115 protein-coding genes, 3 tRNA genes, 1 pseudogene and 2 riboswitches (1 of these 121 running past the window's edge) are annotated in these 115,343 nt (G+C 48.7%); of the genes and pseudogenes, 40 read left to right on the forward strand and 79 right to left on the reverse strand.

What is annotated here, in order from left to right:
• Positions 1-242 precede the first annotated feature (242 nt).
• The 4 genes from EH198_RS10790 to EH198_RS10805 form a co-directional block, all read right to left on the reverse strand.
• Positions 243-1,496: an aspartate kinase gene (locus tag EH198_RS10790; RefSeq protein ID WP_124695556.1), complete on the reverse strand. Its 1,254-nt coding sequence runs from the start codon at positions 1,494-1,496 to the stop codon at positions 243-245.
• A 207-nt stretch (positions 1,497-1,703) separates the two neighbouring features.
• Positions 1,704-2,261 carry an elongation factor P gene (efp, locus tag EH198_RS10795; RefSeq protein WP_124695557.1) on the reverse strand — a complete coding sequence of 186 codons (558 nt, stop codon included), beginning with the start codon at positions 2,259-2,261 and terminating at the stop codon, positions 1,704-1,706.
• Positions 2,262-2,354: 93 nt separating this feature from the next.
• A complete protein-coding gene (locus EH198_RS10800; RefSeq protein WP_124695558.1) occupies positions 2,355-3,428 on the reverse strand; it encodes a M24 family metallopeptidase in 1,074 nt (357 codons plus the stop codon).
• A 124-nt stretch (positions 3,429-3,552) separates the two neighbouring features.
• Positions 3,553-4,044: a YqhR family membrane protein gene (locus tag EH198_RS10805; RefSeq protein WP_124695559.1), complete on the reverse strand. Its 492-nt coding sequence runs from the start codon at positions 4,042-4,044 to the stop codon at positions 3,553-3,555.
• Between the two features lie 226 nt (positions 4,045-4,270).
• Between EH198_RS10805 and EH198_RS10810 the strand changes: the two genes are divergently transcribed.
• Both EH198_RS10810 and EH198_RS10815 read left to right on the forward strand, forming a co-directional pair.
• Complete coding sequence (locus EH198_RS10810; RefSeq protein WP_124695809.1) at positions 4,271-5,215, forward strand: DUF1385 domain-containing protein; 945 nt, start codon at positions 4,271-4,273, stop codon at positions 5,213-5,215.
• 7 nt (positions 5,216-5,222) lie between these two features.
• Entirely contained in the window at positions 5,223-5,564 is a 342-nt protein-coding gene (locus EH198_RS10815) for a hypothetical protein (protein ID WP_124695560.1), read from the forward strand.
• 34 nt (positions 5,565-5,598) lie between these two features.
• Here EH198_RS10815 and EH198_RS10820 read toward each other — a convergent pair whose 3' ends face one another.
• From EH198_RS10820 to mntR, 3 genes are all read right to left on the reverse strand, one after another.
• Positions 5,599-6,573, reverse strand: coding sequence for a patatin-like phospholipase family protein (locus EH198_RS10820; RefSeq protein WP_124695561.1), 975 nt, complete (start codon positions 6,571-6,573; stop codon positions 5,599-5,601).
• A 75-nt stretch (positions 6,574-6,648) separates the two neighbouring features.
• A complete protein-coding gene (locus EH198_RS10825) occupies positions 6,649-8,310 on the reverse strand; it encodes a family 10 glycosylhydrolase (protein WP_124695562.1) in 1,662 nt (553 codons plus the stop codon).
• Positions 8,311-8,504: 194 nt separating this feature from the next.
• Entirely contained in the window at positions 8,505-8,930 is a 426-nt protein-coding gene (gene mntR / locus EH198_RS10830) for a transcriptional regulator MntR (RefSeq protein WP_124695563.1), read from the reverse strand.
• A gap of 195 nt (positions 8,931-9,125) precedes the next feature.
• Between mntR and splB the strand changes: the two genes are divergently transcribed.
• On the forward strand, positions 9,126-10,202 hold the full coding sequence (splB, locus tag EH198_RS10835) for a spore photoproduct lyase (RefSeq protein ID WP_124695564.1): 1,077 nt from the start codon (positions 9,126-9,128) through the stop codon (positions 10,200-10,202).
• Between the two features lie 19 nt (positions 10,203-10,221).
• Here splB and EH198_RS10840 read toward each other — a convergent pair whose 3' ends face one another.
• From EH198_RS10840 to EH198_RS10875, 8 genes are all read right to left on the reverse strand, one after another.
• On the reverse strand, positions 10,222-10,935 hold the full coding sequence (locus tag EH198_RS10840; RefSeq protein ID WP_124695565.1) for a cytochrome c biogenesis CcdA family protein: 714 nt from the start codon (positions 10,933-10,935) through the stop codon (positions 10,222-10,224).
• A gap of 83 nt (positions 10,936-11,018) precedes the next feature.
• Complete coding sequence (locus tag EH198_RS10845; RefSeq protein ID WP_124695566.1) at positions 11,019-11,822, reverse strand: metal ABC transporter permease; 804 nt, start codon at positions 11,820-11,822, stop codon at positions 11,019-11,021.
• A gap of 218 nt (positions 11,823-12,040) precedes the next feature.
• Positions 12,041-12,790: a metal ABC transporter ATP-binding protein gene (locus EH198_RS10850; protein WP_124695567.1), complete on the reverse strand. Its 750-nt coding sequence runs from the start codon at positions 12,788-12,790 to the stop codon at positions 12,041-12,043.
• Between the two features lie 32 nt (positions 12,791-12,822).
• Positions 12,823-13,782, reverse strand: coding sequence for a metal ABC transporter solute-binding protein, Zn/Mn family (locus EH198_RS10855; protein WP_124695568.1), 960 nt, complete (start codon positions 13,780-13,782; stop codon positions 12,823-12,825).
• 208 nt (positions 13,783-13,990) lie between these two features.
• On the reverse strand, positions 13,991-16,039 hold the full coding sequence (metG, locus tag EH198_RS10860) for a methionine--tRNA ligase (RefSeq protein WP_124695569.1): 2,049 nt from the start codon (positions 16,037-16,039) through the stop codon (positions 13,991-13,993).
• 440 nt (positions 16,040-16,479) lie between these two features.
• Positions 16,480-16,743, reverse strand: coding sequence for a membrane protein insertion efficiency factor YidD (gene yidD / locus EH198_RS10865; RefSeq protein ID WP_124695570.1), 264 nt, complete (start codon positions 16,741-16,743; stop codon positions 16,480-16,482).
• A gap of 2 nt (positions 16,744-16,745) precedes the next feature.
• Positions 16,746-17,201 (reverse strand): Fur family transcriptional regulator, encoded by a 456-nt coding sequence (locus EH198_RS10870; protein ID WP_124695571.1) that lies wholly within the window; start codon positions 17,199-17,201, stop codon positions 16,746-16,748.
• 188 nt (positions 17,202-17,389) lie between these two features.
• Positions 17,390-19,633, reverse strand: coding sequence for a copper amine oxidase N-terminal domain-containing protein (locus EH198_RS10875; protein WP_124695572.1), 2,244 nt, complete (start codon positions 19,631-19,633; stop codon positions 17,390-17,392).
• Positions 19,634-19,943: 310 nt separating this feature from the next.
• Between EH198_RS10875 and EH198_RS25120 the strand changes: the two genes are divergently transcribed.
• Entirely contained in the window at positions 19,944-20,057 is a 114-nt protein-coding gene (locus EH198_RS25120) for a hypothetical protein (RefSeq protein ID WP_246014226.1), read from the forward strand.
• 170 nt (positions 20,058-20,227) lie between these two features.
• Here the strand turns inward: EH198_RS25120 and pflA are convergent, their stop codons facing one another.
• From pflA to adhE, 3 genes are all read right to left on the reverse strand, one after another.
• Positions 20,228-20,965 carry a pyruvate formate-lyase-activating protein gene (gene pflA / locus EH198_RS10880; RefSeq protein ID WP_124695573.1) on the reverse strand — a complete coding sequence of 246 codons (738 nt, stop codon included), beginning with the start codon at positions 20,963-20,965 and terminating at the stop codon, positions 20,228-20,230.
• A gap of 145 nt (positions 20,966-21,110) precedes the next feature.
• Complete coding sequence (pflB, locus tag EH198_RS10885; RefSeq protein WP_124695574.1) at positions 21,111-23,372, reverse strand: formate C-acetyltransferase; 2,262 nt, start codon at positions 23,370-23,372, stop codon at positions 21,111-21,113.
• Positions 23,373-23,665: 293 nt separating this feature from the next.
• Positions 23,666-26,287, reverse strand: coding sequence for a bifunctional acetaldehyde-CoA/alcohol dehydrogenase (gene adhE, locus EH198_RS10890; protein ID WP_124695575.1), 2,622 nt, complete (start codon positions 26,285-26,287; stop codon positions 23,666-23,668).
• 1,235 nt (positions 26,288-27,522) lie between these two features.
• Between adhE and EH198_RS10895 the strand changes: the two genes are divergently transcribed.
• Positions 27,523-28,239, forward strand: coding sequence for a Crp/Fnr family transcriptional regulator (locus EH198_RS10895; protein WP_124695576.1), 717 nt, complete (start codon positions 27,523-27,525; stop codon positions 28,237-28,239).
• A 214-nt stretch (positions 28,240-28,453) separates the two neighbouring features.
• Here EH198_RS10895 and EH198_RS10900 read toward each other — a convergent pair whose 3' ends face one another.
• From EH198_RS10900 to EH198_RS10925, 6 genes are all read right to left on the reverse strand, one after another.
• On the reverse strand, positions 28,454-29,245 hold the full coding sequence (locus EH198_RS10900) for a formate/nitrite transporter family protein (RefSeq protein WP_124695577.1): 792 nt from the start codon (positions 29,243-29,245) through the stop codon (positions 28,454-28,456).
• 34 nt (positions 29,246-29,279) lie between these two features.
• Positions 29,280-29,600, reverse strand: coding sequence for a nitrite reductase (NAD(P)H) small subunit (locus EH198_RS10905; protein ID WP_124695578.1), 321 nt, complete (start codon positions 29,598-29,600; stop codon positions 29,280-29,282).
• A gap of 28 nt (positions 29,601-29,628) precedes the next feature.
• On the reverse strand, positions 29,629-32,058 hold the full coding sequence (gene nirB, locus EH198_RS10910; RefSeq protein ID WP_124695579.1) for a nitrite reductase large subunit NirB: 2,430 nt from the start codon (positions 32,056-32,058) through the stop codon (positions 29,629-29,631).
• 225 nt (positions 32,059-32,283) lie between these two features.
• Complete coding sequence (gene ric, locus EH198_RS10915) at positions 32,284-32,988, reverse strand: iron-sulfur cluster repair di-iron protein (RefSeq protein ID WP_124695580.1); 705 nt, start codon at positions 32,986-32,988, stop codon at positions 32,284-32,286.
• A 109-nt stretch (positions 32,989-33,097) separates the two neighbouring features.
• A complete protein-coding gene (locus tag EH198_RS10920; protein WP_124695581.1) occupies positions 33,098-33,823 on the reverse strand; it encodes a hypothetical protein in 726 nt (241 codons plus the stop codon).
• A gap of 240 nt (positions 33,824-34,063) precedes the next feature.
• Entirely contained in the window at positions 34,064-34,666 is a 603-nt protein-coding gene (locus EH198_RS10925; RefSeq protein ID WP_124695582.1) for a TetR/AcrR family transcriptional regulator, read from the reverse strand.
• A 116-nt stretch (positions 34,667-34,782) separates the two neighbouring features.
• Here EH198_RS10925 and EH198_RS10930 point away from each other — a divergent pair, with 116 nt between their 5' ends.
• Both EH198_RS10930 and EH198_RS10935 read left to right on the forward strand, forming a co-directional pair.
• Positions 34,783-35,994, forward strand: coding sequence for a macrolide family glycosyltransferase (locus EH198_RS10930; protein WP_124695583.1), 1,212 nt, complete (start codon positions 34,783-34,785; stop codon positions 35,992-35,994).
• A gap of 4 nt (positions 35,995-35,998) precedes the next feature.
• Entirely contained in the window at positions 35,999-37,213 is a 1,215-nt protein-coding gene (locus EH198_RS10935) for a macrolide family glycosyltransferase (protein WP_124695584.1), read from the forward strand.
• A gap of 87 nt (positions 37,214-37,300) precedes the next feature.
• Here the strand turns inward: EH198_RS10935 and EH198_RS10940 are convergent, their stop codons facing one another.
• The 3 genes from EH198_RS10940 to EH198_RS10950 form a co-directional block, all read right to left on the reverse strand.
• Positions 37,301-37,597, reverse strand: a complete 297-nt coding sequence (locus EH198_RS10940; protein ID WP_124695810.1) for a winged helix-turn-helix transcriptional regulator — start codon at positions 37,595-37,597, stop codon at positions 37,301-37,303.
• 117 nt (positions 37,598-37,714) lie between these two features.
• A complete protein-coding gene (locus tag EH198_RS10945; protein ID WP_124695585.1) occupies positions 37,715-38,029 on the reverse strand; it encodes a hypothetical protein in 315 nt (104 codons plus the stop codon).
• Positions 38,030-38,048: 19 nt separating this feature from the next.
• On the reverse strand, positions 38,049-38,963 hold the full coding sequence (locus EH198_RS10950; RefSeq protein ID WP_342772033.1) for a Gfo/Idh/MocA family protein: 915 nt from the start codon (positions 38,961-38,963) through the stop codon (positions 38,049-38,051).
• A gap of 172 nt (positions 38,964-39,135) precedes the next feature.
• On the opposite strand from EH198_RS10950, the gene EH198_RS10955 reads away from it, so the two are divergent.
• Positions 39,136-39,756 (forward strand): TVP38/TMEM64 family protein, encoded by a 621-nt coding sequence (locus EH198_RS10955; protein ID WP_185702844.1) that lies wholly within the window; start codon positions 39,136-39,138, stop codon positions 39,754-39,756.
• Between the two features lie 111 nt (positions 39,757-39,867).
• On the forward strand, positions 39,868-40,848 hold the full coding sequence (msrB, locus tag EH198_RS10960) for a peptide-methionine (R)-S-oxide reductase MsrB (RefSeq protein WP_124695588.1): 981 nt from the start codon (positions 39,868-39,870) through the stop codon (positions 40,846-40,848).
• Positions 40,849-40,924: 76 nt separating this feature from the next.
• Here the strand turns inward: msrB and EH198_RS10965 are convergent, their stop codons facing one another.
• The 3 genes from EH198_RS10965 to EH198_RS10975 all read right to left on the reverse strand — a co-directional run bounded on the left by EH198_RS10965 (position 40,925) and on the right by EH198_RS10975 (position 45,911).
• Positions 40,925-42,091, reverse strand: coding sequence for a DUF4349 domain-containing protein (locus tag EH198_RS10965; RefSeq protein ID WP_124695589.1), 1,167 nt, complete (start codon positions 42,089-42,091; stop codon positions 40,925-40,927).
• A gap of 141 nt (positions 42,092-42,232) precedes the next feature.
• Positions 42,233-44,533: a 5-methyltetrahydropteroyltriglutamate--homocysteine S-methyltransferase gene (gene metE / locus EH198_RS10970; protein ID WP_281278004.1), complete on the reverse strand. Its 2,301-nt coding sequence runs from the start codon at positions 44,531-44,533 to the stop codon at positions 42,233-42,235.
• A gap of 218 nt (positions 44,534-44,751) precedes the next feature.
• Positions 44,752-44,955: riboswitch (cobalamin riboswitch) on the reverse strand.
• 92 nt (positions 44,956-45,047) lie between these two features.
• Positions 45,048-45,911: an undecaprenyl-diphosphate phosphatase gene (locus EH198_RS10975; protein WP_124695590.1), complete on the reverse strand. Its 864-nt coding sequence runs from the start codon at positions 45,909-45,911 to the stop codon at positions 45,048-45,050.
• Positions 45,912-46,126: 215 nt separating this feature from the next.
• Here EH198_RS10975 and EH198_RS10980 point away from each other — a divergent pair, with 215 nt between their 5' ends.
• Positions 46,127-46,960: a serine/threonine protein kinase gene (locus EH198_RS10980; protein WP_124695591.1), complete on the forward strand. Its 834-nt coding sequence runs from the start codon at positions 46,127-46,129 to the stop codon at positions 46,958-46,960.
• Between the two features lie 103 nt (positions 46,961-47,063).
• Here the strand turns inward: EH198_RS10980 and EH198_RS10985 are convergent, their stop codons facing one another.
• The 3 genes from EH198_RS10985 to EH198_RS10995 all read right to left on the reverse strand — a co-directional run bounded on the left by EH198_RS10985 (position 47,064) and on the right by EH198_RS10995 (position 48,859).
• A complete protein-coding gene (locus EH198_RS10985) occupies positions 47,064-47,249 on the reverse strand; it encodes a hypothetical protein (protein ID WP_124695592.1) in 186 nt (61 codons plus the stop codon).
• Positions 47,250-47,353: 104 nt separating this feature from the next.
• Positions 47,354-48,043, reverse strand: a complete 690-nt coding sequence (locus EH198_RS10990; protein WP_124695593.1) for a YitT family protein — start codon at positions 48,041-48,043, stop codon at positions 47,354-47,356.
• A 321-nt stretch (positions 48,044-48,364) separates the two neighbouring features.
• On the reverse strand, positions 48,365-48,859 hold the full coding sequence (locus EH198_RS10995; RefSeq protein WP_124695594.1) for a Crp/Fnr family transcriptional regulator: 495 nt from the start codon (positions 48,857-48,859) through the stop codon (positions 48,365-48,367).
• Between the two features lie 171 nt (positions 48,860-49,030).
• Between EH198_RS10995 and EH198_RS24615 the strand changes: the two genes are divergently transcribed.
• Positions 49,031-49,198, forward strand: a complete 168-nt coding sequence (locus EH198_RS24615; RefSeq protein ID WP_179036423.1) for a hypothetical protein — start codon at positions 49,031-49,033, stop codon at positions 49,196-49,198.
• A gap of 90 nt (positions 49,199-49,288) precedes the next feature.
• On the opposite strand, the gene EH198_RS11000 is transcribed toward EH198_RS24615, so the two are convergent.
• Positions 49,289-49,771, reverse strand: a complete 483-nt coding sequence (locus EH198_RS11000; protein ID WP_124695595.1) for a general stress protein — start codon at positions 49,769-49,771, stop codon at positions 49,289-49,291.
• A gap of 179 nt (positions 49,772-49,950) precedes the next feature.
• Between EH198_RS11000 and EH198_RS11005 the strand changes: the two genes are divergently transcribed.
• Positions 49,951-51,030 (forward strand): AI-2E family transporter, encoded by a 1,080-nt coding sequence (locus tag EH198_RS11005; RefSeq protein ID WP_124695596.1) that lies wholly within the window; start codon positions 49,951-49,953, stop codon positions 51,028-51,030.
• A 199-nt stretch (positions 51,031-51,229) separates the two neighbouring features.
• On the opposite strand, the gene EH198_RS11010 is transcribed toward EH198_RS11005, so the two are convergent.
• From EH198_RS11010 to rnhA, 3 genes are all read right to left on the reverse strand, one after another.
• On the reverse strand, positions 51,230-51,634 hold the full coding sequence (locus tag EH198_RS11010) for a hypothetical protein (RefSeq protein WP_124695597.1): 405 nt from the start codon (positions 51,632-51,634) through the stop codon (positions 51,230-51,232).
• A 29-nt stretch (positions 51,635-51,663) separates the two neighbouring features.
• Complete coding sequence (locus tag EH198_RS11015) at positions 51,664-52,332, reverse strand: uracil-DNA glycosylase (protein ID WP_124695598.1); 669 nt, start codon at positions 52,330-52,332, stop codon at positions 51,664-51,666.
• A 159-nt stretch (positions 52,333-52,491) separates the two neighbouring features.
• On the reverse strand, positions 52,492-53,160 hold the full coding sequence (rnhA, locus tag EH198_RS11020; protein WP_124695599.1) for a ribonuclease H: 669 nt from the start codon (positions 53,158-53,160) through the stop codon (positions 52,492-52,494).
• Between the two features lie 441 nt (positions 53,161-53,601).
• Here rnhA and EH198_RS11025 point away from each other — a divergent pair, with 441 nt between their 5' ends.
• From EH198_RS11025 to EH198_RS11040, 4 genes are all read left to right on the forward strand, one after another.
• Positions 53,602-53,889 carry a hypothetical protein gene (locus EH198_RS11025; protein WP_124695600.1) on the forward strand — a complete coding sequence of 96 codons (288 nt, stop codon included), beginning with the start codon at positions 53,602-53,604 and terminating at the stop codon, positions 53,887-53,889.
• 183 nt (positions 53,890-54,072) lie between these two features.
• Positions 54,073-55,008, forward strand: coding sequence for an aldo/keto reductase (locus tag EH198_RS11030; protein WP_124695601.1), 936 nt, complete (start codon positions 54,073-54,075; stop codon positions 55,006-55,008).
• Positions 55,009-55,518: 510 nt separating this feature from the next.
• On the forward strand, positions 55,519-55,728 hold the full coding sequence (locus EH198_RS11035; protein ID WP_221621513.1) for a hypothetical protein: 210 nt from the start codon (positions 55,519-55,521) through the stop codon (positions 55,726-55,728).
• A 189-nt stretch (positions 55,729-55,917) separates the two neighbouring features.
• Positions 55,918-56,127 carry a hypothetical protein gene (locus tag EH198_RS11040; RefSeq protein ID WP_124695603.1) on the forward strand — a complete coding sequence of 70 codons (210 nt, stop codon included), beginning with the start codon at positions 55,918-55,920 and terminating at the stop codon, positions 56,125-56,127.
• A gap of 44 nt (positions 56,128-56,171) precedes the next feature.
• On the opposite strand, the gene EH198_RS11045 is transcribed toward EH198_RS11040, so the two are convergent.
• The 7 genes from EH198_RS11045 to EH198_RS11075 all read right to left on the reverse strand — a co-directional run bounded on the left by EH198_RS11045 (position 56,172) and on the right by EH198_RS11075 (position 60,007).
• On the reverse strand, positions 56,172-56,600 hold the full coding sequence (locus EH198_RS11045; RefSeq protein ID WP_148091496.1) for a hypothetical protein: 429 nt from the start codon (positions 56,598-56,600) through the stop codon (positions 56,172-56,174).
• Positions 56,601-56,629: 29 nt separating this feature from the next.
• The gene (locus EH198_RS11050) at positions 56,630-57,505 is read right to left on the reverse strand and encodes a GNAT family N-acetyltransferase (protein WP_185702845.1); all 876 of its coding nucleotides are present in this window, start codon (positions 57,503-57,505) and stop codon (positions 56,630-56,632) included.
• 135 nt (positions 57,506-57,640) lie between these two features.
• Positions 57,641-57,850, reverse strand: a complete 210-nt coding sequence (locus EH198_RS25125; protein ID WP_246014203.1) for a class I SAM-dependent methyltransferase — start codon at positions 57,848-57,850, stop codon at positions 57,641-57,643.
• Between the two features lie 19 nt (positions 57,851-57,869).
• Positions 57,870-58,373 carry a GNAT family N-acetyltransferase gene (locus EH198_RS11060; protein WP_124695606.1) on the reverse strand — a complete coding sequence of 168 codons (504 nt, stop codon included), beginning with the start codon at positions 58,371-58,373 and terminating at the stop codon, positions 57,870-57,872.
• Positions 58,374-58,389: 16 nt separating this feature from the next.
• Positions 58,390-58,824, reverse strand: a complete 435-nt coding sequence (locus EH198_RS11065; RefSeq protein ID WP_124695607.1) for a GNAT family N-acetyltransferase — start codon at positions 58,822-58,824, stop codon at positions 58,390-58,392.
• Complete coding sequence (locus EH198_RS11070; RefSeq protein WP_124695608.1) at positions 58,821-59,489, reverse strand: HAD family hydrolase; 669 nt, start codon at positions 59,487-59,489, stop codon at positions 58,821-58,823. The genes EH198_RS11065 and EH198_RS11070 overlap by 4 nt, the downstream gene beginning before the upstream one ends.
• Positions 59,490-59,548: 59 nt before the next feature.
• Positions 59,549-60,007 (reverse strand): GNAT family N-acetyltransferase, encoded by a 459-nt coding sequence (locus tag EH198_RS11075; RefSeq protein WP_124695609.1) that lies wholly within the window; start codon positions 60,005-60,007, stop codon positions 59,549-59,551.
• A 258-nt stretch (positions 60,008-60,265) separates the two neighbouring features.
• Here EH198_RS11075 and EH198_RS25490 point away from each other — a divergent pair.
• Both EH198_RS25490 and EH198_RS25135 read left to right on the forward strand, forming a co-directional pair.
• Positions 60,266-60,403, forward strand: a pseudogene (locus tag EH198_RS25490) (YiaA/YiaB family inner membrane protein); the annotation flags it as partial.
• Positions 60,404-60,487: 84 nt separating this feature from the next.
• A complete protein-coding gene (locus EH198_RS25135; RefSeq protein ID WP_246014230.1) occupies positions 60,488-60,688 on the forward strand; it encodes a YiaA/YiaB family inner membrane protein in 201 nt (66 codons plus the stop codon).
• Positions 60,689-60,822: 134 nt separating this feature from the next.
• Here the strand turns inward: EH198_RS25135 and EH198_RS11085 are convergent, their stop codons facing one another.
• Complete coding sequence (locus EH198_RS11085; RefSeq protein WP_124695611.1) at positions 60,823-61,587, reverse strand: YdcF family protein; 765 nt, start codon at positions 61,585-61,587, stop codon at positions 60,823-60,825.
• A gap of 16 nt (positions 61,588-61,603) precedes the next feature.
• Positions 61,604-62,428, reverse strand: a complete 825-nt coding sequence (locus tag EH198_RS11090; RefSeq protein WP_246014205.1) for a phosphotransferase family protein — start codon at positions 62,426-62,428, stop codon at positions 61,604-61,606.
• A 230-nt stretch (positions 62,429-62,658) separates the two neighbouring features.
• Here EH198_RS11090 and EH198_RS11095 point away from each other — a divergent pair, with 230 nt between their 5' ends.
• Together EH198_RS11095 and EH198_RS11100 are read left to right on the forward strand one after the other, a co-directional pair.
• Positions 62,659-63,063, forward strand: a complete 405-nt coding sequence (locus EH198_RS11095; RefSeq protein ID WP_124695612.1) for a VOC family protein — start codon at positions 62,659-62,661, stop codon at positions 63,061-63,063.
• Positions 63,064-63,175: 112 nt separating this feature from the next.
• Positions 63,176-64,102, forward strand: coding sequence for a trypsin-like serine peptidase (locus EH198_RS11100; RefSeq protein WP_124695613.1), 927 nt, complete (start codon positions 63,176-63,178; stop codon positions 64,100-64,102).
• Positions 64,103-64,181: 79 nt separating this feature from the next.
• Here the strand turns inward: EH198_RS11100 and EH198_RS11105 are convergent, their stop codons facing one another.
• The 4 genes from EH198_RS11105 to EH198_RS11120 form a co-directional block, all read right to left on the reverse strand.
• Entirely contained in the window at positions 64,182-64,541 is a 360-nt protein-coding gene (locus EH198_RS11105) for a GNAT family N-acetyltransferase (RefSeq protein ID WP_124695614.1), read from the reverse strand.
• A gap of 214 nt (positions 64,542-64,755) precedes the next feature.
• Positions 64,756-66,084 carry a galactokinase gene (locus tag EH198_RS11110; RefSeq protein ID WP_124695615.1) on the reverse strand — a complete coding sequence of 443 codons (1,329 nt, stop codon included), beginning with the start codon at positions 66,082-66,084 and terminating at the stop codon, positions 64,756-64,758.
• A 144-nt stretch (positions 66,085-66,228) separates the two neighbouring features.
• Positions 66,229-67,155 (reverse strand): hypothetical protein, encoded by a 927-nt coding sequence (locus EH198_RS11115; protein ID WP_124695616.1) that lies wholly within the window; start codon positions 67,153-67,155, stop codon positions 66,229-66,231.
• Positions 67,156-67,308: 153 nt separating this feature from the next.
• On the reverse strand, positions 67,309-68,178 hold the full coding sequence (locus tag EH198_RS11120) for a helix-turn-helix transcriptional regulator (protein ID WP_124695617.1): 870 nt from the start codon (positions 68,176-68,178) through the stop codon (positions 67,309-67,311).
• A 306-nt stretch (positions 68,179-68,484) separates the two neighbouring features.
• Here EH198_RS11120 and EH198_RS11125 point away from each other — a divergent pair, with 306 nt between their 5' ends.
• The 7 genes from EH198_RS11125 (at position 68,485) to metK (ending at position 76,198) form a co-directional block, all read left to right on the forward strand.
• On the forward strand, positions 68,485-69,762 hold the full coding sequence (locus EH198_RS11125; protein WP_124695618.1) for an ABC transporter substrate-binding protein: 1,278 nt from the start codon (positions 68,485-68,487) through the stop codon (positions 69,760-69,762).
• 39 nt (positions 69,763-69,801) lie between these two features.
• Complete coding sequence (locus EH198_RS11130; RefSeq protein WP_124695619.1) at positions 69,802-70,677, forward strand: carbohydrate ABC transporter permease; 876 nt, start codon at positions 69,802-69,804, stop codon at positions 70,675-70,677.
• A 15-nt stretch (positions 70,678-70,692) separates the two neighbouring features.
• Positions 70,693-71,523, forward strand: coding sequence for a carbohydrate ABC transporter permease (locus EH198_RS11135; RefSeq protein WP_124695620.1), 831 nt, complete (start codon positions 70,693-70,695; stop codon positions 71,521-71,523).
• Positions 71,524-71,954: 431 nt separating this feature from the next.
• The gene (locus tag EH198_RS11140) at positions 71,955-73,124 is read left to right on the forward strand and encodes an LLM class flavin-dependent oxidoreductase (protein WP_124695621.1); all 1,170 of its coding nucleotides are present in this window, start codon (positions 71,955-71,957) and stop codon (positions 73,122-73,124) included.
• A 74-nt stretch (positions 73,125-73,198) separates the two neighbouring features.
• Complete coding sequence (locus EH198_RS11145; RefSeq protein WP_124695622.1) at positions 73,199-74,464, forward strand: radical SAM protein; 1,266 nt, start codon at positions 73,199-73,201, stop codon at positions 74,462-74,464.
• 18 nt (positions 74,465-74,482) lie between these two features.
• Entirely contained in the window at positions 74,483-74,941 is a 459-nt protein-coding gene (locus EH198_RS11150) for a hypothetical protein (RefSeq protein ID WP_124695623.1), read from the forward strand.
• A 39-nt stretch (positions 74,942-74,980) separates the two neighbouring features.
• Entirely contained in the window at positions 74,981-76,198 is a 1,218-nt protein-coding gene (gene metK / locus EH198_RS11155; protein WP_124695624.1) for a methionine adenosyltransferase, read from the forward strand.
• Between the two features lie 549 nt (positions 76,199-76,747).
• Here metK and EH198_RS11160 read toward each other — a convergent pair.
• The 6 genes from EH198_RS11160 to EH198_RS11185 form a co-directional block, all read right to left on the reverse strand.
• A complete protein-coding gene (locus EH198_RS11160; protein WP_124695625.1) occupies positions 76,748-77,899 on the reverse strand; it encodes a hypothetical protein in 1,152 nt (383 codons plus the stop codon).
• A 340-nt stretch (positions 77,900-78,239) separates the two neighbouring features.
• Positions 78,240-79,295: a hypothetical protein gene (locus tag EH198_RS11165; RefSeq protein WP_124695626.1), complete on the reverse strand. Its 1,056-nt coding sequence runs from the start codon at positions 79,293-79,295 to the stop codon at positions 78,240-78,242.
• Positions 79,296-79,454: 159 nt separating this feature from the next.
• A complete protein-coding gene (locus EH198_RS11170) occupies positions 79,455-80,222 on the reverse strand; it encodes a restriction endonuclease (RefSeq protein ID WP_185702846.1) in 768 nt (255 codons plus the stop codon).
• 265 nt (positions 80,223-80,487) lie between these two features.
• Complete coding sequence (locus EH198_RS11175) at positions 80,488-82,236, reverse strand: ATP-dependent helicase (protein WP_124695628.1); 1,749 nt, start codon at positions 82,234-82,236, stop codon at positions 80,488-80,490.
• A 5-nt stretch (positions 82,237-82,241) separates the two neighbouring features.
• Positions 82,242-84,383 (reverse strand): AAA family ATPase, encoded by a 2,142-nt coding sequence (locus tag EH198_RS11180; protein ID WP_185702847.1) that lies wholly within the window; start codon positions 84,381-84,383, stop codon positions 82,242-82,244.
• Positions 84,384-84,488: 105 nt separating this feature from the next.
• Positions 84,489-85,121 (reverse strand): hypothetical protein, encoded by a 633-nt coding sequence (locus EH198_RS11185; RefSeq protein WP_148091497.1) that lies wholly within the window; start codon positions 85,119-85,121, stop codon positions 84,489-84,491.
• A 280-nt stretch (positions 85,122-85,401) separates the two neighbouring features.
• Here EH198_RS11185 and radC point away from each other — a divergent pair, with 280 nt between their 5' ends.
• The 4 genes from radC (at position 85,402) to EH198_RS11205 (ending at position 87,681) form a co-directional block, all read left to right on the forward strand.
• The gene (gene radC / locus EH198_RS11190) at positions 85,402-86,010 is read left to right on the forward strand and encodes a RadC family protein (protein ID WP_124695631.1); all 609 of its coding nucleotides are present in this window, start codon (positions 85,402-85,404) and stop codon (positions 86,008-86,010) included.
• Between the two features lie 177 nt (positions 86,011-86,187).
• Complete coding sequence (locus tag EH198_RS11195; RefSeq protein WP_124695632.1) at positions 86,188-86,538, forward strand: helix-turn-helix domain-containing protein; 351 nt, start codon at positions 86,188-86,190, stop codon at positions 86,536-86,538.
• A 68-nt stretch (positions 86,539-86,606) separates the two neighbouring features.
• Entirely contained in the window at positions 86,607-87,416 is an 810-nt protein-coding gene (locus EH198_RS11200) for a stalk domain-containing protein (RefSeq protein WP_124695633.1), read from the forward strand.
• Positions 87,417-87,501: 85 nt separating this feature from the next.
• Positions 87,502-87,681, forward strand: coding sequence for a hypothetical protein (locus EH198_RS11205; RefSeq protein ID WP_124695634.1), 180 nt, complete (start codon positions 87,502-87,504; stop codon positions 87,679-87,681).
• A gap of 181 nt (positions 87,682-87,862) precedes the next feature.
• Here the strand turns inward: EH198_RS11205 and EH198_RS11210 are convergent, their stop codons facing one another.
• Together EH198_RS11210 and EH198_RS11215 are read right to left on the reverse strand one after the other, a co-directional pair.
• Positions 87,863-88,951, reverse strand: a complete 1,089-nt coding sequence (locus EH198_RS11210) for a hypothetical protein (protein ID WP_124695635.1) — start codon at positions 88,949-88,951, stop codon at positions 87,863-87,865.
• A gap of 386 nt (positions 88,952-89,337) precedes the next feature.
• A complete protein-coding gene (locus EH198_RS11215) occupies positions 89,338-91,188 on the reverse strand; it encodes a hypothetical protein (RefSeq protein WP_124695636.1) in 1,851 nt (616 codons plus the stop codon).
• 366 nt (positions 91,189-91,554) lie between these two features.
• Here EH198_RS11215 and EH198_RS11220 point away from each other — a divergent pair, with 366 nt between their 5' ends.
• Positions 91,555-92,724 carry a tyrosine-type recombinase/integrase gene (locus EH198_RS11220; RefSeq protein WP_124695637.1) on the forward strand — a complete coding sequence of 390 codons (1,170 nt, stop codon included), beginning with the start codon at positions 91,555-91,557 and terminating at the stop codon, positions 92,722-92,724.
• Positions 92,721-92,846 carry a hypothetical protein gene (locus EH198_RS25345; RefSeq protein WP_281278005.1) on the forward strand — a complete coding sequence of 42 codons (126 nt, stop codon included), beginning with the start codon at positions 92,721-92,723 and terminating at the stop codon, positions 92,844-92,846. The genes EH198_RS11220 and EH198_RS25345 overlap by 4 nt, the downstream gene beginning before the upstream one ends.
• Positions 92,847-93,078: 232 nt before the next feature.
• Here the strand turns inward: EH198_RS25345 and EH198_RS11225 are convergent.
• Both EH198_RS11225 and EH198_RS11230 read right to left on the reverse strand, forming a co-directional pair.
• Positions 93,079-93,164 (reverse strand) — tRNA-Leu (locus EH198_RS11225).
• Positions 93,165-93,302: 138 nt separating this feature from the next.
• On the reverse strand, positions 93,303-93,701 hold the full coding sequence (locus EH198_RS11230; protein WP_124695638.1) for a WGxxGxxG family protein: 399 nt from the start codon (positions 93,699-93,701) through the stop codon (positions 93,303-93,305).
• A 132-nt stretch (positions 93,702-93,833) separates the two neighbouring features.
• Here EH198_RS11230 and EH198_RS24620 point away from each other — a divergent pair, with 132 nt between their 5' ends.
• A complete protein-coding gene (locus EH198_RS24620) occupies positions 93,834-93,989 on the forward strand; it encodes a hypothetical protein (RefSeq protein WP_185702849.1) in 156 nt (51 codons plus the stop codon).
• Positions 93,990-94,067: 78 nt separating this feature from the next.
• Here EH198_RS24620 and EH198_RS11235 read toward each other — a convergent pair whose 3' ends face one another.
• Together EH198_RS11235 and EH198_RS11240 are read right to left on the reverse strand one after the other, a co-directional pair.
• Complete coding sequence (locus EH198_RS11235; RefSeq protein WP_124695639.1) at positions 94,068-94,403, reverse strand: YolD-like family protein; 336 nt, start codon at positions 94,401-94,403, stop codon at positions 94,068-94,070.
• Positions 94,404-94,579: 176 nt separating this feature from the next.
• Positions 94,580-95,104 carry a peptidylprolyl isomerase gene (locus tag EH198_RS11240; RefSeq protein WP_124695640.1) on the reverse strand — a complete coding sequence of 175 codons (525 nt, stop codon included), beginning with the start codon at positions 95,102-95,104 and terminating at the stop codon, positions 94,580-94,582.
• Positions 95,105-95,281: 177 nt separating this feature from the next.
• On the opposite strand from EH198_RS11240, the gene EH198_RS11245 reads away from it, so the two are divergent.
• On the forward strand, positions 95,282-95,686 hold the full coding sequence (locus EH198_RS11245; protein ID WP_246014207.1) for a NucA/NucB deoxyribonuclease domain-containing protein: 405 nt from the start codon (positions 95,282-95,284) through the stop codon (positions 95,684-95,686).
• 310 nt (positions 95,687-95,996) lie between these two features.
• Here the strand turns inward: EH198_RS11245 and EH198_RS11250 are convergent, their stop codons facing one another.
• Positions 95,997-96,437, reverse strand: coding sequence for an ASCH domain-containing protein (locus EH198_RS11250; RefSeq protein WP_124695641.1), 441 nt, complete (start codon positions 96,435-96,437; stop codon positions 95,997-95,999).
• A gap of 244 nt (positions 96,438-96,681) precedes the next feature.
• Positions 96,682-96,768, reverse strand: a riboswitch (cyclic di-GMP riboswitch).
• Between the two features lie 325 nt (positions 96,769-97,093).
• Entirely contained in the window at positions 97,094-97,306 is a 213-nt protein-coding gene (locus EH198_RS24350) for a hypothetical protein (protein ID WP_148091498.1), read from the reverse strand.
• 27 nt (positions 97,307-97,333) lie between these two features.
• On the opposite strand from EH198_RS24350, the gene EH198_RS11255 reads away from it, so the two are divergent.
• From EH198_RS11255 to EH198_RS11260, 3 genes are all read left to right on the forward strand, one after another.
• Positions 97,334-97,642, forward strand: a complete 309-nt coding sequence (locus EH198_RS11255; protein WP_124695642.1) for a hypothetical protein — start codon at positions 97,334-97,336, stop codon at positions 97,640-97,642.
• A 30-nt stretch (positions 97,643-97,672) separates the two neighbouring features.
• Positions 97,673-97,792, forward strand: a complete 120-nt coding sequence (locus EH198_RS25540; RefSeq protein ID WP_465264403.1) for a twin-arginine translocase TatA/TatE family subunit — start codon at positions 97,673-97,675, stop codon at positions 97,790-97,792.
• A gap of 280 nt (positions 97,793-98,072) precedes the next feature.
• Entirely contained in the window at positions 98,073-98,234 is a 162-nt protein-coding gene (locus EH198_RS11260) for an aspartyl-phosphate phosphatase Spo0E family protein (protein ID WP_221621514.1), read from the forward strand.
• A gap of 347 nt (positions 98,235-98,581) precedes the next feature.
• On the opposite strand, the gene EH198_RS11265 is transcribed toward EH198_RS11260, so the two are convergent.
• The 13 genes from EH198_RS11265 to lspA form a co-directional block, all read right to left on the reverse strand.
• Positions 98,582-98,655 (reverse strand) — tRNA-Ile (locus EH198_RS11265).
• A gap of 53 nt (positions 98,656-98,708) precedes the next feature.
• Positions 98,709-98,785 (reverse strand) — tRNA-Met (locus EH198_RS11270).
• 82 nt (positions 98,786-98,867) lie between these two features.
• Positions 98,868-99,032 (reverse strand): hypothetical protein, encoded by a 165-nt coding sequence (locus EH198_RS24625; protein WP_179036473.1) that lies wholly within the window; start codon positions 99,030-99,032, stop codon positions 98,868-98,870.
• A gap of 202 nt (positions 99,033-99,234) precedes the next feature.
• Positions 99,235-99,876 carry an orotate phosphoribosyltransferase gene (gene pyrE / locus EH198_RS11275; protein WP_124695643.1) on the reverse strand — a complete coding sequence of 214 codons (642 nt, stop codon included), beginning with the start codon at positions 99,874-99,876 and terminating at the stop codon, positions 99,235-99,237.
• Positions 99,873-100,607, reverse strand: coding sequence for an orotidine-5'-phosphate decarboxylase (pyrF, locus tag EH198_RS11280; protein WP_124695644.1), 735 nt, complete (start codon positions 100,605-100,607; stop codon positions 99,873-99,875). Before pyrF ends, pyrE begins: the two co-directional genes overlap by 4 nt.
• A 132-nt stretch (positions 100,608-100,739) precedes the next feature.
• On the reverse strand, positions 100,740-103,961 hold the full coding sequence (gene carB / locus EH198_RS11285; protein ID WP_124695645.1) for a carbamoyl-phosphate synthase large subunit: 3,222 nt from the start codon (positions 103,959-103,961) through the stop codon (positions 100,740-100,742).
• Positions 103,962-103,965: 4 nt separating this feature from the next.
• Positions 103,966-105,144, reverse strand: coding sequence for a glutamine-hydrolyzing carbamoyl-phosphate synthase small subunit (carA, locus tag EH198_RS11290; protein WP_124695646.1), 1,179 nt, complete (start codon positions 105,142-105,144; stop codon positions 103,966-103,968).
• A gap of 123 nt (positions 105,145-105,267) precedes the next feature.
• Positions 105,268-106,548 carry a dihydroorotase gene (locus EH198_RS11295; protein ID WP_124695647.1) on the reverse strand — a complete coding sequence of 427 codons (1,281 nt, stop codon included), beginning with the start codon at positions 106,546-106,548 and terminating at the stop codon, positions 105,268-105,270.
• Positions 106,549-106,646: 98 nt separating this feature from the next.
• Entirely contained in the window at positions 106,647-107,555 is a 909-nt protein-coding gene (locus EH198_RS11300) for an aspartate carbamoyltransferase catalytic subunit (RefSeq protein ID WP_124695648.1), read from the reverse strand.
• A 1-nt stretch (position 107,556) separates the two neighbouring features.
• The gene (pyrR, locus tag EH198_RS11305; RefSeq protein WP_124695649.1) at positions 107,557-108,138 is read right to left on the reverse strand and encodes a bifunctional pyr operon transcriptional regulator/uracil phosphoribosyltransferase PyrR; all 582 of its coding nucleotides are present in this window, start codon (positions 108,136-108,138) and stop codon (positions 107,557-107,559) included.
• A 365-nt stretch (positions 108,139-108,503) separates the two neighbouring features.
• Positions 108,504-109,757 carry an LL-diaminopimelate aminotransferase gene (locus EH198_RS11310; RefSeq protein WP_124695650.1) on the reverse strand — a complete coding sequence of 418 codons (1,254 nt, stop codon included), beginning with the start codon at positions 109,755-109,757 and terminating at the stop codon, positions 108,504-108,506.
• 132 nt (positions 109,758-109,889) lie between these two features.
• The gene (locus EH198_RS11315; RefSeq protein ID WP_185702851.1) at positions 109,890-110,855 is read right to left on the reverse strand and encodes an RluA family pseudouridine synthase; all 966 of its coding nucleotides are present in this window, start codon (positions 110,853-110,855) and stop codon (positions 109,890-109,892) included.
• Between the two features lie 2 nt (positions 110,856-110,857).
• Entirely contained in the window at positions 110,858-111,364 is a 507-nt protein-coding gene (lspA, locus tag EH198_RS11320; RefSeq protein ID WP_124695652.1) for a signal peptidase II, read from the reverse strand.
• Positions 111,365-111,574: 210 nt separating this feature from the next.
• On the opposite strand from lspA, the gene EH198_RS11325 reads away from it, so the two are divergent.
• Positions 111,575-112,303, forward strand: a complete 729-nt coding sequence (locus EH198_RS11325; RefSeq protein WP_124695653.1) for a TraR/DksA C4-type zinc finger protein — start codon at positions 111,575-111,577, stop codon at positions 112,301-112,303.
• Between the two features lie 369 nt (positions 112,304-112,672).
• Positions 112,673-113,035, forward strand: a complete 363-nt coding sequence (locus EH198_RS11330) for a hypothetical protein (RefSeq protein WP_124695654.1) — start codon at positions 112,673-112,675, stop codon at positions 113,033-113,035.
• A 171-nt stretch (positions 113,036-113,206) separates the two neighbouring features.
• Here the strand turns inward: EH198_RS11330 and EH198_RS11335 are convergent, their stop codons facing one another.
• Both EH198_RS11335 and ileS read right to left on the reverse strand, forming a co-directional pair.
• The gene (locus tag EH198_RS11335) at positions 113,207-113,596 is read right to left on the reverse strand and encodes a DUF5665 domain-containing protein (protein WP_221621515.1); all 390 of its coding nucleotides are present in this window, start codon (positions 113,594-113,596) and stop codon (positions 113,207-113,209) included.
• Positions 113,597-113,812: 216 nt separating this feature from the next.
• Positions 113,813-115,343: the 3' portion of an isoleucine--tRNA ligase gene (gene ileS / locus EH198_RS11340; protein WP_124695655.1), read on the reverse strand. 1,559 nt of this gene lie beyond the right edge of the window; only the last 1,531 of its 3,090 coding nucleotides appear in the window; its start codon lies off the right edge, out of view; its stop codon occupies positions 113,813-113,815.

Below are 115,343 nucleotides of genomic sequence, written 5' to 3' on the forward strand. Positions count from 1 at the left end.
GGGTTTGCCTCCAGCTTCCTTCAGATTCCGCCTCGCGACGGACACCCTTGCCTTTGGCTAACAGTTCCTACTGCCAAGCCTGTAGCGGACTTTCACCGCCTAGTTATCGCCCATGCCGGGCGCACTACGACAAAGGGACTGTTTCCAAAAGCCATGCCAGGCTTTCGGAAACAGTCCCTTGCTATTGCTAAATCATAAACCGCGGAATGATCACAGTTCCGTTATAATGTCTTGACGCCGGCTTAGCGGCGATCCTGCGGACCGCCTACAAATACTTGCTGATCGGTATCCAGCCCATACGCCGTATGCAGCGCTTGGATAACCTCCTTAAGCTTGCCGGACTCCACGACGCAGGATACCTTGATCTCGGAGGTGCTGACCATTTTAATGCTGATTCCAAGACCCGAAATCACCTCGAACATCTGCGCCGCCACGCCCGGATGGCTGACCATGCCCGCGCCGACGATGGAGATTTTGACCAGATTATCTTCCGATGTTACCTCACGGTACGGCAGTTCTTCACGGATTTGACGGATGACCTCTTTGGCCCGTTCCATTTCGTCCAGCGAGATGGTGAAAGAGAAATCCGCTTCCCCGTTCTGTACACCGCTCTGCACGATGATATCCACGTTGATGCCTTCATCGGCCAGCTTGCCGAACACCCGGGCCAGTACGCCGGGAACGTCGGCCACTCCCGAAATGCTGATCCGCGCCACATTTTTGTCGTAAGCGATGCCGCTAACCGCCACTCCCTGCTCCATGCTTGCTTCCTCCTTCACCACAGTGCCTTCATTATAATTAAAGCTCGACCGCACAACCAGCTTCACCTGGTACCGTTTCGCGTATTCCACCGCGCGAGGATGCAGCACGGCGGCGCCCAGATTGGCGAGCTCCAGCATTTCGTCATATGAGATTTCCTTGAGCTTGCGCGCATTCTTCACGATGCGCGGGTCGGTGGAGTAAACCCCGTCGACATCGGTATAGATTTCGCAGACATCCGCTTTGATGGCCGCCGCGAGCGCAACCGCCGTCGTATCGGAACCGCCTCGTCCGAGCGTCGTAATCTCGCCGTCAATGGTCATCCCTTGGAAACCGGCAACGATCACGATCTTGTTTTTCTCGAGCGCTTCCAGCACCCGGCGGGGCACAATCTCATTAATCCGCGCCCGTCCGTGCGTCTCGTCCGTACGGAAGCCGGCCTGCCAGCCGGTATAGGACACTGCTTCGCGTCCAATGCCGCTGAGGGCGATGGACAGCAGCGCAATGGAGATTTGCTCCCCCGTCGTCATCAGCATATCCATCTCACGCGCAGGCAGCTGGCTGCTCAGCAGCTTGGCCTTATCGATCAGTTCGTCGGTCGTGTCCCCCATGGCGGATACAACCACGACGCAGCGGTGGCCTTCATCCTGCTTGTCTGCGATGCGTTTGGCGACCCGCTTCATACGCTCGGTATCTCCGACGGAGCTGCCTCCGAATTTCATGACATAAAGTGACAAAGCTTCATTCACTCCCTACTTCAAATTCTATGTAGCACTTGAAACATTCGGTTTCCCGCTTTAAACCAGTATAATACGAAAGTGACCGGATGCGTTAATTATTTTGCAAAAAAAGACGGCATCTCTCAAGCCCATGAACGCCAAAGCCTCCCCGCATTGCGCTGCGGGGAGGCCGGGCTGGGACAAGAAGTTGCATATAAAGAAAGACTACGCGCGGGAAATATACTTGCCTTCGCGAGTATCGACCAGAAGCACATCATCCTCGTTGATAAAGAGCGGAACCTGCACGGAAAGACCGGTTTCCAGCTTGGCAAACTTGGTCGCGCCTTGAGCAGTATTGCCTTTGACGCTTGGCTCAGTTTCAACGACCTTGAGTTCTACGCTGGTCGGCAGGTTGATGCCGAGAAGCTCGCTATGGTAGCTGACAATGTTCACTGTCATGTTTTCCTTGAGGAAGTTCAGTTCCCATTCAAGCTGATCGGCTTCAAGGCTGAATTGATCGTACGTTTGGTTGTCCATGAACACATGCTCGGAGCCGCTTGCATAAAGATATTGCACGGCGCGGTTCTCGATGATGGCACGGCCGATCGTTTCGCCCGCGCGGAATGTGCGTTCAACGGTGTTGCCGTTGCGCAGGTTCTTCAGCTTGGAGCGGACGAAAGCCGCGCCCTTGCCCGGTTTGACGTGCTGGAAATCCAGCACCGTAAAAATGTCGCCGTCCACCTCAACGGTCAGGCCTGTTTTAAAATCGTTAACGGAAATCACTAATTAACCCCTCCTGAATTCAAAAATGACTTGTCCTTATTAGAACAATTAAACTCTTAAGGTCGCAGCCTACGCAGGCGGCATAACCGAAGTTTACAAAACCGTGTAGTCCTTGGACGAATGGGTCAATCGCTCGACGCCGTTCTCCGTGACGACTACATCATCCTCAATGCGGACGCCCCCGAGTCCCGGAACGTAAATGCCCGGCTCCACGGTGACAACCATGCCCGGCTGCAGCACATCATCGCTGAGCTTGGACAGCCGCGGCCATTCATGCACTTCCATGCCGAGGCCATGGCCAAGACTGTGTCCGAACTGCTCGCCGTACCCGTAACGGGCGATGATGTCCCGCGACAAAGCGTCGCATTCTCTGCCGGTCATACCCGGCTTGATATGCTCCAGCGCATACAGCTGAGCCTCCAGCACGATGTCGTAAATTTCTTTTAGTTTCGGATCGGGGCTGCCCAGCGCGATCGTCCGTGTGATATCGGAGCAGTAGCCGTCCAGCAGCGCGCCGAAATCGAACGTTACGAACTCATTGGTCTGAATCACCTTCTGACTCGCAACGCCATGCGGCATCGCGGACCGTTCCCCTGAAGCCACAATCGTATCAAAGGACGATGAGGTCGCCCCGTGGCTTCGCATGTAGAATTCCATTTCCAGATCTACGTCCCGTTCGGTCATGCCCGGCTTGATCACATTCAGAATGTGCCGGAACGTATCGTCTGCAAGATCCGCGGCCCTTCTCATCACGGCAAGCTCGTCTTCATCCTTGAACATGCGGAGCTTCTCCACAGCCTGGGATACCGGAACGAGCTCGGCCGCCGTCTTCAACGCTTCCGCGTAAGAGGCATAGGCGCCGTATGCGACGTCATCCTGCTCGAAGCCGAGACGCGCTTGCCCGCCCTTTGGCAGCAGTTCGCGGACCGTATCGATAAACTTCGGGCCGTGCTGCACAATCTTAAGCCCTTTACTCTGTTCCGATGCCTGGGTCATATAGCGAAAATCTGTCAGCAAATAGCTTTCGTCGCCCGTAATCAGCACATAGCCGGATGAACCGGTAAATCCGCTCAAATAGCGGCGGTTGATGCCGCTTGTGATTAACATTGCGTCCAGACCGTGATCCTGCACTACCTTCCGCAGTTTGGAGACTCGGTTGTTGCCCATCATCATTCTCCTCTCGAAAATAGCCACATTGTATTGTAACATAGGGCCATGCCGCCTGAGAAGTTTTTTTGATATAGAAGAATGATGAACTGAGCCGATTCCCGGCTTACTTTTTTCCGGATTGTCAGGCCATTCCCGTACTGCTATCCCGTTTGCGTTCATCCGTATATTCAGTCGCGGCCGTATAGCCGATAAACAATCCCCACATCAGGAACAGGCAGAACTCGCTGATGACAGAATCCCAGGGAAGCCGGAAAGGCGGCTGCATCAGAAATAGCCAGGAGCAGGCCAAAAAGAGTACGGACCACCAGAGAATTCCGTAGAGCATTCCTGCCCAAGGCCCTTTTATTTTTCGAAAAATCAGAACATAAATGATGGAGCAGAGAACCGAAAAGCCGATGAACAGCAAATACCCCACCAGCTGCCCGGCGCCGGTCAACAGAAATTTATGCCGAAAGAACGGCTCGCCAAGATACCCCGGAATCACTTTTGTAAATCCGAACACAGAGAAAATCCACTGCACTACGCCCCAGATCAGGCCCGCAAAAAAACCCGTCTCAATCGCAAAAAACAGCGGATTTGTCTTTGGCCGCCGTTGACTCACCGTATTGCCCATACTGCCGTACTCCCCCGCTTTCTATTATAAGAATAGGCCTCGTCATCGGCCGATGATCCTGCATATAGCCTAGTATGCTCAGGAAAGATCGATCCAAGTAGAAATGTAAACAAAAATTAGTTACAATGAAGAATATAGAGAGCAACATACTACTTTTTATGGGAAGGTGAATTGGTTGTCCCAGGAAACTCCGAGCTACGGCGGTCAGGCCGTCATCGAAGGCGTTATGTTCGGCGGCAAGCATGTCAATGTGACAGCCGTACGGCGGAAGAATCAGGAGATTACTTTTTTGGAGGTGCCGAGAAGCGAGAAGAACTGGGTTATGAAACTGCGCAAGATTCCGCTGCTCCGGGGCCTTGTCAGTATTATAGATGCCAGCGCTAAGGGTTCCAAGCATTTGAATTATTCCGCCGAGGCTTATGCGGAAGACGAAAGTGAGCCGGAAGAACTCGCCAAGCAGAAGAAACAGAAAGGTAAAGAAGAAGGCTGGAGCCTCGGCATGATTTTGGGCGTAGCGGTCATGGGTATTCTGTCTTTCATTTTCGGGAAAGTTATTTTCACCCTCGTTCCCGTATTTGTCGAAGATTTTTTGTTCCGCAATGCATTTGACAACTATATTCTGCACAACCTCATTGAAGGAGCTATCAAGCTCGTGCTGCTGCTGGTCTACCTTTGGGCCATTTCCCAGACCCCTGTGGTCAAAAGATTGTTTCAGTACCACGGCGCGGAGCATAAGGTCATCAGCGCATTCGAAGCCGGCGACGAATTGACGGTCGAGAACGTGCAGAAGCACAGCCGCCTGCATTACCGTTGCGGAAGCAGCTTCATGATGCTGACGATTGTGCTCGGCGTCATCATTTACTCCCTTGTGCCTTGGGATACCCTGGTGCAGCGGATTGTTCAGCGTCTTATTCTGCTGCCGGTCGTTATCGGCGTGTCCTTTGAAGTGCTGAAAGGCACCAACGCCGTACGCGAACTTCCCGTTCTGCGCTATCTGGGCTATCCCGGACTGTGGTTGCAGCTGCTCACAACGAAAGAACCAAAGGACGATCAGGTGGAAGTATCGATCGCTTCCTTTAACCGCATGCGCGAATTGGATGCGGCCATCGAAGCGAAAGGATATCAACAATCAAGTGTAACCGGAGGCATATTGGACCCTGCGAAAGGATGAGTGGCCTATGAAAAGGCATGCTTTGATTTTTTGGAGCGCGGTAGTGCTAGCGGTTTTCGGTCTCGCATCGGGTTTGGCAAGATTTGGCCTCAGTTCGCTAAGAGGCTTTATCATTCCCGTTGTTCTGTTTCTGGTCTTGTATCTGCTCTACAAATTTCCTCCCCGCCGGTTTGCCGGAAGCGGCAGCCGGTCCAAAATCAAGGTGAAGCCTTCCCAGAAGACATTGGCGAAGGTTGCGGGCATGAGAAAGAGCCAGCCGCCGGCCGGCAAACGCAAAACCTATCCTTTTCGGGTCATTGAAGGCAGCAAAGGAAAAAATGAAGAAGAACAGCTGCCCAAATATCACTGATGGAAGTACAATGTTCGGCGTCTCCGCATTCCTCTTAGGAGTGCGAAGACGCTTTTTTATTTATATTAGGCAGCTTATCCAGCCGGTCCGGACGCCATTTCTGAAAAAATTCCTTCCCCGCCCGGTATCCGGAATCGTACAACGCGATGCTCTGTTCAGGGGTCAGCTCGAATTGGACTGTACCGATGCCGAGTGTCGGAATTTTGACGGTGCGGACAACCTTCTCCTGCTCGATATAGCGCTCGTCATGTGCCGACAGCATCGTTCCGACAAGCGCCTGAAGCATGCTAAACGGTCCGGTGATCCGGTGAGCCTGCGGTGCCGTGCGTCCTACCATCTGATAGCCGACTACCGGAACTTTTACCGCTCCCAGCTGTCCCGTCTCTTTTCCCTCAAACAGCCACATCGGGAAGTTGCTCAACAATCCCCCGTCCACCATGTACACGAACTGTTCGGTAAAAGACTTTCCCGCCGCCGCTTTCCCATTTCTGCGCAGCATCACGGGATCGAAGAAGTACGGGATGCTGCAGCTCATGCGCACCGCCTTGGCCACCTCAAAATAATCGGGGTTGATCCCATACTCCTCAAGTCCCTCAGGCAGAACAACAAGCCGGCCATCTGTAATGTCGGAAGCGATGATCGACAGCTTACCCGGAGGAAGATCACGAAAAGAAACAATTCCCTTCTGCTGTAAAATGCCGCGTATCCATGATTCCAGCGCCTCTCCCGAGTAAAGCCCCTTTTTCAGCATGACCCGCAGGGCCGGACCTATCAGCTTTGTGTTGAAGACGGGAGACCGTTTCAAAAAAGATCGGAACGAGGTGCCCTGAATAATTCTGCTCATTTCTTCCCCGCTGTATCCGGCTGCGATCATCGAGGCGACAATGGAGCCCGAGGAGGTCCCTGCCACCCTTCCAAATGTAACGCCCGCCTCCTCTGACGCCTGCACCGCTCCAGCAAGCGAAATGCCTTTTACGCCGCCCCCTTCAAACACCGCATTGATCTCCATAAACGGTAATCCCCCGTTCCCATAGACTTATACTGCTTATCTATGAGCACGGGGGATATTTAATGCCTTATAGAGTCAGGATTTAAAATAAAACGTCAGCAGACTGCTCAGGCCCGCCGGATTCCGGACCACAATGTCGTTTGCCCGGAACATAATACTGCCCTGCACACTGTCGTATTTCTCGTTGTATTTCAACTGGTTGATAATCTGTTCGCCGCTCTGCCATTCGGCGCTTTGGTCCGCCGCGCCCACCTTGTAGGCCGCTTGGCCGATATACAGCTTCACGCCCGTATTCCTGACCTCATTCACCCACCAGTCCACCAGCTTATCGTATCTCGCCTTCTCAAAGGACAGGCTCCAATAGATTTGCGGCGCGACATAGTCGACCCAGCCCTGCCGAATCCAGGTCCGCACATCGGCGTACATATCGTCGTACGCGGACACGCTTGCCGAAGTATCCGAGCCGGTGCTGTCTTTATCGATATTGCGCCAGACGCCGAACGGGCTGATGCCGTACGAAACCGCGGGCTTAATCGCGTGAATCTGAGTCCCCAGCTCGCGAACGAAGTTGTTGATGTTATCCCGCCGCCAGTCGGCTTTGCTGACGATGGCCTTGGCGTTATAGGCCCTAAATGCGCTGTCGTCATCAAAAGTGGAAGACGGGTAGAAATAATCGTCCAGATGAACGCCGTCGATGTCGTAGCCTTTCACGACTTCAAGCACTGTATCGATGATGCTCTGGCGGGCCTCCGGAATTCCCGGGTTGATATACAGCTTATCGCCCGCCTTGACGATCCACTCGGGATGCAGCTTGGCGACATGATTGACGGCAAGCGAGGCCGTCCCGGCGTCCGTCGTCGCACGAAACGGATTGAACCAGGCATGGAACTGCATTCCGCGGTCATGCGCTGCTGCGACCATAAACTGGAGCGGATCATAGCCCGGGTCCTTGCCCTGAGTGCCTGTCAGCACCTTCGACCAGGGAACGATCGAAGACGGGTACAGGCTGTCGCCGCTGGGACGCACCTGTACGAATACGGCGTTGAAGCCGACCGCCTTCAGCTTGTCGAGTAGGCTGCCCATCTCTTTTTTCTGCTGATCGATCTTCCCGATTGAAGACGACGAAGGCCAGTCCAGATTGAAAACGGTGGAAATCCATACCCCTTTCATCGCCTTGCTGCCGGCACCGGGAATGGTCGGAACCGTCGGCACGGTCGGCGCCGGTATACTGGGAACCGTCGGAGTCGGCACGGTCGGTATGGTCGGCTCCACCGGATCTCTAACCTGGGGAGGCTCCGCTCCCGTATACAGCGAAATCTGCTTCGCGGCGTGATTCCAGACGACCTGGAGCCCGAGCTGCTCCGCTACGAACCGGATCGGCACCATAATCCGTCCCTGCCGGATCTCGACCGAGTTGTCCAGGGAAACGGAAGAGCCGTTGACCGCAGCCGTTTTTTTGCCGCTGGTGAGCATTAGCTCATTGTCGTCTTTGGTGATCGTGACGGTTCTGGTGCTCTGATTCCACTGCACCTGCGCGCCAAGACCCTTGCTGATAACCCCCAGCGGAACCATGGTGACATACTTGGCCGTAATATAAGGCGGCACGTCGCTGGCAAGCGTCATTCCGTCAAGCTCCAGTGTGATGACGGCCGAAGCCGCGCGAACGGCGCCGGAAGACAGCAGCGGAACGCAGAGCAGCATCAGCATCATCCCGATGAACCATTTCTTCAGTTTCATAATTCCTCCCCCAAAATTGCAATCCTGTATTATGCTACAAGTTTGGACGAGAAAAATTGGAAAAGGTTGCGCAAAAATAAAAGAAACGGCGTACCGCCCAATCGGGTCAGTCTCCGTTTCCGGTCTCTTGAAATATAATTTTCACAAGGAAGCGGTTACCGCTCTATAAGAACGGCTCAGCCGTTTCTTCTTGCTTAAGAATCGCTGTAAAGTTCCTGGTGAATCTCATTAAGCGCCTGTATTCTGCTTGGGTCACGGCGGAAAAATTCCACAAGCGACTCGATGCATGTAATGGAGTCCCAGCTCAGATGATGCTCGATTCCCTCGACATCCCTGTAAATATTCTGCTCCTGGACGCCAATTATCGCTAGAAATTCTTCCAGCAGCTTGTGGCGGTCCACTAGGCGTTTGCCTACTTTTTTTCCTTTGGTGGTCAGGACGAGCCCACGATATTTCTCATAGATGAGATATTCGTCCTTATCCAGTTTTTGGATCATCTTGGTAACGGATGAGGGATGCACTTCCAGCCCCTCGGCAATATCCGAAACCCGCGCATATCCTTTTTCATCAATCAGCTTGTATATGCGCTCCAAATAATCCTCCATGCTGGGAGTTGGCATGCAATTACCTCTTTTCTATAGTAACCATGGCGCAAAAGGCCAAACCTTGCTCTAACAATGATACATGTATTTCCCCGGGCTTGGCAAGTCGAAAGCGCAAAGGGGCCTTCGTCCACGATGCATACATTGCCAGGGTTCATTAAGCTGCCATTCGGCAAAATAAGTCTATCCCTTTTTGCAAAGGAGTGTGAGTCCATGACTGTGCTGACGCCTGAGCGTCCGATTTCCAGAACGCCAAGGAAACCGACGGGGCTGTTTATTCCGGAACTGGTATATTTTGAGCCTGACGCGCTCTCTTACCCGAAGGGCGAGCGCATTATGGAGTGGGTGCGGGAACGCGGCATTCCTTATCGTATGACCACTTCCCATAACCGGATAACCAATCTGCCCGGAGAGGGTGAAATGGAGCAGTACAAAATCGCCAAACGGACACTTGTCGTCGGCGTCCGCAAGACCCTGGAGTTCGACCAATCCAAGCCTTCAGCGGAATACGCCATTCCCATCGCCACCGGCTGTATGGGCCACTGCCATTATTGTTATTTGCAAACGACGCTTGGAGCAAAGCCCTATATTCGCGTCTATGTCAACACCGGAGACATCATTGCCGCAGCCAAACGCTATATCGAGGAGCGGGCGCCCGAAATCACGACCTTTGAGGCGGCCTGTACCTCGGACCCGCTTGGGATTGAGCATATCACCGGATCGCTTTCGGAACTCATTTCGTTCATGGCCGAAGAGCCGCTCGGCAGGCTGCGGTTTGTGACCAAATACCAGCATGTCGAACCGCTGCTGGAACTTGCGCATAACGATCATACCCGCATCCGGTTCAGCGTCAACGCAGGCTATGTCATCCGCAATTTCGAACCGAATACCTCGCGTTTTGAAGAACGGATCGAGGCTGCCAGACAAGTGGCCCGCGCCGGTTATCCGCTGGGATTCATCATTGCGCCGATCATCTGGTATGACGGCTGGCAGGAAGGCTATGCCGAGCTGCTGGCCAAGCTTGCACAGGCGCTACCGCCCGAGGCTGGCAAAGACCTGACCTTCGAATTGATCCAGCACCGTTTCACCAAGACAGCCAAAGCGGTCATTGAGAAGCGCTACCCGAAGACCAAGCTTGAGATGGATATCGAGAAACGCAAAAAGAAGTGGGGCCGCTGGGGACAAAATAAATACGTCTATCAGGGCGAGCAGCAAAACGCCCTGCGGGAATTTATCACAGAGCGCATTTTCGAGCATTTTCCGGCAGGCAGAATCGATTACTTCACCTGACTTTTTTTCATATATCTTCTTAGAATTTAAGCCAGTTTGGGGTTACGCTCTGAAGCCAAATGGTAATCCGGAACATCTGGTCCGTGAACAGCAGGACGCCCATAAACACCATAAGCGCCCCACCGATCTTCATCAATGGACCTGAATATTTCAGCAGCCGCCGGGCACCCCCGACAAAGAATGCCAACAGAAAAAAAGGAAGCGCGAACCCGATGCTGTAGGCCGTGATCAGCTTCAGCCAGGTTCCCGGCTCGCTCGCCGACAGGGCGATAATCGCCGTCAGGATCGGACCGATGCAGGGCGACCAGCCTGCCGAGAAGCCGATGCCGAAAATGAAAGAGCCGACATAGCCCGCGGGTCTGCGGCTGAGCTCCATCTTGCGCTCGCGCATCAGGAAACGGGGCTGGAAAATACCGAGCAGAAACAGTCCCATCACAATAATCAGGATGGCAGACAACTGCCGGATCAGCTCGCGCTGTCCGATGAAGAACTGCCCAAATACTCCGGCTCCGAAGCCAAGCGTATAAAAGACGGCGGAAAATCCGAGAACAAAAGCCAGCGTATGGCTTAACGTCCGAAACCGTGCTTCCCTTCGCTGATCTCCCGTTCTCAGCTGCCGTACCGACAGTCCGGTTATGTAAGATAAATAGGAAGGATACAGCGGCAGACAGCAGGGGGAAATGAATGAAGCCAGACCGGCGGCCAAAGCGATTCCCGCGTTAATGTTGGACATAGCGGCATCTCTCCTTCAGTCACTTTGCCGGTAGCCTTCGGGCTTCCGGTTTTTGCTGCTGCACTTTCTTCTTCCGGCCTAAACTATACCCGTATTCCTTTTTTGCCAATAAGCGTCAGCACGAGTAAGGCGATTAGCAGCAGCACGATCGTCGCACCCGGCGCCAGATTCCAGATCCCAGCGATGACCAGCCCGCTTACAACGGCAATTTCGGCAATAACGACGGACAAAATGACGGATATCCTAAAGCTGCGTGAAAGCAGCAGGCTGATGGCCACCGGGATCGTCAGGAGCGCCGACACAAGCAGCGAGCCGACGATTTTAATTGCCGTACTGATGACCAGAGCCGTTAGAACCGTAATCAGCATATTGAGCATCTTCACGGGCAATCCGCTGACGTTGGCGGCATCTTCCTCAAAACTGAGCAGAAAGAACTCCTTAAAGAACAGCGTCACCACGGTTATGACCGCAACGGTCACGATGCCGACAACCAGGAGATCGGTATTGTCGAGCGTATAAATGCTGCCGAACAGGTAGCTTATCACATCGGCGTTATACCCTTTTCCCAAGGTAAAAAATAAAGAAGCCAACGCCACGCCGCCCGACATAATCACGGCGATCGACAGCTCTGCATAGCTCTTGTAGGCTTTGCGCAGCTTCTCGATTGCGAAGGAAGCCGCGACGGCAAAGATCAGTCCCGCTCCCAGCGGATAAAAGCCGGCCAAAAATCCGAGCGCCACACCGGCGATCGTTACATGGGCCAGCGTGTCTCCAATCATTGACAGCCGTCTGAGCACAAGAAAAACGCCCATAAGCGGCGCCGTAATTCCAATCAGCAGACCGCCCGCAAGCGCCCGCTGAAAAAAATCGCTGAACAGAATTTCCAAAGTGAAGTTTCCCCTCCCAAACCCTCCCAGCGGGAGGGCCCCAAGGGCAGCCGCCCTCTGGACACCCGCAAATGGCGAAGGTGTGCAGAGGGGCGCTCCCCGGGTCTGTTTGACTCATGATCGCTTACGTCCCAAAAGGCGGGACACGCTTAACTTACTGACGCACCTAGATAGATCAAAGGCTTGATCATCTAATGTTGTACAATGGCTGATCCTTATTATGTGAGCGTATGCTGCAGGTCTTCGGCGGCGCAGTTCTGAAGCTCGTGCGAATGGCGGGAGTAAAAGTTAATTTTGCCGTTTCGCTGTACCGGCTCCTGGCCGAGATAGTTTTGGATCATATCGATATCATGCGATACCATCAGGAATGTCATATGATGATGGGCATGCATATGCGTAATCAGCTCGAAGAATGCAGCCTGCGTCTCGATGTCGATGCCTACTGTAGGTTCGTCCAGAATGAGCAGGTCCGGATGGTTAATCAGTGCCCGCGCCAGAAAGACGCGCTGCTGCTGACCGCCGGATAACATGCCGACCCTTTTGTCCTGAATGCCTTCGATGCGCATCACCTCAAGCGCGTCATCACACTTGCACTGCTGGGCGCGGGAGATGCGGCGGAACACATTTTTATTATTATAAAGTCCGGACATGACCACTTCGCGCACCGTGGCGGGAAACAGCGGGTTAAACGCATTTTTTTGCGGCACATAACCGATTCGTTCCCAATCCTTAAACTTCCGGACCGGTTGTCCGAACAGACGGATTTCTCCTTTGGATGCCGGAAGCAGGCCGACGATCATTTTAAGCAGCGTCGTCTTGCCGGCTCCGTTCGAGCCGATAATACCGACAAAATCGCGTTCTCTCACGGTAAAATTCAAATCGGAAATGACCTTCTGTTCCCCGTAGGAGAACGAGAGATTTTGTATATTGATCATATGCTGGTGGCAGTCCAGGGATACCGGTTGCATGACAATCCACCCTTTCACGTTAGCTTTCTATCTTATTTTAAAGCCAGAATCAAATTTTGCAAATTTTTCTCCATTAGAGTGAAATAATTATCATTGTTTTTTTGCTGCTGTTCCGTGAGTCCCTCCACCGGATTAAGCACCATCGTAGACACGCCCGCCTCGGAGGCCAGCGTCTTGGCCAGTTTATCCGAAACCAGCTCTTCGAAAAAAATATAACGGATGCCGTCTTTTTTCACCAATTCCGCCAGTTTCACCAAATCCTGCCCACGCGGCTCGGCGTCCGGGGATAATCCCATAATTGCATGCTGGGTAAGTCCGTAGTCGCGGCACAGATACGCAAACGCTTGATGGGACACAACAATTTCTTTATTCGGAACCTTCGCCAGCTCACTTTCGAACTTGGCGTCCAGCGCCTTAAGACGTTCCGCCACTTTGCCGTAACGCTCCTCGTAGCCATCCTTATGCGCCGGATCGATCTGTACCAGACTGTTTTTAATATTTTCAGCCATAGTCAGAGCCGATTTCGGACTCACCCAGGTATGCGGATCGGTATGGAGTGAATCGCCGGACGCCCCCTCTCCGTTTTCCCCGCCGTGATCATGATCCTCTTCATTTGTCATAATATAATCGATGCCTTTGCTGACTTCGACCGCCTGCACCTCACTGTCGCTTTCGAGGCCCTTCAGAAAATTCGGCACCCAGCCTTCCAGCCCCGCACCATTATAGAGAAAAAGCTGCGCTTTTGAGGTGTTCACAATGTCTTGACTTCGCGGCGTCCAATCATGCGGCTCCACGCCAACCGGCAGCAAATTAATAGCATTGACGTCTTCCCCGCCAATTTCCTGCGCAAATTCATAGATGGGGTAAAATGTGGTAACCACATTCACCTTACCCTCGACGATAGTACCGCTGCTCTTCGGGCCGCAGCCGGACAGCAATACAACAAGCAGCATAAGCGGAAGCGCAAATCCTTTGATTCTTTTTCTTAACATTTTGTAGCGTTCTCCCCCTGATCGTAAACTTTACTATTAGCATTATAGTCGTAATCATTACGATAAGTCAATCGCCTAATATTCATTCTGGCAGTAATCGCTGAATATAAACCTTTTTCCCATCTCTTCAAAGAAAAAAGCAGCCCGGTCCAATGACCAAGCCGCTTTCAATATGAAACTCTTAACCGTTCGCTCTACTTCCTCAAATCTACTTGACAATGGCGCCGTTCGGCATTGAATCGGGAACCGTCGCAATCGTAAGCTGATCGCCTTTGGAAGCCGCCAAAATCATTCCCTGCGACAGCTCGCCGCGCAGCTTCACCGGCTTCAGGTTCACAATACAGATCACCTTGCGTCCGACAAGCTCCTCCGGTGTATAGAATTTGGCGATGCCGGAGACAACCTGGCGCTGCTCGTAGCCAAGATCAAGCTGCAGCTTCAGCAGCTTGTCGGCCTTTTTGACCGGCTCGGCCGCAAGCACCTGCGCGACACGCAGCTCGGATTTGGCGAAATCGTCGATGCCGATTTCCTCTTTATGCTCTTCTTCGGGCTCGGCGGCCGCAGCCGTTGCCGGTTGCGCGCCAGCGGTTTCGGCACCGGCTTCGGCAGGCGTTTCCGTCCCTGCCTCAGCCGCCTTTTTGCCGCCGCCCATCACGGATGCGATGTAGGTGACCTCCTGCTCCACATCCAGCCGCGGGAAGATCGGCGCTCCCTTCACAAGCTTCGTTCCGGCCGGGATCAGGCCGAATGTCTTGCCGCTGTCCCAGGTGGTCAGTTCACCCTTTGCTATGCCAAGCTGCTCCCAGATTTTCGCTGGAGTCTGGGTCAAGAACGGCTGAAGCAGAACCGAAGCCGTCCGCAGCCCCTCGGCCAGATGCCTCATCACGGAAGCCAGCTCGCGGGTTCTGTTCTCGTCCTTAGCCAGGACCCACGGCTGCGTCTCGTCGATGTATTTGTTCGTCCGGCTGACCAGCGCTCCGATTGAGGCCAGCGCAACCGAGAATTCCATTTTCTCCATCGCTTCTTCCACTTTGGAGTAAGTCAGCGCAACCGCCGCTTCCAGTTCGCCGTCAAACGGCGTTACTTGGCCTTCATAGGCCGGAAGCTCGCCCCCGAAATATTTGTCGATCATCGCAACGGTACGGTTCAGCAGGTTCCCGAGGTCGTTGGCCAAGTCGTAGTTGATCCGGTCCACGAAGCTTTCGGGAGTGAACGTGCCGTCCGAGCCGAAAGGAACCTCGCGCAGCAGATAATAGCGGAGAGCATCAAGGCCGTAACGGTCGATCAAGGTAACCGGGTCCACAACATTGCCTTTAGACTTGGACATTTTGCCTTCCTTCATCAGCAGCCAGCCATGCGCGAACACCTTCTTCGGCAGCGGCTCGCCCAGCGCCATCAGAATAATCGGCCAGTAAATCGTGTGAAATCTTACGATCTCCTTGCTCATGAGATGAACATCGGCGGGCCAGAACTTATCATACAGACTGCGGTCCTCGGAGCCGTAGCCGAGAGCGGTAATATAGTTGGTCAGCGCGTCGATCCATACGTACACTACATGCTTTTCATCGCCTTTGACCTTAACGCCCCAATCAAACGTAGTGCGGGATACCGCCAGATCTTCAAGGCCCGGCTTGATGAAGTTGTTTATCATTTCATTCTTGCGGGATTCCGGCTGGATAAACTCCGGATTCTCCTCGTAATACTGCAGCAGCCGGTCCGCGTATTTGCTCATTTTAAAGAAATAGCTCTCTTCCTTCACCAGTTCAACGGGATGGCCGCTGTCCGGGCTTTTCCCGCCGATAATATTGCCGTCTGCATCCCGGACGATATCCACCAGCTGCGTCTCCGTATAGTAGGTTTCGTCCGAAATACTGTACCAGCCTTCATACTCGCCTTTGTATATATCCCCCTGCTGAAGCAGACGATCGAAGATATCTTGAACGACCTTGGTGTGGCGCTCTTCCGTCGTGCGGATGAAGTCGTCATTGGAGATGTCAAGCTTGCGCCATAAATCCTTGATGCCGACGACGATGTCGTCCACGAACTGCTGCGGGCTTTTTCCCGCTTCCTCAGCCTTGCGCTCGATCTTCTGGCCATGCTCGTCCGTACCCGTCAAATAGCGGACCTCATACCCGCGAAGCCGCTTGTAGCGGGCCATCGCATCACCGGCGACCGTCGAATATGCGTGACCGATATGAAGCTTGTCGCTAGGGTAATAGATTGGCGTTGTTAAATAAAAAGTGTTCTTCTGACTCATTTCCGTCATCCTTTCTTTTTGCTGACACCGCACAGCCGGCAGACCGGCGGGGCCGCTTCTGCCGAAGCCGTGCATTCTTCTACATGAAACTGTGGAGAGCGAAACGTTTCTGTGCTCGCAAAAAAACTCCCGCCCCCATATGGGGCGAGAGTTGACTCACGCGATACCACCCAAAATTCCCCGGCCCCTCACGGAGCGCGAGCTTATCCAGTTCCCGCTGCGGGAACTGCCCATTAACGCTGGGTCACGCCGCCGGCTTACGCAGAGGCCGAATGCAGCCTCATATCGCTCGTGGGCGGTTCCTCCCGGACCATATTCCATCCTGACCTTCCAGACCGGCTTGCACCTGCCCCGGCTCTCTGTACTGGCGTCCCGATGTACTCATCCATTCGTCGGAAATACATTATTATTGAAAATATAACCAAAATAGCGCTCCCATGTCAAGTAGAGCCTGCCGCTTTCTTGCCGGTGATCTTGTTCTTCGCCGGAGGCACCGGGTCCAGCCCGCCCGGATGAAAGGGATGGCAGCGGGCGATTCGCTTGGCGGCAAGCCAAGCGCCTTTAAGAGGTCCATGCACTTCCACTGCTTCGAGCGCATACGCAGAACAGGTTGGATAGAACCGGCAGGTAGCGGGCTTCAGCGGTGAAATAAAATTGCGGTAAATCTTGATAGGCGCCTGTACCGTTCTTCGTCCGATTCCCATACTTATTTCGCCTCTTCTCCGCGAGCCGCTTTGTCCTCCGCGCCGGCTTCCTCACATTCCCTACAGTACCCGAATACTTCGAATTTATGCTTCACCACCCGAAATTGATCGGGCGCATCCGTCATATTCATCGGGCAGAAAGAAATGGGGTACGTCTTCTGGCACTGCAGACAAATCATATGATGGTGGTGGTGGTCCTGGCTGCAGCTCGCCTTGAATTTTATACCGTCCTCAAAAACGATCTGCTCCAGCACCCCCAGCTCTTCCATTACCCGCAAGTTGCGGTAGACCGTATCGAAGCTGAGCCCGCTGTACTTGCGTTCCATATGTTTATATACATCCTTGGCGGACAAATATCCCGTATTCTCGCCGAACAATTTGGCAAGCGTCTTGCGCTGGTCGGTGATTCGCAGTCCCTGCTCCGACATGGCTTCCAATATCTCTTCTGTCGACAGCATAAGCTCATCTCCCATAACATAGAGGATCAAGGTTGTAACCCATCCTTTAATAATGCCCCAAAAATATGACGCCGTCAATGAAGGTCAGCATACCATCCTAGTTCAAGTTTCCGGAAAATAAAATCCCGGCGAAACGCTTGAACAAGCGCTTTGCCGGGAAAATTTTAATAAATATGAAGCCGTTTAAGTTATTGTGCCTTCTGAGGCGGAAGCGGCATGAACAGCAGATTAATCGGCAAATTGCTTCCGGAGGCCGGGGTAAATACAATTTCTACCGTCTGCTCCAGATTTCCGGTTCGGTACAGCACGCTGTTCTGGTGCGGCGCATCAACAGCGCCCGAATTCGGAGCTTCGATGATATTGCCGTTGACCAGCAGCGGTCCCTGGTATTTCCCGCCCCGCGGATTGAGCGTGATCAATGTGTTTGGGGCGACCCGGGTAAGCGTAATTTTGTAAACAACGCCGAAGTTGCCCGAGTTGGATGCTTCCGTGCCCGAAAGCGCGTCCGTGCCCGACAGGTTCTTGTCGGTGTTGTTATCTCCGAGTACCAGCCTAGAAGGCGTCGTTCCTACCGGATCGGTGACCGTAATGATACGGTTCGCATTCGGATACGTTCCTCGGTTATGCACGCCGTCGCGTTCCAGGTAGTTAAGGGTTGGCAGCGTCAGCAGCGGGTCCTTGGTCGCGTCGATCATGACAATCGAATATTTTACCGGATAATCACTGAATACATCGGACATCAGCGAAATAATTTGTCCAGGCTTCATCGTAACATTGTTGATTGTGGTCAGAACCGGTTTGCTTTCGCCGGGCTGCAGCGTAACATTGTCGTAAGCACTGCCCAAAGATATGGATTGCAGGTAGGTTTCAATCGACTTTTTGCCTGTAGCTGTCGGTATATCAAGCGGACCGCCAAAACCCGACTGTTGGGTCGTAATGGTTGCCGGATAAATATTATCGTTTGTCGCAATCACATACATCTTCATGTTTGTGGACATCGAGTTCTTGTGGTGAACCATAATCCGGGTGCTGCCCATCGCCGTCTCCTGATATACAATGCCTTCCGAATACACCGTTTCGGGGCTATTGCTGCGAATCAGCGTTATAGGTTCCGAACTGCTTGTATAAGAGACCTTGTTCCAGCTTGGTATCTCGCTTCCGTTGATCGTATAAATATCGCCGAGCGGAACGAAAAGCTTGTTGAAGTCTTCCTGGCTGTACAGCACTTCGTTAGTAATGTTGATCACCTTCTCGAAAGTGCTGCTGAGGCCGTGGGTATCGGTGACCGTCAGCTGGATGGAGACAGGGCCCGGGTTAAAAAAGGCCTGCGCCCGATTGGACCATGATTCCGTTAGCTGATCGCCGTCCGGGTCGGAACTAATATTCGTGATGGTAATCGGCTCGCCCATCTTGTATTCGTCTTTATTAGTCGTAAACTGCGCTACCGGCGGCTGGTTCGGTTTAAGAACGTTGATGGTTACCGAGTAGGGATCGCTCCATTGGCTGTTAGAGTCCATAACCGAATAACTGACCGTATAAAAGCCGGGCTGTGCAAAAACGTCCTGCCGTCCTTCCCAGCGCTCGTTAACAATTGTTGCGCCGTTCGACGCCGAGCTGCTGGTCACATAATTGACCGTCGTTTCTCCTGCAAAAATTTCGGACGGCTGCACCGTGAAGGATGCCTTGGGCTTTGTCTGCAGAGTCAAGATGACGCGTTTCTGCACATTATCCACCGTATAAGGAATGCCAAGCGCCTGCGTAATCGAAGTCAGCGGCACCATAAAAGTATTTTTATACTGGTAGGCCGGACCTTTCATCGTCGTAGCTTTACCGTTTACTGTATAAATTTTGCTGTTCGTCTTGAAACGAAGTTCGTTGCCGTCCTTCATGATGATCGTTTCTTTCGTTGCTCCGTTGTAGGTCAGCTTCAGGCCAACGCGCTCCACCATGGCGCGAATCGCCACATTAGATACGCCATTCTTGACGGCCATAGGCTGGCCCGCCAAATATAGAGTTCCATTCATATACATCTTGTTGCTGTTCATCATTAGTACAAGCTGGCCGGCCCCTGCGACGCCGGCCGGAGTCTTCGCTGCCGGTGCAAAATTCGGCTGCGGCGTTGCGGACGGCACAGCGGAGGCTGACGGCCCCGGAGTTGCGCTAGGTTGTTCTGCCGTCGGCGACGCCTCCACGGTCGAGGATGGCGTAGATGAAGCCGCCGGCGACACTATCGGGGCTGGCGACACTGTTCCGGTTATCGCCGTAGCTGTAGCGGTTGCCGCCGGCGATGCAGTAGATACAGCATTCATGACTGCGGATTTGGTTGCTGTCCCTGCCGGTAACTGTGCAGCGGATTCGGCGAATGCCGGAACCGCCGAAGCGGCCTGCGCCATCGTCAGTACAGCAATTAAAGCCAGTTTTCTTACATTCATTAGTATGACTCCTTCTGCTCCCTTTTTGTAAATATAAGATCCTGAACGGCTTGCCCTCCGCCTCTCTCTTATATTTTCGACAAAAACACAGCCGCCTCAAGGCGGCCTGCGCTCTTATCATGGCTTCCCCAAAACAAAACATACTATTAGACGCAAGCACCGGCAAAAAGTTTCAGAAAAATAGAGAAAATTTGTAAAACACTTAAATCCCCCTTTTTAAGGAGAGATTTAGAAGGGAATATTAAGGGCAAAGTGTCGTCCAAAGTTCGGCGCTTTTCATTATTACGGGAGGCGATATCAAAGCGACGAGATTTCCTCCACCGAAAAAAATCAGCTTGATGACAAGAACGAACGACGGCTGGACAGCATTCGCGGTTATCGGGAAGAAGTAAAAGACGAAGCAAGAAATCAAAAAAACAAATAATTGCTTGCTCTCATTCGCCCGGAAATCTATTAAAAAGGCTGTTCCCCTCATCCGAACAACTTCGGGAAGGGAACAGCCTTTTTCGATGCTGGTTTCTCCGATGAGGGACTCTCATCGTTATTCAAAATCGGATCCCCGTCAAGAATTCCGATCTGTATTCGAAGTCGTATTTATACCGGGGTCGTCTGCTTGCGGCCTTCTTCAATAAGCCGGTAAGCCCGCTGTACTTCTTCATCCTGGGGAGTAGGCACGCCATCCAACTCGTAAGCCTTGCCAAGCATTTCCCACTTGTACACGCCCATTTGATGATATGGCAAAATCTCGAACTTCTCTACCCCGTTTAGAGTTCCGATAAAACGCCCTAAATTGATGAGGTCTTCTTCTTTGTTATGAATGCCGGGTACGTAGACATGGCGGATCCACATCTTGCGTCCATGATCAGACAGCCAGCGAGCCAGCTTCAGGGTCCGTTCATTGGATTTGCCGGTCAGTTTGATGTGAGCCTCGTCATCGATATGCTTAAGATCCAGAAGCACAAGATCCGTTACATTCAGAAGGTCTGTAATCTTGTCGCCCTCGTTATATCCGTTGGTATCCAGAGTCGTGTGCAATCCCCAACGCTTCTTTACCTCAGTGAACAGTTGCTCCACGAATTTCGCCTGAAGCGTCGGCTCTCCGCCGGAAACGGTCAACCCGCCGCCGGAGGAACGGTAATAATTCAGGTAAGGTTCGATTTCCTTGAGAATATCTTCCACAGTGACTTCTCTTCCCTCGTCTAATGCCCACGTATCCGGGTTATGGCAATATTGGCATTTCAACAGGCAGCCTTGCATAAACAAGATGAAACGGATACCAGGCCCGTCTACGGTTCCGAAGGTTTCAAGAGAGTGGATACGGCCTTTAATCATAGAAGGTCATCCTTTCTTCACGACTGGCTACAAACCAAAAAAACTTAAAATTTTAACAATCTCAGAACAAGATTTTACCGCCCTTAATTCAAGGGCGGTATCACCTTGCCATTTACTGCTTATTTAAATTAGTTTAACGGCTGAATTACATCGAACCGTGGAAAGTACGGTTGATAACATCGAGCTGTTGTTCACGAGTCAGCTTGATGAAGTTAACAGCATAACCGGATACACGGATAGTAAGCTGCGGATAGTTTTCCGGATGATCCATAGCATCTATCAGTTGCTCGCGGTTAAATACGTTAACGTTCAGGTGATGGCCTTTGCTGTGGAAGTATCCGTCCATCATGGATACCAGGTTCGCTTTACGTCCTTCTTCGTCTTTGCCGAGTGCCTTAGGTACGATCGAGAAGGTATTGGAGATACCGTCAAGGCTGTCTTCATAAGGCAGTTTAGCTACAGAACTCAGGGAAGCAAGAGCGCCCTTCTTGTCGCGTCCGTGCATTGGGTTAGCACCAGGTGCGAACGGCTCGCCTTTCTTACGTCCATCAGGAGTAGTACCAGTTTTCTTGCCGTATACTACGTTCGACGTAATCGTCAGAATCGATTGAGTCGGCAGAGAATCACGGTAAGTTTGATGTTTGCGAATCATGTTCATGAAGGATTCAACCAGTTCAACTGCGATGCTGTCAACAGCGTCGTCGTTGTTGCCGTAGCAAGGGAATTCGCCTTCGATTTCAAAGTCTATTGCGACTCCTTCTTCGTTGCGGATCGGTTTAACTTTGGCATATTTGATTGCACTCAGAGAGTCGGCAGCAACCGACAGACCGGCAATACCGCAAGCCATCGTGCGCAGAATGTCGCGGTCATGCAGCGCCATTTCAATACGTTCGTAGGAGTATTTATCGTGCATGTAATGGATAACGTTCAAAGTGTTGACATAAGTTTTGGCAAGCCATTCCATCATCGGTTTAAAGCGTTTGATTACTTCGTTGTAATCCAGCACTTCGGAAGTGATGCGTGGATATTCCGGTCCTACTTGTGCGCCGGATTTTTCATCCACACCACCGTTGATAGCATACAGCAGGGCTTTGGCCAGGTTAGCGCGAGCGCCGAAGAATTGCATTTGTTTACCGATACGCATTGCGGATACGCAGCATGCAATACCATAGTCATCGCCATAAATCGGACGCATCAGATCGTCATTTTCGTATTGGATCGAGCTTGTCTCGATGGATACTTTGGCACAATATTTCTTGAAACCTTCAGGAAGCTTCTCGGACCACAGAACAGTCAGGTTCGGTTCCGGAGCCGGTCCCAGGTTGTACAGGGTGTGCAGGAAACGGAAGCTGTTCTTCGTAACGCGGGTTCTGCCGTCAACAGCCATACCGCCGATGGATTCTGTTACCCAAGTCGGGTCACCGGAGAACAGGTCGTTGTACTCAGGAGTACGAAGGAATTTCACGATACGCAGTTTCATAACAAAATGGTCAACAAGCTCTTGTGCTTGTTCTTCAGTCAGCGTACCTTCTTCAACGTCGCGTTGTACGTAAATATCCAAGAAGGAAGAAACGCGGCCAAGGGACATAGCGGCGCCATTTTGTTCTTTGATCGCAGCCAGGTATCCGAAGTAAACCCATTGGAAAGCTTCTTTAGCGTTGTTCGCAGGTTTGGAAATATCCAGCCCGTGCGCAGCAGCCATTTCTTTCAGTTCGCTCAGGGCACGGATTTGCTCCGACAGCTCTTCACGAAGACGAATGACGCTTTCGCTCATGGAATCCACTTCAAGGCTAAGCTGTTCTTGTTTCTTTTCCTTGATCAGGAAATCAATACCGTACAGAGCAACACGGCGATAGTCGCCGATGATACGGCCGCGGCCGTAAGCATCAGGAAGACCGGTAATGATGCCGGCTTTACGAACGGCTCTCATATCATTTGTATATGCATCAAACACGCCTTGGTTATGCGTTTTGCGGATATTCGTAAACATGTCAACAATGTTGCTCGGAAGCTCAAAACCATAAGCTTTGGTAGCGTCGATCATCATTTTGATGCCACCGAACGGTTGAATGGAACGTCTGAAAGGCGCATCAGTTTGAACGCCGACGATTTGTTCCTTTTCTTTGTCGATATAGCCAGGTTTGTGGGACGTGATTGTGGACACTGTGTTAAGATCGATGTCCCAAACGCCGCCTCTTTCTCTTTCTTCCTTGCCCAGTTGGGAAATGATTTTCCACAGTTCGTTAGTGTTGCTGGTAGGGCCTACGAGGAACTGTTCGTTGCCTTCATAGGGTTTGATGTTCTTGTCGATAAAGTCATTAACATTGACTTTCTTGGACCATCTGCCACTTACAAATCCGCGCCATCCCGACTTAACTTCTTGTACTTCTTTTTCAATCACCGACATACTAATCCCTCCATATATTTATATGATTTGTAGAGATCGCGGGCTTGAAGGATAATCCCGTGTCTCGTGATCCCAAGCTGTTATTTGTACCAAATTTCACAATTGATGTTCTATAACTGGGACCTTATATAAACATCTTAGTTTACTTTCCAAAAGAAAACTGTGACAAATATCACCTTCGAACAACTTTTTGGTGATATTTGTCACTCTAATTCAAATCCCAGATTCTACTACATTCAATATTCAGTTTCTATATATATTTAACTTTAGTATGACCTTAAAATTACTTGATATTAGTTGTCGAATCTGCCATAGAAAGCATTGCGGTATACGTCGGCAAGTTCACTTACCAGCGGCAGCTTCGGATTGGCAGTTGTACATTGGTCTTCGAATGCGCGGTCTGCCAGGTAGTCTACGCGGGATTCGAAGTCCTTCGGATCGAAGCCCAGTTGTTGGAACGATTCTTCGATACCCAGCTTTTTGTTCATATCGCGAATAGCGTTGATCAGGCTGGTGACGCCTTCTTCCGTAGTGCGGGCCGGCAGTCCCAGAATGCGGGCGATTTCGGCATAGCGCTCGTCAGCCACAAAGTGGGAATATTTCGGGAACGCAGCAAACTTCGAAGGTTTCTTCGCGTTGTAACGAATAACGTGCGGCATCAGGATGGCATTGGTGCGTCCATGAGCCGTGTGGTATTGACCGCCCCATTTATGCGCCAAGCTGTGGTTGATGCCCAGGAACGCGTTGGCGAATGCCATACCGGCCAGCGTCGATGCGTTGTGCATTTTCTCGCGGGCAAGCTTGTCGGCTTCCAGAGCGGATTTCTCCAGGTATTGGAATACCAGTTGGATAGCTTTGATAGCCAGACCGTCGGAGTAGTCGCTCGCCATAACGGATACATACGCTTCGATGGCATGCGTCAGTACGTCCATACCTGTATCGGCAACGGCAGTCTTCGGCAGGCTGTATACGAATTCCGGATCGATGATGGCTACGTCAGGAGTAAGCTCATAATCGGCCAGCGGATATTTCGTGTTGTTGCCAGAAGTTTTGTCGGTAATAACCGCGAAGGAGGTTACTTCCGAACCCGTACCCGAAGTTGTCGGGATTGCAACGAATTTAGCTTTATTACCCAGTTTCGGGAATTTGTAAACCCGTTTACGGATATCCAAGAATTTTTGTTTCAAGCCTTCGAAGTCAGCATCCGGATGTTCGTAGAACAGCCACATCCCCTTAGCAGCGTCCATTGGGGAACCGCCGCCCAGAGCGATGATGCAGTCAGGCTGGAATCTGTTCATCATAGCCGTGCCTTTTTCCACCGTAGTTGTCGACGGATCCGGTTCAACTTCCGAGAACACTTCGATCGCTACAGGAGTTTGGCGTTGACGCAGGTAGTGCTCTACTCTTTCAACGTAGCCAAGTTTAACCATCATTGGGTCAGTAATGATTGCGACACGTGTGATTTCAGGCATTTTGGCCAGGTACTGAGTTGCGCCCTTTTCGAAGTAAATCTTATCCGGTACTTTAAACCATTGCATATTCACGATACGACGATTCACCCTTTTCACGTTGATCATGTTAATGGCAGTAACGTTTTGGGATACCGAGTTCCGGCCGTAAGATCCACAGCCCAGAGTCAGCGAAGGGATGTTCGTGTTATAGAGGTCGCCGATTGCGCCATGAGTCGAAGGCGAGTTGACGAGAATACGTCCGGTTTGCAGACGGTGCGAGAACTTCATGATAACTTCTTCGTTGTTGGAGTGGATGGCCGAGCTGTGGCCCAAACCGCCAAACTCAACAACTTGTGCCGCGCGTTCGATACCTTGATCGGCGTTTTTAACTTTGTAGCAGGCCAGAACCGGGCTCAGCTTTTCAGCGGACAGCGGGTATTTAGTGCCTACACCTTCGAGTTCAGCTACCAGAATCTTGGTGCCGGCAGGAACTTGGATACCGCACATTTCGGCAATCTTCACAGCAGATTGGCCGACGATTACCGGATTAACCGCGCATTTTTCCACGTTCATTGCGCCGTTGGTCAGCTTGGCAGCTTCATCTTTATTGACGAAGTAACAGCCGTTGGCAATCATTTTCTTCTTTACTTGATCGAAGATGGCTTCTTCAATAATAACGGCTTGCTCGGATGCGCAGATCATGCCGTTGTCGAATGTTTTCGAAAGAATAATGTCGTTTACAGCTTGGTCGATATTTGCACTCTTTTCAATGAAGGCAGGCACGTTACCAGGGCCTACGCCAAGAGCCGGTTTGCCGCAGCTGTAAGCCGCTTTAACCATTGCGGATCCGCCTGTAGCCAGGATCAGAGCCACGCCATCGTTGTTCATCAATGCGTTGGTCTTGTCCATGGTTGGCTGCTCAATCCATTGGATGCAGTTCTCCGGAGCGCCTGCTTTTACTGCTGCGTCATGCAAAATTTTTGCAGCTGCGGCACTACATGCTTGCGCAGATGGGTGGAAACCGAATATAATAGGGTTACGTGTCTTAATGGAAATCAAAGCTTTAAACATCGTAGTGGATGTTGGGTTGGTTACCGGAGTGATGCCCATAACAACGCCGACCGGTTCGGCAATCTTTTGGTAGCTGTCGTAAGGATTGTCTTCAATAACGCCTACTGTTTTGTCGTACTTGATTCCGTGCCAGATATATTCTGTAGCGAAAATGTTCTTCGTGATTTTGTCTTCGTAAACACCGCGGCCTGTTTCTTCTACAGCCAATTTTGCCAGGTACATGTGTTTGTCCAAACCGGCCAGTGCCATTGCATGAACGATTTTGTCGACTTGTTCTTGATCGAGAGCCATGAATGCTTCTTGAGCTTTCTTTGCTTTATCCACCAGAGTCTGAATATATTCTTCAGCGGTTGGTTGTTGCACTTGGGCGGCTGCTTCATTCTTAACTGCCATTTCCCTCGTCCTCCTGTCAATTTGTGTTTGTTCTTCTCTACAACTCGATAATATCACATCAAATGCGACTTGTATAGTGAAATCTTTCACAAAGTATAAAATTTTTTTGTGTTATTTTCAAAGCGCTTACATTCTGAGGGGTTTCAGGGACATCTTGCCTACTTCAATCTCTTTTCTATATTCTTAAATCATAGGATTCCGGCGCAGTAATAGAAGATTTTAGTTGGTAACAATTACTAATTACCTAAGAAGCCGTTAAATAGAAGAGCTTTCCATGCTATTATTCCTAATTTTAAAAATAATCGTCTTTTTATTAATGATCAAGCTGAGCCTAAGCGAGGTTGGCTTTGCGTTGACGCTATGGAGCGGCATTTTCTAATTATGCCTTGATCGTATCACAAATACCTCCAAAACCTTTTTGGCGGGCAGCTGGGTTGTAAAGACGATACTTGTTGCTCGTCGCTCTGATAGGCTTCCATTGCTACACGCTTCCCTATCCGTTGTTCGTTCCCGAACCGGTTTCCTTCGAAGGCGCTCCTCAACCATTGTTCTTGACCGTAACCCTGTTATTCCCCCCTTACAAGCCAACTCTATAAAGATTCGATGAGAAGAGACGTGGCAGACATGATGCCTCTATTTATACCTACCTCAAGAAGACGCCGAAAATAAAACACATGCCAAGAACAACAATTGCGATGACAGTGGGCAGAGCTGCCAGATCAGGATGGCGAAAACGAAACACCGACGTGCGATGATCCGGGACGCTTTAAATAAATCCGGAAGAATGACGTCAGATTTTTTCAATAGAAGAAAGTGGATTCAACTCATATTGCGATAAATTGCCGCTGCCCAATGTCATCACCTTAAGTCGCCCTCCCTACTGAACAAATACACTACGGCAACTAAAGGTGCGTGGACTTCTTGAAATTCTTTCTGTGCAGCCCCCGTACAGCCTATGAAAGTTGTTCCAAAACTACTTTCTTGCTTGCCTAAGACTCAACCATCATTTATAGTAAAAAAAGCTGTTTGCCGCTATCCTTGGACAACGTCAAACAGCATGAAATGGAAAAATATATTAGAAATCACACTCGAAATCACTCTTTTGAAGTGAAAATAATCACAATGTTGAAAATTAGACACTTTTTTCGCAATTTTTTCACCCATATTGAGGAATTTCATTGTATAATTAATTTAAAATTTATTGAAAAACTGAGGGAATAAAGGGGATGTCGATTATGAAAGAACATACTAATGTTATCGAAGCCCATGGAAATACAAACTGTTTCTCGGAACAAAACTTTAACAGACTGCTAGTAACGATGAAAGAACGTTTGGTTCCGGAAGGCTCTCATTTATTCTGGGAAGGCGACTACTCGGATAAGCTGTTTTACATCAAACGCGGACGCGTCAAGCTGACCAAATCCACGGATGAAGGAAAAGAACTCATTCTTTATATGTATCAAGCCGGCGATATGGTCGGTCAAGCCGATCCTTTCTTCAGCACGAAGCACAGCTTCACCGCCGAAGTGATCGAGGAAAGCGAAGTTGGCGTGATCGAGCACAAGGATCTGGAAATTCTGATTTGCCAGCATTGTGATTTTGCCATCGATTTTATGAAGTGGATGGGCATTCATCACCGTCTGACGCAGACCAAATTCCGCGATCTGATGATGTACGGCAAACCTGGCGCCCTCTGCTCCACGCTGATCCGTCTGAGCAATACGTACGGCGAGAAGAACGGCGAATCCATTCTGATCAACAAAAAAATTACGCATACCGACTTGTCCAACATGATCGGCGCGACTCGCGAGAGCGTTAACCGCATGCTTAGCGATCTGCGCAAAAAAGACGCCGTAGAGTATGAGAACGGCATGATTGTGATTAAAGATCTGGAAATGCTCCAGGATATTTGCCACTGCGAACTTTGTCCTAATGAGATTTGCCGAATTTAACACAGCTAATATTTACCCTCTTTTCACCTCAGTGAAACATACATGTTCGTTTTTTTCGGCCTGATTTTGTTATGGCCGCAGGCGTCCGTTTTCGGACGCTTTTTTTGTGCCCGCAGCCTTATTAACGACAAAAAAGACCGCCGCCTAAAGCCCTGGTCGGACCTTAAGCGGCAGCCTCCGCAGCGAAATGAATTTTGTGGTGGAAACAGCCGGATTACTTAGACTTAACGGCGCCGCGCACAGGCGAGATGGCCCAGTAAGCCATGCCGACAAATACGCCGCCGCCGATGATATTGCCCAGCGTAACCGGAATCATATTATGCAGCCAACCGGCAAGGGTAACGGTCTCCGGATGGTTCGGCAGCAGCAGCGCCACGCTCATCAGCGTCATGTTCGCCACGCTATGCTCATAGCCGCTGGCGATAAAGGCAAGCAGACACCACCAGATCAGCACCAGCTTGGCGCCTTCGCTCTTGGCCCGGGACGACATCCAGATCGCCAGACAGACCAGCCAGTTGCAAAGAATGCCGCGGAAGAACAACTCGGAAACAGGCAAGCTCATCTTTTTGGCTGCCGCCGCAAAGATCAGATGATCTGGCCCGGCAGCCTTGAACAGCCCCGTTCCCTGAACCAGCCAAGCCAGCAGCAGTGCGCCGGCAAGGTTGCCCAGAAAGACGATCACCCAGTTCTTGACGGTATCCCATAGACTTGTTCTGCCCGCTAAAGTGCTGGCGGTAAAGAACATGTTATTCCCGGTAAACAGCTCCGAGCCGGCAAAGATGACCAGCGTCAGCGCGATGCCGAAGGTGGAGCCCATGACAAGCGGCTGGAAGGGCGACTTGGCCGCCGCCAGTGGCGCCCCCAGTGTGAAGATCAATATGATGCCGATCCCTACGTACGCCCCGGCCAGCAGCGCCGCCAAAGCATATCTCGGCAGGCTTTCATTCATTTTGTCGCGTTTCGTTACCGCCGCTTCAATAATCGTTTCCACGCTTTGCGTAAACATCTCCCTAACCCCTTGTCATTATTCTTTGTATGATTTAAATACCGATAACTACCGTGTCTCCGTCGATATAAACCGGATAAACCGCCGCCTGTCCCTTATCGGGCGCCTGAACCTCGCCGGTGCGGAGATCGATTTTCCAGTCGTACAGAGGGTCGTACAGATAGTGCCCGGACACGATTCCTTCGGCCAGAGGGCCTCCCTTTGGATGGGGATTGCGATTCTCCAGAACGTAGAATTCGTTACCCGAAGTGCGGAATACGGCCAGCTCTTTGCCTTCGATTACAACCACACGGCCAATTTGTTTCAAATAGTCCTCTACCTTGCCTGCTGCATAGGTTTGTCTTGCTGCTTCCATCGCTCTCTCTCCTTTTGCCCGGATTGGCTTAACGGATTTCCGCCGCTTCAAACAGCGCAGTGCGCGTCTCGCCGTCGTTCAGCATTTTTTTCCATGGATCTTTAACCTGTGTTAAGGCAAAATCAATGCGCTGCGCCAGCGCCTTGCGCTCTTCCGCGTTGTCCAGAATAAAGGATTGGATTTGGTCCAAACCTAGACGTTCCACCCATTCGGACGTTCTTTCCATGTAATTGCCCGTTTCACGGTAATACTGCATGACGGCGGAGCAGATTTCGACCAACTCTTCGTCCGTCTTCACTTTGCAGAAGGAATCCGCGATCCGGGGCTTGATGCCGCCGTTGCCGCCGATGAACACTTCCCAGCCTCCGTCGTTGCCGACGATGCCGATATCCTTCGTGCAGGATTCCGCGCAGTTCCGCGGGCAGCCGTTTACGGCCATTTTGAATTTGGCGGGGAAATCAAGACGCTCATATTTCCGCTCCAGCAGCGCGCCCATGCCCATTGAATCCTGCGTACCGAAACGGCAGAACTGCGATCCTACACAGGTCTTGACTGTCCGCAGAGATTTGGCGTAAGCATAACCCGAAGGCATGTCCAGCTCCTCCCATACTTTGGGCACATCTTCTTTCTTGATACCGATCAGGTCCAGGCGCTGTCCGCCGGTTACTTTGACAACCTTGACATCGTATTTAATGGAGACATCGGCGATTCTCTTCAAATCTTCCGGCGTTGTCACTCCGCCGTACATCCGCGGAACGACAGTGAATGTGCCGTCCTTCTGAATGTTGGCGCTCATCCGCTCGTTGACAAAGCGCGATTCCTTCTCGTCTTCGTGCGTATCCGGATAGATCATGCCCAGATAATAGTTGACCGCCGGGCGGCATTTCGAGCAGCCTTCTTCCTGCTTCCAGCCGAGGACGTTCATGACCTCTTTGGTCGTCGTCAGCCCTTTGGCCCGGATCTCGGCCACAATTTCATCCCGGCTGAGCGTCGTGCAGCCGCAGATGCCGGTCTTCGCGCTCTGCTCAAAGCCGTCGCCGAGCACATACTGAAGAATCTGTTCCACGACCGGCTTGCAGCCGCCGCAGGAACGCGTGGCTCCGGTGCAGGCTTTGATTTCATCCACGGTTGTGAAGCCGTTATCGGTGATTGCGTCGACAATTGCCTTCTTGGTCACGCCGTTGCAGCCGCAGACGATTTCCTCGTCGGACATGCTTTCGACGGATGCCGTCTTCTTGGCTCCTCCTCCGCCACAGCATCCGGTTCCCATAACGTCCGCATAAATGTCGTCCGTCATCTCCGCACCCTGCTTCACCAGCTTTTGCAGGCTGGCGGATTCCGTCACATCGCCGAACAGAACGGCGCCGACAATAATGTTGTTCTTGAGCAGAATTTTCTTGTAGGTTCTCTTCCAATCATCCTTGGCGGCAATGACCGTATGCTCCGGCGTCTCGATGAATTCCCCTGCCGAGAAGACGTCCACGCCGGAAATCTTCAGCTTGGTGGAGACGACCGAACCTTCATAAGGCTTAGCTTCCACGTCGCACAAATGCTTCGCGAGCACGGTTCCCTGTTCGAACAACGGAGCTACCAGGCCATAGCAGATGCCGCGGTGCTCAGTGCATTCGCCGACGGAATACACGTCCGTAAGCGATGTTTGCAAGAAGTCATCCACCACGATGCCGCGGTTCACTTCAATGCCGCTGTCCTTCGCCAATGCCACATTCGGCTTAATGCCTACGGCCATGACCACGAACTGCGCTTCCAGCTCCGTGCCGTCGGCGAAGCGCAGTCCGCTTACCCGCTCATCGCCGGTCAGCTCCACCGTCTGCTTGCCCATTGCGAACTTGACGCCTTGGCGCTCCAGTTCCGCTTTCAGCATCGAAGCGGCGGTATGATCCAGCTGCCGCTCCATCAGATCCTCCATCAGGTGGACGACGGTTACGTCCATGCCCAGGTTCACGAGACCTTTTGCCGCTTCCAGGCCGAGCAGTCCGCCGCCGATAACGGCCGCTTTGCGATACTGCTTCGCGGCTTTCAGCATCGCCTCGCAGTCGGCGATATCGCGGAAGCCCACGACGCCTTCCTTGCCGCTGCCAGGGATCGGCAGAATGAACGAATTCGACCCGGTGGCGATAATGACTTTATCGTAATCCGCGGTCAAGCCGTTCTCCGCGATGACCTTCCGCGATTCTCCGTCAATACGGGTTACCGTGGTTCCTGTATGCAGAGTAATACCGTTCTCCTTGTACCAGTTCCAGTCGTTCAGGATAATATCGTCCACGGTTTTGCTTCCTTCGAGGACGTAAGACAGCATAATGCGGTTGTAGTTGGGATGAGGCTCGCTGCCGAAGACGGTTATGTCGTATGCGCCGCCAAGCTTCAAAATCTGTTCAATGGTGCCTACGCCTGCCATGCCGTTGCCGATCAATACTAATTTTTCTCGATTCGATGTCATTGTCGGGTCCTCCCTCAAAGCTTCTATAATCAACTCTCGTGCTTAATACCGGAATTATACTCTTTAAATTTTAACTAGACGGGTGACCACAGTCACTCTAATAGTGAATATTTTCACATCATATTGTAACAAATACTGTCATTCACCCACTTGACATACGAGAAATAGCCGATTTCCCAAAGATAATCCAAGGAAAATCGGCTGTTGGTCGAAGCTCAAAAACTATTATTGATATCTCGGGAACAAAATGTTGTTCTCCAGATGAACATGCTCGAAGGTCATGCCTTCCAGTTCCTCCAGCCGTGCATAAGTCAGACGGTAAGTCGTGCAGGCATGCTCAGGCGGAGTAAAGTCGCCGGTAACGGAGCGAAGCTGTTTGAGAATGTCGCCCGCTGCGTCATGCTCTTCTTCCAAATTGCTTAGAGACTTGCGCAGAGCGGTTAAGGATTCTTCGTTCCCATTTTGCTCATAGGCTAGAATGCTCGGAAAATCCTGCGTTTCTTCATTTGCCGTGTGCTCCAGCAGTTCGTCCTTCAGCTGGTTGAACAGTTGGTATACTTCAGCCAGATGCGGGGAATCCCCGCCGTGTACGCGAAAGACCTTCGTGACGTTCTGTCCGATCAGCGGCAGTTCTTCTCTCAGATAGCGGTGATGCTTATCGACAATATGGGCGATCAGTTCTTCGGAGGATGCTCCGTTCCATACGGTATCCTCTTCAAGCACCGGGTACTGCTCCAGCAGCTTGTACAAATCGCCGATAACAGCGTCCGCTTCAAGACCGCGCTCATCGGCCGCCTCCCGAAGCGGCTTTGCGCCGCCGCAGCAGAAATCGATTTTGCTTGCCTTGAAATAATCCGCGGCTTTCGGGAACTGCAGGACGATTTCTTTTACCAATGTATCGCTATTAAATAAAGGTTGTTTAACGCTCATCGTGACTCCTCCTTAGGGGTTACTTATTGATCTGCTTCTACAATAACCCCCGAGGGAGAGCCTCCGCGTGATTTGAATCACGTCAATTCGAAAATATTGTTGAACAGCCTTACTGCACATAAGCTTCCATATAGGTTCGTTTGCCCGCCGCATCCTTCAGATAAGGACCGAGCCCGGCAAATTTAGCCTCATTGACATACACCCCGGTCATCCATCTTCCCTCCGTTAATCCCCCATCCCATTGAAGCACAAGGTCAGGAGCCGCGATCCATTCCTGAAAGACGCGAACGTTGGTGTCCGTGTAGGCTTTGCATGGTTTGTCAAGTTCCTGAAAACGGACATCGTTGACATAAGTAGGCACAAAATAGGCAGATATCGTCTCCAAATCGTCACAATCCAGAAACGTGTCGCCCCCCAAAAAAGGATGAAGCATCAGCGTTTTTTCGAACAGCGCCCAGATCACCGCCTGAAGAATCAGGCTTTGTCTTCTGCCGTTATGAAACGTGTACGTACGCGGCTGATCCGACAGGTCCGCCTCGCGCTCCGCTTCGCCCTGCTCCAGACAGTGCCTTTCACAGCCGATGCACTTCCAGCCCGAAGGCCCTTGAATCCATTTCTGAAACACCGTGCCGCCGTCGCCGTTACCTTTATACAGGGAAGAAATAATACTGTAAGGCACTCCGAATGAAGCGTTCCACAATGAGGCAGGGAGATGGCTGTGCAGCATGAACAGCGTCTTGTCATAAATTAGCTGCACTTTAACGGAAGCCGTTTCAAGCTCAGCCACATCCTCTTTTCCGTAACCGACTTCCCGCGAGAACAGAGTGGTCTTCATCTTGCTCGCCTCCCTAAATTTCACCCGCAAAGCGGGGGATTTATTAAGAAATGAATTCAGGAGTGTACAGGGACCCCAAAAGCTGGCCATTACGTCTCGGTGACTAAAAGTTAATTTTATAGTAAGCGCTTCCAATAGGTGAGGGACATTCGTTTTTTCTATTATATTACTTCTTTGCGGCTATTGTGCAAATTTTTTTCTCAGGGGGATGCCAAGTCGCTTGTTGAACGCTTTGGTCTGTCACAAGCTCTCCAATTGATCCGCAAGGCTATATAAAATATCAGGCACGTAAATCCCTTGTTCAATAAATGACTTTCCAAATTCACTCATGATTGTTCTCATCTCTTCAAAAGACAATGGCATATCGTTCTTAAGCCAGTCTATTAAGATCGTAAAGCCTCCTGCAATTTGATACTTTATTGAATAGATAAAGTGTAATTCTTTTAATTTATCTGTATTTGTATGTTCTTTATTATACAGATGCACTAAATATTTTATAAATTCCTCAAATCGTTCATTTAGTAAACAATCAGGTACAGCTTTGATGACTTTTAGTAAAGATTCACGATGTTTCTTTAATTGCGCAAAGAGGAGATCAGTAAGAACATCATTCTCATTAATGTCCTGCCATTTTTTTATTATGGTTAGGCGCTCTTTAAATATATCATCTAAATATTGGATAATGATGTCGTCTTTACTTCTATAATTCCTGTAGAAAGTCTGTCTCGCGACTCCTGCTTTTTTTGTAATGCTGGTAATTTTAATCTGTTCGTAGGGTGTGGTCTCCAATAATAACAGCAACGCCTCAAAAATCCATTCTCTTGTTTGATGCAACACATTCACCTCTTCTGTCTATTTTCGTCGTTAAAATCTCTATTGAAATTGAACTCTATTTTTACATATACTATAATTTATTCCATCACATGGTACAATTCTAATGTAGATGGAGGTTGATTACAGTGAAGAAAACTCATATTGCCATGATTAATATTCCTGCTTTCGGACATGTTAATCCAACACTAGCCGTTGTATCAGAGCTCGTTCAAAGAGGCTATAAAGTGACTTATCCGGCAACTGAAAAATTTATTCTGGTTGTTAAGGAAACGGGGGCTTCTGTTCTTCCCTATCATTCGGCCACTACGGATCTATTAGATCAACTAAATCATGTCAAAGAAATCAATGAAGTCATGAGTATCCATTCGGAAAATCTCCCCATGAGATTCCTTGAAGAAGCGATATCCACTTATTATCAATTGGAGCAGATGTATGCGGATGATCTTCCGGATTTAATTCTGTTTGATTTTATGGCGCTGGCCGGAAAACTGTTCGCGGCAAAGCACGGCATAGAAGCGGTACGGCTGTATTCTTCCTATGCGAATAATGAGCATGTATCGACGTTACATGATGTTTCGGACGAGATTAAGAATGAATTGGCGTCAAAGCTTAATGCTTTTTCGGAGAAGGAAGGGATTACGGGGGTATCCTTTATGGAATTATTCACTCCGGAAAAATTGAACATTACCTTTATGCCACGGGCTTTTCAGCTTAAAGGGGAGTTGTTCGACGAACGCTTCCTTTTTGTTGGTCCGTCTATTGGCAAGCGCAGCTATGACGAGAGCCTGCCGATCGATGGGAATAATGACCGTCCAGTCATGTTAATTTCACTAGGTACGATTTTCAACCCCTGGCCGGAATTCTATAAAATGTGCATCGAAGCGTTTCGCGACTCTAACTGGCAGGTAGTTATGTCCACAGGTTCCAAGATCAGTCCGGAAAGCTTGGGCGAGATTCCAGACAACTTTATTGTCCGCCACCAGGTTCCGCAGCTTGAAATTCTCCCTCATACCCGGTTGTTTATTACGCATGGCGGCATGAACAGCACGATGGAAGCGTTGAGCTGCGGCGTGCCCCTGGTTGTCATACCGCAGATGTTTGAGCAGGAAATCACCGCACGGCGCGTATCGGAATTGGGACTGGGACATCATTTTCTGCCGGATGAAGTAACCGTTCAAGCATTGCAGACATCGGTTCAAGAAGTTTCAGAGGACGAGCAATTGAAGCGGCGTGTGTATGACATGCAGAAGAACATCCAGGAAGCTGGAGGGGCTAAAAAAGCCGCTGATGCCATTGAAAAGTTATTAAGCGTCTCAAATATGAAGGCGAGGGTGTGAAGAGATGTCAAAAGCGCTTTTTTTAAGTATCCCGGCTCATGGTCATGTTAATCCGACACTTGGATTAGTAAATGAATTAATCAATCAAGGTGAGGAAGTCACTTATTTTTGTACAGAGGATTTTAAAGAAAAAATCGAAAAAACCGGTGCTGAATTTAAAAGCTATAAAGTAGACACAGTCCTTGGTAACAGAAAAGACAACACACCGCAAAACATGGGAATCGAGCGTTTACTTAACAATATTAATGAAGCGCTCAAGTCAAGCGATAAAATAATAGAAGATGTTTTAGATCAAATTAAGGATAAACATTTTGATTATATCCTGTATACGGCGATGTATCCTTTTGGAAATGTCTTTGCTCAAATCTTGAAAATTCCTTCGGTTTCTTCTTTTGCCGTATTTGCTACGCCGCAGGAACTTAAGGCTGAGCACAAAGAATTAATGAATGAAGAGTTAATGAACAACCATCCCGTTATGGAGACCTTCAAAAAAGTATCAAAACAATTGAAAGAAGTCTATAAGGTGGAGATGCCGGATAACCCAATGGACTTATTTTTTAATAAAGGCGACATCAATATTGCCTATACATCCAAATATTTTGTCTCCCATCCGGAGTATTATGATGACAGTTTTAAATTTATCGGACCGCCAATCTATGACCGGCAGGAAAACTTGGATTTCCCATTTGAACAATTGGAAGGCAAAAAAGTCGTCTATATTTCACTCGGCACCGTGTTTAATAAGGAAAGCAGGCTTTATGAACTTTTCTTTGAAACTTTTGCCAAAACGGATGCTGTTGTCGTAATGACGGCATACAATGTAGATTTATCTGAATTTGAAATACCTGATCATTTTATTGTAAGAAATTTTGTGCCTCAATCCGAGATTTTAAAATATACCGACGTGGCAATCACTCATGCGGGTATGAATAGTACTAGTGATTTACTATATAATAATGTGCCTTTTGTAGCCATACCTATAGGAGCGGACCAGCCTTACATGGCGGGAAGATCTGCAGAACTCGGAGCGGCCATTTCTCTTGATAAGGATACCCTTACTCCGGAAATATTAAAGGACGCTGTGGAAGAAGTGTTAAACGATCCAAGCTATGCTGAAAATATTAAGAAGATCAGCGATTCTTTTAAACAGGCCGGCGGTTATAAAAAAGCGGTTGAAGAGATTTTTAAATTAAAAAGCGAAAAAGGCATTCTCGTTTAAATTGCAAAATCTTATACTCCAAAAAAGAAAACTGGCGCCGATAGATTCGACGTCAGTTTTCTGCTTGTACTGATGCTTTACCGGCCTTTACTTCACCCAATTTTCCGCCCAGAACTGAATCTGCTGCATGACAGGCTCCAGGGCGCGGCCTTTATCCGTCAGCTCGTATTCGATGCGTACCGGCGTCTCCGGATAGACATGGCGAACCAGAATGCCTTCGCTCTCCAGATCCTTCATCCGTTCCGACAGCATTTTATCGCTCATCAAAGGAATGAGACCCGATATATCTTTAAAGCGCTTCGGTCCGCTCATCAAAGTCTGGATAATTAGGCCGTTCCACCGTTTGCCCAGAAAAGAAAAGGCCGTCTCAAACCGGGGGCACATCGTCAAATGATGCTCTTCCACTGTATTCACCTCTCGCTAATAAAAAACTTACGTTTAGTTAGTATATATAATTTTAACACATTTCATCCTTATTGAACATGGTTTGTCAAAAAAAGTTTATTCCGCAGCATGCTTTCTTGCTGCAATCGCCTCGGTGACGACAAATGCAAGATCATCGTTTCCGTATAGCGAGAGCACACCGAGCACCGTATCGTCCGAAATAAATCCGGACTCCTCCGCGGGCACAGTCAGCGCAAGAGCTCTGGCAAGCTGTTCATTGCCTTGCTGCTGCGGATAGGCCTGCAAATAGAGGGCTTCCGGGTCAAGTCCGTTATTTACGCACCATTGGGCGAATACGAGGATCATCATCTCTTCGTCGCGCTTGTAGCTTTCAACAATCCGGTCTTCCACCGATTTGCGGTAATCATCCATTCTCTCTCCCCCTCTCGTGTTAGTCTGCCCCTTCCGTCAGCTGCGCCGCCAGCCTGTGGACAGGAAGCACGGACAATGCGGAAATGCCGCATTCGGACGGCTTATGAATATAATCGAGAAAATGGTCAACCACGCCGCTGAAGCCTCTGCGCATAAGTATCGTGTCCCAGCTTCCGAAGCCGCGTACGGCAGGGGACGCATTCCGGTCATAAAGAACGGCGCGTTCCATGTCCGCAATTTCCGCAGACCTTCCATGCCCGTGCAGCTCCAATTTTTCCAGATCGGCGCCGGCGTCCCGCACCATGCTGTACACGCCGGAAGCGCCGCCGCTCCAACCGAGCATGCCCGCCGCCTGAACCAGCCGGCCTTCAAGGTCGCTGTGCAGAGACCCGCGCAGCAGCTCATAATCATTCCCGCACAGCCACAGGAGCAGATCGAGCATGTGGATAAGGTCGTCATGAACGGTTTCCCGGCTGCTTAACTTTTGCCGCTTCGTCCGATGCTTGACCGCGCTGCAGTGGGTGATGCCCCCGGCTTCATCCAACCACGCCTTGGCCTCAGCATAAAGCGGCGCAAAGCGGCGGTTGAAGCCGACGCCGAGAAGCAGTCCTTTGCTTTCGGCAAGCTCGGCCATCTTGACCGATTCCTCCAAGCGGCAGGACAACGGCTTGTCGACATAGACGGCCAGCCCCCGCTCCAGACACTTCGTTACGATTTCGTAATGGTTCCGGGTTGGGGCATGCACAAACACCGCATCCAAATCCCAGGCGAGCAGCTCATCCAGGCTGCATGTGCCCTGAGGCAACCGATAAGCGCTTACCGTACTCTCTACCGTGGAGGCCGAAGAGCTAAGAATGCCGGCGATCCGGACTCGCGGCGATTGCGAAAGCAGCGGCAAATATACTTTGCGGGCGATATTTCCGATTCCAATCAAAGCTATGTTTATGTTTGCGGAGTCCTTCAATTTTTTCCCCCTCAATGGATGATGCCACTTGATCTCATTAAGCTATTATACCCTGCCGTGAGGATTCGACAAATGAGCTTTCTTCTATTCTTCGTTTTTTTTCAGTATGATGGGTGAAGATAAAGAGAAAGGACATATTAAGATGAGAAAATGGCTGCTGGGGCTCCTCTATGTTTCGGGTATGGGCGCCGCGTTTATCTACAGATATAACATTCTCGACTGGCTGGGAAAAGACGGACACGCGCTTCTCTCCGTCCTGGCCGCGACCGCGCTGGCCTTATTTCCGGTCGTGCCGTACAAAGCCGTGATCGGACTGTTCGGTTATGTTTATGGAAGCCTGGCAGGCGGAGCGATGTGCTGGCTGGCAACTACGGTCGCCGCGGCGATGATGTTCGGCGCCGTCAAATGGCTGTTCCCGGAACAAGCACGCCGTTATCTGGCCTCCGTTCCGGCGCTGGACAAATTTACGGCTGCCGTTCAGCGGCATCCTTTTGCTTCGGTAGCGGCGGCCCGTCTGCTGCCGGTCATTCCGCAAACGGCGGTCAACGCATATGCCGGCGCAGCGGGGCTGCCCTTCCGGAGCTTTATCCTGGCTACGGCCCTAGGAAAAATTCCGGGCATCGCCCTGTTCGCCTTCCTCGGCGGACATGCCCGGCAGCATCCCGGAGCGGCTGCGGTCGCCGCCGCGCTGTACATCGCGGCGCTCCTGACGTTCTTTGCGGTGCTGCGCATCGGCAAGCCGCAGAGCAAGGGACAAGCCTGAAGACTTGTCCCTGGAAAGCCGCCTGCTTCGGATACGCTGGCAATAGGAATTTATATAGTTTATAATTAAATTGCAAGCTATTTAATTGCTTATATGAGTGGAGGGACAATCATGAGTGACATAGAGACTAATCGGGCAGGTGCCCGAACGGAAAAAGCGACATTTGCAGGCGGCTGCTTCTGGTGCATGGTCTCCCCGTTTGAGGAGCTGCCCGGCATTATCAATGTCGTCTCCGGCTATACCGGAGGCCATACCGTCAATCCGACTTATGAAGAAGTATGCTCCGAAACGACAGGACATGCCGAAGCCGTGCAAATCACGTTTGATCCCGCGATTTTTCCATACAGCAAGCTGCTTGAGCTGTTCTGGCAGCAGATCGATCCGACGGATGAAGGCGGACAGTTTCATGACCGCGGTTCCTCCTACCGGACAGCGATCTTCTATCACAATGAGGAGCAGCGCAAAGAAGCGGAGGCGTCCAAGGTCGCGGTCGAACAAAGCGGCCGCTTCTCGGGACCGGTTGTGACGCCCATTGAACCGGCTGGTGTCTTTTACCCGGCGGAGGAGTATCATCAGGGCTACCACCACAAGAATCCGGGACATTACAAGCGCTACCGCAAAGCATCGGGCCGGGAAGCTTTTATCGAAAGCCACTGGTCGCATAAAGAAGACAAGCAAAGCCTGAAAGAGCGGCTCACCCCTCTGCAATATGAAGTGACGCAAAATAATGCCACGGAATCCCCGTTTCAGAATGATTTTTGGGATCATCACGGAGAAGGCCTTTATGTGGACATCGTGTCCGGAGAGCCGCTCTTCAGCTCCAGAGACAAATATGATTCCGGATGCGGCTGGCCTAGCTTCACCCGTCCGCTTCGTGACTACTCGGTGAAAGAGAAGACCGATCTCAGCCATTTGATGATCCGCACGGAAGTGCGAAGCAAAGAAGCCGACTCGCATCTCGGCCATGTCTTCAATGACGGACCGGGGCCGAACGGTCTGCGATACTGCATCAATTCCGCCGCGCTGCGTTTCGTTCCCGAGGAGGATCTCGAGAAAGAAGGATATGGCGAATACCGGGTATTGTTCGAATAGAATCACCTCCCTTTCCCTGGAGGAGTACGCAAAAATCCCCCATATCGGGCTACCGCCCGACTGGAGGATTTTTGTGTTATTTGCGTTCAGGAGGTTCCGGCGCCTGAGGCGCTTCACCAGGGTCTTCTTCGCCGCTATCCGGATTGGGTCCGGCCGCCCCGGATGCTGCCCGCTCCTTCTCCCTCTGCCGGTTGGCTTCCCGGATCAGCAGCGAAGCCTCCTCTCGGCGGCCGCGTCTTGAACGCCGGAACCAGAGCAGCGCGGCCAATATAAGGCCGGCGCCGATCAGCACCGGGAGGGCTCCGGCCAAAAAGATAAAGAGCCACTGGAATGCCATGGACAAGGCATTCAGCGTTCCGCGCAGCGCGTCCGCGGCTCTGCCGAACAGCGACTGGCGTTCATCCTTACGCAGGTTTGCGATGCTCTCGTCCGTTTGGTAGAGCCGAAGTTCCACCGTGGAGTACAGCACATTCTGGTCGATATAGCGCATTCTGCCCTTGATTTGCTCGATATTCTCCTGAACTTGGCCAAGCTCATTGGCAAACGCCACCAAGTCGGCGGCTTTGGTAGCCTTTTTCATAAATTCAACGTATTGGGTTTCAAGCAGCTGCTTCGCCTTCAGGCGCGCTTCGAGGTCGACATACTCTTCGGAAACATCCTGTCCATCAATGCTGCGTTGAAGCGACTCATGCTTGACCTTCTCCAGATTGTCCATGAAGGAAGAGAACCCGGAAGCCGGCACCTTGACGACAAACGTGCCGCCATGCTCGGAGTCGGATACCGTTTCCGTGAATCCGATAATATAGCCGCGGGCGAGATTGACCCAATTCCGCACTTCCGTCTGCGCTTTCTCGTAATTCTCCACTTCCATGTTGAGGTTGGCATGGTAGATCAGCTTCTTGTTCAGACCGGCGGCCACATCGCCTGCCGTGAATCCTCCGGCAGCTGCGGCGGCATTGCCGTTATCTGCCGCAGAGTTGCCGCCCATCTGGATTCCGCTTCCCTTTACGTTCACCTGAGCGCCGGCCGCCTGCGCGCCGGCGGATGATCCTCCGTTGCCGGCTGCGATCGCAGCCTCCTCGCTGGCGGCATCCGATAGAGAAGCTGTGCTGTTTTTCATCTCGGAATGTGCAGCAGTTTCGGCCTGATCCGCGTTACTGGCACGGTCGCCCGAACCGCAGCCAGCCAGCATAACAGTCAACACCAGCAGCGTTACAATGGAATACAACCCCTTTTTTATCATGACTATCCCCCCCCCAATATGTCTGTTCGTCCTTACATTTGATTTCTAGACGATTCCAGCCTCTGGAAGGTTGCAGGTTGAAAAAACAATACACCGGGATCGGACTCCCGGTGTATCACTTTGCCGCTCCTTACGCGCAAGTTACGGCTGAATCGCCCGTGCCTTCTTTCTGGCGTCTTCCGCGGCCGCCACCATATTTCGCAGCGAAGCCTCCGTCTCGCTCCAGCCTCGCGTCTTCAGTCCGCAGTCCGGATTGATCCAGAACTGCTCGGGATGCAGAACCCGCAGCGCCCGGTTAATGCCGGTCTCCATTTCCTCCACTGACGGAACGCGCGGACTATGGATGTCATATACTCCCAGCCCGAGGCCTTTGTCGTATCTCATCTCCTCGAAGCTTGCAATCAGTTCGCCGTGGCTGCGGGAAGTCTCGATTGAAATAACATCCGCATCCATATCGGAAATGGCATCGATCATATCGCTAAATTCGCAGTAGCACATATGAGTATGAATTTGCGTCGTATCACGAACGAGGTTCGTGGAAATACGGAAAGCTCTTACTGCCCAGTCCAGATAATGCGTCCGGTCCTTCTCCTTAAGCGGGAGTCCTTCACGCACCGCCGGCTCGTCCACCTGAATCATTTCCACACCGGTGCTTTCCAGAGCCAGCACCTCCTGCCGCAGAGCGAGTGCAATCTGGTAGGCGACCCTCTCTCTGCTCAGATCGTCGCGCACGAACGACCAGTTCAGAATCGTGACCGGCCCGGTGAGCATACCCTTTACCGGGAGCTTCGTCAAAGATTGCGCATAGACGCTTTCCTTGACGGTCATCGGTTCGGTGAAAGCAACATCGGCGTAAATCACAGGAGGCTTGACGCAGCGGGAACCATAGGACTGCACCCAACCGTTCTTCGTGAACAGGAATCCGTCCAGCTTCTCCCCGAAGAACTCGACCATATCAGTCCGCTCAAATTCGCCATGTACCAGAACATCCAGACCGATTTCCTCCTGAAATGCGATGGAATCCGCGATTTGCCGGCGGATAAATTCATCATAGCGTTCCTGGCTCAGCTCGCCCTTGCGCCATTTCAGCCGCGCCTGGCGGACCTCTGGCGTCTGCGGAAAGCTGCCGATCGTTGTTGTCGGCAGCAGCGGCAGGCGCCACTTGTCCTGCTGGCGCTTCGCGCGCTCGGTGTAGCCCGGGCTGCGGTGATCCGGCAGGTCGGCCAGTCCGCGTTCAAGCCCCGCCACGTCCGCACGGCTGCGCTCAGGCAGCTTGCGGAAGGCATCCAGCGCCGCCTTCGCCCCGGTCCACTGCGTACCGGCGGCTTCCCTGCCTTCAAGCAGCGCCCGTTTCAGCAGCGTAAGCTCCGCCAGCTTCTCATCGGCGAAGGCCAGCGCGTTCCGCACCTCTGGCTTCAGCCGTTCCTCGCTCCGCACCGTCACGGGCACATGCAGCAGGCTGCTGGACGGTTGCAGAATCAGCTTGCCCTCCGGAACGAGAGCGGCCAGTCGTTGAGCCAGCGCCAGCTTATCCTCCGGGTCGCAGCGCCAAATGCCGCGACCGTCGATCACCCCGGCTCCGAGCGTCTTATCCTCCGGCCAGCCCAGGCGCTCGATCGCTTCCAGGTTGGCTCCGCCGTCGTGTACAAAATCGAGGCCGACTCCCTGCACCGGCAGCTTCAGCAGAGCTTCAAGCGGTTCGGCAGACTCAAAGTACGTCTGCAGCATAATCGAGACACCCGGAACAGCGGAATGAAGCGCACCGTAAATATCGCTTAGAAGCCTGATATCCTCTTCCCGAAGTCCGGTTACTACAGCCGGCTCGTCAATTTGAACCCATGCCACTCCCTCCCGTTCCAGTTCCTGCAGCAGCTGTACATAGACCGGCAGGAACCGCTCCGCCACACTGCGGATTTCCGAAAGGGCAAAGCCCTTGGACAGTTTCAGAAACGTATAGAGTCCGATAACCACGGGCTTTCCGTCGATCCCCGCCTGCGATTTGGCGAACCGGTATGCGGCAAGCGGTTTGTTCTCCGTTAGAACAGGCTGGATATCGCCGATCTCCGGCACGATGTAATGGTAATTCGTATTGAACCATTTCGTCATTTCGCACGCCGCCGCCCGGGAGTTCCCCCGGGCCATGGCAAAATACAGATCTAGTCCGGCAGGTCCTCCATCGTATCGGTACCGCTGAGGCACAATGCCGAACATGACTGCCGTATCCAGCATATGATCGTAATATGTGAAATCCCCCACGGGAATCAGGTCAATGCCCGCCTCCTGCTGCTTACGCAAATTACTCAGCTGAGAACGTTCCATTTCCGCCCGCAGTTGTTCTTCGCCGATCCGGCCCGCCCAGTAAGCTTCCAATGCTTTTTTCCATTCCCGGTTCGCACCGATTCTCGGATATCCAAGATTGCTTGTTCTTGTGTTAATTGTCATTTCTCCGTTCCTCCTATTCGTGTGGTCCTACCGCAGCTCCGAAAACACCATACTTCGTTGTTTAAGGAAGTGAACTTATTGTCCGTCTCGGAAGAGTCGCTGTCCATTTCACGTAACTCTCCAACAAAAAAGCGTCCTCCCCCCAAAACCGCAAGGGGAAAGACGCCTACGTTAAAATTACGTTTGCGATCTGACACCTTCCCATCTCCCGTAGGTACAGCAGTGCGTCGAAACAGGCAGGTCTCCTGGCTGCGGCGTCATCATCATCAGCGGCCTTCCCGTCAGCCCGGGCTGACAGTGGCATAATCTGGCTGAAGACTCGTCCGTTACAGTGGCGGGACCGCGCCGGCTTTGCACCGAGCTTCCCTTTTAAGCCTCCGGAATTCTCTTGTCCGGCAAGCACCCGTTTCCGTTATTTAATGGTCAGTTACTTGAATGTTGAGTACACCATTTATGTTACGGCAAGAACCCGCGGCCCGCAATGGCTCCAGCTATAGCAATACCTAATAACCGGTTAAAAGAAAATAATATAGACCGCCACTGCCAGCACGATGCGGTAGATGGCGAACGGCAGCAGCTTGATGCGGTTGATCAGCTTCAGGAAGAACCGCATCGACAGCAGCGCGAACACGAAGGCGCTGATAAATCCGGCGATAAAGAACGGCAGCGCGTCCATCGTAAAGTACTGCCAGTTCTTGAGCAGCGAGATAAAGCTCGCGCCTGCCATGATGGGCACCGCCATGATAAAGGTGAAGTCGGCGGCGGCGCGGTGGCTCATGCCCAGAAGGACGCCTCCCGAAATCGTCGAGCCGGAACGCGAGAAGCCGGGCCACAGTGAGAAACACTGGATCAGACCGACCCCAAGGGCTTGCCCGTATGTAATCTGGTCAACGCTCTGCGCCCTGACACGCTTCGGAGCGAACAAATCCGCGCAGATCATAAATATGGCGCCGATCACAAGACCGATCAGCACGGTCGACGTCGAGAAGAGGTACTCGTCAATGTAATTCTCGAACAGCATTCCCAGCACACCCGCCGGGATCAGACCAACCAGCACCTGCCCAAGCCTCAGACGGCCTGGCGTATGTATCTGCGGCGGTTGGCCGTCCGGGACCGGCTCAAGCGATCCCCGGCTGAAGCGTTTCAGTCCAAGCAGATCGATGAAACGATTTCTAAAGATGACGACGACCGCAAGGATCGAGCCGAGCTGTATTACGACCTTAAACGTATTGGCCGTGTATTTTCCGAGAAATTCCTGAGATTTCAACCACATGTCGTCAACAATAATCATGTGACCCGTTGAGGACACCGGAGCAAATTCGGTCAAGCCTTCTACCAGACCCAAAATAACGGCTTTGATAATTGCGAGCAGATCCAAGCTTTCGCCTCCTTAAAGAATGATGGTTAAAAGTTTCATTATTAGTAGCTTAAACATCGCCGGTAATTTCTGAAACTTGCAAGCCTTATTCCAGGTAAGAATACCTAACGCAAGCATTTCGCCTCATCCTTCCGAACTTGCAGTATACCTGGGGAAATGTGCAATAATGAACAGAAAGATCACATTATGGCGGAAAAACGTTGGGGGGATGTTCATTGTTCGCACGCCTGCGCGCATTTCTATCCGCCTGGAGGGATTATCCCCGGGAGGAGGGAGAGCTGATTGGAAAGCGGTACAAGGTGCTGTCCCGGATCGGTATGGGGAGCTACGGACTAGCATACCGCTGCCTGGACACGCTGGAGAATCGCCAGGTAGCCCTCAAACAGGCAAAACCGAGCAAAGGGAATGTTGGGAAAAAAATGCTAATGCGGGAACGGGATATCCTGCGGCAGCTGGATCATCCCTATATCCCCGCCTTCAGAGATTTTTTTGAGGAAACGGGCTCGGCGTGGCTGGTTAGCGATTATGTAGAGGGGCTTACGCTGGAACAATTGATTTTCGAGCAGGGGCGCATATTCGGGGAGCAGGACACGCTGCGCTTTGCCTTGAATTTGATGAAGCGGGTGAACCATGTGCATGAACGAGGCTTTGTCCACCTCGATCTTCGTATTCCGAATGTCATTCTCCGGGGAGAGGATATTTATTTAATCGACTTCGGACTGGCCCGCCGGATCGGGGACGAAAGATCGAGCGACGACGGCGAACCCGAGCTGGATAAAGACGGGCTGCCGAGGCGCATGCCCGCGGCCATAGCCTCCGATTTGCACGATATCGGGCATCTCATTCTCTTTATGCTGTATTCCGGTTATACGCCGATACCGGGCAGCGAAGAGCGCAGCTGGTCGGAAGAGCTTGAGCTTACGCCGGGAATGCGGCGGATACTGCTGAGACTTCTGGAAGGATCGAATTGTTATACGGAATCCCGGGAGTTCATTCGGGAAATAGAGCAGGCCTTATCCAATTCGGAGTCGGAGTCGACGGATTCATAAAGTATATGCTTTCCGATCTTATAAAGAAGAAACGGCCTGCGCCGTCCCACAAAGGGGCGGCGCAAGCCGTTTCCGCAAAAATTCTTGTTACGGCAGCCCGGCTTCAGCTGGAGCTTCCGTGTCTGTTCTTGTAATAGCCGTGCCCGCGTCCACTTCCGTAGCCGTGTTTGCTGCTTGAGGACCTTCCGTAGACCATCGGTCTTCGGTAACTGTCCGAAGAACCTCCGCGTCTTTCATATTTTGAGTGTCCGACGGAGTGAATGAGTTTGCCGATAAGTTTCCTGAGCATGCTGTCTCCTCCTTTTTTTCGGATACCATACAGCTATCAGTTTTGCATCGCTTACAATAAACTATACGTATAAAAAGCCAGCCGGTTTCGGCTGACCTCCTGAATTATAGTTTTCCCGCAACGGTTGCAGCTGCGGCTTCCTGACGGCCTCGAGCTCCAGGCTGAACCCGAAGTTTCTTGCCGCGTTTCGGCTTGCCGAGCGTGGTGGTAAACGTGATAACCTGACCGGCCACAATCACCGCCATAGCCGTGTACATGGTCTCCCTAAATGGCATGTAGAAGAGCGAGAGCAGCAGCACGGCGATATCCATCATGATGAATACCGTACCTACCTTGATTCCCTTCCATTCGCTGATCAGCAGAGATAAAATGTCGTCTCCGCCGCTTGCGCCTCCGCATCGCAGCACCAGTCCCGAGCCAAGCCCTGTCAGCAGACCGGAAAGCAGCGCCGCAAGTGCCAGATTGCCATGGAAATCGAGCATCATTCCCGAGTAACGCTCCATCAGTCCGTAGAATACGGTAAATGATCCTACGGAAATAAACGTATTGCAGACAAATCCTTTTCCTTTGAGCGCCAGCGCAATTAGCAGAACCGGCAGATCAAGCAGCAATACGGTGATGGAAGGCGACAGACCCAGAACATACTTGCCGAGGAGCGACAAGCCTACGAACCCGCCTTCAGTGAGATGATTCTGATAGTTGATGTGATAGTAAGTAAAGCTTAGCAAAAACGTTCCGATCAGATTGACAATTAATTTTAGCGGCAGACGAGCACCGCTGATTTGATTCCTCATACCGATTCCCCTTATCGTAAATGGCGGCTAAACGTCCCACCAACCTCTACGACGGGGTGAACCGGAGATCTTTCTCCTTCGCATACCTATTCCCTTCCTTCGTAGAGGCGGTCCGGCGTCAAGTGACTTACACACCTTCTACGGGGAAGCTAAGTATAAGATAGATCATAACGTTTCCAAATCGTCCTTTGGGAATTCGTCCTTCGGGGACACATGGTATCCTGATCCTTTCTCTTATGTTTTATGTTCTGGAATCATTATACCACGGAAGATGCCATTTCTAAACAGTATGACAAGTTCTTCCAGAAAAAAGAACAAGCCTCAGCCCCGGAGCAGTCTGTTCACGGTCTCTCTACGGACGCCGATCAGCTGTCCGATCTCTTCCTGGGTCAGCAGTTCAGTCAACGGGACTCCATGCGAATAATCATCCAGCCAGCCGCTCAGCAGTTCCAGCCTTTCGGCAGGCGTCCCGACCGTAAGGTGATCCAGACGGGTCTGCATGAACCTTACTTTCTCCTGCAGCAGCAGCGCAATCTCCATAGCCTTGCCGGGTTCCTCCCGCAATTGGCGGTACCATTCCGATGCCGGGATGCTCTCGACCTCGCTTCTCATAAGCGCAGTGGCAGTCCCATGAGCATCCTTAGGCGATATTAGTGAATGGTGGGGCACCGTCTCGCCGGGATACAAGATGTTGAACAGCACGCTATTTCCGTTCTCATGCAGCCTTGTCACCTTGAACAAACCGCTCTTCACTTGGTACAGCGTATGGCAACTGTCGCCCTGCCGGAATAAAATCTCCCCTTTGTGCAGTATCATCGCCTATTCTCCTTTAGCCAGTGGGTTGTCAGATAGTTCAAGTATAATCAAAATTACCCGCCCTGCTCAAGGCGCTCAAGGCGATGCAAAATCCGTCTCATTCGCCTATACCGTATTCATCCTGCCCGACATATCTTGAAGCATACGATCAGATGAAGCGGGTGAGAGAAGGTGGCAAGTAAAAAAAACAGCCCACTGGAAGACGAACTGTCCGCCGAAGATTATGCCATCATCGCTGCGGCGCTTGTCGCTTTAGGCGATTTCTTTGCTTTTCTGTCCCTCGTAAAAGCCAAGGAAACGACTGAGGCTGAAACGAATAAAAAAAAAGGTAAATCATGAAACAAGGCTGTCCTTTGGTCGTCGGACCGAAAAGATAGCCTTGTTTTGGCTCGTTCGCCGCTCTGTTTCAAGCTACTTCAGCCGCCCGGTTTAAGCTAATTCCAAGGGGATCACTTGATGCCTTTCGAACAGCTCTCTGACTCTCCCGCTCTCCGCCTGCTCAAGCGCGGCAATCACGATCACATGTCCCTGATCCACATGCTTCTCGTATGCCTCGGCGTCCTCTTTCGGAATTCCGATTCCGATCAGGCCGACGACGATTCCATCCTCTCCCGGATCATCTCCGAACTCCGCGCCAGCGAGCCTCCCTGCCGCCGGTCCCGCCGCAACCGCCGTGTCCGGCAGCATATCCAGTCCGATCGCGATCCCTTTCGCCGTGCCGAACAATCCGATGCTGCCCAGTCCTTCCTGCGGTTTAGCAACGCCGGTATCGCGGCTCAGCTCGCTGACCACGCTTTTTTCTTTGGCGACCACCGAAATTTTCTTGGTTTTGATACCGCTGCCCCGAAGATCCTGAATGGCCAGCGAAGCATCCGTCTTATGTCCGAATATGCCAACGACCAGTTTGGTCATAGATGCTCCTCCCCTCAAGCAAGAACTGCCGTGCACGTCAGCTCAATAGCGCCGCAGATGTTCTCTATTGTCATATTAACTCCGATCCGCAGGATTGAACCCGAAAGGCCGGGTTTAACTATATTAGTAGACCCGCTATAAATATACATACTATTTGATCTATTTAGGAGGTACCGCCATTGCTGCTGCAGAACAAGTTCTTCCGTACCACACTTGGAATCATATTCCTTCTGCTTATTCTTTATCTGGGCTCCAAAGTCATCGTTCTGTTCTCGCCCATCGCAACCATCATCAATCTCCTGCTCGTGCCGATGATGCTGTCCGGATTTATGTACTATCTGCTTCGTCCGCTGGTCAATCATCTGGAAAAAAGAAAGCTAAAGCGCTCGGTCTCCATTCTGCTCATCTATCTGGTTTTCATCGGGTTGATCGTCATTTTCTGGGTTGCCGTCTGGCCGACGCTGCAGGATCAGATCCAGAATTTTATCGACAATCTTCCTTATCTGGTTCATGACATCCAGAAACAGTTCGACCTTCTGCGCCAGAACCCGATGTTTGCGAGGTTCTTCCGGGGCGAATCGGATTTGACCGTACGTCTGACCGAGTATCTGCAAAACGCGGTAACCTGGGTAACCAACTCCATGAGCAATCTCATTACCGTCATTTCCAATATTGTTGTCGTAATTGCCACGCTGCCGGTTATTTTGTACTACATGCTGAAGGACAGCCACAAGCTGCCCCGTATGCTACTCGGCCTCGTCCCGCGAAAATACCGCAAGGAAGGGCAGGAGACGCTGGAGGATATCGATTCGGCGCTCAGCAGCTTTATCGTCACCCGGGTTATTCTGAACCTGATTCTGGGCGCCATCCTCTATATCGGATTTCTTGTGATCGGTCTGCCGTATGCCCTGCTGCTTGCCCTTGTTTCGGTGCCGCTGAACTTCATCCCCTACATCGGCGCCATTTTGTCCGCGGTTCCGGTTGTCATCGTGGGATTTATCGAATCTCCCATGACCGCCTTATGGTCCCTTGTGATTATCATCGTTGCACAGCAAATTCAGGACAACCTGCTGACGCCGATCATTTACGGCAAATCCCTGGATGTCCATCCGCTGACTACGGTAATCATTGTACTCGTAGGCGGTGAATTTTCCGGCATTATCGGTGTGCTGATTGCGCTGCCGGTCTATATGACCGCCAAAATTATTTTTCTGCGGGTATACGAAATTGTCGTTGCGGAGCGGACGGACGAAGTCTAAATGACAATCATCATTTAAAAATAGAGTGTATGTAAGAAGAAACGGCTTCGCCGTCCTCTGGAAGAGGGAGGCACCCGTTTCTCGTAAAAATATCAGGTTAAGGATAAGCGCGAAGCTTATACTTTCTGATATTGCAAAAAGAGCCCTGGCTGCCATATTGGCAGACAAGGCTCTTTGATGTAATTTGCTAAGCTGAAGCCTAGCCTCTAAGCGAACGGACAACGAACAGATGCGTTCCCTTGAGCAGCGTTCTTCCGTCTTCCAAAGTGACCGCCCCCTTCGTATGCGAGACAAGGGTAGTGTTGAGCGCAATCAGCCTGTCGCCCTTCCATACAGTTACCGCCGACTTGAAATAGACGGCGTTGTCAAACTGAAGCCGGTCCTTCATGATATAGCCGACCGAATACAGGACCGGAGGGAGCGCCCGTTCCTTTGGGGCAAGCGCCTTGATCATTACGATATCGCGAATGGGAACTCCGATCTCCTGATGGCCGATGACGACGCGCCCCGCGGCGCTATCCCACTTGCGAAGCACCCCTCTCATCGAGGCATACTGTGGCTCCCGAAGATATACAATTACCGGCTTGCCTACCCAATGTCTCATTCCAATGCCCCCTTCCTGCCTTAACAGTCCTATATATTCGGTATGGACCAGTCGATCGGTTCCAGACCCTGAGTGTTCAAAAATTCATTCGTCCGCGAGAACGGACGGCTGCCGAGGAAGCCCCGGTGAGCCGAGAATGGACTCGGATGCGGCGACTGGATGACTTTATGACGGCTCTGGTCGATAAAAGCGCCCTTCTGCTGGGCATGACTGCCCCATAAAATGAATACCAGCGGTGTGTCCCTCTCATTAAGCTTCTCCATAATGGCATCCGTAAACCTTTCCCAGCCTATTCCTTTATGCGAATTGGGCTGGCCTTCGCGCACAGTCAGCACCGCATTGAGCAGCAGCACCCCTTGCTCCGCCCAGTGCAGCAGCGATCCATGATTCGGAATATTAGCTCCCGTATCACTGACCAGCTCCGTATAAATATTGCGCAGCGACGGCGGAATCTTCACACCGGGCATTACCGAAAAGCTGAGTCCCTGGGCTTGGCCCGCGCCGTGGTAGGGGTCCTGTCCCAAAATAACCACCCTAGTCGCGCTGTAGGACGTCAGCTTCAAGGCAGAGAACAGCAGTTCCTTCGGCGGATAAACCGTATACTGTTTGTATTCTCTCGCCAGTGTATAACGCAGCTCCTGAAAATAAGGCTTTTGCGTCTCGTCATGCAGCACCTCATCCCAATCGTTGCCAAACATAAAAAAGTTCCCCTTCCGCATCTCCTCTATTATGAATAGTATACATTCCATATTTTCAATTAACCACTATTAGCGATCCCTTTGGCCTCGCATGAATAGCGTTTCATTCCATCAGCCATTGGCTTCGGTAATAGCAATCCTTCGAAGGACGTGCTCCTCTTATTTTCTTCCGTAATCGGCCTTGATCTCCCCCCACAGCCGGGTCTGCCACTTCAGCACCTTGTTATCATATGTATGCGTCTGAAGCCAGTTCACTGCGCGGTCGATAAGTTCCCAGATTTCCTCCGTCGTATGATCGCGGGGAAGGGTGGTCGAAACCTTTTTCTCCCTGACCCATTTCATCGCATTGACCGAATCGCTGTATACTGTCTTACCGCTGCCTTCTTTCTGCAAAAGCGCAAGCGCATGCACGATAGCGAGGAATTCCCCGAGATTATTCGTGCCTTTGCTGATTGGACCGCAGGAGAAGATGACTTCACCCGTCCGCGTATCTACGCCTTTATATTCGACAGGACCCGGATTCCCTCTTGTTCCCACATCGACCGAAATACTGTCGTAGTCAATGGGTTCCGCATGTGTCGGCGTTACCGACCTCTTGGCGGAATAGCCTCCCTGAGCGCCGGCGCCTGGGCTGCCTTTTCCGGTTCCCGTTTGGCCCCAGTTGCCTTTCCACCCCACCCGGAACGCTTCCTCCGCCGCTGATTTGGACTCATAGGATTTGTATTTCGCACCCGTGAACTGGTCCGTCTGCTGCTTGCAATCCGCCCAGGTCGCGTATACCCCCGGCTTCCGGCCCTCCCAGACCACATAATATTTCTGCTTCGCCATGATGTAGGCTCCTTCCTGCTCAATCCCGCGTAGTACCGAGATTTCATTATTGATCCATAGTAAATGACAAATGAAGAAGACACAACAGGAAAAGCAGACTGTAAACATGAGATTTACCGGACCGTTTCGACAAACCTCCCCTTTGTTCTAAAGTCGATGTGCAATATGTCGATACACAGCGGAGCAGACCCGATTCATATGTCAAATTTAAAATATTAAGAGGAAGGTAAACGATTTACCGAACGACAAGTATGCAGCTTTTCAGGACCATTAGACTATTTTTCGGATTCGTATTTTTCCGACAAAAACATCCCTTCACGCCCGCTTCAAGTTCCGGTATCATACATATATACAGTACAAAAGCATACACTTTGTGAGCGCAGCCGGGTACGATCGCTGATTCATGAAGTTATGCAACCATACATTTTAGGAGGGGCGGCTATGGTTCTCTTATTTCACAACGCTACTGCAGAAAGACTGGAACGTTTATCCCGGGATGTACAAGCAATTAATGAAGAGGCGCGTGAGGCCTCTTACGAAATGACCGTAACCAGGAAAGCCTCCGAATCCGGTTATGAATGGGAAGTCACGGTTTACGGGAGAAAGGTGAGCGTCAAATCGGAGGATATTTTCAAGATCCAAAGAAGGCGTTTAGATTTAAGCATTAAAGACATCTTCAAAGAGATCGTCGCCTGGAAATTGAAAGCGTTGTCCACATTGCAATCCTAGGTTCATTCCGGCGTCAATCCTTACTATAAGAATCTAATTTTAGTTTACATGAGGAAGCCCTTCTCGATTACGGGAAGGGCTTCCTCGCGTCCTGCGTACTCGCCTAGACAACTCGGATTACCATAACTTGACTCCTTTTGTTATAATTCATAAGTAACTATATAAAAGGAGATGAATCTTTCAATGCCTGACAAACAACAGCTTGGACGAACAGACCTTTATGTTACTCCCATCGGACTCGGAACGAACGCAGTGGGCGGACACAACCTGTTCCAGAATCTGAACGACGAGACAGGCAAGCAGCTCGTGCGCACCGCCCTGGAGCATGGCATTAATTTTCTGGATACCGCCTATATATACGGACCGGAACGGTCGGAGCAGCTGATTGGTGAAGTGCTTAAGGAGAAGGGAAATCGGGATCAAATCGTGATCGCGACCAAAGGCGCACATAAGCCGGTCGGGGGCGAGATGGTCTTCGACAACTCTCCGGCCTTTCTGGAAGCTTCGGTGGATGCCAGCCTGAAACGGCTGCAAACAGACTACATCGATCTGTATTACATTCACTTCCCTGACCAAAACACCCCCAAAGACGAAGCCGTCGGCGCGCTGCAGCGCCTGAAGGAAGCCGGCAAAATCCGGGCGATCGGCGTCTCCAACTTCACCATCGACCAGCTCCGCGAGGGGAACAAGAACGGCTATGTGGATGTCATCCAATCCGAATACAGCCTGCTCGCTCGACAAGCCGAGAAGGATTTGCTGCCTTATGCTAAAGAACACGGCATTTCTTTTATTCCATATTTCCCGCTGGCCTCCGGACTTCTTGCCGGCAAATACGACCGGAACAGGGCCTTCTCCGATATCCGTGCAAACAATCCGCTGTTTGCCGGCGAGGCATTTGTCCGCAATCTGGAGAAAGTGGACCAGCTACGAGAAATCGCATCCGCGAAGGGAACGGAAGTTGCCGATCTCGTGCTCGCCTGGTATCTGACCCGGAACGAAATCGATGCGCTCATCCCCGGCGCCAAAAAGCCGGAGCAGGTTATCGCCAACCTCAAAACGCTGGACGTCAAGCTGAGCGCGGATGAAATCGCCACAATCGATAGCATTTTCCGCGATTGAGTAAGGCATATCATCTGCTCAAATCCTAGATTTCAGCCGCTGCGTCCTACGGATCGCGGCAAATCAGATGGTAGAGCGGATGAAATGGAATTCCTCCCTCTTATTTATCAAAAAAAGGGCCAGGGCAGAGCCTGGGAGGGAATTCCTCCCCTTTATTCAGGCGTTTTTACAAAAAACTTAAGAAGATGACTATATAAACCGGAGCTTTTCCCGCTTATGGTCCGGGACGGCCTTGTTGCAGAAAATAAAAGGGACATTTTCCTGTTTATGCCTGTATCTGCTTGCGATTAAGTGTCCACCTCCCGTCCAAGGGTTCACTTTTCCTTAATAACTTGACCTCCGCATCGTGAATTCTTGCTGGCCTATTGCCAGCCCCTTTTTTGTATAATTATTCCTTGTACTTATGAGCCTAATGCGAGCCCTAGCTGGTTCAATCTCCCTGATCCGGTTTACTCGGTACATAGAAAGACCGTTTTCGCATAACCTAATCAGCGACCTGTGCAGAAAGGAATGAGATACATGGAGGATAAGAGCAGGCTGACGGACCCCAAGGGAAGCGGCGTTGACCCGATACCCGATCCCGACAACCGCAAAGCGGAACGGGAAGGAGCAACCGGCAAGGTGGAAGATATCGTCGGAGGCATAATGGACAATGTGGAGGAAAGCCTGACCGGGAACCGTGATTCGCTCCCGGGCGGCAGCGGAACAAGCACAAAGTAGCATCAGATTCAAAAAGCAGCGGGACGGCCGCAATTTCCTTTGCGCCGGCCGCTGCTTTATTTTGTCCTGCCTTTTTTCATAAATGTGACCAAAATGAAAACCTATTGAAACTTTCAAAACACCGATGTATAATTTAGCAAATTAACGCGTTCCAATAGGCTGGTCCATGAATAGCAGGAGGGGAAAGTCATGCCTTACACCATTATGAAAAACGCCGAATTTTTCACCGCGGCACTTGCGCGAAAGTATGTTTTTGCTTTGCAAATCGGTTCGGACGGCATGTACTCCCGCGTCGGCTCCGGCCTTGTTGAAATGTTCTCCGACGAGTATGTCCGGCTTAAGAATTTTGACGGATCGATTGTGCTGTACTCCAGAAGCAATACGAAATTCCAGCATTAAAGGACTGCATCTTTACCGCAGTCCTTTTTTTTTTGAATCAAAGGTTAAGCATCCCTTTTCTCGAAACTCGTAATCACAAAGTATCCGAACAGCACACCGGAGATTACATTGATTGGAGTAGAAGTCAGCACAAGATAAACTCCACCCTGGGGCAGCCACCGCATTCCCCATGGCATATAGGGATAAACGCAGAACAATAGGGAAGGCAAAGCAAGAAAAATCAGCCGATACCCGTTAAAGGTCCAGCGGCCTCTCCGGCTGCGTTCCCGAAGCAAAGTATCAGCTCCGATAACCAAACCGGAAAGGGAAGGAATAAGAGGGTAAAGAAAAACAAGCTTGTCGGGGAACGGGAACTTGAAATATTGACTCCGGTATTCGGTAATCTCCCCGACAGCGAACCCCACGAGCAGAAGTACGGCGACCAGAACAACCATTTTCAATAAATGAACCAGCACATTTTTCAAGCGTCCCACCCTTTCGCATTAATTATCGTCCTTTAAATTCAAACATCGCTGCTTCTGCTGACCCATCTCATCCCCGGCGCCTCCAGAGGCCGTTCTTTAAATCCAAACTTCTTGTAAAAATCCGCTTTATGAGCCGCCGCAAACAATTGAACCATCAGGATATCCCGTTCTTTGCACTTCTTCAGCAATCTCCTAAGAATGCCGGAACCGATCCCCTTGCCCTGGTCATCCGGCAAAATAATTAAATCGCATATAAAAGCCTGAAAGACGCCATCCGAGATCACCCGGCCCATTCCAACCAGTTGATCCCCTTTAAAGGCCGAAATAATAAACCAGCTGCCGCACAGAGCGGTCTCCAGCTGCTTGCTTCCCTTCTCCGTTATTCCCTGCCAGCCTGCGCTTTCAATCAAGCGGATGAACTCTTTCCCAGTCGGCGTATACTCGCGATATGTGACGGGCCGCAGATCCTTGGACATGATAATATCCGTACCGAATTCTTCCGACTCGATCACCTGAACCCGGCGGTATCCCAGCTCCCCGTAAAAATGTTCAGCCGTCAGGCTGCTGGGAACTTTAAGAATACAGACACCGCTATTCCAAGCGACTTGCTCCAAATATCGAATAAGAGAACGCCCAACTCCCCTGCCGTGATGATCCATATCCACAAAAACGGTATATAGCGTATCTCCATCCAGACTTGCAGTACCGATCACTTTCTCACCTTCAATGGCAACTACCATTTTTCTTGCTGCGGAAATGAGCTTTATGTACTCCGGCGAAAACAGATTAACCATTCTTTGAATGATTTGTTCCGGATAATCTCTGCTGTTAACCTTAAGCAGGTTCTCTCTGATGAGGACCGAGACTGCTTCACTGTCTTGCGGACCAAAATCCCGAATTGCTACAGAACTCACTTTTTCACCTCCGGCTATTCTTATTCTTTCACCGCGATCCATATTGTCCATCGGTCCTGTTCCTGTATGGGTTGGCCGCCAGCCAGCTTCGATCCGATGAAATTCACCAGTTCCTTCAATTCCCCATCCGATAATTCATGTAAGATGGATCTTCCTGTCCGGTTGAGCAAATCCCGCCCCGGACAGCGCCAGAGCCTTCGTGTAAATACCGCAGCCGCAGCCAAGATCCAGTACACGCATCCCTTGAAGCCGGACATGCTGCTCTATCGTTTGGACCCAGCGCGCTTCCGCTTCTCTGGAGGCATAGGTCGATTGATTGTTATGATCGTGAAAGTCGATAGGCATCCCTATTACCGCCTTTCCTTTAAAATACTTCGCTCATTTCTTTCTCCATTACATAGCTTGCTTCCTTGGCATCACGGGCGTTCTCAATTCTGACGATTTTAAATCCGCATTTATTGACGTAAAAATGATTGTTTCGCCTTGAAAATCCCGGAGTTTCCGTCGTCCACTTTTTCGTGTCCAGGTATTCCCTCTCTATTGCTTCCCATATGCTCAAGCCGACGCCCTGACTTTGCAAAGCGGGATCTACAAATAAATTGCCCAGGAAATTTTCGTTATTCTCATGGATGAAGACAATGACAGCACCCACTATTCTGCCATCCAGCAGCACTTTAAAAGATTCGGAGGGCGATTCCAGCGCCCAGCGTCTGATAAATTCGCCTGTGTCATATCCTTCCGGTCCGCCTTTATCTTCACCGAGCGAAACCAAAGCATCATTATCAAAGGACCGGGTCATGATTTCAGTCAACGCTTCAACATCGTTATCTTTGATCGGTTGAAGATCCAACTTCCATGCTTTTTCCATATCTTCGCCCCCATCTTTAAAAATGCTTCCGATACCCCTCCACATTCTCTTCCTTATATCCCAATTGTTCGTAGAACTTATGCGCTTCTTTTCGCTGCCCGCCCGATACCAAGATGATGTAGGCGCAGTCTCTCTTCCGCGCCGCTTGCTCGATTTCCAGCATCAAATTCTTGCCGATCCCTTGTCTTCTGAAACTGCCGGCTACGACAACATTCTCTATGACCATAAACGTCTTGCATTCTCCCACAAGATCCTGGCAGACGATCCCCATCAGCGAGCCGGCTAATATATCCCCTTGAAAAGCGCCCAGCAAAATATAACGGTCATCATGCTCAAGCGATTCGAATACGTCAGACAGCTTCGCCTCATTGGTCTTTCGTCCCATCAGTTCCTCATACAGGCTGCTTAAGGCGGGCAAATCATCGCGGCCGATTTTTTTAATGGAAATCATACGATGTCCGCCTTTCCATTTGAAGCAAATGCTTCGTACAGTTCCTGCACAGTATGTATACAATACGTCGGTCCAATGGCTTCCATCTCAGCTTCGCTGCCGTACCCGTACAAAACGCCAATAGACGATATTCCGTTGTTATGCGCTCCGATAATATCATACTTCCGGTCTCCGATCATTACCGTGCCGGCTGCTTCCAGATTCTCTTGTTCCAGAATATGCTTAATGATCTCACTTTTATCCGACAGTGTTCCATCCAGGCCGCTCCCGACCACCGCATGGAAGAAGTGCTCCAGCTTAAAATGCTTCAGAATCTTCTCCGCGAACACAAGCGGCTTGGAAGTCGCTACGATCAGAACGGCCTGCCGCTGAGTAAGCATACTCAAAAGTTCGGGAATTCCGGAATACAGTTCATTTTCGAAAATCCCCCTATCCGCAAAGTATTCCCGGTAATACAGCACCGCCTGCCAGGCGTCCGCCTCCGAAAAACCATAAAACTCTTGGAACGAATGGGCCAGCGGCGGCCCGATAAACGGTTCCAATCGATCCAAATCGCCTTCGGCAATGCCAAACTTGGCAAGCGCGTACTGCACGGACTTGGTAATGCCCAGCTTCGGGTCTGTCAGCGTTCCGTCCAGGTCAAACAAAATATGAGAAAAATTCAAATGATCACCTTCTCTTTCCAATCAGGTTCTTCGTGACGAATCAAATAGAACAGGGTCATCTATATTTTCTTCTCAAAACAAAGACTGGATGGACAATCCGCGTATTCTCCGAACCGTTCAATCCCGCCGTAACCGTTCTTCTTATAGAACCCGATGGCCTCCGTCTGCTGATCTCCCGTTTCCAGCTTGATTCCCTGATACCCCTGATGTGCCGCCTCTTCTTCCAGCCGCTGCACGATCATCCGGGCGATTCCCCTGCCTCGGAACTCCGGCTCCACGAAGAAACGCTTCAACTCCACATGGTCTTCATCCAGCTTCTTAATCGCTCCGCATCCGACAGGGCGGGAGTCCAGGTAAGCGACGATAAAATAAATATCATTCACGTAAGGATCTTCGAAATCAACCAGATAGACTTCTTCCGGCGGGTAAAGTTCAAACAGATAGCGGTCAAGCTGTGAAATCAGCAGGGCCAGATCCGGATTCTCCGGCGCAACCTGCACCAATTCAATCTTTTCCATGTTCAATCTCTCCTTAATAACGATCTACAGCCAAACAAAGCATAAATCCATTGTACCCCGCCCAACCCAAATGAAAAAGACGACGTTGGACAGCATACAAAAAAATCAATGACAGGTCTAATTCCGCCATAGTAAAATATTTGATAATGATGAAAAAATACGAAAGAGGCGATGAATCTGGAATCCCAATCGAATACGGTTGTACCTCCAAAGAGGCCGAATTTTTACAGAAGGCGCAACACCGCAGCATATTCCTTTATGGCGTGGACGGCATTTGTCATTGCGGCGGGCTTTGAATTTGTCGGAATCTACACCCTTCAAGAACCTTTGTCGGTAAAAGGGTACTATGCCGTATGCGGCGTTCTCATTATTATCTCGTCATTTATGCTGCAAAAAGTAGTAAGGGACAACGATGAGGACGACTTTTTACAGGAGCAAAATCCGTATCACCGCAAGCGGAACACGTCGGCGTTTACTTTTCTGGCCTGGGCGGGTTTCGTGATTGCCATCCTCTTTGAGTACATAGGGTTATACACGTTGAAGGAGCCGCTTTATGTCAAGGGCTACTACGCGATAGCCGCCGCATTCCTGGTGGTGTCCTGCTTCGTGCTGCAAAAGACGATACGCGATAATGAAGAGGATGATTACAACCTTGGAGTCAGCCCGTCTTCGGAAGCGTAAAGCTACAGTTTGCCAGTCATTTGAGGCCAAGGCATCTATAAACACAAAAGGACGTTCCTATAGCCAGAATTGGCGGGACGTCCTTTTGCATGAATCTTTGGCTGTTTAATCTGCGCTTGTCTGTTAAAAAGCTTTCAGTGTCCTTTGACCGCAACTGCCAATGAACCGATATACTCCTTGAGTACGCCTCCAACCGTTTCGATGGCTCCAGGGCTTGGAGCCAGCTTCCCCGCATACCATGACGCAGAAGCCGCAGCGCTTGCATGATAATCGGTCGGATACGGCTGCACCTCCATCCCGGCCCGCCGGAACTCCGCAACCGCCCGCGGCATATGAAAAGCCGAAGTAACCAGCACAGGGCGGCTCAATCCCTGTTCCTTCAACAGCTCGACTGTGTATTCCGCATTCTGTTCCGTATTCAGCGAGCGATTCTCTATAAGAATATTCTGCTCGTCCACTCCCAATCCGATCAGCTGCCTGCGGGCGATGTCGCCTTCGTTTCCGCTGTCCGCAAAAACCTGCCCGCCGCTGAACAGCACCGGCAATCCCGTCAGATGGTGCAGCCGCACCGCCGTTATTAGCCGGTTGGCCGCCGAGCCTCCCAAATTGCCCTCACCGTCCACATCGGGAGTTCCCTGTGTGGCTCCTCCGCCGAGCACAACCAGACAATCGCCCTGCACCTCCGCCGGGGGAGCATATTTCGATTCCAGCGTCCGCATTAGCGGGTCCGAGACCAGCGGGATCGAAGCGAAATACAGCAGCAGCGTTATAACGAGCAGCATTCCTGCCGAGCCGCGCTGTTTTTTCCATAGCATCCATAATGCCAGCAGCGTCAGAAGCAGGATAAAAATTCCCGGAGGAAGCACGAAACTGTAGATAAATTTAATAACATAAATCAATAGATCCCTCTCCTTTCTACAAATGATGAATCTTAGGTCGCTCCGCTAATCTTGCTCTGATGATCGATACGAGTTTGATTTTTTCATCCTGTGGAACCCCTTCGGACAATCTGGCTGCGGCTGTCGGCATTATCCACTTGTCTATCGTTGAATAATCCTGACCGGTTACCCGAAGATACTCTTTAATGTAAGCTGACTTCAGCTTGTTTCTAAGGAATTGAGCCAATAACTTAATGGGGGCTGGAGTGCCGTCAGGCATAGAACCTATACTGAGTAAAATCACCGATCTTGCGACGTCGCCGGCAGGATTTCCCGACATCCCGGTCATCCAGTCAAGAATCCAGCAGCTTCCGTCAAACATCACGTTGTCCGGATGAAAGTCGCCATGGCACAGCCGGTTCCCCTCAGGCAATTCCTCCATGTAGCGGATAATTTTTGCTTTCTCCTGTTCGGTAAGGAGGGGAGCCCTTTGTATGCTTTCACAGAGCAGCTTTTTCTGTTTCCTGTTCAATTCGGACGCCTCATAAGCATGGATTTCAGCGTGCAGGTTCGCCAGCAGGTTTGAATATTTAGTCACAGCCCAAGGCTTCTTGGTGAGAAGATCCAGCAATGAAGCGCCGGAGATGCGCTGAAATATTAATCCGTTCCTGCCGTCCAGTTCGGTATGTCCGAAAGGCTCAGGAGTGCGTATACCAAGCGAACAAGCCAGCATGCTGACGAAAAGCTCCTGATTGATCGCCTCCGCGGGAAAGTCCTTTTTGTAAAGCTTGATAATTCTCCCTTCCTTGTGTTCAAAAATATCGGCTGTTCTTCCCTGTCCAATCCGGTTCAAACCATTCATCCGATCGTCTTCCCTCCCGCTTAATATCGTTATCCGCTATGTACCCGTAAACATTATGTATTAACAAATAAACTTTCTAACTTATGGATATTCTGATAATACCTTCGGATAGAAGTGTTGACAAGCCGCCGGCACTTTCAGATAATACGTTTATAAGAACGTATGTTTGTAAAGAGGGGTCAGGCATTCGCCGAACGGTATTTCATATTTAGTTAAAGGGAGCGATAACTATGCAGGATCAAAAAATTACGACGTTTTTAATGTTTTCCGGACAGGCTGAGGAGGCGATGAACTTCTACATTTCTTTGTTCGACGGGTCGGAAGTGCTGCATATTAAGCGTTACGGGCCAAACCAAGATGGATCCGAAGGGAGCGTGATGAACGCCGCCTTTTCGCTGAACGGACAACAGTTTATGTGCATCGACAGCAATTTAACGCATGACTTCACGTTTACGCCCTCTATGTCTCTGTATGTCAATTGCAAGAGCGAGGAAGAGATTGACCATCTGTTTGCAAAGCTGTCCGAAGGAGGCAGCGTATATATGCCTTTGGCCGCTTACCCGTTCAGTGATAAATTCGGCTGGGTCGGCGATCGATACGGAGTGACTTGGCAGTTGAATCTGGCGGGGAAATAAGGGGAAAAAGCAGAGACAAAACCCGCAAAAATGCCTTGCAGCAGGATCAAGGTTTCTCGCGGGTTGAAGTAAATTATGCTCGTAGAAAAATAATTCCTAGAGGAGATTTTTAATGAACAATCAAGAAAAACATTTTAAAATAAAATCGTATTCTAACACAGAATCTCAGAGGGTATTAGAGTATTGGACGCCAGAAAGAATATCTAAAGCGAAGCCTATATCCCCCAAAAAAATAACTAAAGAAGCTTTAGAGAAGGATTTTAGAAATCAAGTAAAAAGCCCATATGAAACAGAATCTATAATAAATCAAGATAATTCATCTTCTTTATCTCCATTTCTAGGAGAGCCTTATGAAGTAGATGTAAATGATTTCCCTTACAGTGCCGGGGGTAAATTTCTATTTACACAAGGAGAAGGCGAAGACACTAAGCATTTCCATGGAACTGCTCAATTTATTGGTCATTGTCAAATGATCCTCACCGCTGCACATTGTGTAGTAGATGAAGATACTGGAGAAGAATACAAAAACTTTGCGTTCGCACGTGCTTATAGAAACGTTGATGGTAATGAAGAACAAGAACTTTTTGCTATTGAACGTATAGGCACTGCAGAAGGAGCAGGAAAATTTGCTGAATTAGATTTTGCGTTTTGCCGCACCACGGAATCTTACCCGGGACAGACGTTAGCTTTAAAAATAGGAGAACCTGCTCCAGATGGGCATCCAATGCATGCAATTGGGTATCCAGAAGACTTTAATGACGGTAACGTCATGGCTGCGGTTGATGGTACAAGGGAAAAAATTAATGATGGCTCTTTTGTGATGGAAGGGAATCCCATGGGTCCGGGATCTAGCGGAGGGGCTATGATGGTTGACTTGAATATTGAAGGTCGTAAGTGGACAAATCTAGTAGTAGGACTTAACTCACGTTCTTATGAAGATGACAATACTGTAGAGCTTAGCCCCATTTTTGATCAACATACAATTGACCTCTATAATGAAGTACTAGACGCATCAGGTGAGAACCCAAGAAGGTGCTAACAAACAGCTTAACGCCATTGGCAAGTGCAGCAGTTTCGGCAGAGATATTCCAGCAGGCCGAATTTTCCAGTCTAATACTTTATTTTCTTTGAACAACTTTCTCCCCGTCATCGTCATACCTTAACCGGATCATATCCCGGCATTGTATGCCGTTCTCGTATATATCTTCCGCATAATTCCGTACAAAGAAGTCACGGTCCACGCCAATGATCCGAAATCCGCATTTTTGGTAAAAAGCCAGTTGATCCAGGCTGGAGTTCCCCGTACCTACCTCAATGGCCTTGGTTTGTGACGATTTCGCCTGTTCAAGCGCGGCTTGAAGCAATCTTTTTCCGATCCCCTGGCCCTGAACATCTTCCCGTACGGCGATATTGATAATCTCTACCGTTTCCGCATCCCTGGACAGCAATATGAAGGCGCCCGCCGGTTTCCTTGGCAAAGATTCTCCTCATTCTCCTTTCTTCCGCATCTGCATTCCAAAATTACCTCATTTTTCTAACTTAATTAAATCACAAATAGACCTCAGAAAGAGTTTTTTTTATACAAGTTACAGTCTTCCTATACAAAAAAGCCGGCCAAGATGTTCTCCTGACCAGCCCGTGTCGCTTATTTCTTTATCTATGAATTCAGTCGCCAATAAGGGGTCCGCTTAATTAATTCCGTGCAGCTGCGGGAAGCTTGTCATCGTTCAAAAGAAGGTTTACATTAACCGCGCCGTACTTGCGCATGCGGATGGAGTAAATTTGGTCGACGCCAAAAGATTGCATATACTCGGTATAGGAATCGACGAGCGCTTTGGGCAGGAGGGCCATAATTACACCGGCAAACCCTCCTCCATGCACACGGCAAGCTCCGGCTCCGTTATTCTTGATAAACAATTCGGTAACCGCCAGGTACAGGGATACGCCTTGTGTTTCCGGGGTCGTATTGGAATAACAATTCTGGAGCCACTTCCAAGACGAATTGCCGGATTCATTGACCAATTTGATAAATTCATCCGCACGTCCCTCTTCCAGCGCTTTAATCTGCTTATCCACTCTACCGTTTTCCTCGAAAAAATGCAGGGCTCTCAGCACGGCTCTATCACCAGCCTTTTCCCTGATTTCCTGAAAACGGCTCAGCACATCTTCCACTCTCAAATCACCGAGAACTTTGGCTCCCAGCTCGCCCGCTACCGCTTTCATTTCTGAAGGAATCGAAGAATACTCACGGCTTAAATCTGCATGGTTTCCTCCTGTGGGAATGATCAGAAGCTTGTAGGCTTGGTCCACCGGCTCAAAATTCAAGCTTGTGATTACAGGGTGCTGCGCATCTTTAAAATCGATGGATATCAGACCCCCGTGACCGCACGCGATTTGGTCGAGCAGGCCCGATTGCTTGTCCCACTTGCTGTTCTCGGCATATTGCCCGATTTTGGCGCAGGTTACCACATCCATTTGATTATCGTTATAAAAGAAATTGAGGATGGCGCAGATCAGCATTTCAAAGGAAGCTGAAGAACTTACTCCAGCCGCGCTAATTACATCGCTTGTTACACAAACGTTGAAGCCCCCGATGTTATAACCATCTTTTTCAAAACCGTTCAGTATCCCCTCAACGAGAGTGTACGTTCCGGAAGGATTCGGAATATCTTCTCTGCGGCTAAGATCAATCGTAAAATCTTCGTTGTACGTGACGCTTTTGATGCTGACCTTGTTATCCCCGTTCTTCTCCGCAACGCCTATGCAATCCATATTAATGCTGGCCGCTATCACTTTGCCCAAATTGTGATCGGTATGATTTCCGCTGATTTCACTGCGGCCGGGCGAGCTAAACAGATAAACATCGGTTCCATTGAATCTTTCGTTATACTCGTGGACCAAAGAGCTGTATCTTTCGACTTGGCTGGTGAGCGCCTCTGGGCCTTCCCCGTAGAGTTCTGACAGCCTGTCTCTGAACAACTCCGAATGGATCAACTGAAGCGTATCTGCAATGGATGGCATGTTACCGTTCCTCCTAAAGTTATTTTTCCGCAAATGCTTAGTCAAGGGCTGCACCTAGCATGACTTAGCATAAGAATAACTCATAATCCTTGTTTGATACATGGAGAAACGTTACTTTCACATGGAATAAAATGACTATCCCGGTTAGTTGGAGCCTGCCTGAGCCGCGCACCGCTCCAGAAACTGAAATGCCTTCTCTTTATTCGAGGCGCCTCCGTAAACTCCGGCGATCAGTTCGGCATGCTTCAGTGGCAGGGACGACGCCAATGCGCTGTCCGTAAAATCGATACCGTACGGATGCTCGATTCCGTCCTTGACGTTTAACGCTTTCCGGACATGACCATCTTTAGAGCCGGAGCCAAACCACTTCGCCAGCTGCGTCTCATCCAGCAGCTCAAGTCCTCCCTGCTGGGCCAGCCAAGGGAGAGTGTCCTTATCCAGCACGAGCAGATCTGGCGGACTGGCGGTCAATTCTGCAACGGCTTTTTGAGTGTACGCCATATCCCCCGCTCCGCCTCCCGAATTGGATGAAGGAATGTACAGGGTTTGGACCTCCACTCTGCGCCAATCGGGAAACGCCTTTAATATGGCCTCTTCCAGTGGCTGTCCATCTCCATTCGGATCGTTCTCGGGCATGTAGTTGCCGATAAACATAATGTTCAGATCTACGGGAGGCAGGCTAGCCTCAATTCTCTTCTCCTCAAGATGATTCTGTAATGCGACTCCCCCGGCAATCAGAACAGCAATAATCGCGACAGTTACCAGAACATGCGTCTTGTACAATCTGAAAAAGTCTTCCAGCCTGCTGGCTGTTCCTGCGAACCTCCCCCATTTGGCCAGGCGTTTGTTCTCGGCCTCCTGAGTTTCTGTCCTGGCCCAGTCGTCCAGAATCAGGCGGTACGCCTTCATTTCGTCTTCATACGCCAGGAAGGGCCCGGATTCGGCGGTCCCGCTGCCGGATGCGGATTTCCTGCGTTTGAGCAGGAGGTCGAACCGGCGGTTGACTTCTTCTTTAGTAACATCCTCGGGCAGTCCCAAAAGCTTGTACGCTTCTTTCACTTCATCCTTCAAGTCCGTTTCTCTCCTTTTAACAAACCGCCGATATCACGCCGGCGGCCGAAGCTGAAGCTCCACATTTCATCATTTTATCATAGATTCTATGCGTTTTCATGCTTGGGTCCGGGAGAGAACGCAGCGCCTTCCCTTGCGCAGCTTGACTCAGTTCTACTGTTCACTTTTGATTTTATTATCCCGATATTGAGTGGGTGCGACACCAAGACGCTTCTTGAACGCCTTCGAGAAGGAGAATATATCGGGGTAGCCGACAGAGTGGGCAATTTCGGACAAGGTATAGGAGGTCTGCTCCAGCAAGGACCGGGCTTCCTTCATTTTCAACTCCTGGATAAACTGAATGGGAGTGATTCCATAAGCCTTGCGGTACTGTTTGGTAAAATGGGTGCGATCAATGCCGACATACTCAGATACTCTTTCGACGGTGATGCCCTCCGCATAGTGAATCTCCATATATTCATGCCCTTTTTGCAGCCACGAGACATCCCGCCGGTCATTACGGGCAGAACCGTCAACCGCAGCAGAGAGCTGATCGAAGATACGGTGGAATAGGATAAGCCGTCCCAGGTCCGTGTCGTTATCCGAATTCACCAATTTGAAGAAATCCCACATCAGTTGAATCGCTTCGGGTGTTAAAATACCCGCTGCATGCGGGCTGTGCATAGTCAACCCAATCTTCTCAAGCAGACTTAGAGCCTGTCTCCCGTCGAAGGCAAGAAATACTTTGCAGAGCGGGTCGTCCGAACGCGTGTAATATTCATGAATGACCTGTGGAAACAGACAGAAAATATCGTTTTTGCGGAGTTGAAAGATTTGTTTGTTTTGATGAAACGTCCCTTGCCCTTCCAGCACAAAAATCAAATAATAATAGGGCGTCGTCCGGGGGCCAATATGATAATTCGGTTTGGCAATATTGTGTCCAAGGCGAATCGGCCAAGCGGCTCCGGACTTTTCATATACGGAAGGGGTAAAAAGGCATAGCTCCAAAAACTCATGATGATCCTCTATCATCTTGTCTTTCATATAACAGACCTCTTTTTATAATGCGATTTTAATGATATGGAAATCTCATTTTTATAAATAATATATAATTTCTACAAGGTTCACAATGCCTTTCATTCACTCTTTTATTCTGCGGCAATCATTCGTCATGACTTAAAATGACATGCACGAACAACTTAAAATGACATTTACTTATGAAGATTCGGCTTGATAATATATAAAGCATAGTAAACCAAGTTAATTTATTGGACATTGACTAGACCACTAGAGAAGCTGATAATAACATACTGTTTGCTAACTAATAACCATTTAAGGAGTGTACATACGATGAAAAAGAGAACTCTCCTTCTTACGCTGCCTGCTATCTTGCTCGTCTTTTCCATACTGCTAAGCGCATGCGGTGAAAACGCGAATAGCGGCGAAGCATCCGAAATCGAAATCAAATTCCCAAGCATATGGGTAGCGAAAGATTCAAAAGCCGCCACGTTCGCTCAAATCGTCAGAGATTTCAACGAACAGAATCAAGGCAAAATCAAAGTCGTCGTTGAAGAGATCCCTGATTACGGTGCTTACAAGGATAAGATCCGCACCAATATTACGACGGGGACTACACCGGATATTTTTTCTTTCGATAATCCTGCGGACGGGGAGTTCTATTACAAATCGGGAAATTTGGCCGATCTTACTCCTTATCTGGACGAACAGTGGAAAAGCACGTTTCTGGATCATGCCTTTGACAATGCCGCATACGACGGGAAAGTGTACTCGATTCCGTTCGAGTTCGGCGTAACGCCGGTATTATACAATACCAAGCTGTTCAAACAAGCGGGCATTACCGGATTCCCCAAAACGTACACCGAGCTGTTCGCCGCTTATGACAAATTGAAAGCCGCTGGCATCGCTCCAGCCACGCAAATGACCGGAGGCGACGGATGGGTCTCCATGCTGTGGTACTCCCAGTTGGTGTCCGCTATTGGAGGGCCGGATGTGTACAAACACGGATTGGACGACCCCGCCTTTGTACAAGCCGCCGAGGTATTGAAAAAGCTCTTTGACTACACTACGGGAGATGCGGTTGGACTGGACAACGCAGGCGGCCACTTCTTAAATCAGCAAACCGCTGTGCTGTTGAACGGGCCCTGGTTTATCGGCAGGATCAAAAAGGAAGGCATTGATCAATTGTACGACTCCGTCGAGGTGGCGCCTGCCCCCGTGTACGAAGGCGGGAAAGGACAACCCGGGCAGTATATCGGCTTTACCCAAGCAAGTCTGGCCGTAGGCAAACAAAAGGATAAAAAGAAAGAAGAAGCCATTGTAAAATTCCTTAAATATCTGACCTCTCCGGACAATGTGAAGAAAATATCGCTGGATTCCGGATCATTGTTCGTGATCAAATACGATGTTGCCAAGGATGACAAGGTCGAGCGGCTGCAAACCGAGATGAAAAAAGGAATGGAAGCAGCGCCATATATCATTCCTCATTTTCGGGCAAGCGTGAGCCCCGCCGTCGGTGCGGAATTCCCGCAAGCGTTGAGCGGTCTGGTGCTGGGGAAATATACGCCGGAACAATTCGTGGAGCAGCTTAAACAGGCGGATTCAAAATAAGCCCGGTACGCTGGAAGCTGAAGCAAAGGAGGGCTGAATATGCAGCGAACCACCCATTTCCGTACAGGCGCTATCCTTTTTCTACTGCCGGCCTTACTGCTCTTTGCCGCCTTTTTTCTATATCCCGTCGGATATGTCGTCGTTGTCAGCTTATTGAATTGGGATGGTATGAGCAGCCCCGGGTTTGTCGGCCTCCGGAATTACAGCGCCTTGTTCCATGATGAAGTATTTCGGATCTCCATTCGCAACAATTTGATCTGGGCCTTCGCGGAGGCGTTCATTCAGGTACCGCTTGCCATCGTAGTCGCCCTGCTGCTGGCCCGAAAGCCGAAAGGCTGGAAGCTGCTGCGTACAATTTACTTTTTCCCCCATGTCATCTCAGGTATCGCAATCACGATGATGTGGGGAGCTATCTATAACAATGAGCGGGGATTGCTGAACGGCTTTCTCCGTTTGATCGGATTGTCCGAATGGGAGCATAACTGGCTCGGAGGGCTGGGCAGCGCCTTCCCTTCCGTGCTCGTGTATGGTCTGCTGTATATCGGCTATTTCATGGTCATTATTTTGGCGGACATCTCCTCGGTTTCGCAATCCTACTATGAGGCGGCAAGCATTGACGGAGCGACACGCACGCAGCAGGATTGGCACATCACGCTGCCGCTGATCAAAGGAACCCTAGCTACCTGCGTAACGCTTGCGATGGTAAACGGGCTTCGGCAATTCGAACAGGTTCTGCTGCTGACGGGCGGCGGTCCGGCCAACAGCACCTCGGTCCTTGTACTTTATTTATATAAAGAACTGCAGAACTTCCATTACGGGACGGCCAATGCTTTGGGCACGGTGCTGATTGTTCTCGGCGGCCTGGTCATTCTGACGGTACGCAGATTATTTAACGCCGCCAAATACGACATGTAATTCAGGAGAAGTCTTATGAAAATAAATGTGCTGCTTGAAAAGATGCTGTCCCGCGCCATTTTGTCCTTGTTTCTTATTTACACGCTCTTCCCTATGCTCTGGCTCGTCATGGCTTCACTAAAAACGAATGTCGAACTTCTTGGTGATCCATTTCGGTTCCCCGCCCCGCCGCAGTTCGGCAATTATGTGAATGCGTTCAAGTCGGCGCATTTGGCTCTGTTATTTTCAAATTCCGTTCTAATCAGTTTCTCGGCAACAGCCTTGAACGCCCTGGTTGCATCCATGGCTGCCTATGTGCTCTCCAGGTATAAGTTCAGGTTTGGACCCGTTATATTTTCAACCCTGATTACGGGGATACTGGTGCCGGTTAGCGCGCTGATGGTTCCGTATTTCACTTTGATTCGGATGCTCGGCCTCTATGACACAAAGCTGGCGCTGATTTTAACGTATACGGCGGTCTCGCTTCCGCTGTCCGTCTTTATTATTAAAGGTTTTATGGATTCGATTCCCGGGGAGCTGGAAGAGGCCGCGCTGCTGGACGGGTGCGATTTCTATCAAAAGTTCTTTAGAGTGATAGTACCGATTTCCCGCACAGGCATCGTGACCGCGGCGACGTTTCAATTCTTAAGCAGCTGGAACGAGTTCCTGTATGCGATGCTGCTGACTTCTTCCGAACAGGTGCGGACTCTGCAAATGGGCATTCGTTTTTTCGCCAGCCAGTTTACAACCGATTTTACCTCGATGTTCGCGGCGATTGTCATCAGCATTATTCCAAGCGTTGCGATGTACAGCCTGTTTCAAAACCAGATCATTTCCGGACTTACGCAAGGCTCCGTTAAAGGCTGAGGGGTTCGGTACATCCTGCTCGAAAAACAATCGGGGGGCCCAGCAGCCATTCCATTCATGGCTTTTGGAGCACCCTTTTTTGTTGCTCCAAATCTTACCTTTTGATTCAGCAGCCATCCATGGATGGACCTCTTTTTGCCAAGTTTATATATAAATTTAGATCCAGCCCCTTTTTTTAAAAAATATATATTTCCCCGCCAAAAATCCACTCTATTCTCTCTGACCCTCTTCTTATACGATCTGTTCAGCATCTATATAAAAGACGTAAATTGACAAATCGAAGTTAACGCGAATTGACATTCCCGATAACTGAAACGCTTGTTACAATCAGAATATAAATTTAATCCTATAAGTTTTATAGGAATTCGACCGGTTCACCGGAGGAATAAACCAGAAATGGTTTCATCAAGTTACGACATAAGGAGGCTATCATGGGCTTGTATGCAGAAGAGATTCGATTTGGCTGGTTTTTGCCGACATCCGGCGACGGCCGCTATGTGGGGACTGATCCGGAGAGAGAACCCTCGCTTGATTATTTAATTGAGGTAGCGCAGATGGCGGAACGCTCCGGCTTTGAGTTCGTTCTGATCCCGACAGGTGGATCGTGCCTTGATTCATGGGTGGTCGGATCAGCAGTGATGAGCCGCACGACACGGCTTCACGCCCTCGTAGCGGTCAGACCCGGATTGATTGCACCGGTGCTCGCGGCCCGTATGGCCGCCTCTCTAGATCAATTGTCAGGAGGGCGGGCCATGATCAATGTCGTTACCGGGAGCTCGGTTCAGGATCTGGAACAGCTCGGCGATCCGCTCGCCCATGCCCATGATGACCGGTATGAACGGGCGATGGAGTACATGCAGGTGATGAAGCTTGCCTGGACCGGGTCGCCCGGATCAGCGTTATCTGAATTCTCAGGCCAAGCTGAACATGGCTCTGCCGCAGCCGCAGATTCTTTTGAAGGCAAGTATTTTCAGTTTCGCGGCCCGGTTCACACGCCGATTGCGGTACAGCGTCCGCATCCCCCGCTTTATCTGGGAGGGAGCTCGCTAATCGCCAAGCAAGCTGCGGCCCAGCACGCGGACACCTATCTGATGTGGGGTGAGCCGCATGAATGGATCTCCGGGCAGATTGACGAGATGGAGGATGTTCGAAAGAAGGTTCTCAGGACTACAGGGATTGACCGCAAACCGAGGTACGGATTAAGAGCACAAGTGCTTATACGCGACACCGAGGAAGAAGCCTGGGCGGCTGCGTGGAGCTTAATCAGCCGCGCCTCATCGGACACGCTGCGGCAAGCGAAGCAATCTTTTGCAAAGACGGACGCTGCCAACCAGAGCAGGCAGAACGAACTGAGGGAACAGTCTGCAGCGAACGACTTCGTCTTAGGCCCTAATCTGTGGAGCGGATTATCCCTCGTTCGCTCGGGAGGGGCGATGCTTATTGTCGGTACAGCGGAGCAGGTTACGGATGTGCTAATCCGCTATGCGGAAATCGGTATAAGCACCTTTATTCTTTCCGGTTACCCCCATTTGGAGGAAGCGGATAACTTTGGACAAAAGGTACTTCCTTTGTTTCGTAAACAGTGGAGTGAGCGGCGTTAACCTTTCAAGACTGATGCCGCGCAAACTTGGAAGACATTTTTCCATAAAAAAAATGAAAGCTGGGGTGAATGCGGATGAGTTCAGTTACAACTCACGCTTCTGGACAAAGAGAATTAACATTACGGGAAGTTATGGATAAATACAATGATGTATCCCCTTTTGTCATTATCAAATCGGATGTTACCCGCAGGTCGTTTATCTATACGGATCGGGCACTGGGAGCGCTGGACAAAAGCAAGCATCAATATCAGCAAAGAGTGCTGATCGGCTCCAACCGGGATAAGAACGCCGCCGTTCCGGTCTCGCTCCTGCTCAGGGACGGAACCTCGATTATCGGCATGCCTTCCAAGACAGCCAAGAACCCTTACGTGGTAGATCAGATCGACGGCAAGCTGGTTTTGACCGATCAGGGCGAAATCGTGGAAGAGGTACACTATTGGTACAAACCGGATTATTATGACAAGTTCACCAGCTCCGGTACTCCGATGTGGCAGGTGGCTTCTTCCAGACCGCAACGGCTTGATATCGACCCCAACAGCCACTGCCACTTCTGGAACAAGGGGAACGGCTGCAAATTTTGCAATATCAACGCCAACTCCACGCAAAGCGAGAAAGAATGCAATATGTCGAAGCAGCTAACAGCGCAGGATGTATACGAGACGGTGAAAGAGGCTTTAAAGCAGCCCGGTGCTTTTACCAATCTCAAAATGAGTTCCGGCTCCATTCTCAGCGGCGCGGAAATATTCGATGACGAAGTGGACATGTACATTGAAATGCTTCAAGCCGCCGGAGACAATTTCAAAGACAAGAAATTCCCCAGCACAATAGTCGCCTCGGCTTTCAGCGAGAAACAGCTGGCTAAACTTTATGAGAACACCGGACTGATGACGTACACTTCGGATATTGAAATCCCGAACGAGGCGTTGTTCGCCTGGATTTGCAAAGGCAAGCATGAGGAAGTCGGATATGCCGAGTGGAAACGGAGAATTATCCGGGCTGTCGATATTTTTGGCGCCGGAAATGTCAGCAGCGGAATCGTCGGCGGATGCGAAATGGCGCAGCCCCACGGATTTACCAATGAGGATGACGCGCTGAAGGCTGTGCTTGAAGAAGCGGAGGATTTTGCGAGCCAGGGAGTTAGCGTCGTTCATTGTGTATGGGTGCCCATGCATGGTTCGGCCTTCCATAACCAACAAAACCCTTCACTTGAATACTATGTGCGGTTGGCCAAAGGCTTAAGCGACCTTAGAAAGAAATATCTTTTGAATGTCGATATGGACAATTACAGAAAATGCGGCAACCATCCGGACACGGATCTGGACAGAGGGAATTTAGATTAAGGAGGAACGATGAAACTCATGTCTATTTTAAATGAAAGAATTCAAACGCTTCTTCAAGATTCCGTGGCGGCAAAAGTTCTGGCAACGGCCGATAAACAGGGCATCCCTCATATCGTATCGGACCCTACCATTACGGTTAACGACGAAGGACAGATTATTTATCTTGAGCTGATCGAAACGTCCCGGAGCAATGTGAATCTCGTGAACAGCATCTGGTTCAAGCGAAAGGTCGCCATTCATCTCTCCAAGGGAGAAGAAAGCTATCAGATAAAGGGCTATCCGGCCTACTCGGTGATTTGCGGTCCGGTGTTTGAGCATTATTACAAGCTCTCCTTGGAAAGAAATCCAGAGTTTGATTTGTCCACAGTATGGATCATCGAGCCCGATGAGATCATGGATGATACCTACGCTGCCCGCAAAAATAAAGAACGCGACGTGCATCCGCTTATTACGCATCTGGATCGGCTGGCGAAATAATACCGGCAGTATACAATCTATCAGTTGGAGGCTAAGCTTATGTCAGTAAAAGGAAGCTATCTCTTTACATCCGAATCTGTAACGGAGGGTCATCCGGATAAAATATGCGACCAGATTTCCGACGCTGTCCTGGACGCGTTTCTGGAGAGTGATCCCCATGCCCGTGTCGCCTGTGAGGTCTCCGTGGCTACCGGTCTTGTGCTGGTCATTGGAGAAATCAGCTCCAAGTCAGGATATGTGGATATCCAGTCGATCGTCCGCAATACGATAAAGGACATCGGTTATGAGCGGGCCCAGGACGGCTTTAATTATAATAACTGCGCCGTGCTGGTTTCGCTGAACGAGCAATCTGCGGATATCGCGCAGGGCGTAAACGCGGCGCTTGAGCACCGTGATCCGGCACAGGTTGCCGAAGAAACAGCAAATATTGGAGCGGGCGACCAAGGATTGATGTTCGGATTCGCCACCAACGAGACACCGGAACTGATGCCGCTGCCTATCGCTCTATCCCACCGGATCGCGCGCCGTTTGTCAGAAGTCCGCAAGAACGGATTGCTGGACTATCTGCGTCCCGACGGAAAAACCCAGGTAACGATTGAATATCAGGATGGCAAACCCAAACGTATCGATACCATCGTCGTATCCGCCCAGCATGCGGAAGAAATCTCCCTGGAGCAGATACAAGCGGATATCAAAGAGCTTGTCATTCTGCAGGTGGTACCGCGCGAGTTGCTTGATCAAGACACGAAATATTTTATTAACCCGACCGGGCGGTTCGTCATAGGCGGACCTCAAGGGGATGCCGGTTTGACCGGACGTAAAATTATTGTGGATACCTACGGTGGTTATGCCCGCCACGGCGGCGGGGCCTTCTCCGGCAAGGACCCGACGAAAGTGGACCGTTCCGGAGCCTATGCCGCCCGTTATGTCGCCAAAAATATTGTAGCCGCTGGCCTCGCCGAGACATGCGAAATTCAGCTGGCCTATGCCATCGGTGTGGCAAATCCGGTGTCTATCCATGTGGATACCTACGGAACAGGCCGAATTGGCAAAGACAAGCTTGCCCAACTGATCCGCGCCAACTTCGATCTGCGCCCGGCAGGCATCATTAAGATGCTGGACCTGCGCAAGCCGATTTACAAGCAAACCGCAGCCTATGGTCACTTTGGCCGGAAAGACCTGGATCTCCCTTGGGAGAGAACGGATAAATCCGAGCTTCTGAAATCCCAGGCAGGCCTGGAAGTATATCAATCGTAAGAGTGGAATGGCTTGCTTTCTTCCAGGTAATGAAGCATGTAAAGCCATAAAAAAATCCTCCTTTGCCTCTACCTGTTTTGAAGAACAGATGGCATAAAAGAGGACCTCTCGCAGAGAACCCTGTGCGGCTGTTTCAGCTTGTTTGAAGCGCACAGGATTCTCTATTTTGTTGGTCTACAGAAAGTAACCCCAAGGGTCAAACCCTTGGGGCTACTAAGATGCCGAGGACCGGGATCGAACCGGTACGGTAGTCACCTACCGCAGGATTTTAAGTCCTGAAGTAAACTACTTGGCCCCTTTTCTGCACTACGGGAAGATCGAGGATAAAGCCTTTAGCCATGCGGGTTAAAGGCCCTTTTTTGTGTTCCATACTATCTATGTTCGGGGATTTGGATATGCAGCCATGTTAGCAAATATGTTAGCAAAATGATTGAGCAAAACCATACATTTGAACATGATAGAAATTATTAAATAATATGCCGAAAGGATTTTTTTATTTCGCCCTTGAATCAATCGTTTATAAACAAGAATTTAAGTTGCATCTGAGATTTAGTTTGATCCCAATAACTTCTCAAAGAATCTTTGTATTGCACCTTTTTTCTTTACCATCTTCTTTACATGAGAAGCTAACGGTATCGCATTCGAAACAGGTACTGACACTGTATAACCAGGAGCTGCTGATATCGGGTCTTTTGTCGGTTGAAATATTGCCCGTTCTGTTACTTCAGCTGAAGTAACAGGTAACTGATTGGGGGAAGACATAAGATTTTGCTGCATATCTAGCCCTTGAAATTTAGACAGCCCTTCATTTCTAACTGCTTGCACTTCATTTTTTGCTTGTACTTTATGCAAATACGACTCAACAACACTATTATTAAACAGTTGATCTACACTGGAATCCTCAATGGATTGAATATGAAAATCGTGTGCAAGTTCCAAAAATACTTTAAGTGGGTTGTCCTTTGCTCGTTTTATTAGTCCATATGCAATCACATATTCTTTCTCTAATTTTTTTAATTTTGTGACCGAATAAGGATATTTTAAAGTCGCTACAACTTGACACCCATTCATGACATAGCCGTTATAGAAGACTACCCCACCTCTTTGCAAAATGCGATCTACCTTAAAGATGCAGAATCTATGTTCATAATGCGGTATTGTTTTTATTTTATTTCCTAGCATAACCAACTCGTGAATACTTAAATGTTTATTTTTGCCGACTTTAAAAGAAAATTTAATTTTTTCGAGAGACTGCAGTTTGTTGTTCTCGATAAGTCTCTTCATTTGATAAATGCTACGAATTACGTCTCTAAATACTTTTTTCTTTGACTCGTACTTCGGATATTTAGAATAAGAATCTTCTGGTTTCATAACCCGGCGATTGCCGCTCTGTATTGCTGAGGAGATTTGCGTCAAAGACTCCATATCAATGGTAACCTGAAGATTATTTTTTTCAAGTTGTATGATTTCTACGTAGTCTTTCCCTTCCCAATCCACATCAAAATATTGTGCCTCAATCTTTCGGCAATTATGCCCTCCCTCGTCTGGCCAAGCTGTGAAATAACCATTGACATTGTAATTCACTCTTAGAGGAGGATCGCAGAAAGGGCAGTGTATCTTTCCCCAATGCATCGTTCTTTGAAAATTGGAAATATGAATGATTTCCTCTCCATATCTTGCAATCACTTGCTTGTTAGACAATGTTTTTCCCCCTTGCTACAAGCGATTCGTATATCAATTTGATACAATTAATTACTTCCCCCGTTTAAATCAATTAATCACCGATTTAGGCGAACGGAACGTCTTCGCAGAGAAAAGCTGATTGGCATATCTCTGAATCGTGACTCTTGTTGCAGACTCGAACACCGATAACATTATTTTTTGGGCATAAAAAACTGCTACGATTCGTAACATTACCCTTAAAAGTTGCGATTTTCTGAGCGATTGCGGAACTAGTTATTACTGTTCTCTGACAATTTGAGCGACAACTGATGAAGAGCAGTGGTCTGTTATACTCTACATAAAACTTTCCCTATAGGTTTTAATGATAGTTGAAATTTCCTCTATCACTTATGGTTTCCATCACCCTATGTTTTTCTTGTTCAATTAGTTGGTGCAAGTATATTTTTGGGTCTGCGCCGAAGTCCGGTTTTATCCTGTTTCTTTGATTGAAATTTACTACTTCGAATATTTTCTGGGAATCACTCTTGGAAAATACGGCTTCAATCAGCGCACCTACGCCACCACTAGTATACGTATTTATAAATATTCTCTTTAGTAGAATATCATTAGTTGCGAACATAAAAATCTCATCCATAGTTTTTTCGTAATAATGAAAGCTGCTCCAATTCGATAAATAATTCAGATCCCACGCTTGATTTCTGCAACCGACCAGTATTTTTCCTATGTCATTACTTCCAGAATTTTTAGGTGCTTTGATTCCAGATTGACTTGTAAACAACATTGCTGTATAAACCAAGGTGCTCTCACAAATTAACAAATATTTATAGTTCCATATTAAAAAATCCAACATCTTTTCAACTGGTGATAGTTCTCGTCGTCTACATAAATATACTACATGAAGCATTTCTGCAATGTGCATTAGTAGGTGATCATCATCTTCATTATATTTAATTTCTGTGATAAAAGGTTCCGTTGGCAGTGGACACACAGGAATACTATCTATAGCCCCTTCGGCCAAACGCAGCCACATCATACTAGGGTAATAATCAAAAATATTGTTAAATTCTCGAAGTTCCCTTTTGGGTTCAATTAAGTCATTTATTTTAGTAGCATACTCCTTCAATGCTAGCCCTGCGCTTGCAGGGTAATTATTCATAATCATCCATGTCATTAACAATGCAATTATTCGCATCTCTTGTTCATCTTTTAGATAACCATCACGAGTAAGCTTTAGTAAACTACTTAAGAGGTTTCTGTCAAGCATAACAGAGACTTTTTTTATATTTAAACCTAATAACTCCTTGTGATCTATTTTCCCTTCACGGGAATACTTCGGATGAAATATTAGTTGTAAATCGCATAACGTTTCCCAAATGAAACTGTACTCTCCATCATCCATTACTAAAAAGCTCATAGCTATCACCCTGGTCCTTAGAAATACAATTACGGTATTATGTAACTATCTTTAAAAGAAGCGCCCCAGCAGCATTCTATTTCATTCGATACACTTATCTTTCTAAGCAATTTTATTAATCACTTTTTTACAATACTAGCAGTCTATCTACGTAGAATCCTAAGTATTATATTCTGCAAGCCAATTCTGCAAATCACTAAAATCTCTCAACGAAATACGATGCTCTAAAGGCTGAGCAAATTTTATCGCATCAGAACTAAATGAAGAGGTGGTAACTAATACACCTCTGTGTCCTCGATTCGGATCAATAATCCCATTTAGTCTTTGAACTTTTTCTATACCAACTTTTCTTGATTCAGCGTATCTTTTACACTCTATAACAAAGTGCATGGCACCTGCTATCTCATGTTTTATTGCATAAATATCTAGCCCACCATCTCTAGTTCTTTGTGTTACATGAACTTCATAACCTTTACGCCTAAAAATTTCGGCAACAACTTCCTCAAACAGTCTTGGTTCAATCTTCCGAAGATAGCTAGGGTTTTTAGCCACAAATTTTAATAACTCATCATTCACTTCCGACACTAGTATTGGAAACTCAGGAACAAATATTTTACTTTCTGATGCATATAGAAGAGGAAAGACCTCTGAGATTGGAAAATATTTTGTGTATCCTTGCGCTCCATGTCTGTTTGTATAAGGATAATCAACAATACCTCTTGGTTTCTTTTCTCCTTGTGACCGTACCTCGTTTTCTTTCATATGCCTTTTGCATATGAAGGGACATGTGAAATCCTGCTCGAAAAATTCATAATTCATATTTTCGTAATAATCGTATAGATATACCTCAAACTCAGCTTGATTTTCACACCCATCGACATAGCAATTAGTCCCAACTCTATATTCTATAGTTCTTTTCATTTCCATAACTATAATCTCCATAATTTATTAATTTGAATTTGTTAAGCCATTTGGTCTGAATAAAACTTTTGTCTCAGGATTCAATCCTTTAAGCATTCAGGTTGAAAGCTCTTTTTTATTCTATACTCTCTGCGTTCTGAGGTTTGGATATGCAGCCATGTTAGCAGAATGAAGGGGAGAAGTTTTACGTTAATACCCTCTCGCATGAAAGCGCCTCCCCCACTACCAACGATGTATTTTCTCTTTACGGACATAATCATGCAAGAAAAAACTAATCCAAATCGAACATGCTGTATGAACTAATTAATTCATCTGTTGGAGTTAGCACATCTCCTTTACGTGTAGTTCTTCCTTGCTCCGAAAATAAATATAGATTTTTTTTTGAACGTGAACATACAACGTAAAGTAGCTTTTGGGTTTCAGTAATTCTTTTTTCTTTATTATTTTTATTATATATCAGATCCCAATTAGGTATTAATCCATTTAAGAGCCCAAATGCAATTACAGTTGTGTATTCTTCACCCTTTACTCCGTGATAAGAATTTATAACTACTCCACTTTTTTCTTGGAAACATCTTTTGAAAGCATTCATATCAGCAGATAAACTATAGTTAGCAATTCTTTGATTAACTTTATCAATAAAATCAGTGTATGTTTTTTTTAAGTAGTCCTCTTGGTTTAAATCTATTGCACAACTAGAGCACAAAATATCCACTGTATTTTTTAACGTCTCTATTCCATCCTCATCGCATACCTCTGCAGAATTAATGCATTTTAGAATAAAGTAACAATCAACGTAATTGGGAAGATGTATTTTATAATCCTCTGTTAAAATTGTAATGATTTCATTTGCTGTCCGTTTCCTCATGCTAGTGTTCTTTCCAGCTACAGAAAACTTGAGTTTACAAATAAGATAGAAAACATTCATAGGATCATATTTAATGGGCGTTACATCTGGAGCATCAAACCCTACATTTGGCAATAACTCACGCAAAGATTTGCTAATAGGATATAACAGTGTCCATTGTGGTGCAATAATACAGATTTCATTTTCAGGAACCCCGAGTGCCAATTGTTCTTTGACAATTGTTGCAATCTTTTCGGGAATATCATCCTTATCTATTATTTTGTTATGGGTTATTATCCCTAATTCATCTTTCAAATTTGATTCAGATGAGATAACTGACGAAGCTACTTGAAATTTAGAATAAAAGTCAATTACTCTTTGAGAGGAACGATAACAACCATCCAATTGCTCCACTTCAAAATTCGCACCACATATTTCATCCAATTCAGTTTTACTTTTAGCTATACCACCTATCCCACCGTATATTGCTTGATTAACATCACCTATAAAAAAGTATCTTATTCTATTATTTTCACGGGCAATGAGTCCCAATATTTTGTACTGTAAGTCATTAGTATCTTGATATTCATCAACATGAATACTTCGCAGTATGTTAGAAAGATTATGTCTTATAAAAGCATTATTATTTAGCAATTCAAATGACAAATCTAAAATTATATCAAAATCTATTTCTTTATTTTCTTTCAGCCTTCTTTTATATTCTTTAACTATTTCAGGGTATGCGAACGGGTTTTCATTATACCCTAGTCTAATTTGCAACTGCTCACATATTTCTCTAACATATCGTTTTTGGACAAATTCATCAATGATACGATATCCCCGACTTATACGTTTTGAATACATGGAATATGGCCTAATAATAAATTCTAAACAAAATTGGTGAATAGTTCCTGCCCAAATTTTAGTAAGATCAATATTAAAGCTCAAAAGTCTATTTCTAATTTCTTCAGACGCACGGTTTGTATATGTAATGGCAATATTTAAATTATTTGACTCGGTGTACATTATTGAAAGAAATGCCAGTCTGTAAGTAAGCGTTCTAGTTTTTCCGCTACCAGGACAAGCGATTAAAATAGTATTTTTATCACTTGTACAAACTGCTCTTTGCTTGGGATTCAGATCAGCTAAAAACCATAATTTTTCTTCGTTCATTGTTTTCACCCTAAATAAAGATTGTCCATTTTTTCTAAAAACAACGAGACTATATCTGAAGGATATGTCTCACAAAACCTAGATATTGCCTGTTCTTTCTCTTCCACGCTTACTGCTCCTTTCATTATTGAAAGCATCTCGTCGTTGCTGACGCCATACGCAGATAAAGAGTAAGACACCATTTTAAATTTGATATCTGTCGTAATAACTTCTTGGCAAGCAAATGCTATTGCAGATAAGATATAAGGAGGTATTTGAACTGATTCATCTATTTTACTAGCGAGTAATGTCGCATACCATCCTTTACCAACAGATTTAGCTAATGTTAATACAGTATTTGCACGTTCTTGGTCTGTTCCCTTCAAAGCTTTTTTATGCCTCTGTATTGTCGCAGCATCTGAGTAGTTAATGTCAATAATTCCACTTATGAAAGTTAAATTATCGTTGCTCTTCGCAAATTCAACTTCAAATGTATTTTCAGCATAGAACGTTGAGACCCAAGGGTTGTTCTCAAATAAACGATTAAGCTTAGCTTGTCTACTACCTCCTCTTATCTCAGCATTTTCACTATAAAAGGAACTGCTAACTTCAACTGCTTGAATATCTCTATCAGTAATAATGGAACAATGTCGTTGAATTCTATCATTGTCAAACAAACATGCAATGTACTCAAATACAGTACTCCCTACATTTATTAATCCTATCCCCAGCTCATCAAGCGTCACTCCCAATCCAATTTTAACCATATTGGGAATTAAGATTTCCTCTCCATCGCCCTCAACTAGAAGAACTCCTTTTGAGAATAACAGTACAGACCGTTTTGCATCGAGGTATCTTTCAATACAATCCGATAACTTCAAATTTTTCAACTCAAGCTTTTCATCACCAAATTGATCTAAATTTAAAATGGGATGCATTACGTGAGATACGTTCCCTATAGTCTTAACAACGTTTATCTTGCTAATCTCTGAAACTTCAGAAAGATGGGCTGAATGAGTGGTCATTATAACTTGAGTATAATCTTTTGTAAGTTTTAAGTTGTCAAATAAGGTCTTCTGAATATGAGTGTGTATATGTGCCTCAGGTTCTTCAATAATCATAATGTTAATAAGTTCACGAGTACGATTGAATTTGTATTCAACTAATTTAAGGGCCATATAAATCATATTTAAATGACCAAGTCCTAATAATTCGATATCATTCTGATTTGATGGTTTTATTGATAAATAACGAGACAAAGCATTTAATTCATCATTAAGCTGAGATTCTAATGCAATTTCAGGAGAATAGACCATCCCTATCATATCCATGAGCTTAGAGTTAATTTGTTCGCCAATTTGACCAATTTGCTCAACTTCGGAAATAGAAAGATTTAGTTCACTGATCTTTTCTTTTATCTTTTCAATGTCAGTTGGATCTATTTGGGCTTCTACTGCCTCTACGATTCTTCGAATAGGATTTCTGGGCTTACGCATTTCATTCGCAACATCTCTTAATGCATCTACAAACATTACTGAGATATGTTCCTGAACATCTGCAATATTCAGTTTACTTCCCAACACCGCTGCATCATCATCGTCAGGATTACAATAATTTCCAAGTTCAAAATCACCTACAATACTTTTATAAACCTCTGGATCAGTAAAATCAGATTGTGAACGTGATGTATAGAAAAACTCATAATCAGAAAGCTTCACCAATTTAATATGTTCATCGAATTCTGCTTTTGATTTTGCCTCATAAAGTTTTTTTCTTATAGCCTTCTGAGGACGAATAAATAATGTGACTACTCCAATATCCTGATTACTACTATTAATATATGATTTCAGAAAGTTTTCATTTTCTTGTTCAGGGACAATTTCAGCACAAACTTCATTTTGCTTGTCTTTTGTTGTGATATCCACAAAAACAGCCGAAATAATAATCCAATGCCCTCGCCATTCGCCAAGATCATATGAAAAGTCACTATCTTTTAGTTTTTTACTATTATAGTAATAAGAATCATCTAATAGTATCCGTAATGCGTTGACCGCATTCGACTTCCCACAATCATTCTCACCTATAATCGTATTTGCACCTTGAGAAAAGTTAAATCTTACCGATTTCAAGTTTTTATAATTAACTATCTGCAAATATTTCAAGTACATGAACAAATCCCCCATTATCCACTTCTAATTTAATAATCAGAATGCAGTAGCTATAAAAGAACTAGTCAATAGTCTTTTAAAGGTTTACATGCAATATTAATATGATCATTCCTTGATCATTAGCAAAATATCATAAAGTATAGAATTCAGATTTTTTCTTCGCCCAATCTTTTTATAAATAAATACATCACTCATTTCACGAAATAACTGCTTCCAATAGCTAATAACTCCAATGATAAAGATAGAAATTGCAAGGACTATGATAAAAATAACTAATTGACCTTCATTGCTTTTGTAAGCATCCAATTCATAAAAGTGCTTTAATAAATAATTCAAATTGGGAGCAATAGCAGCGATTAAAATACTTGGAGCAATGAGGGCTGGCATTCGCTCATTTTTATTATCCTCCTTGTAGGCCTCCATAAGGTTTTCTATCTTCCATTTTGTATGTAAATCATTCTCTATTAAATATTCCACTATTAAGTGAACTTGGATATCGTGAAAATATTCAAACCAAGTTCCATTGGTAGTTTTTAATGAATACTCTCTGTTGAGAACTTTGCGTGCGGTAGTGTTAAATCGCTTATGAATAAAAAATAATAACAGAAGTAAAAAAATAGAGAGCGCTATCAACTGAAAGAGCCATCTTCGCTCAGCTAAAAACCCCATCCAAATTATTAATAAAAAAGGGATAATTATCGGAAATGCAAGCAGGAATCCCCAGTAAGTCCATTTCATATGCTTGTATATTAAATGACGTGCTCTAACTTTTTGATCATAATACGAAAGCAATCGACTCTTCATATAGCACCTCTGGTCCTGTTAATGTTAATTTGAATCTTGTTCTTAAAACTAGACTTTAGAACTACGTAAAAATACATAATTCGTCAATAATCTACCACCTCCTTCCAAACACGCGTTCTATTTAAGGGAATTATGTAAATATGTCGTAAATTTGAAAATTTGAAATCTATATTATACATACGATAATTAGAAAATACATTGGAGGTTAAACATTATGCGACAGGTTGCAGAGAATGATTTGAGGCAATTAGTATCCGAATCACTAAGAGAAAGCAACGATAGCTACACAATTCAAGAGCTTTTCGAACGTTTCCCTACAGCCACAGAGCTAATGGATATATCAGAGCAACAGTTAGTATCTATCAAGGGAATCGGCAAGGGAAAAGCCCGACAAATTACTGCTATGTTAAAGCTTGCAAAGGTGCTGGCAATACCTGATCAGGATCAACATATCATTCGTAGTCCTAAAGACGTTTTCCATTTACTCGAATCAGATTTGCGTTACGAACAGAAAGAACACTTCATCTGTCTCTTCCTCAACACTAAGAACCGCCTTATCTTCAAGGAAGTCATTTCTATTGGCTCTCTAAACGCAGCTATCGTCCATCCAAGGGAAGTATTCCATGCAGCAATCAGACGCTGTAGCGCCTCGCTCATTTGCGCTCACAACCACCCGAGCGGAGACCCGGAGCCGTCAATTGAGGATGTTAATCTGACAAAACGACTCATAGCCGCTGGGGAAATTATAGGAATAGAAGTCCTTGATCATATAATTATTGGCGGCAATCGCTTCTACAGTTTAAAGGAGCACGGCTTGATATAATCCAACTTTCAACTGGTTAATGTATGTTCCTCTTACTAAAAACCTCTCCATAAATACCTCTGGCATCTGAATTGCCACACCCTGTATTAATTCATGGTTATAACCATTTAAATCCTCACTATATCCTGTTGAGCATCCTTCCAAAAAAATCTATCGTTTTGTTAGGGGTGAGGGGAATTGAAAAACATCGAATTTATCGGAGAAAGCATCCGAATTCTGCGCACTGGTAAAGGACAGAGCCAGGAACAGCTGGCTTTGAATGCAGGAGTAAACACCTCCTACATCGGCCAGATCGAACGCGGAGAGAAGAATCCAACGATAAAAACTTTGGAGAAAATAGCGCTAGCTCTCGAAGTAACCTTACTTGATTTACTTTTACACTCAAATCCGAAGAAAGGAGTCAGTATCCAATCCATGCAAATTCTTACCCCCGCTAGAATCAAGCAATGCCTGTTGGAAGTACTTATTGAGCATACAGATTTGGTGACATTGAACGCTCTGAAATCATATCGACACTTCGAAGAATGATTTCAAACGTCCCCAACAGCTACATAGCTTACCAAATTTCAAAACTCCACAAAAAAGGATGAAAAATAATGCGAAAATGGGTCGTGGCGATAACCGCTGCCTCTATAATTATGGCTTATGGAAATGCCGTTTCAGCAGAATCGGTCATAACTCCCAAAAAGGTTATTTTAAAAGTTAATGACACTGGAATGTTTGTAGATGACGCTACTACCTCTACACTTCTTGATCCACAATTGTATGCAACTCCTGAGATTAGAAATAACCGAGTTATGATTCCTATCGCAAGTGTTATTAAAGAATTTGGCGGTTCATCAAGCTGGTCAGCAAAAGAGAAAAAAGTATCGCTGACATTAGGCAAAGACAATATTATCCTGTATTTAAATAGCACTAAGGCCTATGTAAACGGAGTTTTAAAAACGTTAGACTCTGCTCCCATTACTTCATCTGAAGGACGCACACTTGTTCCATTGAAATTTGTAAGTGACAACCTTGGAATTACACTTATTTGGGATAGCAAGAATCAAGTCATTGCGTTATATCGCGGCGAATTCGATGCTTACCCAAATGATTACAGTAACTACTTTATTCCTATGTCTGATCCAAATGAAAATAATAACAATAGTAAGCCCGATACTTCTGACAGTAATAAACCAATAGACCAGCACGGAGTTCAGATTAACGTAGGAGATAGAGTATCAAACGGTTTCTTCTATGGAGAGGTTAAGAAAGTGGATGGAGGAAGAATTCTTGTCTATTGGGATAGCAAGAACAACTTGTATATTAGCAATGAAGATGCCGACTATTGGGCAATGCTTTCAGGAGTAAGATACCTGTCAAGCAGTTGGGTAAATGCCAGTACGTTGACTGTAGAATCTTAAACCTATAAGAGAACACTTAATATAAAGATAGAGAAGAGGAGCGTCTATTCGCTTCTCTTTTCTATTTTGAAAGGAGGTGATAAACATGGATAGAGCAATTGAAGCCGCCGGGAAATCAGCGCTGACTGCAGCTGGCGCACTCGTAGGAGGGGGAGTAGGAGCTGCACTTGGCACAGCAATACTCCCCGGTGCAGGAACAGCCGTTGGTTATTTATTTGGTATTGGATATGGGACGCTTAGCGGCCTTAAAGCTTGGAAACATTAAAAATATTGGAGGAATAAAACAATGAGTAGTTTTTGGGAACGTGTAGTAGAGTCTGCTGTAGATGCAGTAAGTCAAACAATTGAAAACAAATTTGATGTGATCGAAACGGCACAGGATTTGTACGATAAGTATAAATAAGAATTGAAAATAGGGAAGGCCCCATAAGAGCCTTCCCTATACCTCAAATTTGAATGGTAATGTCAAAGAGGCATGGTAGATAATCTATTTTTTCAGCTATTGGAATCGTGACAGGATTGATCCCAATTTCATGAAGCTTTTTGATATTCTTATCAAATTCTTTCTTATCATCTACAGTTTCTCTCGCTTTCCATACCCCCCTCTTATCATTTACTATTTTTAGAGTATTCACAAGGTTATACTTTGTATTAGTTTTCAATCTTTGATTCATGATAAGCTCTTTCGCTTTTGAAAAAGTATAGTAATCCCCATAACCAATTGTTTTTTTAATGTATGTGTCCAGCACTTTAGCAGATATATCTTCACGTAGAAATTGTGAATATCCTTGCCTATTAAGGTTATTACTTCTGATAATGCGGTAGGTCTTATTGTAACCGCATTGAATTTCAAATCTTATTGTAGTCATTGCATGTTCATCGTAAGGCAGCCCATTCTCCATCATCTGAATTCCTTTATTATAGCAATTAACAGTTAACTCAACAGACGAAGCTTTTTCTTTCAAATGTCGCTTTCTAAAAATATAAAAACTATCCTTAGGCGGTTCGTAACGTTTGCTAATACTATTGTATATCGTAAAGAGTTGGAACCCATTTGGTATATTGGCTCGTTTGATAAGTTTCATATATAATTCCGCATGCTCAGTATTTATATTTATTGCAAAATCCACTCTTTTGAAACTGTAGACATCTAACTGATCAAATCTAAAGATCAAACCTTTGTTACGTTTTTTGCTCTGGAATTTCTTTCTCATCTCACTGAATGCCCTTTTAAACGACTTTCGGATTTGATCATAATTTGCTGAATGAGCTAATTGGAGATAATCATTTCTATCTAATAACCGCATAGGATTCATAATAATCTCAATAGCACTATAGGTAATTTCATCAACGAGTGTAGAATGTTTAAGGATTATTCTTATTCCTTGATCTTGAAGTAGGTAAAATCGGTAAACGCCCTTCGGTTTCTCAAAATATCTGCACTTATTCGTTCTAGAAAGTTCACTTAGAACTTCATACATTGCTGAAAAATAGCGAGAGTCAAACTTATAAAACATATGAACCGTATGATGCATAACAAAGTCCTCCCATATATGTTGGTTAGAACTTTGTTATGCGCACTTTTATATTTTACTCAAACACTGAAATAGTCCTATTTCGTTAATGTAATCATAAATAATAGTGCTTATAAAAGAAAAGATAATATATACGTATATGCTATGAGCTATTCATTTTATTGATTAAGAGCACACTCTCTTTTAGCCAGCATGTGTGCAACAGACACATCTATGTCAACACTGAACAAACAGTATCTACAATACTCCAAACGAAGCCTACCTGGCATCAAAATTAGCGAAAGGGTGTTATTATCTAAATCATTGTTATAAAACAATAAAAAGTACATTCCAGCAAATTGTCGCTTCATGCACTTAGTAGTTAAAAAAATGGTGATTGTTAATTGTTACTGGTTCAGATACTGCAATGCCTTTTCTTTGTCAAGAATCAACGCTTTAATTGTAACTCCTTTAATATTTTTGGCTACCTCCATTTTAGTAATTTGTCCTCCCTTAATTGAATAATCATCGATAGGGGAAATAAATATCTTCTCTTTTTGAAGAGCTTTTACAATAAGCGACTTATTCTTTTCAAAGCTATGAGGATGTCTTTTGTCCATACCTTTGATTGTATCTAATTTACGAAATACTCCATTATAGATATAAAGAAGATTATCGTTGTCATCATCAATCCATCCAATGTCAATTTCCTTATTAAAGCCGATACTTTTTTTAGTGCTGAGTAAATCTAAAGAATTTACTACAACTAGGCTCAATAAATTTTGTAGAAAATCCGAGGGTAAGTTTTGTTTGCGTTCAATTTTAATCTCCTCTTTTGGAGTGTCATCTGAAAACGAAATAAAACTTTGCAGCGCTGTACGCATAAGTTCTTTGCTCTCATCTTCCTGAATTAAGCCTTTTTTAGTGCCAAACGCCACAAAGTGCTGCCAACCAACCAAAAGCAAAGAAAAATAATGGAGCATATTCACATCAAAATCAACAACTTTACTTTCTAGCAATTTATAGTTTTCATCGTACATTCTTTCAAATAATTTTGTGATCTTATTTTTAGAATTTCCCTTTAAACTAAAAGCCATAGCATAGTGTGTGACAAAATACTCGATTGTAATTTGAAATGATTCTATTTCACTATAATAGTCTTCATTTGAGGGTATGGTGGCTGATGATTCAGACAGATTGATATTAAGTACATAATCTTGTTCAACAGCTTCCTCACTTAAAATTAAGTACATTGTTTTTATATCAGCCTGATGAAGAATTTTCTTAATACCTGAAATTTTACGCTGATGGTTAGTATTCACAATGAAAGTACCATCCCTTAAAGTTAAAGCTTTATTCTTTAATTCCTCATCAGAAGAACTGAGATTTGAGTGATATCTTTCATCCAAACTACTCATATTTCGCTTTCGGCTATAAAGATTACAGAAAATGTTTACTAATTGAGTACGGTATTTTGCACTTCTACCACCATGTAGACATAAGATAAACTTTGGAAAAGCAGGTGTATTATAATTAATTAGGCTTGTAAATAAAGATAGTAAGGTAAATGAAAACAATGGAATTGATATTCTTTTATCAAACCGATTAATTAAAGATAACGTCTTATCAAAAGCTACTTTAGGCGTATCAGTTACTGCCCCAACTGTAAAAAATGAAGAATATAACTTTTGGATATCAAAAACTAAGTTAGTATCTTTAACAATAGCTAAGGGGGTGTAGTGCCAAGATTCAGGCCCTCTTATCCAGCCAAGATTTTCAGTCTCCATAATTACCAATCCTGATTTTTTCAAGGACTTTGTTAAAGTGTATAGTACTGTTATGTAGACATCATAGTGAGAAATAAAATCAGAATTTTTAAATACTCTTTTAAAAGAATTTGAATTCAACCAATCTTTACTCTTTAAAGTCTTATTACTAATATCGAAACTCGTGAAATCATATTTTCTTTTCTTGATCTGTTTTACTGCCCCTAATCGGAAACCGTAATCAATTTCTTGGTCACCTTTTTTATTAACTAAAACAGCTATAGGGAAAAGAAAAAATTCACATATTGAATCCTCTACCGACTTGTTGGTGTTCTCTATTTTGTACGAATCAGTAACGATTATTTCTGATTTAATTTTCCGGAGTTTGTCATTAACTTGGGTTCGTCGTTCTTTAAGATCATCAATATCTTCCTTTGAAAATTCTATGCTTTCGAGTTTATCAACAATGGCTAGACTTTCAGGAAAAATCATAATTCTCATCACCCATACAATAGATTTGTATTTACCGAATAACAATAATTTATAGCAGCTAATATTATGAATATAATAACGTAATACAGACTACTTCTGCTAGGAATCGAATGCAAATGTAATTCTGTAACTATGTAATTCTGTAATTATTCTTGTTTATGAGTTTCAAACCAAAGGACGAGGTGCCAAACGCATCTTGTCTTTTTCTGCTTCAGGGTAAGAAAAATTAGAATTAATTATTCTGCAAACAGAAGTTTAATTAATAAATCCTAAGTACATTTAATCAAATAGCAGAAGCATCACAGGCAGGGGCAATCACGCTCCTGTCTTTTTCATATTCAAAAAAATCATTGGAGGTCGAAACACATGAAAGGTAGCTTACAAAAACGAAATAAATACTGGTATATCATTGTCGAAACAAAGGACGAATCCGGAAAACGGAAGCAAAAATGGATTAATACCAAATGCGAGAAGAAATCAGATGCAGAAAAGTTTCTGAGAGAAACACTTACGAAGATGGACAACAACAGTTTCGTTCAGCCACAGCGAAAACTCAAATTCACCGACTTTATGCTGGATTGGCTTAATAACGTTATTAAAAGTGAGGTCGAGGGAACTACTTGGGAAGGTTATGAGATGATTGTAACAAAGCATATCATTCCATATTTCAAGAGCAAGAATGATTTACTACTACAAGAATTGCAGCCTATGCATCTGCAAAAATATTACGAGACAAAGCATCAAGACGATCCAACAACAGGCATAAAAGGCTTATCCGCTAAAACGCTACGAAGACACCATGCCAATATCAGGAGTGCATTGAAATTCGGAGTGCGAATGAACTTGATTCCGTTTAATCCCGCTGATCGAATCGTTCTTCCAAAGCAGGAGAAGTTTGATGCCAGTTACTACACTGTCGAGCAGCTCGAAAAGTTATTTGAGGTTTGTTTGGGTACACCGATAGAATCGGCAGTGTATCTCGCGGCTCATTATGGGCTTCGGCGTTCAGAGGTACTTGGGCTAAAGTGGGATTGCATCAATTTCGAAGAAAAGACAATCTCGATTAAAGAGGTTCGAGTGAAGTACGGCAAAGAGGTCGTTGTAAAGAAACCTAAAAGTGAAAGCAGCCAGCGCATTCTGCCTTTGATGGAAAAACTCGAAGATTACTTATTACATCTAAAGAAACAGCGGAAGAAAAACAAGCTGCTGTACGGCAAAGATTACATTGATAGCGGTCTTGTATGCTGCTGGCCTGACGGCAGTCCTATGAAGACAGAATACCTGAACCACAAATTCAAAGCCATACTTGCAAAAAACGGATTGCCACATATCAGATTCCATGATCTCAGGCACTCGACAGCCAGCTACTTGATTAAAAATGGTGTAAGCCTGAAAGAAATCCAGGTCTGGCTCGGACATTCAACCATCAGTATTACAGCCAATACCTATACTCACATTGATATGGAGACTAAAAAAGATACGGCACAAAAGATCAACGAACTATTCTCCAAAAAAGCAAAGGAAGCCGCTCAATGAAGCACACCGCTTGGAGAGCATTAGATGATGCAGCACTCACTTCCGCGCTGCTGGATATAGCCAGACTCCATGTAAGGCTTGCATTGGAGCATAGCAACAAGAATTACTTTACCTTGTCGTAAAGAAGTCATTAGAGCAGAAATCCTGCGACTGAGAATGGAGCGTGACAGAATTCTCGAACGCAAAGCATGAGCTAGAACTATTCGTAGTAAAGTCGGTTAAAGCATCATTCTCAGCGCATCGGAAACCTCGAATCTACACAAAAAAGAAGCGCCGTTAGCAAAATGTTAGCAAATCACCTCAAAAACAAACAAGGGCTCCAGCTCTAATGAGCTGAAACCCTTGTTGTTCTAGTGCCGAGGACGGGGGTCGAACCCGTACGGTACTCACGTACCGCAGGATTTTAAGTCCTGTGCGTCTGCCAATTCCGCCACCCCGGCAGGGGTAAATTACTTTATTCCGCATAACGCGACAAGATATATAATACCATGGTTCCGGGTTTGATGCAAACTAATTTTTTAAAAAAGCATAGCCCGTACCGGCGCTTTACCGGATACGGGCCATGGGTGCTGCTTCAATTAACGGTGTTCGCGACTTTTGTTTCTCATGCCCGCCAGACCGAGCAGACCAATCAGGCCAAGCCATCCCCAGTCAACGTTGTTGTTCCGGTTGTTGTTTGCTGCGGTGGCACGGTAATTTCCTGTGCGCGTAGTGTTGGCGAGCGGAGTAACAGTTGTGTCCGTCCGTCCAGCACCGGTAATCGTATTGTCGTTCGTACGCATGTTACCGATACCTGTAGGATTGGTTACCCCGTCTCCGCGATACATATTACCGGTCATTCCATCATTGGTCCCAGTACCATGGAACGCGGTACCTTCCATTCCCACCGTCTCGGTAGCATTCGATGCGTATCCGACACCCATCAGACTCATCGATAAAACAGCGCTGCATGCAAGGCTAGCCATCAGCTTTTTCAAAGGTGAGTACCTCCTTGTTGTTTTAGTCGATGATAGCATCCCCCTCAGGTTCCCACTCTATGCATAGCACAGCATACCGAATTTTTAAACCGTCTGCCGGGAACACTAACCTGCGGAAAGGTGGGATTAACCATGGATATACACAGCGACAGCTACAAAGTTGCGGCTCTGGAGGATCAGAGGGATGCCATTGAGGTCATTCGCAGCGCCGAGGCCAGCATAGAGAGCTTGACGGGCAGTCCTGTTACATTGATCGCTTATGAGAAAAGCGGGGGGACGGAAAGTTAAAACCTTAGGTACGACTTGAGACAACCTAACTAAACAGCTGGGTGCGGACTGCCCGTAGGGCGGTTCGTGCTCACTTTTTTAACCGGGATACACTTCCATAATACTATCCAGTCCGATCCACTTCCATTCGTCCGCCCATTGCAGCTTAATTTCCCGCGAGTGGGCATGAATGGAGGTGACAAATCCGCTCAGCTTCACCTCTCCACATGAATCAAACATAACAACGTTTACCCGAACATGCTCCCGGAGCGAATGCGTCAGCCTTATTCCCATCTCTTCCCGCTTCTGGTCGTTAATTATCGGCGGATTCAATCGAAGATTCACCCGCTGATCCTCCGGAATCCGCTTCTTGTCCTCCGGCAGCATCATACGGCTGCTCTCAAGCAGCCCATTTCCCTCCAGTTTCTTGCCCAAAGGGAGTCGCCTCCTTTTTAAAATAACCCACAAAGTTCCTAGTTATCGCTAAATAGGAACGTATGTTTGTATTATAACCACTGTTCGGCTTTTGAATCAACAAGAAAAAAATAACTGCGAAAAGGCGCTGACAGCTGCTGCCGCTGCGCGCCTTTTTTATTCGGGTTTGCTCCGTTCTATTCGCTTTTCTTCGTATCCAGCAGCCCAGTCGCTTCTCTCGCTTCGTTAAGCTTGGAAATGCCGTACAGCATGACAATATCCGCATTTTTGTTCATTTGATTGAACTGTTCGGCGGTTACATCGGGAGAATCGGCGCTTTGCGAGGCTTCTTTCTTGATTACATAGGCTTTTTGAAAAGAGTCTTTGGCTTCGGTCAGCAGCTTCTCGACGTTATCCGGAAGTCCGGGTGTAACCTTTACGTCATCGGCCTTATCCGACAAATCGGAGGCTGTGTCCTGAAACTTCTCGATCGCCTTTTCCAATTGGTCTGCCGACATGTTGCCTCCGGAATAGGAAGCCAACGCTTCGTTGAAATCTTCCAGGGATGATTTCGCGGTCTGATCAAGAGACGATATCTCGTTGTAAAATTGCTGAACGCTTTCCTGCACATCTTCATGGGATAATGCAGCCGGCGCTTTTCCGCTGCAGGCGCTTAGAAGCACAAGTACCAATGCTATGCCTGCCAGTAAGGCTTTTCTCATTTCTTCTATCCCTCCTTCTAAAAGGATAGAAAAGATTGCGAAAATGCGCAACTAAAAAAAATGGAAAATGATCTGTGAAAGAATCCATAAAATGAATTATAATAAAATTCATGGCTTTATTAACGAAAAAGGAGTATGACGTTGCGTAAACGAAAGCGAATGATATATCTTCTTGCAATGCTCCTGCTGCTTCTGCTACTGTCTTATCTTGCCGAACAGAACGGGTGGGATATCGGGAACTCTCCTTCTTCGGACTCGGAAGTGGTGCAATTGATTTTTCCGACGAACGAATATCCGGAAACAGCAAAGCATATTGAAAAAGCGATCTCCAAAGGCGAGCCCAGGATATGCACGATCGACAGGGAAGGAGCTGAAGAGAACCGCCGGGAGTCGCTGAAGGGGATCCCGTCCAAAAAACATTACGATCGCGATGAATGGCCTATGGCCATGTGCAGAGAAGGCGGAACGGGAGCGGACATCGCATACATATCGCCGGCAGATAACCGCGGAGCAGGCGGCTGGGTCGGCAATCAGTTGGAGAAATATGAGGATGGGACACGGGTTGAATTTATCATCAAGTGAAAATCAATCGAGCATTCACCTTCAGTCAAAGCCTTGGAAAACATAACAGCCCCTCTCAAGCCAAGCTTGAAGGGGCTGCACAGATTAATTTTTTAGAATAAACAGGCTTTAGTAATAATAACAAGAAGAATGAAGAGAACCAGAATCGCTCCCGTCGAAGTCCAAGGACCCATTACCGGTCCAACATTTGCTCCACCAACATCTCCGCCACAACCACAGCTACCACCCATGATCAAATACCTCCTCTGGAATAGAGTTCAACATAGGATATGTCATAGGAGACTATAAGGTATGGGCGGAACGAAATTGATCATTTATTCCCCTCCCAATTCCAGAGCCCCTGCATCCCCTTGGCCGGAATCGGCTTCGGCAGCAGCCGTACGTCCGTTAGCTCCCAGGCGAAGCGGCCTGCATCAAACAATCCGAACGCATTTTCCTTGTCGCCGATGGCGATGGACTGCGAAGGGCTTTCCAGCTTAACCTCACCGCCGCAGCCCTCGATGACCTGAAGGCAATCGGCCAGCCTGCACACCGCCACCACAGACCCTGTCGGCAAGTTATTCACCGTGTACCCGTGCTTTGCGAGCACGCTGCGGAATGGCTCTTTCTGGCAGATGGCCTTATCCACCTTCTTCCCGGCATGAATGGCGATGGAGTCACGGTGCTTTGTGGCCCAGCTGCGTGTTTCGAATTTCTTCTCTCCAAGAGCGATCAAAGTGGCCCAAGGCTGCCATATCGTGATACACCGCATGACAAACAGCTCCTCTGTAACTTCGTTAACAAAAGGAAAAAGCACCTAAAATAGGTGCCTCTTTTTGCTTAAGCATTAAGTTTTCTTTTATGATAACCAATCTTGCTGAATATCTTCGACCTCACATTCTCACACATACAATCTTCAAGTATAACTTCATTAAATCCCAACCAAAAAGAATGCCAATACTTTCCCATACTTTTCCTCCTTCATTTCACATAAATCAACGGGAGGTGCGATTTTATTCGGGAGCTGGCTGACATACGGATTTCTCCACTTAGTCCCTTTAGCTTTGCGTCACTGATTTTCATCAGTTTTGCCTTTATCGTACGATTTATGTGATTATGTATATAGGAATATTTTAGCATAGAAAAAATAATTTATACAACGGTTTTAAGTAATTTCGTCCTATACTTCATCAATTTCAACACATCACGGGTCATGCCGAACCATTCCTCATATCCCCGGCAATAATAACGGTGGTAAATAACAAAACATATACGGCAGTAAGATATAGTCGCGGAGCATCGTGCGCTTCTCACTTGTGATAATCTTGTTTGCTGCTGGACTGCTGTACATACTGCTCGGCATGCTCCGTCAAAATCAATTTGGATATCCAACGTTCATTGCCGTCAAGCTTGCTCATAGGTGCCTCCTTAACCAGCTGCCTGACTGAACGGCCGCCAAGCCAGCACACTGGCCATCAGAAACACCCGCTGCGCGCCAGTAGTTAGACCCGTCGCCCGGATGCGGCCGTCATTGATTCCATTGACCTCAATACAGGAACAGAATTTGATGGCTCTATTAACAAAAAGATTTGAGCAAGCATAAAGTGTGGTATAGAAGATGCGCCAATTATCCTTTTTCAAGATAAAGCTTAGGAGGAAGGGAGAATCATGGCTCCTCTCGGAAAACGTAAAAATTCAAGTTCCACAAAGAAAACCACAGCTTCCGTCCTAAAGGAAAATAAAGGGCTTGAATTAACCGTGGCCGCGCTTTTGTTGACCGGAAAGCTTAAAGTCGATTCCGTACAGTTGTACACTGATGCCTCCCTATTCGTCAGTCTGGTAGGCAAATTCAAAAAATTAAGTGATTTAAACGACAGCAATGTCGAAAAGCTGGTTAACTTCATGAATGATAACGGCGGCTTAACACTGAACGATTTTATGGAAGCATTAAAAAAGAAAACCGGGAACAACAAATAAAATAATTTTCACAAAGAAGGTGGGCAACAGATGAGCGACTTCGACGGAGAAAGTTTTGCCGGAAACATTCTTCTTATTATCGTTATTGCTTTGCTTGTTTTTGGATCAACGGATATCGAGGACTTAACCGGCGCTCCATCTTCATCTTGAACAGATAGCAGTAATCCTTCCGGACAGCTGGTACGGCTGAAATCAAAATAACCCCGCGGGCTTGATGCCTGACGGGGTTATTTGTAAGAAAGTGGAGGATTTGTGCGGACAATATCGAATTATATATAAGCAAATTTGCAACTACCCGAAGAGATCCGATGTGGATTGGATCGTTGAAACCTACTTCTTGCCGAATGGTCTTGGACTGGATATCCGCAACACGGTCGCTGTGCACGGCGGGCGTACAACATAAATATACGGATTATAGGAGCTGTTCGACTTGGAGGAAATAGTCCTAAGGATCGAAGAACTCCGGTTGGAATTGAACAAACTATCCGCATATAAACGCCTAGCCGACCCGGAGATCATCAAGGCAAGCCAGGAACTGGACGAAGTATTAAATCAGTACAATATTTTACTACAGAAAAGAGCCACAAAATAAGAAAAGGGACCTGCTGGCGCAATGCCGCAGGTCCTTCGTTTCGCATATTACTTCTTTGGTAGCGGCATTCTGAACTCAAACTCTCCGCATATAATACGCATCTGCGGTCTTAACGCTCACCCGGCGTCCACCGCTGAAGATATACAAGTCTACAGCTTCTATTCCTCTACGGGCAAGTTTAACAAACAGGACAAAGGCATAGAAGCCGCTCGAATCTGTGGATTAATAACTCGCGTTAGCAAATCCGTTAGCAAATCGATTTTCCTAATCAGTTCCGCTGCCTTTTCCTCTCATAAAAAGACTTCTAGACAGCAAAAAACCCTTGCTGCGCAAGGGTTTCAGTGAAGTGGGCCCTGAGGGACTCGAACCCCCGACCAATCGGTTATGAGCCGACCGCTCTAACCAACTGAGCTAAGGGCCCTGATCAAATATCCGTATACAATAATAGCTGTTTGAATTTTCCGTTAAATAAGTTGGTTGCGGGGGCAGGATTTGAACCTGCGGCCTTCGGGTTATGAGCCCGACGAGCTACCGGGCTGCTCCACCCCGCGTCAGTAATCATATTCAAACAGCGACAATAAATAGTATACATCACAACATGATGTTAAGTCAAGGACTGACCGCTAATCTTTTTCAGGGAAGAAAACGGACACCGTATTTTCCTTTGCGCGAACGGTAAATTTCCACCAGCTGCGGATCATGGTAGCCATAAATCCAGCCATCCTGTTCGAGCCGCTTGGCCAGACAGCCAGCTTGAAACCTTGTTCTGAACAGCTTGGCGAAATAAACCCAGTTCATGATGCGCTCTGCCCCTTCCATAAAAGATGTTCAAGTCCTCTTCGATTGTTAGCTTGCCCATTTTAATAAAAAACTTGCGGCACCCGTTCAAGTTCTACGGAATAGCACAATCACGTGACCGGATGAAATTAATGATTAAAACCGCCCATTGCTGGACGGTTTTAATACAAGTTGTATTATCATGCGCTTCAAGTAAACAATATTATTTCCCGAATACGGATGGATCGCGTCTCCACGACTGCAACAGCTCTACATCTTCCGCTGCGATTTTGCCTTGACCCAGCGCGACGTCGATCAGAGTGCTGTAATTGGACAGGCTTTGCAGCGGAATTCCCGCTTCTTCGAACGTGTTAGTCGCACGGTCCAGTTCATAGCTGAAAATCGCCAGTACCGCAAGCGGTTCGCCTCCCGCTTCCTTCACAGCCTGCGCGGCTTTAAGCGAGCTTCCTCCGGTAGAGATCAGGTCCTCGACTACGATGACCTTTTGACCGGGGGAGATAATGCCTTCGATCTGGTTCTGTTTGCCATGTCCTTTAGCCTTATCACGGATATAGGCCATCGGCAGATTCAGCTTGTCCGCTACCCAGGCGGCATGAGGAATGCCGGCGGTTGCGGTTCCGGCGATAACCTCTGTGCCGGGATATTCGGCCGCGATCAATTCCGCGAACGCGTCGGCGATGTAGCTGCGGATTTCCGGGTACGAAAGGGTAAGGCGGTTATCGCAGTAAATCGGGGACTTGATGCCCGATGTCCACGTAAAAGGCTCCTGCGGGCGCAGGGCGACCGCTTGGATCTTCAATAAGTAAGCGGCAATTTGTTCACTTCTATTCAGCAATGGGCTCACGCTTGGATCATCTCCTCAATTATATGCTCAGCAGCCTGACGCGGGTCTTGAGCTGCCGTTATAGGCCGTCCTACGACCAAAAAGTGGCTTCCCTGCCGGATCGCCTGTCCCGGCGTCATGACGCGGCTCTGGTCGTCCAGCGAAGATCCGGACGGACGAATGCCGGGGGTCACGGTACGGAATGCAGGGCCGCAGGCTGCCGATATGGCAGCGGCTTCCATAGGCGACGCCACAACGCCGTCCAGACCGGCTGCAGCGGCGAGCTTTGCGTACCGCACGACCGTATCCGGCACTTCGCCGGGAATGCCGATCTCGCCGTTCATGACGGCCTGGCTGGTGCTGGTAAGCTGGGTCACCGCAATAACAAGCGGACGGGTTAGCGCAGGGTTATTGCGCAGGGCCGCATCGATGCCTTCCCTTGCGGCTGCCATCATGGCCGAACCGCCGGATGCATGTACGTTGAACATATCGACGCCAAGGGCGGTCACGCTCTCGGCTCCGCCTTTTACCGTGTTCGGGATATCATGCATCTTCACATCAAGAAATACGGAGTAGCCGAGGGATTTTAGCTCTTTGACAAAATCCGGACCGGCGGCGTAGAACAGCTGCATGCCAACCTTCATATAGCACGGAATGCCTTTCAGCTTGGCGATCAGTTCCTTCGCCTGCCCGGCATCCGGGTAATCAAGCGGAATCATCAGCCGGTTGGCCATGCTCTCCCACTTCTTCATAACAACACTCCTTCGCTGGATATGTGAAAAAGCTCTCGATCTTTCTCGCCGCAAAGGCCCAGGCACAAAGCGGAACGGTCTGCGAGATGACGCAAACCGTTCCTGATATTCCTTATGCCTAACGCACTTTTCTTATTGTCCCACAAAAGCAGGCATCGACTGCGAGGAGAAGTTGATCGTCTCCAGCATGCGCAGCAGCGCCGTTACGGTATCAAGCGACGTCATGCAGACGATGCCGTTCTCGACCGCTTCGCGGCGGATAAGGAAGCCGTCGCGCTCCGGCGTCTTGCCCTTCGTGAGCGTGTTGAACACGAAGTTCGCCTGGCCGCTGCGGATAATGTCGATAATGGTCGGCTCGCCTTCGCCGAGCTTGTTGACGTTCATGACGTTGAGGCCCGCATTTTCCATGGCAGCCGCGGTACCGCCCGTGGCGATAATCTTATAACCCAGACGGTGGAAGCCCTTCATCAGCTCGACCGCTTCCGCTTTGTCCTTGTCGGCCACGGTTATGATAATCGATCCGGTCGTCGGGATTTTCATTCCCGCGCCGATCAAGCCTTTATACAACGCCTTCGCGTACAGTCTGTCGCGGCCCATGACTTCGCCGGTCGATTTCATTTCCGGACCCAGCGTCGGTTCTACTCTACGCAGCTTGGCGAACGAGAAGACCGGCACTTTGACGGAGACGAAGTCGCTCTCCGGCCACAGGCCTTCGCTGTACCCTTCGTCCTTCAGCTTGCCGCCGAGAATAACCTTCGTTGCCAGATGGGCCATCGGAATACCCGTCACCTTACTGAGGAACGGTACGGTACGCGACGAACGCGGATTTACTTCGATCACGTAAACCTCGCCCTTGTAGATGACAAACTGGATATTAACCAGTCCGACCGTCTTCAATTCTTTGGCGATCTTGATCGTGATCTCCGAGATTTTGCTTTTCAGAGATTCTTCCAGATGCTGCGGAGGATATACCGCGATGGAGTCGCCGGAGTGGACGCCCGCGCGTTCCACATGCTCCATAATGCCTGGAATAACTACGGTTTCACCGTCGCAGATAGCGTCGACTTCAACCTCTTTGCCCAGCATGTAACGGTCGATCAGCACAGGGTGGTCCGGGTTGACCTTAACCGCCTCTTTCATATAAGTCAGCAGTTCGTTATCCGAATAGACAATCTCCATCGCCCGTCCGCCAAGCACATAGGAAGGACGCACCAGAACCGGATAGCCGAGCGACTGGGCCGTACCTACAGCTTCTTCCACCGTCGTTACGGTGCTGCCCTGCGGCTGCGCGATATTGAGGCGCGACAGCAGTGCTTCGAACCGCTTGCGGTCTTCCGCCTCGTCAATGCTTGTAAGGCTTGTGCCAAGAATTTTCACGCCTTCTGCGCTGAGCGGCGCGGCCAGGTTGATCGCCGTCTGTCCGCCGAACTGTACGATGACGCCGATCGGTTTCTCCTGCTCGATGACGTTCATCACATCCTCAAAGAACAGCGGTTCGAAATAGAGCCGGTCGGAGGTGTTGAAGTCGGTGGATACGGTCTCCGGGTTATTATTGATAATGACCGCTTCGTATCCGGCCTTCTGGATGGCCCAGACGGCATGCACCGTAGAGTAATCGAACTCAATGCCCTGGCCGATACGGATCGGGCCGGAGCCAAGAACAACCACTTTTTGCTTATCGGATGGAAGCACTTCATTCTCGGTTTCGTAAGTCGAGTAATAGTATGGCGTAGTCGCCTCGAATTCGGCCGCGCAGGTGTCAACCATCTTGTAGACGGGCTTAAGTCCCTGCTCAAGGCGCAACGTCCGCACCTCGGCTTCCTTCGTCTGCTTGCCTCCAGGCTGGCCTTCGGCCCGCAGTTCGGCAATGGCGCGGTCGGTAAAGCCAAGACGCTTCGCTTGGTACAGCGTTTCCGGCGTCAGGCTCTCTTCTTCGCGAATGCGGTCCTCGAAGCCGATCAAGCCTTCGATCTTATCGAGGAACCACCAGTCTACCTGGGTAATATCCTGAATCTCCTGAAGCTGATATCCGCGGCGGAACGCTTCCGCAATCAGGAAGATGCGCTCGTCGTCCGGCTTCGCCAGCCGGGTCTTCAGCACTTCGTCCTCAAGCAGTTCCGCTCCTGCCAGCTTGAAACGGTGAACACCAATCTCCAGCGAACGGATCGCTTTGTGGATCGACTCCTCGAAGGTGCGGCCGATGGCCATCACTTCGCCGGTTGCCTTCATTTGCGTGCCGAGCTTGCGGTTCGCATGCGTGAACTTGTCAAACGGCCAGCGCGGGATTTTGCTGACGATATAATCGAGCGTTGGCTCGAAGCAGGCATAAGTCTGCCCTGTAACCGGGTTGACGATTTCATCGAGCGTGTAGCCGAGAGCGATTTTGGCCGCCATTTTGGCAATCGGATAGCCAGTAGCTTTCGAAGCCAGCGCCGACGAACGGCTGACACGCGGGTTAACCTCGATGACATAGTATTGATAGCTCTGCGGATCGAGCGCGAACTGCACGTTGCAGCCGCCTTCGATATTCAGCGCGCGGATGATCTTAAGCGAGGCGCTGCGGAGCATTTGGTATTCACGGTCGGACAGCGTTTGGCTTGGAGCCACAACGATACTGTCGCCGGTATGCACGCCGACCGGGTCAAAGTTCTCCATGTTGCAGACCACGATGCAGTTGTCGTTCGCATCGCGCATCACTTCATATTCGACTTCCTTCATGCCGGCGATGCTCTTCTCGATCAGGCACTGGCCGATCGGGCTGTAGCGGATGCCGGCTTTGACCGTCTCGCGAAGCTCTTCTTCATTCGCGCAAATCCCGCCGCCGGTACCGCCAAGCGTGTAAGCCGGGCGGACGATCAGCGGATAGCCGATCTCCACGGCGAACGCCAGCGCTTCTTCCAGCGTCGTAACAATCGTGCTATCCGGCACGGGCTGTTCAAGTTCGCGCATCAGGTCGCGGAACAGGTCGCGGTCTTCCGCTTTCTCGATGGAATGCAGTTGGGTGCCGAGCAGCTTGACGTTCTCCTGCTCCAGCACGCCGGCGCGCGCCAGCTCGACGGCCATGTTCAGGCCGGTCTGACCGCCAAGTGTTGGCAGCAGTCCGTCGGGACGCTCCTGGCGGATAATTCCGGTGACGAAGTCGAGCGTAATCGGTTCGATATATACTTTATCCGCCATGTTCGTATCGGTCATGATGGTGGCGGGGTTGCTGTTGATCAGAATAACCTCGACGCCTTCTTCTTTCAGCGCCTGGCAGGCCTGCGTTCCGGCGTAGTCGAATTCGGCCGCCTGGCCGATCACAATCGGTCCGGAGCCGATCACGAGTATCTTTTTAAGCTTATCGTTCTTAGGCATTCTATTAGTAAGCTCCTTTCACGGCTTCAAGCTGCTGTTTCGGGGTTGGCGCCGCGATCCGCGCGTTCGCCGCAAGCTGGGCTTGACGGGAAATAGCGGGAGTACCACGCTTGTGCTCCGCGATCATATCCAGAAAACGGTCGAATAAGTAGCTGCTGTCATGCGGTCCCGGAGCCGCTTCCGGATGGTACTGCACCGAGAAAGCGGGGTAGCGGGTGTGCTTCAGCCCTTCAATCGTCTTGTCGTTATTGTTGATATGCGTAACTTCAAGCTCCGTACCGTTTACGGACTCTTCGTTTACGGTGTAACCGTGATTCTGCGACGTAATGTAGCAGCGTCCGCTCTCCAGCTCTTTGACCGGATGATTGCCGCCGCGGTGTCCAAATTTAAGCTTCTCGGTATCCGCGCCGCAAGCCAGCGCAAACAGCTGGTGTCCGAGGCAGATCCCGAAGATCGGGTATTCGCCGAGCAGCTCGGAAATGGTCTTAACGGCGTATGGCACGTCTTTGGGGTCCCCGGGACCGTTGGACAGCTGGATGCCGTCCGGGTTGATGCGGCGGATTTCGTCAGCCGTAACGTTATGGGGAACGACGATGACATCGCAGCCGCGGTTGTTCAGTTCGCGCAGAATTCCCGTCTTGGCGCCGTAGTCCACGAGCACGATTTTTTCCTTGGTTCCGGGACTGCTGTATGCGCTGGCGGTTGAAGTGCGGGCTACCTGGTTGCGCAGCTCGGCGATCGATGTATCATTCATCATTTCCATCAGCTCTTCCACCGGCTTGGTCGAAGTGGTCAGGATAGCCTTCATCGTGCCATAGTGGCGGATGATGCGTGTCAGCATCCGGGTATCGATGTCGCTGATGCCCGGAATGTCGTACTCTTTCAGCAGGTCGTCGACGCTGTATTCGGCGCGCCAGTTGCTCGGCACCGTCTCATGCCGGCGCACGACGAAGCCGTGCACGAAGGGACGCACGGACTCAAAATCATCACGCGTAATGCCGTAATTCCCGATCAGCGGATAAGTCATCGTGACGATTTGCCCGCAGTACGAAGGATCGGACAGCACCTCCTGGTATCCCGTAATCCCCGTATTAAAAACAACCTCGCCAGTCTTCTCGCCCTCTGCGCCGAATGCGGTGCCGGTAAACAGCGTTCCGTCCTGTAGCAGCAATCTAGCCTGCATTCCCTTCCACTCCCTCTTCATTCTGTAGTTTCAAACTGTATATTTCCTGTTTCGCCGGAGTGTCCCGCTTCGCTTGTTAAGCTTATAAGGCCTGAAGCCCGCTTCGTTCTTCCGGTTCGATTCTTATTCTTCACTCCATACAACCCTGCCGTCCGTAATCGTCATCACCGGCCAGCCCTTAAGCTTCCATCCCGTAAACGGCGTGTTCCGCCCCTTGCTGGCGAAGCTTTCCGGGTCGACTTCCTTCTCCGTCTCCAGATCGATGAGCGTCAGATCCGCCGGAGCTCCAGGCTCCAGCACACCGGTGTTCAGACCGAACACGCGGGCCGGATCGGCGGTCATTCTCTTGACCAGCAGGGAAAGATCCATCTTGCCGGCGGCGACAAACTTCGTATACATCAGCGGAAAAGCAGTCTCGAATCCGACAATGCCGAACGGTGCGGACTGCATCCCTTTGGCTTTCTCTTCCGCGCTGTGCGGCGCGTGGTCCGTCACGATGATATCGATGGTTCCGTCAAGCAAAGCTTCAATGCAGGCATCCACATCGCGGCGCGAGCGCAGCGGCGGGTTCATTTTCCAGTTGGCGTCAAGGCCCGGGATGTCTTCTTCCGACAGCAGCAGATGATGAGGACAAACCTCGGCGGTTACACGGATGCCGATTTCCTTGGCCTGGCGAATCAGCCGCACCGACTGCTCCGTGCTGACATGGCACACATGGTAATGTACGCCTGTCGCTTCCGCCAGCAAAATATCCCGGCCGACATGAATCGCTTCCGACTCGTTCGGAATGCCCTTCAGCCCGTGCTTGCGGGCAAAGCTTCCTTCGGCCACCGGCGCTCCCACAACCAGCGAGTTATCCTCGCAGTGTGCGATTACCGGCATATCCATCTTCGCGGCGATATTCATCGCATCCTTCATCATTTGAGCCGTCTGAACGCCTACGCCGTCATCCGTAAAGCCGATGGCTCCGGCTTCCTTCAGTACGGCAAAATCCGTAAGCTCCTGTCCCTGCTGACTCTTCGTGATCGCGGCGTAAGGCAGCACCTTGACCAGTCCGGCCGCGCGGGCCTTGTCCTGAACCAGCTTCACAACTTCCGGGCTGTCTGTCACCGGCTTGGTGTTCGGCATGCAGGCAATCGTCGTAAATCCGCCTTTGGCTGCCGAACGGCTGCCGGTCTCAATCGTCTCCTTATGTTCAAATCCCGGTTCGCGCAAATGCACGTGCATATCGATAAGCCCCGGAGCAAGCAGCTTGCCGGCGGCATCGATAGTTTCCGAACCTTCGGCGATCGTCTCGTTCCCATTCAGAATCGCGGAGATCACACCGTTCTCAATCTGGATATGCTTGCGTTCCAAGACGCCTTCCGCATTCAAAACACTGGCATTTTTGATAATCACGTTCATGCTTCTCCTTTTGCCCGCGACAAGAGCATCCGGGCTCTATCGTTATTATATAATAATAATTCATGTTTGTGTATATTTATTAACTTTATTCAACTCGTTTATCGAATCGCTCTCTCAATGACCGCCATCCGCACCGGAACTCCATTGGACATCTGAGGAAAAATCAGCGATTTGGCGCTCTCGACCACCGCGTCGTCAATTTCGACATTTCGATTAACCGGCGCCGGATGCATAATGACCGTATGCGAATCCAGTTTAGCCGCTCTCTCCTCCGTCAGGCCGAACTGCCGCCGGTACTCTTCCGCAGACTGCAGCATTCCGGAAGCATGCCGCTCCAGTTGTACGCGCAGCATCATGACCACGTCCGCTTTCAGCGCTTCGTCTATCGTGACATAAGGCGCATGTTCCATCAGCTCGGGAGCTTTCATATTCTCCGGCGCGCAGAACTGCACCTTGGCTCCCATCTTCGTCAGTCCCCACAGATTGGAGCGGGCTACCCGGCTGTGCATAATATCTCCGATAATCGATACGGTCAGTCCCTTGATTTCGCCGAAGGTCTTGAGCATGGTGTACAAATCCAGCAGCGCCTGTGTCGGATGCTCGTTGTTGCCGTCGCCGGCGTTAATCAGCGGAATGGATACTTTCTCGGAAAGCTGGGCCAGCACGCCGCTCGGCTTCAGCCGGATGACTCCGGCATCGATGCCCATCGACTCCAGAGTGCGGACGGTATCGTAGATCGACTCGCCTTTTTCCACGCTGGAAGCCGCGGCTGTAAAGTTCAGCACCTGGGCTCCAAGACGCTTCTCCGCCATTTCAAATGAGAAGCGGGTGCGCGTGCTGTTCTCGAAGAACATGTTGGATACAAACCGCGAGGCAAGCACCGAGCTTACCTTCTCCGTATGCTTGTCCCAATACGCCGCTCTGTCCAGTATGGCGGAAATTTCCGTTGCGTCCAAACCTCTCAGCCCAAGAAGACTCCGTTCCTTTACTCTGGTAGCTGTCATCATTTTATTTTGCCTCCCAGTTCGATAGTATGTGCACTTCGTCCGTGCCGTCGACTTCCTTCAGCGCCACTTCAATCGATTCATGCCTCGAGGTCGGAACATTCTTGCCCACATAGTCCGGGCGAATCGGCACTTCGCGGTGGCCCCTGTCGGCTAGAACCGCCAGTTGGATCATCCGCGGCCGTCCGCAGTCCATCAGCGCGTCCATCGCCGCCCGAATCGTGCGTCCGGTGTAGAGAACATCGTCGAACAGGATAATCTTTTTGTCCCGGGTGCCTGAAACGCTGGCGGGAAGGATCAACGTCCCTTTTCCGTTACAATCTCCGTCGTTCGCATTCTTATTCTTCCCCGGTTCCAAATCATCGCGGTAAGAGGTGACATCAAGCTCGCCGCAAGGAACATCAGCGCCCTCAATCTCTTTGATTCGCTCCGCGATCCGCCGCGCCAGATATACGCCCCGGGTGCGGATACCGATCAGCATGCAGTCTTCGATTCCTTTGTTCTTCTCCAGAATTTCATGCGCTATGCGCGAAAGCGCCCGGCGGATTGCCGTCTCATCCATAATGACGTTCTTCTCGATAATCATGCCAGGTTACCCTCCAGGTAATGCGCCGCATCCCCATATCTTTGGTGAAAATCAAAAACTCCTTGCCTGAAGCAGGCAAGGAGTGAAATCCGCAGATTGAAGAAGATTGGCGGGCGCGCAGCAAAAGAGCTCCGTACAGACAGACGGATACCTTCCGAAAAAAGCCGCGAACCTCGATTCACGTTACCTTGCCAGCCTCACGGGACTGATTTAAAGGCGCTATTCATTTATCATTAGAATTATGACAGAATGGGCAGCCAGTGTCAACTCCGGACAACTTCAAAATTCTCAGAGGGTTTCCTCGCAAAAAAAACAACCCCCGAACCCTAAACCGGCACGGAGGCTGCTGCATTCAAAAGCATGGATTAAAATTCAAATTCCACGTCGCTGAGACGGCGTTTGATTTCGGAAATTACGCGCAGTTCTTCTTCTTCGCCCTTAGCGATAAAGGTGACGGAGAAGCGTACGAATGCGCCGGCATCGTCCCAAGGCACGGTCGAGATCAATTTTTCGCGAATCAGATATTGGGAGAAATCCTCGCCCGACTCGAAGCGGCGTCCACCTTTGACTCCTTTTGGCGCCTCCACGTACATGAAGAAAGAACCCTTCGGTTTCTTTGCCGTAAAGCCCAGGCTGTTCAGCGCATCAACCAGCAGATTGTGACGGCGGGAATATTTGGCCGCAATGGCTTCCGTGATTTCCGGATGGGCCAGGCCGTAGGCTGCCGCTTTCTGGATAGCGATAAACTGGCCGGAATCATTGTTGTCCTTCACGTCGCCGAAAGCTTTGACGATCAGCGGGTTGCCGGCTACAAAACCGATTCTCCAGCCGGTCATATTGTACGATTTAGAAAGGGAATGCAGTTCAACACCGACATCCTTGGCGCCCGGAACGGACAGGAAGCTGAGCGGCTTCAGGCCGTCATATGTCAATGCGGCATAAGGGGCGTCGTGAATGACGACGACATTGTATTTCTTGGCCCAGGCCACCACATCGGCAAAAAACTCGGGAGTCGCGCTAGCGCCCGTCGGATTGTTCGGATAGTTCAGGTAGAGCAGCTTTGCCTTGATTGCGATGTCTTCCGGAATGGAGCTCAGGTCGGGGAGAAAGTTATTCTCCTTCTTAAGCTCGACATTGTAGACTTGGCCGCCTAAATATTTCGTATGAGTGCCCAGCACCGGATAGCCCGGAATGGTCATGATCGTAATATCGCCGGGATTGATAAAAGCGGAAGGCAGCATAGCCAGCGCCGGTTTCGATCCGATGGAATGCAGCACCTCGGTAACCGGATCAATGCCGTCGACATTAAATACGTCTTTCAGGTATTTGGCTGCCGCTTCCTTGAAATCGGCAATGCCGTTATCGGCATACCCGCGGTTCTCTTCCTTGGCCGCTTCTTCGGCCAATTTGGCAACGATGCCCGCATCCGCCATTTCGTCCGGCTCGCCGACGCCCATATCGATCAGTTCGATATCGGGAAAATCTTTTTTGGCCGAAGCCTTAGCGCGTTTAATCTTCTCAAATTTATAGATGTTGGTATCCTTGCCGTAGTTCGCTCCACCGATGCGGTCCGCGAAATTGTTCTGGATAAACGTATCCTGATATTGTTCGATACTCATAAAAGTGTTCTCACTCCTGGCTTGTGAAATGTAAGACGGATGAATAAGCACCCAGCTTATTCATTTCCATACTGTTAAATATGACGTAAGAGCCGCTTCAAGACAATGGACAAATCTGCAGTTCATTTGTACTTATCTGCTCCGCAAACGGGCCAGCAGTTCTTCCATATCTCCAGGCAGCGGAGCTGAGAACTCCAGATATTCTCCGGTGGAGGGATGAACAAATCCCAGTACGGCGGCGTGCAGAGCCTGTCCGCCCTCCATGAAGATGCCTTTGCTCCGGCCGTACACGGGATCGCCGACGAGCGGATGACCGATAAATTTCATGTGCACCCGGATTTGGTGGGTGCGTCCGGTCTCCAGCTGCAGCTGCAGCAGTGTACAATCGCCGAACCGCTCCAGCACGGTAAAGTGGGTAACGGCGGTTTTGCTGTTCTTCTCGGTTACCGTATACAGCTTGCGGTCATGCGGGTCTCTGCCGATCGGGGCATCCACCGTTCCTTGGTCATGGGCCACATTGCCTTGAACAACCGCCAAATAGCGCCGGGTCACACTGTGCTCCTTGAGCTGAGCTGCGAGCGAATTGTGGCTGGCGTCGTTCTTGGCGGCCATAATCAGGCCGGAGGTGTCCTTGTCGATCCGGTGCACGATGCCGGGACGGATCTCGCCGTTAATTCCCGACAGGTCCTTGCAATGATACATCAAGGCGTTGACCAGCGTGCCCGAGGGATGTCCCGCCGCCGGATGCACGACCATGCCCCGCGGCTTGTTGACGACAATAACGTCCGAATCCTCGTAGGCGACGTCCAGCGGAATATTTTCCGGGGCCAGCTCCGCGGCTGCGGGCTCAGGCACCGTCACGGAGATCAAATCTTCCGAGAACAGCTTGTAGTTCGCTTTTACCGTCCGGCCGTTTACCGTTACATGTCCGGCTTCGATCCACTGCTGCACCTGGGAGCGGGAAATGTCCTCCTCCCAAGCCTCGGTAATATATTTGTCGATTCGTTCACGGGCGTATTCCTCCTGAACGGTCCAGACAACGACGCCATTTTCCGGGCTCTCGCCTTCCGTCTGTTCATTAAGAGCGTCCTTATCCAATACTATTCATTCCCTTCCTTTGCCTCGCTTGTTTCCTTCACTTCTAATACTTCCGTTTTGCCGCCCCTCATATCCAGGAGGGAATCCAGAATGATGAGCGCAACGCCGACAACAATGCAGGAATCCGCCACGTTAAAGATCGGAAACGTATAGCTGCCGAAATTAAACTGCAGGAAATCGACAACCTCGCCTGTCAAGAGCCGGTCGAGGAAGTTGCCTACCGCGCCGCCAAGCACAAGCGCCAGCGCCAAAGGCAGCAAGCGGCGTGTCTTTCTGACCTTGTTCAGGTACCAGACAATTCCGACCACGACAACGACCGTCACGAGTATGAGGAACCAGCGCTGATTTTGCAGAATGCTGAAAGCGGCGCCGCGGTTGCGGTGCGATGTGATGAGAAAAAAGTTGCCGATTACCGGGATTTGTTCATCGATTTGCAGACGCGAGGAAATCAAATATTTCGTTCCCTGGTCAATCAAAAACATAATGAGCGCGATCAGATAGTACACCACTTCAGCTTGTCACTCCGTTCTTATTTTTCCCGCCCGAAAGCGATCCAAAACATGTATAAAGACTTGTATATTGTAGCACACGCTTCAAGAACCCGTCCATTGACCCCTTCCTTTCGCGGTCTCATCCGGAGCACAATTTGCCAGCGGTAAAAAGCCGGACAACAGGCCAACCTAGTAAGGAAAAAGGCACAAGGAAAGGAGCCGAGACTTATGAATCACCTGACCTCGGAACAGCTTGCCAGCCTGCGCGGCCTTCTTGTCCGGCAGCGGGACGATATCCGGCACAGGCTTAAGGAAAACGAAGATCATGGTCTGGAGGATTCCATGCGGGATATGTCGGGCGAGCTCTCGGAAATCGACAATCATCCCGGCGACGTCGCCACCGACCTGTACCACCGTTCCATGGACATCTCGCTTCAAGAGCGGGAAGAGCTCGAACTAACGGATATTGAGGACGCGCTTCGAGCGATGGATAACGGCACATACGGTATTTGCGCAGCGAGCGGCCAACCGATTCCGTACGAACGCCTGGCCGCCCTTCCCGCCACACGCTACTGTAAGGAGCACAGTCCCCGTCAGGAAAAACCGCATACAAGGCCCGTCGAAGAAGAGTTTCTGACCCCTCCCTTCGGACGGAGCAGCCTCGATGACAAGGAGTATAACGGTTTTGACGGCGAGGACGCCTGGCAGATCGTCGAAAGCTTCGGCACTTCCAATACGCCGGCTATGGCGGAAGGAAATAATATTGATTCCTACAATGATATGGAGATCGAAGCCGACGATCCGGACGGGTGGGTCGAGCCTTGGGAAAATTTCGTCGCCACGGATATGACCGGCAGCCACATCACCATTATGCGCGGCCACCAGTACCAGCAGTATATGGACAGCGGAGAAGGCGACTATTTGCTTGATCCTCACGCCAAAAGAGAGAAGGAGTAGCCGCACGGGCTGCTCCTTTTTCTGTATCCCCATAAACCGTATTAAGCCTATATGACTAATATAGGACTTTAATCCTTCATTTATTCCAATCAAAAGTTTATCAATTCGTCAAATTTCGAGTTATTTATACAATTATATTGACAAAAATAGGTCTAGGAATTTATTGTAAAGGGAGGGAAGGATTATTTTATATGATTTATGGACTAAAAATACACAAAATTCTCGACAGAAAAAGACAAAAGGACCATAGACCATAGTCTTATTTTTCCCTTGAGCCCATGACACCGGGTTTCTTATATACCAAGAGCCCGGTATGGTGATAAATCTTAGGCTCTAATCTTACTTTTATATAACTTGGAGGAATTGTTTATGTCAGCTTACACTATTAATTATGATGAACAAAGAAATCTGATTATCGTAGTGGCCGATAAATTGGATGAAAATGCAGCAGCCGCTTATATCAAAGACTTTGAGGAAATTCTCAAAAAGGTTAAGCCTGGCTTCTCTGGAATCACGGATGTCCGTAAAGCCAAAACCGTCCTCTCGCAAGAAGTAGTAGCCTTGCTCTCGCCTACTATGCAACTTGCAATCAATCGTGGTCTTCGCACGGATAAGAAGTGGGTATATCTTTCCGATAGTCCAATCTTTACTATGCAACTCAATCGCATGTTCCGTAATCAAGTTGAATATAAAGAAACGTATGAAGAGGCTTATACATATTTTAGTTCTTAATTTCTTGTAAAATATAGATCACCTTTATCACTCCGGACAGCGGCCGCTATTGTGGCTTGTTCGGAGTTCTTATTTTTAGATTGGCAAAATGCAGCTTTGCTCATGAAGTATTAGGATAGAACGGCCAACATGCAGACGCTCTGTACACTGGCCGTTTGGGGTCTGGAACTACTAATATGTGTTAAGCTCAAGCTGATGCTGTACGATGCGGACGATATCGGCGATGTAATCCCCTATTATCGGCAGGTTAAGAGCCCCCAGCACCTGAAGCACATAAATAATCGTAGCCGCAAAAAAGGTAAACCCGATTGCGATACCGACGCCGCGCGCGGTTCCCGCCAGCACATTCAGCCATATGAGCCGCCATGGGGAATAGAGCAGCTCCGTATATTCGGAGATCCGGGACTTTTCCATCCGCTGCGCCCATTCGGAAGCCAGCCGATATACCCTATTTATCTTTTCCTTGTCGGAAGGTTCAGGCGGCTCTCCTCCGCGCTCCTGCGGTTTCCAAGATTTTAGGCTTTCCTTCCGATTCGTTCCGCTTTCCTGGTCCTCCTTCATTCAGCGGCTCCCTCCGTCCTTTTGCGCCGCAACGTAAGACGAGCCCGGACAGGAGAGACTGTTGGTCTTCTCTTGCGCTCGGGACTCGTCTTCTTTTTGCGCCGAAATATTCAAGCAGGAATATTCCTCGCATAAACGCCTGCGTTTATACTTCTGACGCTAGTATATGCTTTTTACGGATAGGACATGCACCGCTTCTGGGCGTGATGGAAGTTTTTATCTGATAACGATGCCGATCGTTTTGCCGCCGATGTCCACCGTTTCAGGCGCTTTATTGTTGCTAAAATCGATCGTCGTGACAAGCACATTGTCCCGGAGGACATTTTCGAATGCCGTAACCGCCGCTTTCAGCTCGTCATCGACAATCAAAGTCAGCGCGACGCGCTTGTCAATCGGCAGGTCGAGGCGTTTGCGGTAATCCTGAACCGCCCGCACGATTTCACGCACCCACCCCTCTTGTTCAAGCTCTGGAGTGATTTCCGTATTCAGGGCAACCGTAATTCCGTAACCGGACGCGGACGCAAAGCCCGGCTTGGCCTGCTTGTCGATCAGCAGCTCTTCTGCTGTGATTTGCAGCTCTTCGCCTTCTGGGGAAGTAACGGCAACCAGTCCGTTTTGAACCGCTTCGCGTGTAGCGTCGCTGTCCATCGATTTCAGGAAGCCTTGGATAAAGCCGACGTTTTTGCCGTATTTTTTGCCCGCGACCTTGAGATTCAGCTTCAATGTAAAATCGACAAAGCCGCTGTCGCTCGTCTCCAGCACGATGGACTTGACGTTGATCTCGTCCTTGATGATCTCCTCGTAATCCGCGATGTTAAAACTTTGGCTTATGGAAACGATCAGCTCGGAAAGCGGCTGACGCGTCTTGATTCCGGTTTCGTTGCGGACGTTACGCGCCAGCTCGACGATGTTACGGGCGCTTTCCATGTCTTGCTCAAGCACGGTATCGATCAAGCTCTCGTCTGCTGCCGGATAATCCGCCAGATGCACGCTTTCTCCGCCGCCCAGGTTGACGAAAATATCCTCGGCCAGCATCGGCATAAACGGAGCGACGATCTTCGCCGTCGTCAGCAGTACATGCGTCAGCGTCCGGTAAGCGTCCAACTTCTCTTCTCCAAGACCGCTCCCCCAGAAACGGTCGCGGGAACGGCGGATGTACCAGTTGCTAAGCTCGTCAATAAAGTTCTCGATCGCTTTGGACGAGTTGACGAAGTCGTTGACCGCAAGCCCTTTATCCACTACAAGGATCAGACTGTTCAAACGGGACAAAATCCAGCGATCCAGCTTGTGCCCGGACAGCTTGAACGGATGCTCCGCCGGATCATAGCCGTCAATGCCCGCATACAGCGTCAGGAAAGCGTGGGTATTAACCAGCGTATCGACGACCTTCGACTTGCTCTCGCCAACAATCCCGCGGGAGAAGCGCTTGTTGTTCCACGGCGCGCTGTCGGCCAGGATCGCCCACCGGAACGCGTCGGTGCCGTATTCGTTCATGATATCCCAAGGGTTGATGACATTGCCTTTGGATTTGGACATTTTTTGGCCGTTCTCGTCGAGGATGTGGCCTGTAGCGATAACCGCCTTGTATGGGGCTTTGCCCTTGAACAGCGTTGATACCGCAAGCAAGCTGTAGAACCATCCGCGTGTCTGGTCGATACCTTCGCAGATCATGTCCGCCGGATATTGATCATCCAGCTTATCCGCGTTCTCGAACGGATAATGGCTCTGGGCAAAAGGCATCGAGCCG

It is taken from the genome of Paenibacillus rhizophilus, from assembly GCF_003854965.1.
Taxonomy (GTDB): Bacteria; Bacillota; Bacilli; order Paenibacillales; family Paenibacillaceae; genus Paenibacillus_AQ; species Paenibacillus_AQ rhizophilus.

Bases quoted from the DNA above. Each gene is read 5' to 3' on its own strand.
- EH198_RS10800 (WP_124695558.1), bottom strand. From the start codon at position 3,428: ATGGGCAACAACCGAGTCTCCAAACTGCGGAAGGTAGTGCAGGATCAC.
- EH198_RS10805 (WP_124695559.1), bottom strand. From the start codon at position 4,044: ATGGGCAATACGGTGAGTCAACGGCGGCCAAAGACAAATCCGCTGTTT.
- EH198_RS10810 (WP_124695809.1), top strand. From the start codon at position 4,271: ATGTTCGGCGGCAAGCATGTCAATGTGACAGCCGTACGGCGGAAGAAT.
- EH198_RS10815 (WP_124695560.1), top strand. From the start codon at position 5,223: ATGAAAAGGCATGCTTTGATTTTTTGGAGCGCGGTAGTGCTAGCGGTT.
- EH198_RS10820 (WP_124695561.1), bottom strand. From the start codon at position 6,573: ATGGAGATCAATGCGGTGTTTGAAGGGGGCGGCGTAAAAGGCATTTCG.
- EH198_RS10825 (WP_124695562.1), bottom strand. From the start codon at position 8,310: ATGAAACTGAAGAAATGGTTCATCGGGATGATGCTGATGCTGCTCTGC.
- mntR (WP_124695563.1), bottom strand. From the start codon at position 8,930: ATGCCAACTCCCAGCATGGAGGATTATTTGGAGCGCATATACAAGCTG.
- splB (WP_124695564.1), top strand. From the start codon at position 9,126: ATGACTGTGCTGACGCCTGAGCGTCCGATTTCCAGAACGCCAAGGAAA.
- EH198_RS10840 (WP_124695565.1), bottom strand. From the start codon at position 10,935: ATGTCCAACATTAACGCGGGAATCGCTTTGGCCGCCGGTCTGGCTTCA.
- EH198_RS10850 (WP_124695567.1), bottom strand. From the start codon at position 12,790: ATGCAACCGGTATCCCTGGACTGCCACCAGCATATGATCAATATACAA.
- EH198_RS10855 (WP_124695568.1), bottom strand. From the start codon at position 13,782: ATGTTAAGAAAAAGAATCAAAGGATTTGCGCTTCCGCTTATGCTGCTT.
- metG (WP_124695569.1), bottom strand. From the start codon at position 16,039: ATGAGTCAGAAGAACACTTTTTATTTAACAACGCCAATCTATTACCCT.
- yidD (WP_124695570.1), bottom strand. From the start codon at position 16,743: ATGGGAATCGGACGAAGAACGGTACAGGCGCCTATCAAGATTTACCGC.
- EH198_RS10870 (WP_124695571.1), bottom strand. From the start codon at position 17,201: ATGCTGTCGACAGAAGAGATATTGGAAGCCATGTCGGAGCAGGGACTG.
- EH198_RS10875 (WP_124695572.1), bottom strand. From the start codon at position 19,633: ATGAATGTAAGAAAACTGGCTTTAATTGCTGTACTGACGATGGCGCAG.
- pflA (WP_124695573.1), bottom strand. From the start codon at position 20,965: ATGATTAAAGGCCGTATCCACTCTCTTGAAACCTTCGGAACCGTAGAC.
- pflB (WP_124695574.1), bottom strand. From the start codon at position 23,372: ATGTCGGTGATTGAAAAAGAAGTACAAGAAGTTAAGTCGGGATGGCGC.
- adhE (WP_124695575.1), bottom strand. From the start codon at position 26,287: ATGGCAGTTAAGAATGAAGCAGCCGCCCAAGTGCAACAACCAACCGCT.
- EH198_RS10895 (WP_124695576.1), top strand. From the start codon at position 27,523: ATGAAAGAACATACTAATGTTATCGAAGCCCATGGAAATACAAACTGT.
- EH198_RS10900 (WP_124695577.1), bottom strand. From the start codon at position 29,245: ATGTTTACGCAAAGCGTGGAAACGATTATTGAAGCGGCGGTAACGAAA.
- EH198_RS10905 (WP_124695578.1), bottom strand. From the start codon at position 29,600: ATGGAAGCAGCAAGACAAACCTATGCAGCAGGCAAGGTAGAGGACTAT.
- nirB (WP_124695579.1), bottom strand. From the start codon at position 32,058: ATGACATCGAATCGAGAAAAATTAGTATTGATCGGCAACGGCATGGCA.
- ric (WP_124695580.1), bottom strand. From the start codon at position 32,988: ATGAGCGTTAAACAACCTTTATTTAATAGCGATACATTGGTAAAAGAA.
- EH198_RS10920 (WP_124695581.1), bottom strand. From the start codon at position 33,823: ATGAAGACCACTCTGTTCTCGCGGGAAGTCGGTTACGGAAAAGAGGAT.
- EH198_RS10935 (WP_124695584.1), top strand. From the start codon at position 35,999: ATGTCAAAAGCGCTTTTTTTAAGTATCCCGGCTCATGGTCATGTTAAT.
- EH198_RS10940 (WP_124695810.1), bottom strand. From the start codon at position 37,597: ATGTGCCCCCGGTTTGAGACGGCCTTTTCTTTTCTGGGCAAACGGTGG.
- EH198_RS10945 (WP_124695585.1), bottom strand. From the start codon at position 38,029: ATGGATGATTACCGCAAATCGGTGGAAGACCGGATTGTTGAAAGCTAC.
- EH198_RS10955 (WP_185702844.1), top strand. From the start codon at position 39,136: ATGAGAAAATGGCTGCTGGGGCTCCTCTATGTTTCGGGTATGGGCGCC.
- msrB (WP_124695588.1), top strand. From the start codon at position 39,868: ATGAGTGACATAGAGACTAATCGGGCAGGTGCCCGAACGGAAAAAGCG.
- EH198_RS10965 (WP_124695589.1), bottom strand. From the start codon at position 42,091: ATGATAAAAAAGGGGTTGTATTCCATTGTAACGCTGCTGGTGTTGACT.
- metE (WP_281278004.1), bottom strand. From the start codon at position 44,533: ATGACAATTAACACAAGAACAAGCAATCTTGGATATCCGAGAATCGGT.
- EH198_RS10985 (WP_124695592.1), bottom strand. From the start codon at position 47,249: ATGCTCAGGAAACTTATCGGCAAACTCATTCACTCCGTCGGACACTCA.
- EH198_RS10990 (WP_124695593.1), bottom strand. From the start codon at position 48,043: ATGAGGAATCAAATCAGCGGTGCTCGTCTGCCGCTAAAATTAATTGTC.
- EH198_RS10995 (WP_124695594.1), bottom strand. From the start codon at position 48,859: ATGATACTGCACAAAGGGGAGATTTTATTCCGGCAGGGCGACAGTTGC.
- EH198_RS11000 (WP_124695595.1), bottom strand. From the start codon at position 49,771: ATGACCAAACTGGTCGTTGGCATATTCGGACATAAGACGGATGCTTCG.
- EH198_RS11010 (WP_124695597.1), bottom strand. From the start codon at position 51,634: ATGAGACATTGGGTAGGCAAGCCGGTAATTGTATATCTTCGGGAGCCA.
- EH198_RS11015 (WP_124695598.1), bottom strand. From the start codon at position 52,332: ATGTTTGGCAACGATTGGGATGAGGTGCTGCATGACGAGACGCAAAAG.
- rnhA (WP_124695599.1), bottom strand. From the start codon at position 53,160: ATGGCGAAGCAGAAATATTATGTGGTCTGGGAGGGCCGGAAGCCGGGG.
- EH198_RS11025 (WP_124695600.1), top strand. From the start codon at position 53,602: ATGGTTCTCTTATTTCACAACGCTACTGCAGAAAGACTGGAACGTTTA.
- EH198_RS11030 (WP_124695601.1), top strand. From the start codon at position 54,073: ATGCCTGACAAACAACAGCTTGGACGAACAGACCTTTATGTTACTCCC.
- EH198_RS11035 (WP_221621513.1), top strand. From the start codon at position 55,519: ATGAGATACATGGAGGATAAGAGCAGGCTGACGGACCCCAAGGGAAGC.
- EH198_RS11040 (WP_124695603.1), top strand. From the start codon at position 55,918: ATGCCTTACACCATTATGAAAAACGCCGAATTTTTCACCGCGGCACTT.
- EH198_RS25125 (WP_246014203.1), bottom strand. From the start codon at position 57,850: ATGCCTATCGACTTTCACGATCATAACAATCAATCGACCTATGCCTCC.
- EH198_RS11060 (WP_124695606.1), bottom strand. From the start codon at position 58,373: ATGGAAAAAGCATGGAAGTTGGATCTTCAACCGATCAAAGATAACGAT.
- EH198_RS11065 (WP_124695607.1), bottom strand. From the start codon at position 58,824: ATGATTTCCATTAAAAAAATCGGCCGCGATGATTTGCCCGCCTTAAGC.
- EH198_RS11075 (WP_124695609.1), bottom strand. From the start codon at position 60,007: ATGGAAAAGATTGAATTGGTGCAGGTTGCGCCGGAGAATCCGGATCTG.
- EH198_RS11090 (WP_246014205.1), bottom strand. From the start codon at position 62,428: ATGAATGGTTTGAACCGGATTGGACAGGGAAGAACAGCCGATATTTTT.
- EH198_RS11095 (WP_124695612.1), top strand. From the start codon at position 62,659: ATGCAGGATCAAAAAATTACGACGTTTTTAATGTTTTCCGGACAGGCT.
- EH198_RS11100 (WP_124695613.1), top strand. From the start codon at position 63,176: ATGAACAATCAAGAAAAACATTTTAAAATAAAATCGTATTCTAACACA.
- EH198_RS11110 (WP_124695615.1), bottom strand. From the start codon at position 66,084: ATGCCATCCATTGCAGATACGCTTCAGTTGATCCATTCGGAGTTGTTC.
- EH198_RS11120 (WP_124695617.1), bottom strand. From the start codon at position 68,178: ATGAAAGACAAGATGATAGAGGATCATCATGAGTTTTTGGAGCTATGC.
- EH198_RS11125 (WP_124695618.1), top strand. From the start codon at position 68,485: ATGAAAAAGAGAACTCTCCTTCTTACGCTGCCTGCTATCTTGCTCGTC.
- EH198_RS11130 (WP_124695619.1), top strand. From the start codon at position 69,802: ATGCAGCGAACCACCCATTTCCGTACAGGCGCTATCCTTTTTCTACTG.
- EH198_RS11135 (WP_124695620.1), top strand. From the start codon at position 70,693: ATGAAAATAAATGTGCTGCTTGAAAAGATGCTGTCCCGCGCCATTTTG.
- EH198_RS11140 (WP_124695621.1), top strand. From the start codon at position 71,955: ATGGGCTTGTATGCAGAAGAGATTCGATTTGGCTGGTTTTTGCCGACA.
- EH198_RS11145 (WP_124695622.1), top strand. From the start codon at position 73,199: ATGAGTTCAGTTACAACTCACGCTTCTGGACAAAGAGAATTAACATTA.
- EH198_RS11150 (WP_124695623.1), top strand. From the start codon at position 74,483: ATGTCTATTTTAAATGAAAGAATTCAAACGCTTCTTCAAGATTCCGTG.
- metK (WP_124695624.1), top strand. From the start codon at position 74,981: ATGTCAGTAAAAGGAAGCTATCTCTTTACATCCGAATCTGTAACGGAG.
- EH198_RS11165 (WP_124695626.1), bottom strand. From the start codon at position 79,295: ATGAGCTTTTTAGTAATGGATGATGGAGAGTACAGTTTCATTTGGGAA.
- EH198_RS11170 (WP_185702846.1), bottom strand. From the start codon at position 80,222: ATGGAAATGAAAAGAACTATAGAATATAGAGTTGGGACTAATTGCTAT.
- EH198_RS11175 (WP_124695628.1), bottom strand. From the start codon at position 82,236: ATGAACGAAGAAAAATTATGGTTTTTAGCTGATCTGAATCCCAAGCAA.
- EH198_RS11180 (WP_185702847.1), bottom strand. From the start codon at position 84,383: ATGTACTTGAAATATTTGCAGATAGTTAATTATAAAAACTTGAAATCG.
- EH198_RS11185 (WP_148091497.1), bottom strand. From the start codon at position 85,121: ATGAAATGGACTTACTGGGGATTCCTGCTTGCATTTCCGATAATTATC.
- radC (WP_124695631.1), top strand. From the start codon at position 85,402: ATGCGACAGGTTGCAGAGAATGATTTGAGGCAATTAGTATCCGAATCA.
- EH198_RS11200 (WP_124695633.1), top strand. From the start codon at position 86,607: ATGCGAAAATGGGTCGTGGCGATAACCGCTGCCTCTATAATTATGGCT.
- EH198_RS11205 (WP_124695634.1), top strand. From the start codon at position 87,502: ATGGATAGAGCAATTGAAGCCGCCGGGAAATCAGCGCTGACTGCAGCT.
- EH198_RS11210 (WP_124695635.1), bottom strand. From the start codon at position 88,951: ATGCATCATACGGTTCATATGTTTTATAAGTTTGACTCTCGCTATTTT.
- EH198_RS11215 (WP_124695636.1), bottom strand. From the start codon at position 91,188: ATGATTTTTCCTGAAAGTCTAGCCATTGTTGATAAACTCGAAAGCATA.
- EH198_RS11220 (WP_124695637.1), top strand. From the start codon at position 91,555: ATGAAAGGTAGCTTACAAAAACGAAATAAATACTGGTATATCATTGTC.
- EH198_RS25345 (WP_281278005.1), top strand. From the start codon at position 92,721: ATGAAGCACACCGCTTGGAGAGCATTAGATGATGCAGCACTCACTTCC.
- EH198_RS24620 (WP_185702849.1), top strand. From the start codon at position 93,834: ATGGATATACACAGCGACAGCTACAAAGTTGCGGCTCTGGAGGATCAG.
- EH198_RS11240 (WP_124695640.1), bottom strand. From the start codon at position 95,104: ATGAGAAAAGCCTTACTGGCAGGCATAGCATTGGTACTTGTGCTTCTA.
- EH198_RS11245 (WP_246014207.1), top strand. From the start codon at position 95,282: ATGCTCCTGCTGCTTCTGCTACTGTCTTATCTTGCCGAACAGAACGGG.
- EH198_RS11250 (WP_124695641.1), bottom strand. From the start codon at position 96,437: ATGCGGTGTATCACGATATGGCAGCCTTGGGCCACTTTGATCGCTCTT.
- EH198_RS11255 (WP_124695642.1), top strand. From the start codon at position 97,334: ATGGCTCCTCTCGGAAAACGTAAAAATTCAAGTTCCACAAAGAAAACC.
- EH198_RS25540 (WP_465264403.1), top strand. From the start codon at position 97,673: ATGAGCGACTTCGACGGAGAAAGTTTTGCCGGAAACATTCTTCTTATT.
- EH198_RS24625 (WP_179036473.1), bottom strand. From the start codon at position 99,032: ATGAACTGGGTTTATTTCGCCAAGCTGTTCAGAACAAGGTTTCAAGCT.
- pyrF (WP_124695644.1), bottom strand. From the start codon at position 100,607: ATGAAGAAGTGGGAGAGCATGGCCAACCGGCTGATGATTCCGCTTGAT.
- carB (WP_124695645.1), bottom strand. From the start codon at position 103,961: ATGCCTAAGAACGATAAGCTTAAAAAGATACTCGTGATCGGCTCCGGA.
- carA (WP_124695646.1), bottom strand. From the start codon at position 105,144: ATGCAGGCTAGATTGCTGCTACAGGACGGAACGCTGTTTACCGGCACC.
- EH198_RS11295 (WP_124695647.1), bottom strand. From the start codon at position 106,548: ATGAACGTGATTATCAAAAATGCCAGTGTTTTGAATGCGGAAGGCGTC.
- EH198_RS11300 (WP_124695648.1), bottom strand. From the start codon at position 107,555: ATGATGACAGCTACCAGAGTAAAGGAACGGAGTCTTCTTGGGCTGAGA.
- pyrR (WP_124695649.1), bottom strand. From the start codon at position 108,138: ATGATTATCGAGAAGAACGTCATTATGGATGAGACGGCAATCCGCCGG.
- EH198_RS11310 (WP_124695650.1), bottom strand. From the start codon at position 109,757: ATGAGTATCGAACAATATCAGGATACGTTTATCCAGAACAATTTCGCG.
- EH198_RS11325 (WP_124695653.1), top strand. From the start codon at position 111,575: ATGAATCACCTGACCTCGGAACAGCTTGCCAGCCTGCGCGGCCTTCTT.
- EH198_RS11330 (WP_124695654.1), top strand. From the start codon at position 112,673: ATGTCAGCTTACACTATTAATTATGATGAACAAAGAAATCTGATTATC.
- EH198_RS11335 (WP_221621515.1), bottom strand. From the start codon at position 113,596: ATGAAGGAGGACCAGGAAAGCGGAACGAATCGGAAGGAAAGCCTAAAA.